Annotated in this window: 109 protein-coding genes and 2 tRNA genes (2 of these 111 cut by a window edge); 63 read left to right on the forward strand and 48 right to left on the reverse strand. The window is 70.3% G+C overall.

Annotation, left to right across the window (positions count from 1 at the left end):
- The 14 genes from hisG to ASE56_RS15620 form a co-directional block, all read left to right on the forward strand.
- Positions 1 to 384, forward strand: partial view of an ATP phosphoribosyltransferase gene (gene hisG / locus ASE56_RS15555; protein WP_056231810.1) — the end only. 459 nt of this gene lie to the left of the window's left edge; only the last 384 of its 843 coding nucleotides appear in the window; its start codon lies beyond the left edge, outside the window; its stop codon occupies positions 382 to 384.
- Positions 384 to 1,148: an imidazole glycerol phosphate synthase subunit HisF gene (hisF, locus tag ASE56_RS15560; RefSeq protein WP_056231813.1), complete on the forward strand. Its 765-nt coding sequence runs from the start codon at positions 384 to 386 to the stop codon at positions 1,146 to 1,148. The genes hisG and hisF overlap by 1 nt, the downstream gene beginning before the upstream one ends.
- The gene (gene hisI, locus ASE56_RS15565; RefSeq protein WP_056231816.1) at positions 1,145 to 1,483 is read left to right on the forward strand and encodes a phosphoribosyl-AMP cyclohydrolase; all 339 of its coding nucleotides are present in this window, start codon (positions 1,145 to 1,147) and stop codon (positions 1,481 to 1,483) included. The genes hisF and hisI overlap by 4 nt, the downstream gene beginning before the upstream one ends.
- Positions 1,483 to 2,070 carry a Trp biosynthesis-associated membrane protein gene (locus tag ASE56_RS15570; protein WP_056231821.1) on the forward strand — a complete coding sequence of 196 codons (588 nt, stop codon included), beginning with the start codon at positions 1,483 to 1,485 and terminating at the stop codon, positions 2,068 to 2,070. Before hisI ends, ASE56_RS15570 begins: the two co-directional genes overlap by 1 nt.
- Before the next feature lie 104 nt (positions 2,071 to 2,174).
- A complete protein-coding gene (locus ASE56_RS15575; protein ID WP_056231824.1) occupies positions 2,175 to 2,405 on the forward strand; it encodes a DUF6704 family protein in 231 nt (76 codons plus the stop codon).
- Positions 2,405 to 3,184 (forward strand): indole-3-glycerol phosphate synthase TrpC, encoded by a 780-nt coding sequence (gene trpC / locus ASE56_RS15580; RefSeq protein ID WP_056231827.1) that lies wholly within the window; start codon positions 2,405 to 2,407, stop codon positions 3,182 to 3,184. The genes ASE56_RS15575 and trpC overlap by 1 nt, the downstream gene beginning before the upstream one ends.
- Entirely contained in the window at positions 3,181 to 4,524 is a 1,344-nt protein-coding gene (trpB, locus tag ASE56_RS15585; RefSeq protein ID WP_056231830.1) for a tryptophan synthase subunit beta, read from the forward strand. The genes trpC and trpB overlap by 4 nt, the downstream gene beginning before the upstream one ends.
- A complete protein-coding gene (trpA, locus tag ASE56_RS15590) occupies positions 4,521 to 5,312 on the forward strand; it encodes a tryptophan synthase subunit alpha (protein WP_056231833.1) in 792 nt (263 codons plus the stop codon). Before trpB ends, trpA begins: the two co-directional genes overlap by 4 nt.
- Before the next feature lie 10 nt (positions 5,313 to 5,322).
- A complete protein-coding gene (gene lgt / locus ASE56_RS15595; protein ID WP_056231837.1) occupies positions 5,323 to 6,327 on the forward strand; it encodes a prolipoprotein diacylglyceryl transferase in 1,005 nt (334 codons plus the stop codon).
- Positions 6,328 to 6,379: 52 nt separating this feature from the next.
- Positions 6,380 to 10,957 carry a glutamate synthase large subunit gene (gene gltB / locus ASE56_RS15600; protein WP_056231840.1) on the forward strand — a complete coding sequence of 1,526 codons (4,578 nt, stop codon included), beginning with the start codon at positions 6,380 to 6,382 and terminating at the stop codon, positions 10,955 to 10,957.
- Positions 10,950 to 12,416 carry a glutamate synthase subunit beta gene (locus tag ASE56_RS15605; protein WP_056231843.1) on the forward strand — a complete coding sequence of 489 codons (1,467 nt, stop codon included), beginning with the start codon at positions 10,950 to 10,952 and terminating at the stop codon, positions 12,414 to 12,416. Before gltB ends, ASE56_RS15605 begins: the two co-directional genes overlap by 8 nt.
- 54 nt (positions 12,417 to 12,470) lie before the next feature.
- Positions 12,471 to 13,916, forward strand: a complete 1,446-nt coding sequence (gene pyk, locus ASE56_RS15610) for a pyruvate kinase (protein WP_056231846.1) — start codon at positions 12,471 to 12,473, stop codon at positions 13,914 to 13,916.
- Positions 13,917 to 14,005: 89 nt separating this feature from the next.
- A tRNA-Leu gene (locus tag ASE56_RS15615) sits at positions 14,006 to 14,086 on the forward strand.
- A gap of 71 nt (positions 14,087 to 14,157) precedes the next feature.
- Positions 14,158 to 14,778 carry an ANTAR domain-containing response regulator gene (locus ASE56_RS15620; protein ID WP_056231849.1) on the forward strand — a complete coding sequence of 207 codons (621 nt, stop codon included), beginning with the start codon at positions 14,158 to 14,160 and terminating at the stop codon, positions 14,776 to 14,778.
- A gap of 73 nt (positions 14,779 to 14,851) precedes the next feature.
- Here ASE56_RS15620 and ASE56_RS15625 read toward each other — a convergent pair whose 3' ends face one another.
- Entirely contained in the window at positions 14,852 to 15,283 is a 432-nt protein-coding gene (locus ASE56_RS15625; RefSeq protein WP_056232412.1) for a hotdog fold thioesterase, read from the reverse strand.
- A 63-nt stretch (positions 15,284 to 15,346) separates the two neighbouring features.
- On the opposite strand from ASE56_RS15625, the gene polA reads away from it, so the two are divergent.
- The 5 genes from polA (at position 15,347) to ASE56_RS15650 (ending at position 23,113) form a co-directional block, all read left to right on the forward strand.
- Positions 15,347 to 17,983 carry a DNA polymerase I gene (gene polA / locus ASE56_RS15630; protein ID WP_056231852.1) on the forward strand — a complete coding sequence of 879 codons (2,637 nt, stop codon included), beginning with the start codon at positions 15,347 to 15,349 and terminating at the stop codon, positions 17,981 to 17,983.
- Between the two features lie 158 nt (positions 17,984 to 18,141).
- The gene (locus tag ASE56_RS15635; protein WP_056231854.1) at positions 18,142 to 19,818 is read left to right on the forward strand and encodes a DUF885 domain-containing protein; all 1,677 of its coding nucleotides are present in this window, start codon (positions 18,142 to 18,144) and stop codon (positions 19,816 to 19,818) included.
- Between the two features lie 98 nt (positions 19,819 to 19,916).
- Positions 19,917 to 20,987, forward strand: coding sequence for an LLM class flavin-dependent oxidoreductase (locus ASE56_RS15640; protein ID WP_056231857.1), 1,071 nt, complete (start codon positions 19,917 to 19,919; stop codon positions 20,985 to 20,987).
- Positions 20,984 to 22,318: an MFS transporter gene (locus ASE56_RS15645; protein ID WP_056231860.1), complete on the forward strand. Its 1,335-nt coding sequence runs from the start codon at positions 20,984 to 20,986 to the stop codon at positions 22,316 to 22,318. The genes ASE56_RS15640 and ASE56_RS15645 overlap by 4 nt, the downstream gene beginning before the upstream one ends.
- Positions 22,319 to 22,348: 30 nt before the next feature.
- Positions 22,349 to 23,113, forward strand: a complete 765-nt coding sequence (locus tag ASE56_RS15650; RefSeq protein ID WP_056231864.1) for an SGNH/GDSL hydrolase family protein — start codon at positions 22,349 to 22,351, stop codon at positions 23,111 to 23,113.
- Between the two features lie 126 nt (positions 23,114 to 23,239).
- Here the strand turns inward: ASE56_RS15650 and ASE56_RS15655 are convergent, their stop codons facing one another.
- Complete coding sequence (locus tag ASE56_RS15655) at positions 23,240 to 24,304, reverse strand: hypothetical protein (protein WP_156371759.1); 1,065 nt, start codon at positions 24,302 to 24,304, stop codon at positions 23,240 to 23,242.
- Between the two features lie 74 nt (positions 24,305 to 24,378).
- Between ASE56_RS15655 and ASE56_RS15660 the strand changes: the two genes are divergently transcribed.
- Together ASE56_RS15660 and ASE56_RS15665 are read left to right on the forward strand one after the other, a co-directional pair.
- Positions 24,379 to 25,188, forward strand: a complete 810-nt coding sequence (locus tag ASE56_RS15660; protein ID WP_056231870.1) for an SDR family oxidoreductase — start codon at positions 24,379 to 24,381, stop codon at positions 25,186 to 25,188.
- A 32-nt stretch (positions 25,189 to 25,220) separates the two neighbouring features.
- Complete coding sequence (locus ASE56_RS15665; protein WP_056231873.1) at positions 25,221 to 25,778, forward strand: DUF6578 domain-containing protein; 558 nt, start codon at positions 25,221 to 25,223, stop codon at positions 25,776 to 25,778.
- Here the strand turns inward: ASE56_RS15665 and ASE56_RS15670 are convergent.
- Positions 25,775 to 26,323 carry a hypothetical protein gene (locus ASE56_RS15670; RefSeq protein ID WP_056231875.1) on the reverse strand — a complete coding sequence of 183 codons (549 nt, stop codon included), beginning with the start codon at positions 26,321 to 26,323 and terminating at the stop codon, positions 25,775 to 25,777. The genes ASE56_RS15665 and ASE56_RS15670 overlap by 4 nt on opposite strands.
- 9 nt (positions 26,324 to 26,332) lie before the next feature.
- Complete coding sequence (locus ASE56_RS15675) at positions 26,333 to 26,650, reverse strand: hypothetical protein (protein ID WP_235557016.1); 318 nt, start codon at positions 26,648 to 26,650, stop codon at positions 26,333 to 26,335.
- A 231-nt stretch (positions 26,651 to 26,881) separates the two neighbouring features.
- Between ASE56_RS15675 and ASE56_RS15680 the strand changes: the two genes are divergently transcribed.
- Positions 26,882 to 27,496 (forward strand): sigma-70 family RNA polymerase sigma factor, encoded by a 615-nt coding sequence (locus tag ASE56_RS15680; protein ID WP_056231881.1) that lies wholly within the window; start codon positions 26,882 to 26,884, stop codon positions 27,494 to 27,496.
- Positions 27,497 to 27,518: 22 nt separating this feature from the next.
- Here ASE56_RS15680 and ASE56_RS15685 read toward each other — a convergent pair whose 3' ends face one another.
- Positions 27,519 to 27,848, reverse strand: a complete 330-nt coding sequence (locus ASE56_RS15685) for a helix-turn-helix domain-containing protein (protein WP_056231884.1) — start codon at positions 27,846 to 27,848, stop codon at positions 27,519 to 27,521.
- Positions 27,849 to 27,920: 72 nt separating this feature from the next.
- Between ASE56_RS15685 and ASE56_RS15690 the strand changes: the two genes are divergently transcribed.
- Positions 27,921 to 28,568, forward strand: a complete 648-nt coding sequence (locus ASE56_RS15690) for an FMN-dependent NADH-azoreductase (protein ID WP_056231888.1) — start codon at positions 27,921 to 27,923, stop codon at positions 28,566 to 28,568.
- 63 nt (positions 28,569 to 28,631) lie between these two features.
- On the opposite strand, the gene ASE56_RS15695 is transcribed toward ASE56_RS15690, so the two are convergent.
- On the reverse strand, positions 28,632 to 29,414 hold the full coding sequence (locus ASE56_RS15695) for a dienelactone hydrolase family protein (protein ID WP_056231890.1): 783 nt from the start codon (positions 29,412 to 29,414) through the stop codon (positions 28,632 to 28,634).
- 125 nt (positions 29,415 to 29,539) lie between these two features.
- On the opposite strand from ASE56_RS15695, the gene ASE56_RS15700 reads away from it, so the two are divergent.
- A complete protein-coding gene (locus ASE56_RS15700; RefSeq protein WP_056231892.1) occupies positions 29,540 to 30,061 on the forward strand; it encodes a DUF2127 domain-containing protein in 522 nt (173 codons plus the stop codon).
- Positions 30,062 to 30,081: 20 nt separating this feature from the next.
- Here ASE56_RS15700 and ASE56_RS15705 read toward each other — a convergent pair whose 3' ends face one another.
- Complete coding sequence (locus tag ASE56_RS15705; protein ID WP_056231894.1) at positions 30,082 to 30,774, reverse strand: class I SAM-dependent methyltransferase; 693 nt, start codon at positions 30,772 to 30,774, stop codon at positions 30,082 to 30,084.
- A 97-nt stretch (positions 30,775 to 30,871) separates the two neighbouring features.
- On the opposite strand from ASE56_RS15705, the gene ASE56_RS15710 reads away from it, so the two are divergent.
- Positions 30,872 to 31,801, forward strand: a complete 930-nt coding sequence (locus tag ASE56_RS15710; protein WP_056231896.1) for an AEC family transporter — start codon at positions 30,872 to 30,874, stop codon at positions 31,799 to 31,801.
- 73 nt (positions 31,802 to 31,874) lie between these two features.
- Positions 31,875 to 32,423 carry an HdeD family acid-resistance protein gene (locus ASE56_RS15715; RefSeq protein ID WP_056231899.1) on the forward strand — a complete coding sequence of 183 codons (549 nt, stop codon included), beginning with the start codon at positions 31,875 to 31,877 and terminating at the stop codon, positions 32,421 to 32,423.
- 49 nt (positions 32,424 to 32,472) lie between these two features.
- Here ASE56_RS15715 and ASE56_RS15720 read toward each other — a convergent pair whose 3' ends face one another.
- On the reverse strand, positions 32,473 to 34,443 hold the full coding sequence (locus ASE56_RS15720) for a S9 family peptidase (protein WP_056231902.1): 1,971 nt from the start codon (positions 34,441 to 34,443) through the stop codon (positions 32,473 to 32,475).
- Between the two features lie 2 nt (positions 34,444 to 34,445).
- Positions 34,446 to 35,210 (reverse strand): SDR family oxidoreductase, encoded by a 765-nt coding sequence (locus ASE56_RS15725; RefSeq protein ID WP_056231906.1) that lies wholly within the window; start codon positions 35,208 to 35,210, stop codon positions 34,446 to 34,448.
- A 142-nt stretch (positions 35,211 to 35,352) separates the two neighbouring features.
- Here ASE56_RS15725 and ASE56_RS15730 point away from each other — a divergent pair, with 142 nt between their 5' ends.
- The 4 genes from ASE56_RS15730 (at position 35,353) to ASE56_RS15745 (ending at position 38,023) form a co-directional block, all read left to right on the forward strand.
- Entirely contained in the window at positions 35,353 to 35,829 is a 477-nt protein-coding gene (locus tag ASE56_RS15730) for an NfeD family protein (protein ID WP_056231916.1), read from the forward strand.
- The gene (locus ASE56_RS15735) at positions 35,826 to 36,761 is read left to right on the forward strand and encodes an SPFH domain-containing protein (protein ID WP_056231919.1); all 936 of its coding nucleotides are present in this window, start codon (positions 35,826 to 35,828) and stop codon (positions 36,759 to 36,761) included. The genes ASE56_RS15730 and ASE56_RS15735 overlap by 4 nt, the downstream gene beginning before the upstream one ends.
- Entirely contained in the window at positions 36,761 to 37,558 is a 798-nt protein-coding gene (locus tag ASE56_RS15740; protein WP_056231922.1) for a glycerophosphodiester phosphodiesterase family protein, read from the forward strand. The genes ASE56_RS15735 and ASE56_RS15740 overlap by 1 nt, the downstream gene beginning before the upstream one ends.
- Before the next feature lie 93 nt (positions 37,559 to 37,651).
- On the forward strand, positions 37,652 to 38,023 hold the full coding sequence (locus tag ASE56_RS15745; RefSeq protein ID WP_056231926.1) for an RNA polymerase-binding protein RbpA: 372 nt from the start codon (positions 37,652 to 37,654) through the stop codon (positions 38,021 to 38,023).
- Between the two features lie 15 nt (positions 38,024 to 38,038).
- Here ASE56_RS15745 and lnt read toward each other — a convergent pair whose 3' ends face one another.
- From lnt to ASE56_RS15790, 9 genes are all read right to left on the reverse strand, one after another.
- Positions 38,039 to 39,607 carry an apolipoprotein N-acyltransferase gene (lnt, locus tag ASE56_RS15750; RefSeq protein WP_056231929.1) on the reverse strand — a complete coding sequence of 523 codons (1,569 nt, stop codon included), beginning with the start codon at positions 39,605 to 39,607 and terminating at the stop codon, positions 38,039 to 38,041.
- Positions 39,608 to 39,612: 5 nt separating this feature from the next.
- A complete protein-coding gene (locus ASE56_RS15755) occupies positions 39,613 to 42,096 on the reverse strand; it encodes an RNA helicase (RefSeq protein WP_056231933.1) in 2,484 nt (827 codons plus the stop codon).
- Positions 42,093 to 42,854, reverse strand: coding sequence for a twin-arginine translocase subunit TatC (gene tatC / locus ASE56_RS15760; RefSeq protein WP_056231938.1), 762 nt, complete (start codon positions 42,852 to 42,854; stop codon positions 42,093 to 42,095). The genes ASE56_RS15755 and tatC overlap by 4 nt, the downstream gene beginning before the upstream one ends.
- A 64-nt stretch (positions 42,855 to 42,918) precedes the next feature.
- On the reverse strand, positions 42,919 to 43,170 hold the full coding sequence (gene tatA / locus ASE56_RS15765) for a Sec-independent protein translocase subunit TatA (protein ID WP_056231943.1): 252 nt from the start codon (positions 43,168 to 43,170) through the stop codon (positions 42,919 to 42,921).
- Positions 43,171 to 43,258: 88 nt separating this feature from the next.
- The gene (locus ASE56_RS15770; RefSeq protein WP_056231947.1) at positions 43,259 to 44,233 is read right to left on the reverse strand and encodes a WYL domain-containing protein; all 975 of its coding nucleotides are present in this window, start codon (positions 44,231 to 44,233) and stop codon (positions 43,259 to 43,261) included.
- The gene (locus tag ASE56_RS15775; RefSeq protein ID WP_056231948.1) at positions 44,230 to 45,222 is read right to left on the reverse strand and encodes a YafY family protein; all 993 of its coding nucleotides are present in this window, start codon (positions 45,220 to 45,222) and stop codon (positions 44,230 to 44,232) included. Before ASE56_RS15775 ends, ASE56_RS15770 begins: the two co-directional genes overlap by 4 nt.
- Positions 45,223 to 45,318: 96 nt before the next feature.
- Positions 45,319 to 46,266: an FKBP-type peptidyl-prolyl cis-trans isomerase gene (locus ASE56_RS15780; protein ID WP_156371760.1), complete on the reverse strand. Its 948-nt coding sequence runs from the start codon at positions 46,264 to 46,266 to the stop codon at positions 45,319 to 45,321.
- A 9-nt stretch (positions 46,267 to 46,275) separates the two neighbouring features.
- Positions 46,276 to 47,295 (reverse strand): tRNA (adenine-N1)-methyltransferase, encoded by a 1,020-nt coding sequence (locus ASE56_RS15785; protein WP_056231956.1) that lies wholly within the window; start codon positions 47,293 to 47,295, stop codon positions 46,276 to 46,278.
- Positions 47,292 to 47,990 carry an HAD family phosphatase gene (locus ASE56_RS15790; protein WP_056231959.1) on the reverse strand — a complete coding sequence of 233 codons (699 nt, stop codon included), beginning with the start codon at positions 47,988 to 47,990 and terminating at the stop codon, positions 47,292 to 47,294. Before ASE56_RS15790 ends, ASE56_RS15785 begins: the two co-directional genes overlap by 4 nt.
- Positions 47,991 to 48,118: 128 nt before the next feature.
- Here ASE56_RS15790 and ASE56_RS15795 point away from each other — a divergent pair, with 128 nt between their 5' ends.
- Positions 48,119 to 48,985: a PAC2 family protein gene (locus ASE56_RS15795; RefSeq protein ID WP_056231963.1), complete on the forward strand. Its 867-nt coding sequence runs from the start codon at positions 48,119 to 48,121 to the stop codon at positions 48,983 to 48,985.
- 210 nt (positions 48,986 to 49,195) lie between these two features.
- Here ASE56_RS15795 and ASE56_RS15800 read toward each other — a convergent pair whose 3' ends face one another.
- Both ASE56_RS15800 and ASE56_RS15805 read right to left on the reverse strand, forming a co-directional pair.
- Positions 49,196 to 50,041: an undecaprenyl-diphosphate phosphatase gene (locus tag ASE56_RS15800; protein ID WP_056231968.1), complete on the reverse strand. Its 846-nt coding sequence runs from the start codon at positions 50,039 to 50,041 to the stop codon at positions 49,196 to 49,198.
- A gap of 8 nt (positions 50,042 to 50,049) precedes the next feature.
- A complete protein-coding gene (locus tag ASE56_RS15805; protein WP_056231971.1) occupies positions 50,050 to 51,351 on the reverse strand; it encodes a M20/M25/M40 family metallo-hydrolase in 1,302 nt (433 codons plus the stop codon).
- 141 nt (positions 51,352 to 51,492) lie between these two features.
- Here ASE56_RS15805 and ASE56_RS15810 point away from each other — a divergent pair.
- The 6 genes from ASE56_RS15810 (at position 51,493) to ASE56_RS15835 (ending at position 56,387) form a co-directional block, all read left to right on the forward strand.
- Positions 51,493 to 51,578: transfer RNA gene (locus tag ASE56_RS15810), tRNA-Leu, on the forward strand.
- A gap of 204 nt (positions 51,579 to 51,782) precedes the next feature.
- Entirely contained in the window at positions 51,783 to 52,727 is a 945-nt protein-coding gene (locus ASE56_RS15815; protein WP_056231976.1) for a metal ABC transporter solute-binding protein, Zn/Mn family, read from the forward strand.
- On the forward strand, positions 52,724 to 53,512 hold the full coding sequence (locus ASE56_RS15820) for a metal ABC transporter ATP-binding protein (protein ID WP_056231979.1): 789 nt from the start codon (positions 52,724 to 52,726) through the stop codon (positions 53,510 to 53,512). The genes ASE56_RS15815 and ASE56_RS15820 overlap by 4 nt, the downstream gene beginning before the upstream one ends.
- On the forward strand, positions 53,509 to 54,378 hold the full coding sequence (locus tag ASE56_RS15825) for a metal ABC transporter permease (protein WP_056231982.1): 870 nt from the start codon (positions 53,509 to 53,511) through the stop codon (positions 54,376 to 54,378). Before ASE56_RS15820 ends, ASE56_RS15825 begins: the two co-directional genes overlap by 4 nt.
- Positions 54,378 to 55,190 carry a metal ABC transporter permease gene (locus tag ASE56_RS15830; RefSeq protein ID WP_056231986.1) on the forward strand — a complete coding sequence of 271 codons (813 nt, stop codon included), beginning with the start codon at positions 54,378 to 54,380 and terminating at the stop codon, positions 55,188 to 55,190. Before ASE56_RS15825 ends, ASE56_RS15830 begins: the two co-directional genes overlap by 1 nt.
- Before the next feature lie 150 nt (positions 55,191 to 55,340).
- Entirely contained in the window at positions 55,341 to 56,387 is a 1,047-nt protein-coding gene (locus tag ASE56_RS15835; RefSeq protein ID WP_056231989.1) for an isopenicillin N synthase family oxygenase, read from the forward strand.
- Positions 56,388 to 56,513: 126 nt separating this feature from the next.
- Here ASE56_RS15835 and ASE56_RS15840 read toward each other — a convergent pair whose 3' ends face one another.
- The 3 genes from ASE56_RS15840 to ASE56_RS17265 all read right to left on the reverse strand — a co-directional run bounded on the left by ASE56_RS15840 (position 56,514) and on the right by ASE56_RS17265 (position 60,731).
- The gene (locus tag ASE56_RS15840; RefSeq protein WP_056231992.1) at positions 56,514 to 57,593 is read right to left on the reverse strand and encodes a VIT1/CCC1 family protein; all 1,080 of its coding nucleotides are present in this window, start codon (positions 57,591 to 57,593) and stop codon (positions 56,514 to 56,516) included.
- 202 nt (positions 57,594 to 57,795) lie between these two features.
- Positions 57,796 to 59,955 carry a DEAD/DEAH box helicase family protein gene (locus ASE56_RS15845; RefSeq protein ID WP_235557017.1) on the reverse strand — a complete coding sequence of 720 codons (2,160 nt, stop codon included), beginning with the start codon at positions 59,953 to 59,955 and terminating at the stop codon, positions 57,796 to 57,798.
- 269 nt (positions 59,956 to 60,224) lie between these two features.
- Positions 60,225 to 60,731, reverse strand: coding sequence for a CGNR zinc finger domain-containing protein (locus tag ASE56_RS17265; RefSeq protein ID WP_056231996.1), 507 nt, complete (start codon positions 60,729 to 60,731; stop codon positions 60,225 to 60,227).
- A gap of 720 nt (positions 60,732 to 61,451) precedes the next feature.
- Here ASE56_RS17265 and ASE56_RS15855 point away from each other — a divergent pair.
- The 3 genes from ASE56_RS15855 (at position 61,452) to ASE56_RS15865 (ending at position 63,736) form a co-directional block, all read left to right on the forward strand.
- Positions 61,452 to 61,979 carry a hypothetical protein gene (locus tag ASE56_RS15855; protein ID WP_056231999.1) on the forward strand — a complete coding sequence of 176 codons (528 nt, stop codon included), beginning with the start codon at positions 61,452 to 61,454 and terminating at the stop codon, positions 61,977 to 61,979.
- Between the two features lie 219 nt (positions 61,980 to 62,198).
- Positions 62,199 to 63,059: an SGNH/GDSL hydrolase family protein gene (locus ASE56_RS15860; protein ID WP_056232002.1), complete on the forward strand. Its 861-nt coding sequence runs from the start codon at positions 62,199 to 62,201 to the stop codon at positions 63,057 to 63,059.
- The gene (locus ASE56_RS15865) at positions 63,056 to 63,736 is read left to right on the forward strand and encodes a hypothetical protein (RefSeq protein ID WP_056232005.1); all 681 of its coding nucleotides are present in this window, start codon (positions 63,056 to 63,058) and stop codon (positions 63,734 to 63,736) included. Before ASE56_RS15860 ends, ASE56_RS15865 begins: the two co-directional genes overlap by 4 nt.
- A 21-nt stretch (positions 63,737 to 63,757) precedes the next feature.
- On the opposite strand, the gene ASE56_RS15870 is transcribed toward ASE56_RS15865, so the two are convergent.
- Both ASE56_RS15870 and ASE56_RS15875 read right to left on the reverse strand, forming a co-directional pair.
- Positions 63,758 to 64,567, reverse strand: coding sequence for an RNA methyltransferase (locus ASE56_RS15870; RefSeq protein ID WP_056232010.1), 810 nt, complete (start codon positions 64,565 to 64,567; stop codon positions 63,758 to 63,760).
- A gap of 34 nt (positions 64,568 to 64,601) precedes the next feature.
- Positions 64,602 to 65,804 carry an amidohydrolase family protein gene (locus ASE56_RS15875; RefSeq protein ID WP_056232014.1) on the reverse strand — a complete coding sequence of 401 codons (1,203 nt, stop codon included), beginning with the start codon at positions 65,802 to 65,804 and terminating at the stop codon, positions 64,602 to 64,604.
- A gap of 125 nt (positions 65,805 to 65,929) precedes the next feature.
- Here ASE56_RS15875 and ASE56_RS15880 point away from each other — a divergent pair, with 125 nt between their 5' ends.
- The 3 genes from ASE56_RS15880 (at position 65,930) to ASE56_RS15890 (ending at position 67,978) form a co-directional block, all read left to right on the forward strand.
- Positions 65,930 to 66,778, forward strand: a complete 849-nt coding sequence (locus tag ASE56_RS15880) for a Sir2 family NAD-dependent protein deacetylase (RefSeq protein ID WP_056232018.1) — start codon at positions 65,930 to 65,932, stop codon at positions 66,776 to 66,778.
- A 73-nt stretch (positions 66,779 to 66,851) separates the two neighbouring features.
- Positions 66,852 to 67,289, forward strand: coding sequence for a hypothetical protein (locus ASE56_RS15885; RefSeq protein WP_056232022.1), 438 nt, complete (start codon positions 66,852 to 66,854; stop codon positions 67,287 to 67,289).
- 101 nt (positions 67,290 to 67,390) lie between these two features.
- Positions 67,391 to 67,978: a histidine phosphatase family protein gene (locus ASE56_RS15890; RefSeq protein WP_056232026.1), complete on the forward strand. Its 588-nt coding sequence runs from the start codon at positions 67,391 to 67,393 to the stop codon at positions 67,976 to 67,978.
- Here ASE56_RS15890 and ASE56_RS15895 read toward each other — a convergent pair.
- The 5 genes from ASE56_RS15895 to ASE56_RS15915 all read right to left on the reverse strand — a co-directional run bounded on the left by ASE56_RS15895 (position 67,975) and on the right by ASE56_RS15915 (position 74,065).
- Positions 67,975 to 68,790: a CoA ester lyase gene (locus ASE56_RS15895; RefSeq protein ID WP_056232418.1), complete on the reverse strand. Its 816-nt coding sequence runs from the start codon at positions 68,788 to 68,790 to the stop codon at positions 67,975 to 67,977. The two genes, ASE56_RS15890 and ASE56_RS15895, sit on opposite strands and share 4 nt — an antisense overlap.
- A 79-nt stretch (positions 68,791 to 68,869) precedes the next feature.
- Positions 68,870 to 69,337, reverse strand: coding sequence for a MaoC family dehydratase (locus ASE56_RS15900; protein ID WP_056232031.1), 468 nt, complete (start codon positions 69,335 to 69,337; stop codon positions 68,870 to 68,872).
- Complete coding sequence (locus ASE56_RS15905) at positions 69,334 to 70,512, reverse strand: acyl-CoA dehydrogenase family protein (RefSeq protein ID WP_056232034.1); 1,179 nt, start codon at positions 70,510 to 70,512, stop codon at positions 69,334 to 69,336. Before ASE56_RS15905 ends, ASE56_RS15900 begins: the two co-directional genes overlap by 4 nt.
- On the reverse strand, positions 70,509 to 72,446 hold the full coding sequence (locus ASE56_RS15910) for a biotin carboxylase N-terminal domain-containing protein (protein ID WP_056232039.1): 1,938 nt from the start codon (positions 72,444 to 72,446) through the stop codon (positions 70,509 to 70,511). The genes ASE56_RS15905 and ASE56_RS15910 overlap by 4 nt, the downstream gene beginning before the upstream one ends.
- 2 nt (positions 72,447 to 72,448) lie before the next feature.
- A complete protein-coding gene (locus ASE56_RS15915) occupies positions 72,449 to 74,065 on the reverse strand; it encodes a carboxyl transferase domain-containing protein (RefSeq protein ID WP_056232043.1) in 1,617 nt (538 codons plus the stop codon).
- Between the two features lie 250 nt (positions 74,066 to 74,315).
- Here ASE56_RS15915 and ASE56_RS15920 point away from each other — a divergent pair, with 250 nt between their 5' ends.
- Complete coding sequence (locus ASE56_RS15920) at positions 74,316 to 75,086, forward strand: TetR/AcrR family transcriptional regulator (protein ID WP_235557029.1); 771 nt, start codon at positions 74,316 to 74,318, stop codon at positions 75,084 to 75,086.
- A 126-nt stretch (positions 75,087 to 75,212) separates the two neighbouring features.
- On the opposite strand, the gene ASE56_RS15925 is transcribed toward ASE56_RS15920, so the two are convergent.
- From ASE56_RS15925 to pdhA, 3 genes are read right to left on the reverse strand one after another with little or no spacing between them, the layout of a single operon-like run.
- Positions 75,213 to 76,703 (reverse strand): dihydrolipoamide acetyltransferase family protein, encoded by a 1,491-nt coding sequence (locus ASE56_RS15925; RefSeq protein WP_056232045.1) that lies wholly within the window; start codon positions 76,701 to 76,703, stop codon positions 75,213 to 75,215.
- A complete protein-coding gene (locus ASE56_RS15930; protein ID WP_056232049.1) occupies positions 76,700 to 77,743 on the reverse strand; it encodes an alpha-ketoacid dehydrogenase subunit beta in 1,044 nt (347 codons plus the stop codon). Before ASE56_RS15930 ends, ASE56_RS15925 begins: the two co-directional genes overlap by 4 nt.
- Positions 77,740 to 78,876, reverse strand: coding sequence for a pyruvate dehydrogenase (acetyl-transferring) E1 component subunit alpha (gene pdhA / locus ASE56_RS15935; RefSeq protein WP_056232422.1), 1,137 nt, complete (start codon positions 78,874 to 78,876; stop codon positions 77,740 to 77,742). The genes ASE56_RS15930 and pdhA overlap by 4 nt, the downstream gene beginning before the upstream one ends.
- 174 nt (positions 78,877 to 79,050) lie before the next feature.
- Here pdhA and ASE56_RS15940 point away from each other — a divergent pair, with 174 nt between their 5' ends.
- A complete protein-coding gene (locus ASE56_RS15940) occupies positions 79,051 to 79,524 on the forward strand; it encodes an Lrp/AsnC family transcriptional regulator (protein ID WP_056232426.1) in 474 nt (157 codons plus the stop codon).
- 15 nt (positions 79,525 to 79,539) lie between these two features.
- On the opposite strand, the gene ASE56_RS15945 is transcribed toward ASE56_RS15940, so the two are convergent.
- Positions 79,540 to 80,532, reverse strand: a complete 993-nt coding sequence (locus ASE56_RS15945; protein ID WP_056232052.1) for a DMT family transporter — start codon at positions 80,530 to 80,532, stop codon at positions 79,540 to 79,542.
- 71 nt (positions 80,533 to 80,603) lie between these two features.
- On the opposite strand from ASE56_RS15945, the gene ASE56_RS15950 reads away from it, so the two are divergent.
- Complete coding sequence (locus ASE56_RS15950) at positions 80,604 to 81,158, forward strand: CGNR zinc finger domain-containing protein (RefSeq protein WP_056232055.1); 555 nt, start codon at positions 80,604 to 80,606, stop codon at positions 81,156 to 81,158.
- Here ASE56_RS15950 and ASE56_RS15955 read toward each other — a convergent pair.
- The gene (locus tag ASE56_RS15955) at positions 81,155 to 82,027 is read right to left on the reverse strand and encodes an alpha/beta fold hydrolase (protein WP_056232059.1); all 873 of its coding nucleotides are present in this window, start codon (positions 82,025 to 82,027) and stop codon (positions 81,155 to 81,157) included. The two genes, ASE56_RS15950 and ASE56_RS15955, sit on opposite strands and share 4 nt — an antisense overlap.
- A gap of 247 nt (positions 82,028 to 82,274) precedes the next feature.
- Here ASE56_RS15955 and ASE56_RS15960 point away from each other — a divergent pair, with 247 nt between their 5' ends.
- The 4 genes from ASE56_RS15960 (at position 82,275) to ASE56_RS15975 (ending at position 89,262) form a co-directional block, all read left to right on the forward strand.
- A complete protein-coding gene (locus ASE56_RS15960) occupies positions 82,275 to 83,009 on the forward strand; it encodes an exonuclease domain-containing protein (protein ID WP_056232063.1) in 735 nt (244 codons plus the stop codon).
- 344 nt (positions 83,010 to 83,353) lie between these two features.
- On the forward strand, positions 83,354 to 85,648 hold the full coding sequence (locus tag ASE56_RS15965; RefSeq protein ID WP_162234525.1) for a M1 family metallopeptidase: 2,295 nt from the start codon (positions 83,354 to 83,356) through the stop codon (positions 85,646 to 85,648).
- A 412-nt stretch (positions 85,649 to 86,060) separates the two neighbouring features.
- Positions 86,061 to 87,923: a DUF222 domain-containing protein gene (locus ASE56_RS15970; RefSeq protein WP_056232071.1), complete on the forward strand. Its 1,863-nt coding sequence runs from the start codon at positions 86,061 to 86,063 to the stop codon at positions 87,921 to 87,923.
- A 511-nt stretch (positions 87,924 to 88,434) separates the two neighbouring features.
- A complete protein-coding gene (locus ASE56_RS15975) occupies positions 88,435 to 89,262 on the forward strand; it encodes a carbon-nitrogen hydrolase family protein (RefSeq protein ID WP_056232075.1) in 828 nt (275 codons plus the stop codon).
- A 75-nt stretch (positions 89,263 to 89,337) separates the two neighbouring features.
- On the opposite strand, the gene ASE56_RS15980 is transcribed toward ASE56_RS15975, so the two are convergent.
- From ASE56_RS15980 to glgA, 3 genes are all read right to left on the reverse strand, one after another.
- Positions 89,338 to 89,589 carry a type B 50S ribosomal protein L31 gene (locus ASE56_RS15980; RefSeq protein ID WP_013586710.1) on the reverse strand — a complete coding sequence of 84 codons (252 nt, stop codon included), beginning with the start codon at positions 89,587 to 89,589 and terminating at the stop codon, positions 89,338 to 89,340.
- Positions 89,590 to 89,724: 135 nt separating this feature from the next.
- Positions 89,725 to 90,507: an ABC transporter ATP-binding protein gene (locus tag ASE56_RS15985; RefSeq protein WP_056232080.1), complete on the reverse strand. Its 783-nt coding sequence runs from the start codon at positions 90,505 to 90,507 to the stop codon at positions 89,725 to 89,727.
- A gap of 148 nt (positions 90,508 to 90,655) precedes the next feature.
- A complete protein-coding gene (gene glgA, locus ASE56_RS15990; protein ID WP_056232083.1) occupies positions 90,656 to 91,846 on the reverse strand; it encodes a glycogen synthase in 1,191 nt (396 codons plus the stop codon).
- A gap of 76 nt (positions 91,847 to 91,922) precedes the next feature.
- On the opposite strand from glgA, the gene glgC reads away from it, so the two are divergent.
- A complete protein-coding gene (glgC, locus tag ASE56_RS15995) occupies positions 91,923 to 93,167 on the forward strand; it encodes a glucose-1-phosphate adenylyltransferase (protein WP_056232086.1) in 1,245 nt (414 codons plus the stop codon).
- 27 nt (positions 93,168 to 93,194) lie between these two features.
- Here glgC and ASE56_RS16000 read toward each other — a convergent pair whose 3' ends face one another.
- Positions 93,195 to 93,668: an S-ribosylhomocysteine lyase gene (locus ASE56_RS16000; RefSeq protein ID WP_056232089.1), complete on the reverse strand. Its 474-nt coding sequence runs from the start codon at positions 93,666 to 93,668 to the stop codon at positions 93,195 to 93,197.
- Between the two features lie 200 nt (positions 93,669 to 93,868).
- Here ASE56_RS16000 and serB point away from each other — a divergent pair, with 200 nt between their 5' ends.
- Positions 93,869 to 94,510 (forward strand): phosphoserine phosphatase SerB, encoded by a 642-nt coding sequence (serB, locus tag ASE56_RS16005; RefSeq protein ID WP_056232092.1) that lies wholly within the window; start codon positions 93,869 to 93,871, stop codon positions 94,508 to 94,510.
- A gap of 95 nt (positions 94,511 to 94,605) precedes the next feature.
- Entirely contained in the window at positions 94,606 to 95,283 is a 678-nt protein-coding gene (locus ASE56_RS16010) for an alpha/beta fold hydrolase (RefSeq protein WP_056232095.1), read from the forward strand.
- Positions 95,284 to 95,582: 299 nt separating this feature from the next.
- Here ASE56_RS16010 and fabG read toward each other — a convergent pair whose 3' ends face one another.
- Positions 95,583 to 96,293 (reverse strand): 3-oxoacyl-ACP reductase FabG, encoded by a 711-nt coding sequence (fabG, locus tag ASE56_RS16015; protein WP_056232098.1) that lies wholly within the window; start codon positions 96,291 to 96,293, stop codon positions 95,583 to 95,585.
- 135 nt (positions 96,294 to 96,428) lie between these two features.
- Here fabG and ASE56_RS16020 point away from each other — a divergent pair, with 135 nt between their 5' ends.
- The 4 genes from ASE56_RS16020 (at position 96,429) to ASE56_RS16035 (ending at position 98,850) form a co-directional block, all read left to right on the forward strand.
- Entirely contained in the window at positions 96,429 to 97,142 is a 714-nt protein-coding gene (locus ASE56_RS16020; RefSeq protein ID WP_082450768.1) for a DUF4190 domain-containing protein, read from the forward strand.
- Between the two features lie 128 nt (positions 97,143 to 97,270).
- On the forward strand, positions 97,271 to 97,639 hold the full coding sequence (locus ASE56_RS16025) for a DUF3099 domain-containing protein (RefSeq protein ID WP_074694866.1): 369 nt from the start codon (positions 97,271 to 97,273) through the stop codon (positions 97,637 to 97,639).
- Entirely contained in the window at positions 97,636 to 97,842 is a 207-nt protein-coding gene (locus tag ASE56_RS16030; RefSeq protein WP_056232102.1) for a hypothetical protein, read from the forward strand. Before ASE56_RS16025 ends, ASE56_RS16030 begins: the two co-directional genes overlap by 4 nt.
- Positions 97,843 to 97,965: 123 nt before the next feature.
- Entirely contained in the window at positions 97,966 to 98,850 is an 885-nt protein-coding gene (locus tag ASE56_RS16035) for an SURF1 family protein (RefSeq protein ID WP_056232431.1), read from the forward strand.
- A 148-nt stretch (positions 98,851 to 98,998) separates the two neighbouring features.
- Here the strand turns inward: ASE56_RS16035 and ASE56_RS16040 are convergent, their stop codons facing one another.
- Positions 98,999 to 100,597, reverse strand: coding sequence for an ABC-F family ATP-binding cassette domain-containing protein (locus ASE56_RS16040; RefSeq protein WP_056232437.1), 1,599 nt, complete (start codon positions 100,595 to 100,597; stop codon positions 98,999 to 99,001).
- A gap of 267 nt (positions 100,598 to 100,864) precedes the next feature.
- On the opposite strand from ASE56_RS16040, the gene ASE56_RS16045 reads away from it, so the two are divergent.
- From ASE56_RS16045 to ASE56_RS16060, 4 genes are all read left to right on the forward strand, one after another.
- Entirely contained in the window at positions 100,865 to 101,902 is a 1,038-nt protein-coding gene (locus ASE56_RS16045; RefSeq protein WP_056232106.1) for an iron-siderophore ABC transporter substrate-binding protein, read from the forward strand.
- Positions 101,903 to 102,002: 100 nt separating this feature from the next.
- Positions 102,003 to 103,049, forward strand: coding sequence for an iron ABC transporter permease (locus tag ASE56_RS16050; RefSeq protein WP_056232109.1), 1,047 nt, complete (start codon positions 102,003 to 102,005; stop codon positions 103,047 to 103,049).
- A complete protein-coding gene (locus ASE56_RS16055; RefSeq protein ID WP_235557018.1) occupies positions 103,046 to 104,122 on the forward strand; it encodes an iron chelate uptake ABC transporter family permease subunit in 1,077 nt (358 codons plus the stop codon). The genes ASE56_RS16050 and ASE56_RS16055 overlap by 4 nt, the downstream gene beginning before the upstream one ends.
- A gap of 52 nt (positions 104,123 to 104,174) precedes the next feature.
- Positions 104,175 to 105,008 carry an ABC transporter ATP-binding protein gene (locus ASE56_RS16060; RefSeq protein ID WP_056232114.1) on the forward strand — a complete coding sequence of 278 codons (834 nt, stop codon included), beginning with the start codon at positions 104,175 to 104,177 and terminating at the stop codon, positions 105,006 to 105,008.
- A gap of 67 nt (positions 105,009 to 105,075) precedes the next feature.
- Here the strand turns inward: ASE56_RS16060 and ASE56_RS16065 are convergent, their stop codons facing one another.
- The 7 genes from ASE56_RS16065 to sufB all read right to left on the reverse strand — a co-directional run bounded on the left by ASE56_RS16065 (position 105,076) and on the right by sufB (position 111,495).
- Positions 105,076 to 106,005, reverse strand: a complete 930-nt coding sequence (locus ASE56_RS16065; RefSeq protein ID WP_056232117.1) for a siderophore-interacting protein — start codon at positions 106,003 to 106,005, stop codon at positions 105,076 to 105,078.
- 70 nt (positions 106,006 to 106,075) lie between these two features.
- Positions 106,076 to 107,239 carry a MalY/PatB family protein gene (locus tag ASE56_RS16070; protein WP_056232122.1) on the reverse strand — a complete coding sequence of 388 codons (1,164 nt, stop codon included), beginning with the start codon at positions 107,237 to 107,239 and terminating at the stop codon, positions 106,076 to 106,078.
- Between the two features lie 143 nt (positions 107,240 to 107,382).
- Positions 107,383 to 107,712, reverse strand: a complete 330-nt coding sequence (locus ASE56_RS16075) for a metal-sulfur cluster assembly factor (RefSeq protein ID WP_056232125.1) — start codon at positions 107,710 to 107,712, stop codon at positions 107,383 to 107,385.
- Positions 107,713 to 107,721: 9 nt separating this feature from the next.
- Positions 107,722 to 108,492 (reverse strand): Fe-S cluster assembly ATPase SufC, encoded by a 771-nt coding sequence (sufC, locus tag ASE56_RS16080; RefSeq protein ID WP_056232130.1) that lies wholly within the window; start codon positions 108,490 to 108,492, stop codon positions 107,722 to 107,724.
- A gap of 52 nt (positions 108,493 to 108,544) precedes the next feature.
- Positions 108,545 to 108,874, reverse strand: a complete 330-nt coding sequence (locus ASE56_RS16085) for a non-heme iron oxygenase ferredoxin subunit (protein WP_056232135.1) — start codon at positions 108,872 to 108,874, stop codon at positions 108,545 to 108,547.
- On the reverse strand, positions 108,871 to 110,076 hold the full coding sequence (gene sufD, locus ASE56_RS16090; RefSeq protein WP_056232140.1) for a Fe-S cluster assembly protein SufD: 1,206 nt from the start codon (positions 110,074 to 110,076) through the stop codon (positions 108,871 to 108,873). Before sufD ends, ASE56_RS16085 begins: the two co-directional genes overlap by 4 nt.
- Positions 110,077 to 111,495 (reverse strand): Fe-S cluster assembly protein SufB, encoded by a 1,419-nt coding sequence (sufB, locus tag ASE56_RS16095; RefSeq protein WP_056232442.1) that lies wholly within the window; start codon positions 111,493 to 111,495, stop codon positions 110,077 to 110,079.
- A 249-nt stretch (positions 111,496 to 111,744) separates the two neighbouring features.
- Between sufB and ASE56_RS16100 the strand changes: the two genes are divergently transcribed.
- Positions 111,745 to 112,731: a heme A synthase gene (locus ASE56_RS16100; protein ID WP_074694861.1), complete on the forward strand. Its 987-nt coding sequence runs from the start codon at positions 111,745 to 111,747 to the stop codon at positions 112,729 to 112,731.
- A 229-nt stretch (positions 112,732 to 112,960) separates the two neighbouring features.
- A protein-coding gene (locus ASE56_RS16105; RefSeq protein WP_056232144.1) for a hypothetical protein crosses the window boundary here: on the forward strand, positions 112,961 to 113,014 show its start. 435 nt of this gene lie beyond the right edge of the window; the window shows 54 of its 489 coding nt (coding positions 1–54); the start codon lies at positions 112,961 to 112,963; its stop codon lies beyond the right edge, outside the window.

A 113,014-nucleotide genomic window follows, 5' to 3' on the forward strand; every position in this document is an offset into this window, starting at 1 on the left:
GCCGACGTCGTCTCGACCGGAACCACGCTGCGCCAGGCCGGTCTCGAGATCTTCGGGCCGGTGCTGCTCGAGTCCGACGCCGTGCTGATCGCCGGTCCCCAGGAGGCCGAGGGCACCGAGACGCTGCTGCGCCGCCTGCGCGGCGTGCTCGCCGCCCGCACCTACGTGCTGATCGATTACGACCTGCCCGCTCACCTGATCGAGCAGGCCGTCGCCGTGGCCCCGGGCCTGGAGTCGCCGACGATCTCGCCACTCCGCGATCCCGAATGGGTGGCCGTGCGGGTCATGAGCCCGCGCCGCGACGTCAACCAGGTCATGGACGCCCTCTACGCGATCGGCGCGCGCGCGATCCTCGTCACCGAGATCCTCGCCGCGAGGCTCTGATGACCCTCGCGCGTCGCGTCATCCCCTGCCTCGACGTCGCCGCGGGCCGCGTCGTCAAGGGCGTCAACTTCCTCGACCTGCGCGACATGGGCGATCCGGTCGAGCTCGCGAAGCTCTACTTCGAGCAGGGGGCCGACGAGGTCACCTTCCTCGACGTGACGGCGACGGTCGACGAGCGCTCCACGACCTACGACGTCGTGCGCCGCACGGCCGAGCAGGTCTTCATCCCGCTCACCGTCGGCGGGGGAGTGCGCTCGAGCGACGACGTCGCGCGCCTGCTCGCGGTCGGTGCCGACAAGATCGGCGTCAACTCGGCCGCGATCGCACGGCCTGCCCTGATCGACGAGATCGCCGACCGCTTCGGCGCGCAGGTGATCGTGCTCTCGCTCGACGTCAAGCGGGCGGCATCCACCCCCTCGGGCTTCGTCGTGACCACTCACGGCGGCCGCACCGAGACGACCCTGGACGCCCTCGAATGGGCGCGCGAGGCGGTCGAGCGCGGAGCCGGCGAACTGCTGGTCAACTCGATCGACGCCGACGGCACGAAGCAGGGCTTCGACCTCGAGCTCGTGCGCCTCATGCGCCAGGTCGCCGCGGTCCCCGTGATCGCCTCGGGCGGGGCGGGCGCTCTCGAACACTTCGCCCCGGCCGTGCAGGCCGGCGCCGACGCCGTGCTCGCGGCATCGGTGTTCCACTCCGGCCAGCTCACCGTGGGACAGGTCAAAGACGCCATGGCCGCCGAAGGGATCGAGGTGCGCCGATGAGCGTCGACCGTGTGAAGTACGACGCCGACGGTCTCGTGGCCGCGGTCATCCAGCAGTTCGACTCGCGCGAGGTGCTGATGGTCGGGTGGATGGATGCCGAGGCCCTCAACCGCACGCTCACCACGGGCCGCGTGACGTTCTGGTCACGTTCGCGTCAGGAGTACTGGCGCAAGGGCGACACCTCGGGCCACATCCAGCTGGTCAAGGGCGCGCGCCTGGACTGCGACGGCGACACCCTGTTGATCGAGGTCGACCAGATCGGCGCCGCGTGCCACACGGGCGATCACACCTGCTTCGACGCCGACGACCTGCACCCGGTCGTGGGGGAGCGCTGATGCGTCGCGCGCGTTCCTCGGCGGTCCTCGCAATGCTCCTCGCCGGAGCGATCGGGGTCATCGCCTCGACGCAGACGTGGATCGACGTCACCCTCGACGACGGCGCGCAGCAGACGCTGGCCGTCCCGGGCGCCGAGGCGCTTCCGGTGCTCACTCCGCTGAGCCTTGCGGCCCTGGCCCTGGGCGCCGCCCTCTCGATCGTCGGTCCGGTGCTGCGCTACGTCTTCGGCGCGCTGGGGGTGCTCATCGCGGCGTTCGTGGGCTTCGGGACCGTTCAGATCCTGTTCTCGACTCCCGTCTCGGCGACGGCGGCGACCGTCACCGACGCGACGGGCATCTCGGGAACGGATGCCGTGGCCTCGCTCGTCTCGGGCCTGTCCCTGACCCCGTGGCCGACGGTGACGCTCATCGCTCAGGTCGTGCTGTTCGCGGCATCCCTCTTCACTCTCGTCACCGCTCGCCGTTGGGCCTCCGGGGCGAGCCGCAAGTACCGCACGGCCGAAGAGGCGCGCACCGCCACGGGGCGCCCGCACGACGCGATCGACTCGTGGGACGACCTCTCGCGCGGCGACGACCCCACCGCCTGAGCGAACCTCGCGACATCGAGACGTCGGCGCCGGGAGCGCACCCCCGCTTCGGTAGACTGAACGGACGCTTTCCCCCGCGCTCGCGCGCGACTGTAAGGAGCCCCATGAGCAACCCCATCGGCGACCCCGGCCACGGACACTCGCCCGCCGCCTGGACGGCCGTGATCATCATGCTCGTCGCGTTCACGCTCGGCACGCTGTTCTTCTGGCTCGACATGCCCGTCATGGTGTGGGCCTCGGTGGGTCTGCTCGTCGTCGGCGCCATCGTCGGCTGGGCCATGACCAAGGCCGGCTACGGCGCGAACGGCGCGAAGTCCAACCCGAAGGCCCACTGATGGCGCTGGCCGATCTCACGGCCGGAGCGGTTGAGGACGCCGAGGAGCGCGCGCAGTCGCGACCCCTCGCCGAGGTCGAACGCGATGCTCTCGCGCAGACGCCGGCGCGCGACGCGCTGGCGATGCTCGCCCCCGGCGACCGCGTGAAGATCATCGCCGAGGTGAAGCGCGCGAGCCCGTCTCGCGGAGACCTCGCGGCGATCCCCGACCCCGCCCGTCAGGCGCGCCTGTACGAAGAGGGCGGTGCGTCCGCGATCTCCGTGCTCACCGAGCGCCGCAAGTTCAAGGGCAGCCTCGCCGACCTCGAAGCCGTTCGTTCGGCCGTGAGCGTCCCGGTGCTGCGCAAGGACTTCATCGCGACGCCCTACCAGGTGCTCGAGGCCCGCGCCTCGGGGGCAGACCTCGTGCTGCTGATCGTCGCGGCCCTCGACCAGAAGACGCTCACCGAGCTCTACGGTCTCGTCACCGACCTGGGCATGACCGCCCTCGTCGAGACGCACTCGGCCGACGAGCTCGAGCGTGCGTCGCAGCTGGGCGCGAAGCTCATCGGCGTGAACGCCCGCAACCTCTCGACCTTCGAGCTCGACCGCGACCTGTTCGGTTCGCTGGTCGAGCGTTTCCCCGCGGATGCCGTGAAGATCGCCGAATCGGCCGTCCTCGCCCCCGCCGATGTGGCGCACTACCGCGCGGCGGGTGCCGACGTCGTGCTCGTGGGCGAGGCCCTCGTCACCGGCGACCCCGTCGCCACGCTCCGCGCGTTCCTCCAGGAGACGTCATGACCACCGCTCCCACCCAGAACCTGCGCGATCAGAAGGGGCCGTTCTTCGGCGACTTCGGCGGGCGTTTCATGCCCGAATCGCTCATCGCCGCGATCGACGAGCTCACCGCGGTCTACGAGTCGGCAATGGCCGACCCCGCGTTCCACACCGAGCTGCGCGCGCTGCTGCACGACTACGCGGGTCGCCCCTCGGTGCTCACCGAGGTGCCGCGCTTCGCCGAGCACGCCGGAGGCGCGCGCGTCTTCCTCAAGCGCGAAGACCTCAACCACACCGGCTCGCACAAGATCAACAACGTGCTGGGCCAGGCGCTGCTGACCAAGCGCCTCGGCAAGACGCGCGTGATCGCCGAGACCGGTGCCGGTCAGCACGGCGTCGCCACCGCGACCGCCGCGGCCCTGTTCGGCCTCGAGTGCGTCGTCTACATGGGCGAGGTCGACACCGAGCGTCAGGCCCTCAACGTGGCCCGCATGCGCCTCCTCGGCGCCGAGGTGATCCCCGTCACGACCGGCTCGCGCACTCTGAAGGACGCGATCAACGAGGCCTACCGCGACTGGGTCGCCTCGGTTGAGACGACCAACTACATCTTCGGCACCGCCGCGGGCCCGCACCCGTTCCCGGCGATGGTGCGCGACTTCCAGAAGATCATCGGCGAAGAGACGCGCGCCGAGTTCCTCGAGCGCCTCGGCCGCCTCCCCGACGCCGTGTTCGCGTGCGTCGGCGGCGGCTCCAACGCGATCGGCATGTTCGACGCGTTCCTCGACGACGAGGGCGTGGCCCTCTACGGCGTCGAGGCGGCCGGCGACGGCGTCGACACCCCCAAGCACGCGGCCTCGATCGAGCGGGGTCGCCCCGGCGTCCTGCACGGCGCGCGCACCTACGTGCTGCAGGACGAAGACGGCCAGACCACCGAGTCGCACTCGATCTCGGCCGGCCTCGATTACCCCGGCGTCGGTCCCGAGCACGCGTGGCTCGCCGACATCGGCCGCGCGCAGTACATCCCGGCCACCGACGACGAGGCGATGCAGGCCCTGCGTCTGCTCTCGCGCACCGAGGGCATCATCCCGGCGATCGAGTCGGCCCACGCCCTCGCCGGAGCCCTGCGCATCGGTCGCGAGTTGGGTCCGGATGCCGTGATCGCCATCAACCTCTCCGGTCGCGGCGACAAGGACATGGACACCGCAGCGCGCTACTTCGACCTCTACGACGCCGAACACGCGCCGGAGGGCCCCGAGGGCGCCCCGCAGACGCGAGCGGCCGAGACCGTGGCATCCGCCCCCGGCTCGCCCGTCGACGTGACCCCGGCTCCGGACGCGGCCAGCGGCGCGGGAGTCGAGCTGTGACCTCTCGCGTCTCGGCGGCCATCGAGGCCGCCCACGCCGAGGGCCGCGGCGCCTTCGTCGGCTACCTCCCCGCCGGTTTCCCCGACGTCGCCACGAGCATCGAGGCGGCCGTCGCGCTGGCCGAGGCCGGAGCCGACGTCATCGAGCTCGGCCCGCCCTACAGCGACCCGGTGATGGACGGCCTGGTCATCCAAGAGGCGACGCAGACGGCGCTCGCGAACGGGTTCCGCATGCGCGACCTGTTCACGATCATCCGCGAGGTCACCGCGCGCACCGACGTGCCGATCCTCGTCATGACGTACTGGAACCTCGTCGAGCAGTACGGCGTCGACCGATACGCCGACGAGCTCGTCGCCGCGGGCGGTGCGGGCCTCATCACGCCCGATGTGACCCCGGATGCCGCGGCCCAGTGGATCGAGACGAGCACGCGCACCGGCCTCGACCGGGTGTTCCTCGCCGCCCCCACCTCGTCGGACGAGCGGTTGAAGATGATCGTCGAGGCCTCCACAGGCTTCGTGTACACCGTCTCGACCATGGGCATCACGGGGGAGCGCGCCTCTCTCGACGCCGCCGCGCGAAGCCTGGTCGAGCGCCTGCGCTCGTTCGGCGCCGAGCACGCGTGCGTGGGCATCGGCATCTCGAACGCCGAGCAGGTGGCCGGAGTCGCGGAGTACGCCGACGGAGCGATCGTGGGGACGGCACTGGTCAAGGCGCTCCGCGACGGTGGCGTCGACGGCCTGTCGACCCTCGCGCGGGAGCTGTCTGCGGGCACCGCGCAGCGCGCCTAGACTCGAACCCATGACGTTCGCCCTCTCGAGCGCCGCCTCCGGCGTGCTCGCCAGCATCCCGAGCCCGACCATCTCGTACGTCGACCTCGGTCCGCTCCGCATCCACTTCTATGCCCTGTGCATCGTCGCGGGCATCATCGTCGCGATCTTCCTGACGAACGCCCGCCTGACACGTCGCGGCGCCGAGAAGTGGGTCGTCATCGACATCTGCCTGCTGGCCGTGCCGCTCGCGATCATCGTGGCGCGCATCTACCACGTCGCCACGCACGCGGGCTTCTATTTCGGCCCCGGCTCGAACCCCTGGAACATCACCCAGCCCGGCTCGGTCTGGGCGATCTGGGAGGGCGGCATCGCCATCTACGGTGCCCTCATCGGCGGCGCGATCGGCGCCGTCCTCGGGTGCAAGTGGACCGGCATCCGCTTCTGGACCTTCGCCGACGCGCTGGCGCCCGGCCTCATCATCGCCCAGGCCATGGGGCGCTTCGGCAACTGGTTCAACCAGGAGCTCTTCGGTCAGCCCACCGACCTGCCGTGGGGCCTCGAGATCGCTGCGGGAAACCCCGCCATTCCGGTCGGCCTGCCCGCCGGCACGCTCTTCCACCCCACCTTCGCGTACGAGGTCATCTGGAACCTCCTGGGTGCCGCTGTCATCCTGTACGTCGGCACGCGCTTCACCCTGCAGTGGGGCAAGCAGTTCGCGATCTACCTCGTCTGGTACTCCGCCGGTCGCATCGTGTGGGAGTCGATCCGCGTCGACCCGAGCGACATCATCCTGGGGCTGCGCACGAACGTGTGGGCCGCCATCTTCGGCGTGATCCTCGGCATCGTGATCTTCATCGTGCAGTCGCGCCGTCACCACGGCTACGAGCCCTCGCCGTACGTGCCGGGGCGCGAGTCGAAGGCTTCGGGGGCTGTAGACTCAGGCGACCCCTCTGACTTCGTCGACGTGAGCGAGCCGCCCGCGACGAGCGACACCGTCGGCACCAGCGCCACAAGCAGCCCCGCCACGAACTAACACTCTGGGCCGACGTCGTCCCATTCGAAGCATCAACGTGAGGACGGTTGATATGGCTTCCAGCCTGCGTTCCGACACCGTCGGAGGCGCATTCCCCGCCCGCCAGGGAATGTACGACCCGTCGTTCGAGAAAGACGCCTGTGGCCTCGCCATGGTCGCCACTCTCCGCGGCGAAGCCGGACACGACATCATCGATCTGGCGCTGACAGCGCTGCGCAACCTCGAGCACCGCGGTGCCATCGGGTCCGACGCGGGCACCGGTGACGGCGCCGGCATCCTGACCCAGATGCCCGACGCCTTCCTGCGTGCCGTCGTCGACTTCGACCTGCCGCCGGTCGGGGAGTACGCCGCGGGAATGATCTTCCTGCCGCTCGGTCACGACGAGCGTGCCGCGATGAAGGCGGGGATCGAAGAGATCGCGCGTCACGAGAACCTCGAGGTCCTCGGCTGGCGCGAGGTGCCGGTCGAGCCCGCGAACCTGGGCAAGCTGGCCTTCGAGGCGCGTCCCGCCTTCGAGCAGCTCTTCGTGTCGCGCCCGGCCACCGGCGACGAGCCGGCGCTGTCCGGCATCGCTCTCGACCGCCGCGTGTACCGCCTGCGCAAGCGTGCCCGTCACGAACTCGAGGCGTACTTCGTGTCGCTGTCGAGCCGGACGCTCGGCTACAAGGGCATGGTCACGACGCTGCAGCTCGAGCCGTTCTACCCCGACCTGCAGGACGAGCGCTTCGCCTCGGAGCTCGCGGTCGTGCACTCGCGCTACTCGACCAACACCTTCCCGTCGTGGCCGCTCGCGCAGCCGCTGCGCATGCTGGCGCACAACGGCGAGATCAACACGGTCAAGGGCAACCGCAACTGGATGCGCGCGCGACAGTCGCAGCTCGAATCCGAGCTGATCGGCGACGTCCGCCCGCTGCTTCCGATCTGCACCGAGGGCGCCAGCGACTCGGCATCCTTCGACGAGGTCCTCGAACTGCTGACCCTCACGGGCCGCAGCCTGCCTCACGCGATCATGATGATGGTCCCCGAGGCGTACGAGAAGCAGGCGACGATCGACCCCGCCCTGCGCGCCTTCTACGACTTCCACTCCATGCAGATGGAGCCGTGGGACGGCCCCGCCGCCCTGATCTTCACTGACGGCACGCTGGTCGGCGCGACCCTCGACCGCAACGGGCTCCGCCCGGGCCGCTGGACCGAAACCACCGACGGCCTCGTCGTCATCGGCTCCGAGACGGGCGTCCTCGACTTCGCGCCCGAGCGCATCAAGCGCCGCGGCCGCCTGCAGCCCGGTCGCATGTTCCTCGTCGACACGGCCCAGCGCCGCATCGTCGAGGACGAGGAGATCAAGTCCGACCTCGCCGCGCTCCACCCCTGGGGCGAGTGGGTCGACAAGGGCCGCGTCAAGCTCAGCGAGCTCCCCGAGCGCGAGCACATCGTGCACCCGATCGCCTCGATCACCCGGCGCCAGCGCACCTTCGGCTACACCGAAGAAGAGGTGCGCATGCTGCTCACGCCCATGGGCCAGGGCGGCACCGAACCGCTCGGCGCCATGGGCAGCGACGCACCCGTCGCCGTGCTCAGCGACCGTCCGCGCCTGCTCTTCGACTACTTCTCGCAGCAGTTCGCGCAGGTCACCAACCCGCCGCTCGACTCGATCCGCGAAGAGGTCGTCACCTCGCTCTCGCTGGGCCTCGGCCCCGAGCGCAACCTCCTCGATTGGGGCCCCGAGCACACCCGCACGGTGACGCTCGACTTCCCCGTCATCGACAACGACGAGCTCGCGAAGATCCAGCACATCGACACCGCCCTGCCCGGGCGCTCGTCGGTGACGATCCGCGGCCTGTACCGCGTCGAGGCCGGGCACAAGGGCCTGCAGAAGCGCCTCACGCAGATGTGCACCGAGGTCGACCAGGCCATCGAGGACGGCGCCGAGTTCATCGTGCTCAGCGACCGCGACTCGAACAAGGACCTGGCTCCCATCCCGTCGCTGCTCATGCTCGCGGCCGTGCACCACCACCTCATCCGCAAAGAGACCCGCATGAAGGTCGGTCTCGTGGTCGAGGCCGGCGATGTGCGCGAGGTGCACCACGTGGCGACCCTCATCGGTTACGGCGCCTCGGCGGTCAACCCGTACCTGGCGATGGAGACCGTCGAGTACCTCGTGCGCGCCGGCTTCATCACCAACATCACGCCCGAGAAGGCCGTCAAGAACCTGATCTACGCGCTCGGTAAGGGCGTGCTGAAGATCATGTCGAAGATGGGCATCTCGACCGTGTCGTCGTACGCCGGCGCCCAGGTGTTCGAGGCCGTGGGCCTGTCGCGCGACTTCATCGACGCGTACTTCACCGGCACCGAGACCAAGCTCGGCGGTGTGGGCCTCGACGTCATCGCGGCCGAGAACGCCGCGCGCCACGAGTACGCCTACCCGCAAGATGCAGCGGCCCGTGCGCACGAGCGCCTGTGGACCGGCGGCGAGTACCAGTGGCGCCGCGACGGTGCCCCGCACCTGTTCAACCCCGACACGGTGTTCCGCCTCCAGCACGCCACGCGCGAGCGTCGGTACGACATCTTCCGCGAGTACACGCAGCTGATCGACGACCAGGCGCATGAGCTGAAGACCCTCCGCGGTCTCTTCGGCCTGCGCACGGGAACGCGACCCGCCGTCCCGATCGATGAGGTCGAGCCCGTCTCGGCGATCGTCAAGCGCTTCTCCACCGGTGCGATGAGCTACGGCTCGATCTCGAAAGAGGCGCACGAGGTGCTCGCCGTCGCGATGAACCGCATCGGCGGCAAGTCCAACACCGGTGAGGGCGGAGAAGACGTCGACCGTCTGCTCGACCCCGAGCGTCGCAGTGCCATCAAGCAGGTGGCATCCGGTCGCTTCGGGGTGACGAGCCTGTACCTGACCAAGGCCGACGACATCCAGATCAAGCTCGCGCAGGGCGCCAAGCCCGGCGAAGGCGGTCAGCTGCCGCCGACCAAGGTGTACCCGTGGGTGGCGCGCACGCGGCACGCGACCGCGGGTGTCGGGCTCATCTCGCCGCCGCCGCACCACGACATCTACTCGATCGAAGACCTCAAGCAGCTCATCTTCGACCTCAAGCGCGCCAACCCCTCGGCCCGCATCCACACCAAGCTGGTCAGCCAGTCGGGTATCGGTGCGGTCGCCGCGGGTGTCGCCAAGGCGCTCAGCGACGTCATCCTGGTCTCGGGCCAGGACGGCGGCACGGGTGCGAGCCCGATGAACTCGCTCAAGCACGCCGGCACCCCGTGGGAGCTGGGCCTGGCCGAGACGCAGCAGACGCTCATGCTCAACGGCATGCGCGACCGCGTGGTCGTGCAGGTCGACGGTCAGATGAAGACCGGTCGCGACGTCATCATCGGCGCACTCCTGGGTGCCGAGGAGTTCGGCTTCGCCACCGCTCCGCTCGTGGTCTCGGGCTGCATCATGATGCGCGTGTGCCACCTCGACACCTGCCCCGTGGGCGTCGCGACGCAGAACCCCGTGCTGCGTGAGCGCTTCACCGGCAAGGCCGAGTACGTCATCAACTTCATGGAGTTCATCGCGCAAGAGGTGCGCGAGTACCTCGCCGCCCTCGGCTACCGCTCGATCGACGAGATCGTCGGACGCGCGGAGCTGCTCGATGCCAACGAGGCGATCCAGCACTGGAAGGCCCGGGGCCTCAACCTCGCGCCCATCCTCGAAGGACCCCGCTTCGCCGAGGACGAGCCGCGCCGCCACGGGCGCAACCAGGATCACGAGCTCGAGGACCACTTCGACGTGCAGCTCATCGAGCGCGCGCAGGACGTCATCGCGCACGGGGGTCAGCTCACGATCGAGCTCCCGATCCGCAACACCGCGCGCGCCGTGGGGACCATGCTCGGCCACCACGTCACCAAGGCGCGGGGCGAGCACGGTCTGCCCGAGAACTCGATCGACGTGCGTCTGACCGGCTCGGCCGGGCAGTCGTTCGGCGCGTTCATGCCGGCCGGCATCACGCTGCGCCTCGAGGGCGACTCCAACGACTACGTCGGCAAGGGCCTATCGGGCGGCACGATCATCGTGCGTCCGCCGCGCGGCTCGAGCTTCGCGGCGTCCGAGAACGTCATCGCCGGAAACGTCATCGGCTACGGCGCCACGCAGGGGCAGATGTTCCTCAACGGCGTCGTGGGCGAGCGCTTCCTGGTGCGCAACTCCGGAGCGACGGCGGTCGTCGAGGGCGTGGGAGACCACGCGCTCGAGTACATGACCGGTGGTCTCGCCGTGATCCTCGGCGCCACGGGCCGCAACCTCGGCGCCGGCATGTCGGGCGGCCAGGCCTACGTCTACAAGCTCGACCGCGATCTCGTGAACCGCGAGGCCATGGCATCCGGTGAGCTCGAACTCGGCGCCCTCGGATCGGGGGATGCCGAGATCCTCCGCGACCTGCTCGAAAAGCACGTCGCAGAGACCGATTCCACCCTCGCCCGTCGTCTGCTAGACGACTTCGAGACCGAGGTGGACAACTTCGTCCGGGTGCTGCCGCGCGACTACGCCGCCGTGCTGCAGACCCGCCAGGAGGCGGTCACCGAGGGGCTCGACCCCGACGGCGACGTCGTCTGGAAGCGCATTCTGGAGGTGACGGGTGGCTGACCCGAAGGGCTTTCTCAAGGTCACGGAGCGCGAGCTCCCCAAGCGCCGGCCGGTGCCGGTGCGCATCATGGACTGGAAAGAGGTGTACGAGCCGGGTGATTCGGCCGTCATCAAGCGCCAGGCCGGTCGCTGCATGGACTGCGGCATCCCGTTCTGCCACAAGGGCTGCCCGCTCGGGAACCTGATCCCCGAGTGGAACGACCTCACGTGGCGCGGCGAGGGCCGCGCGGCCATCGAGCGCCTGCACGCGACGAACAACTTCCCGGAGTTCACCGGTCGTCTGTGCCCCGCGCCCTGCGAGAGCTCGTGCGTGCTCGGCATCAACCAGCCGGCCGTCACGATCAAGCAGGTCGAGGTCTCGATCATCGACGAGGCGTTCGGCAACGGTTGGGTCGAGCCCGAGCCGCCCGAGCGCCTGACCGGCAAGACCGTCGCCGTCGTGGGCTCCGGCCCCGCCGGCCTCGCCGCCGCCCAGCAGCTCACGCGCGCCGGCCACACGGTCGCGGTCTTCGAGCGCGACGACCGCATCGGCGGGCTGCTGCGCTACGGCATCCCCGACTTCAAGATGGAGAAGCGCCACCTCGAGCTGCGCCTGCGGCAGATGCAGGCCGAGGGCACGCGCTTCCGCGCCGGCGTCGAGATCGGCAAGGACGTCTCGTGGAGCGACCTGCGGGCGCGCTACGACGCCGTCGTGGTGGCCACCGGTTCGACGGTGCCGCGCGACCTCGCCATCCCCGGCCGCGACCTCGACGGCGTGCACTACGCCATGGAGTACCTCATCGAGGGCAACAAGGCCGTCGCCGGCGACCAGGTGCCGCACCAGATCACCGCCGAGGGCAAGCACGTCGTCGTCATCGGTGGTGGCGACACCGGAGCCGACTGCATCGGCACCGCCCACCGCCAGGGTGCGCTGAGCGTCACCAACCTCGCGATCGGCAAGCAGCCCCCGTCGGAGCGTCCGGCCGAGCAGCCGTGGCCGATGATGCCGAACCTGTTCGAGATGGCATCCGCTCACGAGGAGGGCGGGGAGCGCACGTTCCTCGCCTCGACCGTGGAGTTCCTCGGCAACGCCGCGGGAGAGGTGCGAGCGCTGCGCGTCGCCGAGACCGAGTACGTCGACGGCCGCCGCGTCCCCAAGAGCGGCACCGAGCGCGAGATCCCGGCCGACCTGGTCCTCATCGCGATGGGCTTCACCGGCCCTGAGCGCGAGCACCTCGAGAGCCAGCTCGGCACGCAGTTCACGAACCGCGGAAACGTGGAGCGCGACGCGACCTACGCCACCACCACCCCGGGGGTGTTCGTCGCCGGAGATGCCGGTCGCGGACAGTCCCTCATCGTGTGGGCCATCGCCGAAGGCCGTGCGGCCGCCGCCGAGGTCGACACGTTCCTCATGGGCGAGACGGTGCTGCCCGCGCCGGTGCGCCCGACCGATGTCGCCATCGGCCTCCTGCCCGCCTAAGCTGGCAAGGGCCGATCGGCCACTTCCCGAAAATTTCACGGAGCTTGAAACCGGATGAGACGCGCCAAGATCGTCGCAACACTCGGGCCCGCCACGTCGTCGTATGAGATGGTTCGCGCCATCATCGACGCCGGTGTGGATGTCGCCCGCCTCAACCTGAGCCACGGAGATTACTCCGTGCACGACGCCAACTTCGCCAACGTGCGCAAGGCGGCAGAAGACGCCGGACGCCCGGTCGCGGCCCTCGTCGACCTGCAGGGCCCGAAGATCCGCCTCGGCAAGTTCGAGAACGGTCCCCACGACCTGCTGCCCGGTGACATCTTCAAGATCACCATCGAGGACATCCTCGGCACCAAAGAGATCGTCGGCACGACCTTCAAGGGCCTGCCCCAGGACGTGCGCCCCGGCGACTTCCTGCTCATCGACGACGGCAAGGTCCGTGTCGAGGTCGTCGAGACCGACGGCACCGTCGTGACCACCAAGGTCATCGTCGGCGGCCCGGTCTCGAACAACAAGGGCATCAACCTGCCCGGCGTGGCCGTGAACGTCCCCGCACTGAGCGAGAAGGACGAGGCGGACCTCCGCTGGGGCCTGAACGCCGGCGCCGACCTCATCGCCCTGTCGTTCGTCCGCGACGCCAAGGACATCGAGCGCGTCCACGAGATCATGGCCGAAGAGGGGCGCTACGTGCCCGTCATCGCGAAGATCGAGAAGCCGCAGGCGGTCGACAACCTCGAGGAGATCATCGACGCCTTCGACGGCATCATGGTCGCCCGCGGTGACCTCGGTGTCGAGCTGCCCCTCGAGGCCGTCCCGATCGTGCAGAAGCGCGCGGTCGAGCTCGCCCGCCGCATGGCCAAGCCCGTCATCGTCGCGACGCAGATGCTCGAGTCGATGATCAACAGCCCGGTCCCCACGCGCGCCGAGACCAGCGACGTCGCCAACGCCGTCCTCGACGGTGCGGACGCGGTCATGCTCTCGGGCGAGACCAGCGTCGGCGACTACCCGGTCGTGGTCGTCGAGACCATGGCGCGCATCGTCGCGTCCACCGAGGAGCACGGCCTCGAGCGCATCGCGCCGCTGACCAACAAGCCCCGCACGCAGGGTGGTGCCATCACGCTCGCCGCCGTCGAGGTGGCCGACTTCGTCGAGGCGAAGTTCCTCTGCGTGTTCACCGAGTCGGGTGACTCGGCGCGCCGCATGTCGCGTCTGCGTTCGACCATCCCGATGATCGCCTTCACGCCCGAGCCCGGCATCCGCCGTCGCCTCGCGCTGACGTGGGGCGTGCGCTCCACGCTGGTGGAGCACGTGTCGCACACCGACAAGATGTTCCTGCAGGTCGACGACTACCTGCTCTCGCACAAGCTGGCCGAGGTGGGGGACAAGGTCGTCGTGATCTCCGGTTCCCCTCCCGGAATCGCGGGCTCGACGAACGACCTGCGCGTCCACCGCGTGGGCGACGCCGTGCACGGCGCAGCGCCCGTCTACAAAGAGGTCTGAGCCTCGATGACGCGCGCCGGGTCCGCCCGGCGCGCGTCTTCGCGTTCCCACCCCGGTCTCGCCGCCGGTAAGTTGGGAGGGCAACACCTGCCGGTGTGGCGGAATGGCAGACGCGGGGCACTCAAAATGCTCTGTCGAAAGACGTGTGGGTTCGAGTCCCACCACCGGTACCCGTGACAGCACCCGAGTGATGGGGGCTGCGATCCGGGGCTTCTGGCCCCCGCAGACTTAGGATGGTTCCGTGACTGATCAAGAAGCCGTTCCGGCCAGCGCTCCGGCCGCTCCCCGACGCGTCGTCGTCGCGGAAGACGAGTCGCTCATCCGCCTCGACATCGTCGAGATCCTCCGCGACAACGGCTTCGACGTCGTCGGCGAGGCCGGCGACGGAGAGACCGCCGTCCAGCTCGCGACCGAGCTGCGCCCCGATCTGGTGATCATGGACGTCAAGATGCCGCAGCTCGACGGCATCAGCGCAGCCGAGAAGCTCAGCAAGAACCACATCGCCCCGGTCGTGCTGCTCACCGCCTTCAGCCAGAAGGAGCTCGTCGAGCGGGCCAGCGAGGCCGGCGCTCTGGCGTACGTGGTCAAGCCCTTCACCCCGAACGACCTGCTCCCCGCGATCGAGATCGCCCTCGCCCGCTACGAGCAGATCATCACGCTCGAGGCCGAGGTCGCCGACATGGTCGAGCGCTTCGAGACCCGCAAGCTCGTCGACCGGGCTAAGGGCCTTCTCAACGAGAAGATGGGTCTGAGCGAACCCGAGGCCTTCCGCTGGATCCAGAAGGCGTCGATGGACCGCCGCCTCACCATGCAGGACGTCGCCAAGGCGATCATCGAGCAGCTCGCCCCCAAGAAGGGCTGAGCGAGACCTCTTCGAGAATGGATGCCACTGAGGTGGCATCCATTTCTCGTTTCCGCCGTGAGAGTCGGGGCGGTCAGCGCGCGGGGGCGTCCTTGATCATGTTCGTGATCCGGATCGTCGAGCACCGACGACCTTGTTCGTCGGACACCGCGATCTCGTGCACCGTGAGCGAACGGCCCAGGTGGATCGGGGTGCACACACCCGTGACGATGCCCGACGTGGCCGAGCGGGTGTGCGTGGCGTTGATGTCGATGCCGACCGCGAGCTTGCCCGACCCCGCGTAGAGGTTCGCCGCCATCGAGCCCAGCGACTCGCCGAGGACGACGTACGCACCGCCGTGAAGCAGGCCGACCGGCTGCGTGTTGCCCTCGACCGGCATGGTCGCGACGCTGCGCTCCACCGAGAACTCGACCCACTCGATGCCCATCTTCTCGGCGAGGGCGCCCATGCCGCGCTCCTTCGCCCAGTCGAGGCCGGGGGACGTGTCGGGAGTCGTGGAGGTCATCATCGCCTTCGTCGATCGGGCCGGGGCCGGGGGAGTGTCCGTGGTTCTCGTTACGCTGGAGGGGTGACGGATGCCGAAAAGCCTACTCTCCTCGTCGTCGACGGCCATTCGCTGGCGTATCGGGCGTTCTACGCCCTGCCGGTCGACAACTTCTCGACCAAGGACGGCCAGCACACCAACGGCATCTACGGGTTCCTGTCGATGTTCGTGAACCTCGTGAAGGCCGAGAAACCCACGCATCTCGCCGTGGCGTTCGACACCTCGCGGCAGTCGTTCCGCACGCGCGAGTACGCCGACTACAAGGCCAACCGCAGCGAGTCGCCCGCCGAGTTCAAGGGGCAGATTCCGCTGCTGCAGGACTGCCTGCGCGCGATGGGCGTACCGGTGCTGGCGAAAGAGGACTTCGAGGCCGACGACATCCTCGCCACGCTCGCGACGCAGGGCGAGCAGCAGGGCTTCGAGGTGCTCGTCTGCTCGGGAGATCGCGACACCATCCAGCTCGTCACCGACGACGTCACGCTGCTCTACCCGAACGTCCAGGGCGTCTCGCAGCTCAAGCGCTACGACACCGCAGCCGTGATCGAGAAGTACGGCCTGCCGCCCGCGCAGTATCCCGAGATCGCCGCTCTCGTGGGCGAGACCAGCGACAACCTGCCCGGCGTGCCGAAGGTGGGAGAGAAGACCGCGGTCAAGTGGCTCACCCAGTGGGGCTCCCTCGATGCGCTGCTCGACAACGCCGACAAGATCACCGGCGTGGTGGGCGGCAACCTCCGCGAGCACATCGACGGCGTGCGCCGCAACCGCGCACTCAACCGCCTGCTGCGCGACGTCGAACTGCCCGTCGGCCCCGGCGACCTCAAGATGCACCCGCTCGATGCGCAAGCGGTTCGCGACATCTTCGCGCGCCTGGAGTTCCGCACCCTGCTGCCGCGCGTTTTCGACGCCCTCGGCGGCGACGCGGGCATCGTCGAAGAGCAGCGCCCCACCGCGACCGCTCCGACGCCCTCGCGGCTCGACGCCACGGCCCTCGCCGCATGGACGGCCGCAGCAACCGGCGAGGTCGGGGTCACCGTCACACTGGCCGGCGGCGCGCCCACCGCGATCGGACTCGCCTCGGGCGACGCCGCGGTCGAGGCCGAGTGGTCGTCGGCGGTGCGCGACGCGCTGGCCGAGTGGCTGGCATCCGACGCTCCCAAGGTCTTCGCCGATGCGAAGCCGCAGATCAAGGCGCTCGCTCGCGAGGGTGTGGCCGTCGGCGGCGTGGCGTTCGACGTGATCCTCGCCGGGTGGCTCGTGCGCCCGAGCTTCCCCGACAAGACGCTCGGCGATCTCGTGGAGCGCATGCTCGACGAGAAGCTGCCGGTCGCCGATCCGACCCAGTTGGTTCCCGAGACCGAGGGCGCGACCCCGAGCCAGCTGTCGTGGTTCACGCGCCGCGTCGCCGAGGCGCAGCGCGCCGATATGCCCGAGTCGGTCGCGAGCGTGCTCGACGACATCGAGCTGCCGACCCTCACCGCCCTGGCCGACATGGAGCTCGCGGGTGTCGCGGTGTCGCACGAGAAGCTCTCGAGCTTCTCGGCCGAGCTCGGGGCCCGCGCCGACGCCCTCGCCCGCGACGCCTACGCCGCGATCGGACACGAGGTGAATCTCGGTTCGCCCAAGCAGCTGCAGGAGGTCCTGTTCGACGAGCTGCAGCTGCCGAAGACCCGCAAGACCAAGAGCGGATACACGACGGATGCCGCGGCCCTCGCCGACCTGCAAGAGAGTGCCGATCACCCGTTCCTCGACCTGCTGCTGCGCCACCGCGAGGCCACGAAGCTGAAGCAGATCATCGACGCGCTCGACACGGCCACGGGTGCCGACGGTCGCATCCACACCACCTACGTGCAGACCGGCAGCCAGACGGGGCGTCTGTCGAGCACCGACCCGAACCTGCAGAACATCCCCATCCGCACCGAAGAGAGCCGTCGCATCCGCGCGGCGTTCGTGGTGGGCGAGGGCTACGAGACGCTCCTGACCGCCGACTACTCGCAGATCGAGATGCGCATCATGGCGCACCTGTCGGGCGACCCCGGGCTCATCGAGGCCTTCAACTCGGGTGAAGACCTGCACCGCTTCGTCGGCGCACGCGTCTTCGGCGTCGAGCCCGCCGAGGTCACCCCGGCCATGCGCACAAAGGTCAAGGCGATGTCGTACGGCCTGGTCTACGGCCTGTCGGCGTTCGGCCTGTCGAAGCAGTTGCGCATCGAGCAGTCCGAGGCCAAGAAGCTCATGCTCGAGTACTTCGCCCGCTTCGGCGCGGTGCGCGACTACCTGCGCGGCTCGGTCGAGCAGGCCCGCCAGGACGGCTACACCGAGACGATCTTCGGTCGGCGCCGGCCGTTCCCCGACCTCACGAGCATGAACCGCGTGCTGCGCGAGAACGCCGAGCGCGCCGCCCTCAACGCGCCGATTCAGGGCAGCGCCGCCGACATCATGAAGGTCGCACTGTTCCACATCCAGCGCGATCTCGCCGACGCCGAGCTGCGCTCGCGCGTGCTGCTGCAGATCCACGATGAGCTCGTCGTCGAGGTCGCGGCAGGGGAGTGGGATGACGTCGAGAAGATCGTGCGCGCGCGCATGGCCGACGCCGCCGACCTCTCGGTTCCGCTCGACGTGCAGATCGGCCGCGGCGGCGACTGGGACGAGGCCGGGCATTAGCACCCGCGTCGCCGCGCCCCGACACGAGGCCCGGGGCGCGGCATCCCGAACCGCCGATGCCGCGGGTCATGGTTGCTCACAGTCGCGCCGGGGCACGGCATCCCGAACCACCCGAAGGGGGGCGTGCGCGGGCGCCGCGCCTTCCCTAGGCTCGGAGGATGACTGACGCACAACGCACCCCCACGCCGATCGACACGATCGCGGACGCGTGGGTCGACACCCTGGCGGAGAAGGACCCGACGCTCGCGACCTACATCGGCCGTTTCGAGCACAACGGGCGCTTCGGCGACTACAGCCCCGAGGGCGCGGACGCCCTGGTGTCGGAGGCGCGCTCGACGAAGTCCGCACTCGAGGCGGCCGAAGCGACCGACGCGATCGACACCGTCACCAAGATGGACCTGGTGCGCGAGCTCGACCTCAAGATCGAGCAGCACGAGGCGAAGACGAACCTGCGCGACCTGAACGTCATCGCGTCTCCCGCGCAGGACATCCGCTCGACGTTCGACCTCATGCCCACCGCGACGGTCGACGACTGGTCCACGATCTCCGACCGCATGAAGGCCCTGCCGGCTGCCATCGACGGGTACGTCGCGACGTTGCGCCAGGGCATCGCCGAGGGGGTGGTGCCCGCGCGCCGTCAGGTGAGCGAGGTCGTGACGCAGATCGCGCGCTACACCTCCGACACGGGCTTCTTCGCCGAGTTCGTCGGAGACGCCGCCCCCGAGGAGGGGCAGCTCCCCGCCTCGCTCGCCCGGGACCTCGCCGAGAACTCCAACGCGGCACGGGTCGCCTACGACGGTCTGGCGTCGTTCCTGTCGAAGGAGCTCGCATCGGCGGCGGGCGAGGTCGACGCGGTCGGTCGCGAGGTGTACGCCCTGCAGTCGCGGCACTTCCTCGGCGCCGAGGTCGACCTCGACGAGACGTACGAGTGGGGTGTCGAAGAACTCGCCCGCATGGTCGCCGAGCAGGAGGCCATCGCGAACGAGATCCTGCCGGGCTCCACGGTCGAAGAGGCCGTGGCGTTCCTCGAGAGGGACGAGTCGCGCAAGCTCCGCGGCACCAAGGCCCTGCAGGAGTGGATGCAGCGCACGAGCGACAAGGCCGTCGAAGAGCTCGGCCGCACGCACTTCGACATCGCCGAGCCGATCCGCCACCTCGAATGCATGATCGCCCCGACGAACGAGGGCGGCATCTATTACACCGGCCCCACCGACGACTTCTCGCGCCCCGGCCGCATGTGGTGGTCGGTGCCCGAGGGCGTCGACACCTTCGACACCTGGCGCGAGCTGACCACGGTCTACCACGAGGGCGTTCCGGGCCACCACCTGCAGATCGCCCAGGCCGTGCACAACCGCGCCGAGCTCAACTCGTGGCGCCGCCTGCTGGCCGGCACGAGCGGGCACGCCGAGGGCTGGGCACTGTACGCCGAGCGCCTGATGGAGCAGCTCGGCTACCTCGACGACCCGGCCGACCGCCTGGGTATGCTCGACGGCCAGCGCATGCGCGCCGCTCGCGTGGTGCTCGACATCGGCGTGCACCTGCAGAAGCCCCGTCTCGACGGCACCGGCACGTGGGACCACGACTACGCGCTCGCGTTCATGCTGAAGAACGTCAACATGAGCGAGGAGTTCGTGCGCTTCGAGGTCAACCGCTACCTCGGCTGGCCGGGACAGGCCCCGTCGTACAAGGTGGGCCAGCGCATCTGGGAGCAGGTGCGCGACGAGGAGCAGCAGCGCCGCGGCCCCGACTTCTCGATGAAGCAGTTCCACACGCGGGCGCTCGACATCGGCGGCGTGGGTCTCGACACGCTGCGCGCGGCTCTGGCCTCCGCCTGATCTCCCCGAGGGGCGTCGCTTCGGCGGCGCCCCTTGGCGATGCGGGGGAATACTCCGCCGTCGCGTAAAGTTCATTCATCCGAATGCAAGGAGATCCCATGGACGCCCGCCCCCTCGAGCTCGGACTCGACACCTTCGGAGACATCTCGCGCGGCCCCGACGGGTCGCTGCTGTCGGACGCGCAGACCATCCGCAACGTCGTCGATCAGGCGGTGCTCGCCGACCAGGTGGGCCTGTCGTTCTTCGGAGTGGGGGAGCACCACCGCAAGGACTTCGCCGTCACCAGCCCCGAGATCGTGCTGGCCGCCGCGGCCGCCCGCACGAACAACATCCACCTCGGAACCGCGGTGACCGTCCTGTCGAGCGACGACCCGGTGCGCGTGTACGAGCGTTTCGCGACGCTGGATGCCGTCTCCAACGGCCGCGCCGAGGTCATCCTCGGGCGCGGGTCGTTCATCGAGTCGTTCCCGCTGTTCGGCTACGACCTCGCCGACTACGAGCAGCTGTTCGAGGAGAAGCTCGAGCTGTTCTCGCATCTGCTCACCGAGAAGCCCGTCACCTGGTCGGGCCGCACGCGCGCCGCGCTGCAAAATGCCGATGTGTACCCCAAGACCGAGACGGGCCTGACCGCCTGGGTCGGGGTCGGAGGTTCTCCCGAGTCGGTGGTGCGAACGGCCCGCTACGGCTACGGTCTGGTCCTCGCGATCATCGGCGGGTCCGCCGCTCGGTTCCGCCCGTACGCCGACCTCTACCGTCGGTCGCTGCAGGAACTCGGCAAGCCGCAGATGCCCATCTCGGTGCACTCGCCCGGCCACGTCGCCGAGACCGACGAGCAGGCCTGGGACGAGGCGTTCGAGGGCGTCGCCGAGCTGAACAACACGATCGGACGCGAGCGCGGCTGGCCCGAGTACAACCGCATGCGGTTCCAGCACGATGTCGGACCCGAGGGCTCGATGTACGTCGGCTCGCCCGAGACGGTCGCCCGGAAAATCGCCGCGACCGTGCGGGCGCTGGGCAACTCCCGCTTCCAGATGAAGATCGCGAGCGGGTCGATCTCGCACGACCGCTTGATGTCGAGCATCGAGCTGTACGGCACGCGCGTGCGCCCCCTCGTCGAGGAGATGCTCGCCGAAACCTCCACGCCGGTCGACGCTCTCGGCATCCGGTGACCACGACCAGCGACACCATCCGGGTGTCCGAACGCCTCGACGCTCTGCCGTTCACCCGCCGCCACGGGCGGATCCTCGGCGGATCGGGCCTGGGGTGGGCTCTGGATGCCATGGACGTCGGCCTTATCTCGTTCGTCATCGCCGCTCTCAGCGTGCAGTGGCAGCTGGCGCCGACCGAGGCGTCGTGGATCGCGTCGGCGGGCTTCGCCGGTATGGCGATCGGAGCGAGCGTGGGCGGGCTGCTGGCCGACCGGTTCGGGCGCCGTCACGTCTTCGCGCTGACGCTGCTGGTGTACGGCGTGGCCACCGGGGCGAGCGCGCTGGTGGGTGGTCTCGCAGCCCTGCTCGTCCTGCGCTTCGTCGTGGGTCTCGGGCTCGGGGCGGAGTTGCCGGTGGCATCGACCTACGTCAGCGAGTTCGCGCCCGCCCGCATGCGGGGTCGACTCATCGTGTTCCTCGAGGCGTTCTGGGCCGTCGGATGGACGGCCGCGGCGCTCATCGGCTACCTCGTGGTGCCGTCGTCCGCCGATGGCTGGCGATGGGCCTTCGCCCTCGGCGCCATTCCCGCCGTCTACGCGCTCATCGTGCGGTGGGGTCTTCCCGAGTCGCCGCGGTGGCTGGCGTCTCGCGGCCGCAACGCCGAGGCGATCGTCATCGTGCGCGATCTCGAGGCCGCAGCCGGTCGGATCGCGCTCGAAGCGTCGACGGAGGGAGTCTCGGCATCCGCTCCCGCCGACCGTCCCCGGGTCCGGGCCCTGTGGGCACCGGCACTGCGGGCGCGCACGGCGAGCCTGTGGGTGCTGTGGTTCTGCCTGAACTTCTCGTACTACGGGGCGTTCATCTGGATTCCGACCATCCTCGTCGCGCAGGGCTACGACCTCGTGCGCTCGTTCGGTTTCACGCTCATCATCACGCTCGCGCAGCTGCCCGGGTACGCCGTCGCCGCGTGGCTCATCGAGGCCTGGGGCCGGCGCGCGACCCTCGCGACCTTCCTCGCCGGTTCCGCCGTCGCCGCGGTGCTGTTCGGCACGGCGACCGGAGAGGTGGCGGTCATCGCCGCCGGCATGGCCCTATCGTTCTTCAATCTCGGCGCGTGGGGCGCCCTGTACGCCGCGACCCCCGAGACCTACCCGACCGCGCTGCGCGCGACGGGGTCGGGCTGGGCCGCGGGCGTCGGACGCATCGCCTCGATCCTGGCGCCCCTCGCCGTGCCGCCGCTGCTCGGCGTCGGGGGAGCGCCGCTGCTGTTCGTGGTGTTCGCGGCGTTCTTCGCCGTGGCCGTGGTCGCGGCACTGTTCCTGCGCGAGCAGCGCGGGCGATCCCTGACCTAGCCCCTCTGCGCGCCCGCGTAGGCTCGTGTCATGGCATCCGTCCGCTACGTCGCGATCGGCGACTCGTTCACCGAAGGCGTCGGCGATGAGTTGCCCGACGGCACCGTCCGAGGGTGGGCCGACCTCGCCGCACAGGGATGGGCGGATGCCGCGGGGGAGCCCATCGAATACGCGAACCTCGCGATCCGCGGCAAGCTCATCGAGCCCATCGTCGCTCAACAACTCGAGCCGGCGCTGGCGCTCAAGCCGACGCACCTGTCGTTCAACGGCGGCGGCAACGACATGCTGCGTCCGCGCACAGGCATCGACCGCATCGTCGACCTGTTCGACCACGTCGTGCGCCGGTGCGACGAAGAGGGGGTGCGTCTGATCGTGCTCTCGGGGGCGAACCCGTCGGCGGGGCTCCCGCTCGGCAAGCTCATCGAGGCGCGCGGCGACCGCCTGTCGCACGCCGTCGAGAAGCGTCTCGAAGCGCGCCCCGACGTGCTCACCGCCTACAACTGGTTCGACCGCGAGCTGGCGGGCGGGGAGTTCTGGTCCGTCGACCGGCTGCACATGAACGCGCGCGGCCACCACCGCGTCGCCGCCCGGGTGATCGAGTCGGTCGGGCTCACACCGCCCGCCGAGTGGTGGCATCTGCGCGAGATCCCCGAGACCGAGCGGCTGAAGGGCACCGCCTACTACCGCGAGCACGTGGCACCGTGGGTGCGTCGCCGGCTCACCGGCACCTCGTCGGGCGACAACCGTCAGGCGAAGTTCGGCGGCGGCTGGGTGGAACTCACGCCGGGAGGCTGAGGGCGGTCGGAGCGACGCGGGTCGGGGACGTACCCGGCCGCGTGGACCATGGCCGGTCTCTCGGCTTTCCCTTCTGGTCTCGGATTCCCCCCGACGGACACAGCTCTGTGAGACTGCTCGTTCTGATCAGGGCGCGCGACAGTCCGCCGTCAGCGAGAAGTGCATCAGCCCGTCAAGGCTCGAGCGATCGCGGGCCGACAGACGTATCACCCCGTTGTACCGCAGGTCTTCCTGCATGGCGCGGTCCCTCGAGTAGCCCTCGGCGCTCCACGCATCGAGGATCGCCGCGTACGAAGAGGTGTTGTCATCGGTGCGGATGGCGAGGTCGAACGAGGTCGTTCCGTCGCACGGGAGTTCGGCGGGAAGCGGTGCCGACACCGGAGCTCCGGCGGCATCCGTCACCGGAGCCTCTGCGGCGTCGATCGTGAGTTGCGCCATACGCGCGACCTCCGACCGGGCGTCGGATCTCGGAGCGGGCGCCGGGCCCTCGTCGGAGTCGGGCAGGAAAGGCGCGGACGCAGACGGTGCGGTGGTCGATGCCGTCGGCCGCGGCTCGCGGCCATCGGACGAACCGCATGATTCGCGTGGCATCTCGACGACGACCGGGAGCGTGAAGGAGGGAGTGCCCGACGGATACGTCCGAACCCGAAGGGTGTCACCGTCGACATCGACGCGGTAGTCACCGTCGGCGAAGGGATGCTCCCCACCGCGGCGGGACTGGCTGTCGACGGCGGTGGCTACGAGGCCGTCCGCACGAAGGACATCGATCGTCGTGTGCCGCCACGGAGTGCTCTCGCGCACGAGGTACCCCGTCGCGCACCCGTTCGCCTTCAACGGCACGACGGTGCTTTCCGACGCAACGGCGGCCAGAAAGCCCGTGGGCAGAAGCGCACAGAGCGCCAGGAACCGCAGTGGCAGGAACACCACCAACCACCACCGCGGCGCGGGGATCGCGCAGACGAGCACGAAGAACACGACGGTGGATGCAAAGACCGCCACGAACGTGATGTGCCGGCCATACCAGGATCCGACCAACACTTCTGTCGTGCCGTCACCCTGCCCGGACACGATCTGTACACCCACGACGATGCCGATCAACACCACGAGCAGGGCCCCGGCGACGAGCATGACCCGCCGTCGAGACCGGCTGACGGATGCGGCATGCGGCGGCGAGGCGAGATCGTCGGTCACCCGGCAACCCTGGCAGCACCGGCTGGATGACTGCCGCACACCGCGCCCATGGGTTCGAGGAGCAGACTGAGCACATGACTCTCGCGCTCGTCACCGGAACCACCAGCGGCATCGGCCTGCATACCGCCATCCAGCTTGCGCAGCAGGGAGTGACGGTCATCGCCACGGTCCGCGACACCGCGCGCGCCGATGCCCTGCGCTCGGCGGCATCCGAGGCGGGTGTCGAGCTCGACATCCGGGCCTTGGACGTGACGGATGCCGCGGCCTCCCGTGCGCTGATCGAGGCGGCGGGTCCGATCGACATCCTCGTGAACAACGCCGGACGGGGCGCTGTGGGCACCCTCGAGCAGATGAGCGACGAGGACCTGCAGGAGCAGTTGGAGACCAACTACCTCTCGGTCGCGCGCCTGACCCGTCTCGTCCTGCCCGGCATGCGCGAACGGGGGAGCGGACGCATCGTCACGGTCACCAGCGTCGGGGGAGCGGTGGGCCAACCGTTCTCGGACGCGTACTGCGCCGCCAAGTTCGCCGTCGAGGGGCTCATGCAGTCGCTCGCCCCGGTCGTCGCCCCCTTCGGCATCGACGTGTCGATCGTCGAGCCCGCCGCCGTCGCGTCGTCGTTCGTCGACTCCGTCCACCGCGCCGCCCCCGGGCCCTACGCCGAGCAGCAGCAGGCGTACCTCGACCGCGCGGCGACCTCGTTCGCGTCCGCGCAATCTGCGGAGGATGCCGCGAAGACGGTCGTCGAGGCCTCGACGACGTCCGCGCCGCGCTTCCGCTGGCAGACCTCCGATGCGGCGACCCAATTCGCCGGCCTGTCTCTCGCGGACCTCGACGGATCGCGAGTGCTGGGCATGACCTCCGGCTGGGTGCGGCGCGACTGAACCACGCCCGCGCCCCGGTTACCGTGGGATCCATGACGCGCGTGTGGCTGGATGCGCTGGAGTGGGAGTGTTGCGGTGATCCGTTCAGCGTCGGCGACGACGTGGACTTCGTGATCGAACACCGGACGCCCTTCGACGGTTTCATCCGTCAGCTGGGTGTCGAGCTGGCCGCGACGGTGGATGCCTTCGAGGCACGGCATCCCCAGGGCTCCACCGACGATCGTGTGCTCGGCCGGGTCACGCGCGTGCAGATCGTCGTGCAGGAGACGATCGAGCGCTTCGCCCTCCGTCGACCCGGACACGGTGCCCCTCCGGATGCCGAGATGCCCGCCGCGGGAGAGCTCTGGCCGCTTTCGGGCCGGGACCTCGGGAACGGGTTCTTCATCGGAAACCGCCCCTCGCGGTGGATGCGGGTGTCCACGCCCGTGCCGGAAGCGGTCGAGCTCGTGCCCAGCGACAGCGTCCCGGGGGAGCGGCCGGAATCGGACGATGGGGTCACGAAAAACGATCTCAACGGGCCCGAGCCCTCCGAACGCCGTCTGCGCATCCGCAGAGGGTGGCTCGTCGACGTCGAAGAGACGGACCTCTAGGAGGATTTCACCGCCGCTTCCATTGCGGCGAGTCCTTCGGCGATGAGAGCACGGCGCGCCGCCTCGTCGACCCGGGGACGAGGCCCCGGGATCGTCTTCATCCAGTGAGAGCCCCACCACGCCCCGTAAACGCGCTCGACCGTGCCGAGGTGGCCGGCGCCGGCCCATCTGATGGCCCAGAGACCGTGGGGGAGGAGGGGGACCTTGCCCGGTTCGAGATCCGTCATGGTGAATGGCACGGCCAGTGCGCGGGCCCAGGCGAAGATGACCAGGCCGGCGGGGATGAAGTCGTCGTACGTGATCGACTCGGTGTCGCGTGCGACGGCGACTCCATCGGAGAAGCCGCGCTCGATACCGAAGCGGACGACCGCCTCTCCGCTCCGGATCTTGAGCCGCCAGACGTCCATCTGCTCCGGCCCCCAAAATTCGACGACAGGGTGCCCCGCATCGAGGAGCGCACGCGCAAGCGCCGCGGCCTCGGCATCCCGGGGCTCGAGGTGCGCGAGGAATCGCGGCACATTCGTCAGATCGAGATCGCTCGTCACGGGTCAACGCTAGAGGCGCGAACCAGCGACGTCGTCACTTCTCGGTGGACGACGTTCCCGACTGCCCGACCAGACGGCGCGCGCACCGCTGTCTCCGACCTGGACGACCGACACGGTGGTGCCGACCGACACACCGATGGCCACCACGGCGATGGCGATCGTCGACACGCGGGCGGCCGTCGAACGCGCGTCCCCGCAGGGCTTCCGGGCCCGCAGCGGAGTGAGCACACCGAGCTTTCGGCGAGCGGCGGGCCACACGCTGCCCACGATCACCATGAGAGCCGCGAGCGGGATGAGAACGACGACAGCATGAACCAGAAGAGACACCAGCAGAAGCCGGTCCACGACCCGCCGTCCGCGTTGGTGGGACGGAGAGGGCGCGGGGAGTGACGCCGGAACTAAGACTGACATAATGTGCATTATCGGCGCTTCCAGACGATGGCGAGCGACTCTCGGAGTCGGCTCCACCTCAGGCGAACCAAACTTTATTCAGATGCATATTCCAACGGTGCAAGCAAGTGCTCTCTCACCGCCCGGATCATCTGTCAGCATCACCCCATGGCCGCTCGCGCTCCGCACACCGATAATGTCGACGATCACGCCGTCGACACCCTGAGCGCTCTGGCGGCCGCCGTCGCGAAGGGCGATCGCACAGCGTTCGCTCAGCTGTACGACCTCACCTCCGCCCGAGTGTTCGGGGTGGTGCTCAGGGTGGTCGTGAATCGCGCTCTGGCCGAAGAGGTGCTCCAGGAGGTGTACGTCTACGTCTGGCAGAACGCGTCGAAGTTCGTCGCCTCGAAGGGCAGCCTGCAGGCGTGGATCAGCACGATCGCGTATCGCCGAGCCGTCGACTGCGTCAGGGCGACGCAGGCGTCTCACGATCGGGACCGGCACGTGGGATCGAGATCTCTGGTCGAGGACGCTGACGTGGCCTCGGATGCCGTCGACCACTACCTCGAACGCGCGCACCTTCACGCCGCTCTGTCGCAGCTCTCCCCCGACCAACGACTCTGCGTGGAGCTCGCCTACACCGCCGGCCTCACGCAGTCGCAGATCGCGGCCCGCCTGGGCCAGCCCCTCGGGACGATCAAATCCCGCACGCGAACCGCAATGAGAGAGCTGCGTCGCACCCTTCGGGGACACGCCGGCCTGGGCGTGGGCGCGGTGGCGTGACGCCGCCGGTCGGCCTTCCTCGTCAGCGCCGCGTCAGGTTACCTTCGGCCCACTCGCCGAGCTGACCCAGGATCGGAACCAGTCGGCATCCGGCGTCCGTCAGCGCGTACGTGACGGCGACCGGCGGCCCGGCGTCGACGCGGCGGTCGACCAGGCCGGTGTCGGCGAGTTCGGTGAGGCGGTCCGACAGCACGGCGTCGCTGATGCCGCCGACCGCTCGCCGTAGGCCTGAGAACGACAACTCCCCCTGGCCGAGCACGTCGAGGATCATGCCGTTCCACCGCTTGCCGAGGACCGAGAACGCGTGCGAGACAGCGGCGTCGCACCGTCGCACGTCATGTTCTTCGGTCATGACCCCATCCTACGTGTGCTAGCTTTCCCGAAGCCACTTTGTTTTTCATAGCCACTCTGATCGGAGAAGCGCATGACCCTGTTCCGCCTGGATGCCAGCATCCTGCCCGCCACCTCTACGAGCCGCGAGCTCGGCGACCTCGTCGAGGCCGAATGGCTCGCCGCGCACCCGTCGTCGACCGTCGTCCGCCGTGACGTCGCCGCCGACCCGATGCCCGCCACCGCCTGGCGCGACGCCGTGACGTCGGGCTTCACCCCCGCCGATCAGCACACCGACGGTCAGCGCGAGGCCATCGCGCTGCGCACGCGCCTCGCCGACGAGCTGATCGACGCCGACGCCCTGCTCTTCACCGTCCCGCTGTACAACTACGGCGTCTCGCAGCACGTGAAGACCTGGTTCGATCTCGCCTACACCGATCCGCGCATCGATCCGCAGGGCACGGCGCTGCGCGGCAAGCCCGCCACGCTCGTCACCGTCCTCGGCGGCAATTACGAGCCCGGGAGCCCCAGGGAGGGCTGGGACCACTCGACAGGCTGGCTGCGCCGCGTCTTCGCGGACGTGTGGGGCCTCGACCTCACCGTCGTGCACCGCCCCTTCACGCTCGTCGGTGTGAATCCCGCGCTCGACGCCTTCGCCGACGTGGCGGCAGAACTGAAGACGGATGCCGAGCAGGCCGCCGTCACCGCCGGACGCACCCTCGCCGCGTCGCGCGCCGCCTGACGCCGGCACGACCCCGCTCGCCCGCCACGGACCGCACAGGCGAACCGTGGCGGGCGAATCCCGTCACACCCGGGCTTCGAACACCTCCGCCAGGAACGCCTTCATCGCGGCCCAACTGCGCCGCTCGGCGGTCGCCTGGAACTGCGCGCCCTGCTCGGGGGTATCGGCATCCGGAAGCGTGAAAGCGTGCATCGCATTCGCGTACGACACCAGCTGCCAGTCGACCGACGGCGCCGTGCGCAGGTCGTTCTCGAAGGCGAGCATCGCGTCGTCGGGTGCGACGGGATCGGCGGCGCCGTGCAGCACGAGCAGCTTCGCAGTGATCTGCTCCGCCTCGCCCTCGGGTCCGGTGAGCAGTCCGCCGTGGAAGCTCACGACCGCGTCGACGACGGCGCCCGTCCGGGCGAGCTCAAGCACCGACGAACCGCCGAAGCAGTAGCCGATCGCCGCGGTCCGGTCGGCGTCGACCGACGGCTGCTCGCGCAGGTAGGCGAAGGCCTCGGTCAGACGCTTCCTCCACAGCGGGCGATCCTGGTAGAAGCCGCCGGCCACACCGGCCGCGTCCTCGGGCGCCGGTCGCACGTCGGCGCCGTAGACGTCCGCCGCGAAGGCCGTGTAGCCGAGGCGGGCGAGCATGTCGCAGCGCATGCGCACGTAGTCGGTCACGCCGAGCCAGTCGTGCACGACCATGATCCCCGGGTGGCGCCCCTCCCCTGCCGGGTGCGCCAGGTATCCGCGGTAGGCGACGCCGTCGGCGGCGTAGTCGACGTCGCCCGATTCGATTCCGGATGCCGGGAGGGGTTCGCGATCGAGGATCTCGGTGAGGTTCGGGGCATAGGTGTTCATTTCCGCGACGGTAGACCTCGCGCATAAGGACCAGCCGGGTCTTGTGGACGAGGTGCCGATGCCTCACGGCCTACACTCGGCCCTGACGACGACCGCCGTCGACGTCGGCCGGAGAGGAGCGCCAGGTGCGCGAACGGGTGATGGATCTCGTGTTCCTCATCGGCGTCGCCCTGAAGGGCCTCGACGGCCTGGTCGAACTCGTCGGTGCGATCGTGCTGCTCGTCACGACCCCCGGCCAGCTCCTGCAGATCGCCCAGCGGCTCACCGCTCACGAGCTGGCGCGGGAGCCGAACGACTTCCTCGCGAACGCGCTGCTGCACAGCATCACGCAGCTCGGGTCGGGCACGGTCGTCTTCCTCGCCGTGTACCTCCTGCTGCACGGCGTCGTGAAGCTCGCGATCGTCATCGCTTTAATGCTCGGCACCCGACGGGTGTACCCGTGGGCGATCGCCGCGATCGGCGCCTTCCTCATCTACCAGGTGTACGAACTGTTCGTCTCACCGAGCATCGGCCTCGTGCTGCTCACGGTCTTCGACCTGATCATCCTGCTGCTCACCTGGCGCGAGTGGCGGCGCGGTCGCCCCCTGCGCCAGACCTGGCATTCGACGCTGGACTGGATCCTGCGCCGGCCGCAGCCGCAGCACTGACCGCTTCCCCGAAGCCCGCGTCAGCGGCGGCACGCAAAGAACAGTCGCGGTGCCTCGTCGTCGACGGGACGATCGCGGCCGCCGCTCACCTCTACCCGGGTGAATCCCGCCTCCGTCAGCATGCGGCGGACGTCGGTCAACGAAGCACCGTACTCGGCGATCGTCTCGTCGATCGGATCGTGGTCGCCCTCGATGCGCACGTGCCAGTCGTAGCGGTCGTCGCGCTCGTCGCTGATCGAAATCGTGACCGTCGATCCCCCGGCGACCGTCGTCTCGGACCGCCCCGCGCCGCCGCAGAGGTGCCCGAGCGTGTTCATGTCGAAGAGGAACATCCCGTCGGTTTCGAGATGACCGGATGCCACGGCGAACACCCGCGGCCAGTCCGAGACGGGCACATGGTTGACGGTGTCGTAGACGCACGCGATGACATCGAACCGACGATCCAGGGCGATGTCGCGGATGTCCGCCTCGATCAGGTCGGCATCCACCCCCTTGATTCGGGCGATCTCGAGCATTTCGGGTGACACGTCGATGCCGACCTTGGCCCACGCGGCGGGCAGGAGGTCGAGCACGGCCCCGGTGCCGCACCCGAGCTCGAGGATCGACTCCACCTCGCGCCCGAGCTCGGCGGCGCGTCTCTCGATCCAGGCGGCGAACGGCTCGGGGGTCCCGCCCTGCAGGACGTCGTAGAAGCGCGCGAATCCGGAGTACATGCGGCTCATCCCATCACGGCGTCGCGGAGCGAGCCAAGCGTCCCGCTACGCTCGAACCGATGACTTCTCCGAGCGTCCCTCTCCCCCGGTCCGGCGCGTGAGCGGCGTCTTCACCGGCTTCGCGGTCGTCGGTCTCGCGGTCGTGGTGGGCTACATCATCGCCCGCATCGATCTGCTCGGGCCGCACGCGCGCCCCGTGCTGAGCCGCCTGACGTTCTTCGTGCTGTCGCCGTTCCTGCTGTTCACGGTGCTCGCGAAGGCCGACGTCGCCACGCTGTTCTCGGCGCTGCTGCCCGTGTCGATGATCACGGCGGCGGTCGTGATCGGTGTCTACACCCTGATTTCGGCGCTGGTCCTGCGGCGCCGCGTGGGTGAGACGGTGATCGGCGCGCTGTCGGCGGGCCAGGTGAACAGCAATAACATCGGCATCCCGATCTCGCTCTACATGCTCGGGAACGCGGCGTACTCGGCTCCGGTGATCCTGTTCCAGTTGCTGGTCCTCATGCCGATCGCCCTCTCAATCCTGGATGCCGCCACCTCGGGCTCCCGCAACGTGGGGCGCATCCTGTTGCAGACGGCGAAGAACCCGATGCTCATCGGTTCCGCCCTGGGCGTGCTGGTGGCGCTCCTCGACATCGATCTGCCGCCGATCGTCTTCGACCCCCTGCAGCTGATCGCCGGGGCGTGCGTTCCCGTGCTGCTGATGTCGTACGGGATGTCGCTGTACGGCCAGCGCGTGCTGACCGAGCCGGGTCGCCGCGTCGACGTGGTGATCGCCTCGGCCCTGAAGCTCGTGTTGATGCCCGCGCTGGCATGGCTCGTGGCGACGCTCTTCGCGCTGCCCGCCGACCAGGTGTTCGTCGTCGTGGTGCTCGCGGCACTTCCGACGGCGCAGAACGTCTTCAACTTCGCGCAGCGGTACGGAGTGGGCGAGATCCTGTCGCGCGACGTGGTCTTCATCTCGACGCTCGGGTGCCTGCCGGTGCTGTTCACGGTGGCGCTGTTGCTGGAGCACTCCCCCGCGTGAGGGTCCTCGCGCGCGGTGAACCTTCGGGTCTAGGGTGAGAGTCGTTCCCAGCGTTCACTCAGAAAGGCTCGCCATGCCGACCTCCACGACCAACCCCGCCGTCGGAGCCGTGCGCACCGCGCTCGGCGTCAGCGGAGCCCTCTCCCTCGTCATCGGTCTGCTCATCCTCATCTGGCCGGGACGCACCGCCGAGGTCGCCGTCGGCATCATCTCGATCTACGTGATCATCGCCGGTCTTGTGAACATCGCCATCGGCCTGTTCTGGCGCTCGGGATGGGCGCGCATCGGCTACCTCGTGCTCGGCGTGCTGTTCATCGTCGCGGGCATCTTCTCGTTCGCCAACCTGTCGGCCACGACCGCGTGGTTCGGGGTGTTCATCGGCACCCTGGTCGGCATCCTCTGGATCATCGAGGGCGTCGTCTCGCTCACGACGGCCGGTCATCAGTCGAAGGCGCGGGCCTGGACGATCTTCTTCGCGATCGTCAGCATCCTCGCCGGCATCGTGCTGCTGTTCTCGCCGTTGCTCGGCGCGGTGACCCTGTTCCTGCTCATCGGCATCTCGCTCGTGATCCTGGGCGTGTTCCAGATCGTGCGGGCGATCCAGTTCGGCAAAGCCGTCTGATCTCGAACGAACAGGGCCCGGATGCCATGGCATCCGGGCCCTTCGTGTCTCACCCCACCGGCAGGTGGCGATTCCACCACTCGAGGACGGCGTCGAAACGCTGCACCCGGTGCTGCGGGCGCCCGGCGCGCGTGAGCTCGTGATCCTCGCCCGGGAAGACGAGCATCTCGGCCTCGACGCCGTTGCGCTTGAGCGCCGCGTAGTACCGCGTCGCCTGATCGAGCGGGCAGCGGTAGTCGAGTTCGGAATGCAGCACGAGCGTGGGCGTGGCGACCTGGTCGACGACGGCCATGGGGCTCTGCGCGGCCACGAGCGCTGAGTCGGTGCCGACGTACTCCTCGCCGAAGAACGAGCCGATGTCGCTCGAGCCCGGGAAGGCGGCGGGGTCGAGGAATCCGCGCTCGACGATCGCTGCGGCGAAGCGGTGCTCGTGCGCGATGATCCAAGCGGTCATGTACCCGCCGTACGAGCCGCCCATGACACCCACGCGGTCCGCGTCGAGCCGCGGGTCGGCACCGACGACGCCGTCGAAGAAGTCCATGACGTCGAAGAAGTCGAGGGTGCCCATGCGGCGGCGGATCGAGCGACCGTGTGAGCGGCCGTAACCGGCACTCCCCCGCGGGTTGCTGTAGACGACCGCGTATCCGGCGTCGACGAGCACCTGCGTCTCGTCGAACAGGTGCACGCCGTACGACGCGTAGGGGCCGCCGTGGATCTGCAGGATGACCGGGAACGGTCCCTCGCCCTCGGGCACGGCCACCCAGCCGTGCACGGGATAACCCTCTCGACCGACGATCTCGTGCTCGACCGGGACCACGATCCCCACCGCGCGAGCGGCCTGGCCGAACGCGGTGAGCGCCCGCACCTCGGGCCCCTTGATCACGACGAGCTCGCCGGAGGACTCGGGAGAGGCGACGGATGCCACGACCCGGCCCCGCGCGACGGCATGGCCGTTCACCTCGAGGTCGCCGCCGAGCACCTGCTCCACCCGCCCGTCGCGCGTCACACGCAGGAGCCGCAGGCGACCGCGCGTACGGTCCTGCACGAGAATCTCGTCGCCATCGAACGAGAGGTGACTGCCGACCTCGCCGAGGTCGACCGTCTCGGGGTCGGTGAGCGGACGCGGTCCGTCGGCCTCGAGGATGAAGAGCGCGACGCCGGGCGCGACGAAGTCGATCCCCTCATCGCCCACGTCGTTCGCGAGCACGAAGACCGCGCCGTCGGGCGCGACGTCGACCGTCGCCACCGAGAGGTTCTCCGACGAGCTCAGCACCTCGCGCTGCTCGCCGCTGTCGACCGCGACCGCGACGACCCGGTCGCGCAGGTCGCGGCGCGCGGTCTCGATCACGTCGGGGACGCTGAGCACCTCCGAACCGTCCGCGGTCCAGACGACGCCGCTCCAGCTCGTCTCCCCGTGGGTGAGTTGCGTCGCGGGCTCAGCCACGACGCGCTCCTCGGGCGTCTCGAGGGACGACGCCGGCGCGTAGAACGGCTCGGCGTCGGTCGAAGGGACGTCGACGACGAACAGCTGCGCCGGACGATCGAGGTAGCCGAGCCCGTTGGCGTGCCAGCGGATGCCGGTGATCCGGCGCGGCGGCTCGGCCGCGGCATCCCGTCCCTCGACCGTGCCGTAGCGGCCGGGTTCGGGCACGCGAGCCGTGAAGGCGAGCCGGCCGCCGTCGGGCGAGAACGCCAGGGCGGTCACTCCCCCGGGCTGGTCGGTGACCTGCACGGGCTCGCCCCCGGACGAGGCCACGACGAAGACCTGCGCGCGTCCCTTGTCGTCGGCGCGGAGGAACGCGATCGTCGCGTCGTCGGGAGACAGGTGGGGCGCCCGATCGGCGACCCCCCGCGTGAGGCGCCGGGGCGAGCCGTCGGGCAACTCGACCCGCCAGAGCTGCCCGACCGCGCGGTCGGCGGCGAGGTCGGGGCGAGAGGTCGCGAAGACGGCGAACGCCCCCGAAGCGGCGATCGCGGGCCGACCGACCCCGATCAGTGTCTCGATGTCGGTCGGCCGCATGCTCACTCGCCTCCGAACGAACCCGTGTCTCCGACGAGGCGGGTGTTGTCGGCGGGCACCGGGTCGACCGCGGCGCGGGCCACCTCGGCGGCGAACTCCGAGACGTTGTAGAGCTTGCCGGCGTCTTCGCGGCGCGCCGAGATGGCGCCGGGGTTCGCGCGCTCGAGCAGGGTCGCCGTGATGGTGCCCTCGATCATGTCGCCCGAGACGACGGTGAAGCCGATGCCGCGCTCTTCGAGAGCCGGGATCTTCTCGCGCAGGGCGTCTTCGCCGGCGCGCTTCGACAGGGCGACCGGCTCGTACTCGGGCATGGTCGGGGTAGTGCGGATGAAGTGCGCCTGGTGGCTGGTCACGAAGACGACGCGCGCGTCGTCCGTGAGCAGCGGCAGAGCCGTCTCGAGCACGTTGACCTGCGCGTCGCGGTTGAGCAGCAGCGCGTAGTCCTCGGCCATGCCCGACTCCATGCCGCCCGAGGCGTTGAGCACGAGGATGTCCAGACCGCCGAAGGTGCGCTCGACCTCGTCGAACATCGCCTTGACCGATTCGGGGTCGGTGAGGTCGGCGCCGACGACGAGGGCCTCGGCGCCGAGCTCCCGCAGCTGCGTGGCGAGCTTCTCGGCGCGGGGCGCCTTGTTGCGGAAGTTGATGACGACGTTCGCGCCGGCCTCGGCGAAGTAGCGGACGGTGTCGGCGCCGATGCCGCGCGACGAGCCGGTGACGAGGGCGGTCTTGCCGCTCAGAGAGCCGGACGGGAGGGTCTGGGACACGGGAGTTCTCCTGACGATTCGGAATCAGCCCCCAGCCTATCGAGCGGGATGCCGACGCCCCGGGGCGACGGCGCCTGTGCGGAGGATGAGAACCGGCCCCGGTGTCGGTGCCCAGTGCTACGTTCGGGCCAGGAGGCACGAAATGGACGTTCTCTCCATCGTCGAGATGTGGGCCTGGATCGGCTGGATCCTGCTCATCCTCGTCTTCCTCGTGTGCGAGATGCTCACCGGCGAGTTGACGTTCCTGATGGTCGCGGTGGGGAGCCTCGTCGGCCTCGTCTCCGACCTGGTGGGCGCACCGCTCTGGCTGCAAATCATCGTCGCGGCCGTCGCTTCGGTCGCGCTCCTGCTGTTCGTGCGTCCGCCCCTGCTGCAACGACTGCACCGCGACGCCGACCCGCGGCCCTCCAACGTCGAGGCGCTACTGGGTCTCGAGGGCCTCGTCCTGTCGCGGATGTCGGCGTCGGTCCCCGGGCAGGTCAAGCTCTCGAACGGTGACGTGTGGACCGCGCGCGCCGAGACCGACACCCGGATCGACCCCGCCACGCGCATCGAGGTCGTCCGTATCGACGGCGCCACCGCCGTCGTCCGCGCGCGAAGCCAGGAGGCGACATCATGAACGATCTGATCCCCGTCACGATCGGGTGGGTCCTCGCGGCCGTGGTGGTGATCTTCGTCGTCGTGGTGCTGTTCCGCGCGATCCGGATCATCCCGCAGGCCCGCGCCGGAGTGGTCGAGCGACTCGGCCGGTACCACAAGACGCTCAGCCCGGGCCTGAACCTCGTCGTTCCCCTCGTCGACCGAGTGCGGCCCCTGATCGACATGCGCGAGCAGGTCGTCTCGTTCCCCCCGCAGCCGGTCATCACCGAGGACAACCTGGTCGTCTCGATCGACACGGTCGTGTACTTCCAGGTCACCGACGCCCGGGCCGCGACCTACGAGATCGCCAACTACCTCGGCGCCGTCGAGCAACTGACGACCACGACCCTGCGCAACGTCGTGGGCGGCCTCAACCTCGAGCAGGCGCTCACCAGCCGCGACAACATCAACGGTCAGTTGCGCGTCGTCCTCGACGAGGCCACGGGAAAATGGGGCATTCGGGTGGGACGCGTCGAGCTCAAGGCGATCGATCCGCCCCTCTCGATCCAGGACTCGATGGAGAAGCAGATGAGAGCCGAACGCGATCGCCGCGCCGCGATCCTGACCGCCGAGGGGTCCAAGCAGTCGCAGATCCTCGAGGCCGAGGGGCGCCGTCAGGCGGCGATCCTCGAGGCCGAGGGCGACAAGCAGGCGGCAGTCCTGCGCGCGCAGGGTGAGGCCGAGGCGATCCACTCGGTGTTCACGGCGATCCACGAGGGCCGGCCCGACGACAAGCTCCTCGCGTACCAGTATCTTCAGACGCTGCCGAAGATCAGCGACAGCTCGTCGAGCAAGCTGTGGATCATCCCGAGCGAGTTCACCGAGGCGCTGAAGGGCATCTCCGGCGCGTTCGTCTCGCGCTCGGGCGACGACTCCCCCGCCGCGGCGTCCCCGCCGAGCTCGGCTCCGTGATGACGCGGCATCCCTACCTCTCCCCGGACGCCCCGCGTGTGCTCGCCCACCGCGGTCTGGTGACGGCGGATGCCGCCGCGCACGGGGTGGCCGAGAACTCCTTCGCCGCGGTGGCCGAGGCGCACGCCGCCGGAGCCGACTACGTCGAGTCGGACTGCCACCTCACCGCCGACGGCGAGGTCGTGCTGTTCCACGACGACGATCTGCGGCGGGTCGCCGATGATCCGCGGGCCATCGCCGACGTCCGCCTGCACGAGATCGAAGAGCTGATGTCGGAGCGCGGGGGGCTCATCACGCTGGTCCAGGCCCTCGAGTCCTTCCCCGACGTGCGCTTCAACCTCGATGTGAAGGCCGCGGCCGCAGCGGGCGAGGTCGGCCGCCTCGTCGCCCCGCACGCCGAGCGCGTCCTGGTCACGAGCTTCTCCGACGAGCGTCGACGCGATGCCCTCGCCGCCGCGCGGGCCGCGGGGTCGCGGATGCGTCCGGCCACCTCGCCCGGGTCGGCGACGATCGCCCGCCTTCTCGCCGCTCGCGCGCTGCACCGGACCCGCCTGGTCCGTTCTCTCCTGAGCGAGGTCGACGCCCTGCAGATCCCCGAGCGTCAGGGGCCGATCCCCGTGGTCACGCGCGGGTTGCTGCGAGACGCGCACGCCGCCGGTGTCGAGGTGCACGTGTGGACCGTGAACGACGAAGACGACATGTCCCGGCTGCTCGACCTCGGCGTGGACGGCCTCGTCACCGACCGCGCCGACGCGGCCATCGCGCTGGTGAACACACGGGGAACAGCGGCTGTCTGAGCATCCACTGTGAAACTCGTCAGGACGCGCGGAGTTCGAATAAAGCGCACAGGTGCGAACGTTATACATGGGGACCGACGAGAGGACCACAAAATGGCAGACCGCAGTCTCCGCGGCATCCGACTCGGCGCCCAAAGCCTCCAGAGCGAAGACGGCGTCGTGTTCCACGACCGTGCACAACACACCTACTCCTGCAGCACCTGCGGACGCGACACCGTCCTGACCTTCGCTGCCGACGCCGAGGTTCCCGACGCGTGGGAGTGCCGCACCTGCGGTGCCGAGGCGCTTCTTCGCATCGGCGACGGCACGGCGACGGTCGACCACAGCGCCGACAAGGCCGCCCGTACGCACTGGGACATGCTCCTGGAGCGTCGCACCATCCCCGAGCTCGAGGAACTCCTCGAGGAGCGCCTCGCGTTCGTCCGCGCTCGTCGCGGCGCGGGGAACGAGAAGCTCAGCGCCTGACGCTGACCCGCTGATTCAGACGCCGGCCCCTTCGGGGGTCGGCGTCTTCTTCGTGCGTCGCACCCGGATCCCGGCGACCAGGCCGGCGGCGAGGAGAGCGGCGATGCCGCCCCACCCGAGCACGATCTTCACGGCCGGCCCGATCACGACCGCGGGGGTGAGCCCGGTGCGCAGCGGCACGTTGGTGAGCATGTGCCCGGCGGTGTCGGGCGGCAGGGAGTCGAGCGTCGACCCGTCCGGAGCGATCACCTGACTCGTGCCGACGGTCGACAGGTTGACCACCGCGCGGCCCGTCTCGATCGCGCGCATCTGCGCGAACGCGAGCTGCTGAAGGTTCTCGTCGGTGCCCCGGAAGTCCGCGTTGTTCGTCTGGAACATGTAAACCTCGGCGCCTTCGTCGGCGCCGTCCCATACGACGTCGTCGTAGATGACGTCGAAGCAGATCGCCAGGCCCACGCCGATCCCGTTGAGGTCGATCAGCGGAGGGGCGGTTCCGGGGGTGTACTCGCGGCCGATGAGACCGATGAGGTCGGGGGCGAACGGCTCCCAGAAGGACCGGTCGGGAACGTACTCGCCGAAGGGCACGGGATGCCGCTTGTCGTACGTCGTCCCCTCTTGCCCGGCCGCCGTCCACAGCAGCGACGAGTTGAACAGCTCGGAGCCGCGCTCGGTGACGGCCGAGATCAGCAGCGGGGCGTCCATCCGCCGGGAGAGTTCGCCGAGCGCCGCCGCTGTCGCGGGGTTCGAGGTGGGGTCGGAGTCGACGCCGCCCTCGGGCCAGAGCAGCACGTCCATCTTCTGGCCGAACAGCGGGGCGGATGCCGTGAGCTGCGCGTTCAACACCGCGTTGCGCGTGCGCTGGTCGAAGTACCCCGCCGGACCGTTGCCCTGCACCGCGCCCACGCGGATCGAACCCGCGTCGGTGGTGGGGAACGCGGGCAACGCCACCAGTACGACGAGCACCGCCGCCGCGGGGACCGCGCCGGTCACACGACGAAGGCTGCCACCGCGCACGAACTCGACGGCCATCGCGCAGAAGAGCACGACGAGGAACGACAGCCCCGACATGCCCACCCACGACGCCACCTCGGCGAAGGGGCCGTTCACCTGCGAGACGCCGATGCGCCCCCACGGGAAGCCGCCGTAGGGCCACGAGCCGACGATCTGCTCGCGCAGGGTCCACAGCGCCGCGACGAGGGCGGGGAGCAGCAGGAGCCGTCCCACGTGCCTCGGCGCGACGCGTGGCATCCATCGATAGGCCAGGGCGATCGGTGCCGCCAGAACGGCTGTCAGCAACGCCTCGAGGACGAACAGGGCCGCCCACGGAATGGGTCCAAGGTAGCGAGCGGTGAAGAGCAGATTGACCGAGAAGAACGCCACCCCGAAGAGGAACCCGATCAGCACGGCCGACCAGAACCGGCGGCCGATGAGGGTCACCAGGGCCAGGGCGACGGCGGGGAACGCCATCGGCCACCAGGCGAGCGCGGGGAACGCGGTGACGAGCAGCAGCCCCGCCACTACGGCGAGGGGCGCCGCGAAAGCGAGGCGCAACGGAGGAGTCACCGACCCCCGGGGCGTCGTCATCGCGCTCATGCCGACGTGTAGGCCACGATGCCGCGGCGCACCGAGTCGAGCGCCGTCCGCGCGGTCTTGGCGAGCGGCGGTTCGGCGACCAGCGAGATCTGATCGAGCAGGTCGATCGTCTGCTTCGCCCAGCGCACGAAGTCACCCGCGGCCATGTCGGCGAGGGTCAGCACGCTGTCGAGCGGCAGGCCCTTCGCCCACGCGTGCATCGCCGGCGCGAGGCCCGAGGCGGGCGACTCCGAGCCCGGCAGCCGGTGGTCGCGTTCGAGGTCGTCGAGCTCCTGCCACAGAGTCTGCGTGGCGTCGAGGGCCCCGCGGAAGGCACCGCGGGGCAGACCGCGCTCCCCCGGGCCCGCTTCGTCCCGACGCGGTTCGTACACGAGGCAGCAGGCGAGGGCCGCGAGCGAGGGGGCGTCCAGCCCCTCCCACAGACCCTGCCGCAGCGACTCGGCCACGAGCAGGTCGCGTTCGCCGTAGATGCGGCGCATCGTGCGCCCGGCACGTGTCAGCACCGTCGCACCGTCGTCTTCGATGGCGACGTACTCCAGCGCGGCGAGCACCTCGACCACGCGGTCGAACACGCGCGCGACGGTGCCCGTGCGCTGGTCGATCTGGTGGCGGGTCTTGTCGGTGCTGCGCTTGAGCTTCCAGTAGCGCTCCGCCCAGCGGGCGTGGGCCTCGCGATCGGGGCACGACTGGCACGGGTGCCGCTGCATGCGCTTGCGCAACGACTGGATCTGCTGCTGCCGCTCATCGCGCAGACGGCGGGGGGCCGTGGCATCCCGTCGATTGATCTTCTCGAGATCGCTCAGCTCGCGGCGGATCGTGGAGTACTCGCGGAAGTCGCCGCGGTCGCACGTCATCGCCTTCTCGTAGCCGGCGAGCGACTCCTCGGCCTCTTTCACCTGCCGCGCGAGTCCGACGACGGAGCGGTCGGCCTGGAACTGCGCGAACGACGACTCGAGGATCTCGCGGGCGCGTGCCCGACCGAACTGGTCGATGAGGTTCACGGCCATGTTGTACGTGGGCCGGAAGCTCGAGTTCAGCGGATAGGTGCGGCGCGAGGCGAGGGCTGCGACCGACTGCGGGTCGAGGCCCTCGGTGAACTGTACGACCGCGTGGCCTTCGACGTCGATGCCGCGACGGCCGGCGCGACCGGTCAGCTGCGTGTACTCCCCCGACGTGATCGCGACGCGGGCCTCGCCGTTGAACTTCTCGAGCTTTTCGAGCACGACGGTGCGCGCCGGCATGTTGATGCCGAGGGCGAGCGTCTCGGTCGCGAAGACGACCTTGACGAGCTTGCGGCGGAACAGCTCTTCGACGACCTCTTTGAACGCCGGGAGGAGACCCGCGTGGTGCGAAGCCATTCCGCGTTCGAGGTTGTCGCGCCACTCCCAGAAGTGGAGGACGGCGAGGTCTTCGTCCTTGAGGGTGAAGGTCAGCTCGTCAACGATCTGACGGATCTCGACGCGCTCCTCGGCGGAGGTCAGCCGCACGTTCGCGCGGCGCAGCTGCTGCACCGCGGCATCGCACCCGGCCCGGCTGAAGATGAAGAAGATCGCGGGCAGCAGGTGGTTGCGCTGCAGCAGCTCGACGACCTCGGGCCGGTCGATGCGCTCGATGCGCGGGCCCTGCTGGGCGCGCAGCGGCTTGTGACCGCCGCGTCGCTGGTGGGCGTGGCGGGGGCCGCCCGCGTGACGCTGGGAGCGGTACTCCTGCGCGCGCCGGTTGTTCTCGTATCCCCCGGCGTTGCCGCCGCGGATGCGCAGCAGCTCCTGATTGACCTGCGCGGTGGCAACTCCGGCCCGGTCGTCGAACAACGGCAACAGGTCCCCGCGCACGAGCACGTGCTGCTCGAGGGGAACCGGGCGGGTCTCCGACACGATCACCTCGGTGTCGCCGCGCACGGTGTCGAGCCAGTCGCCGAACTCCTCGGCGTTCGACACGGTCGCCGACAGCGAGACGAGCTTCACCGACGGCGGAAGGTGGATGATCACTTCTTCCCACACCGCGCCGCGGAAGCGGTCGGCGAGGTAATGCACCTCGTCCATCACGACGAATCGCAGACCGCGCAGGGCCGGCGAGTCGGCGTACAGCATGTTGCGCAGCACCTCGGTGGTCATCACGACGATGCGCGCCGAGGCGTTGATGTTCGTGTCGCCCGTCAGCAGGCCGACCTCGTCGTCGCCGTACACCTCTTGCAGCTCGTGGAACTTCTGATTCGACAGCGCCTTGATGGGCGTGGTGTAGAACGCCTTGTCGCCGGGCTCGAGCATGGCGAGGTGGATCGCGAACTCGCCGACGATCGTCTTTCCGGCACCGGTGGGCGCGGCCACCAGCACGCTGCGGCCGTCCTCGAGGGCGTGGCATCCCGCGATCTGAAAGTCGTCGAGCTCGAAACGCTGCATCTCGGCGAAGTCCGCCGTGTGCGGGTGCGTGGAGCGGGCGGCGGCGCGAGCGAAGCGCTCGGCCGGACTCGGTGAACTCACGCGGTGGGCCCCGACGGCATCTCGGCCGCGGCGAGGCGACGGGCCTTTCGCCGGTCGAACAGCATCGAGACCCCGGCCGCCGCGAAGAACAGCACGGTGAGGATGCCGGCGAGCATCAGCATGCTGATGATGTCGGCCGCGGGGGTGGCCAGGGCCGAGAACAGGGTGGCGATGAGGATCGCCACGCGCCAGCCCTTGAGGATCGCCTTGCCGCTCATGATGCCCGCCACGTTGAGCGCGACGAGGAACACCGGCAGCACGAACGCGACGCCGACCACGATCATCAGCTTGAAGACGAAGTCGTAGTAGTCGACCGCGTTGTAGAAGTTGACGCCACCCTCGGGCGTGAAGCCCCACATCAGCTCGATCACGTGCGGGACGATCAGCAGGCCCACCCAGCAGCCCACGAAGAAGAGCGGGACGGCGGATGCCACGAACCCGACCGTGTAACGGATCTCTTTGCGCGTGAGCCCGGGCATGATGAACGCCCAGATCTGCCACAGCCACACCGGTGCCGAGAGGAAGATGCCGATCGAGAACGCGATGCGCATGCGCAGGTCGAACGCCGAGGTCACCGAGGTGAAGTTCAGCGCCGAGAAGTCGTCTCCGCGCCGCTCCGCGATGACGCGGATGGGCTCGGTGATGAGGTGGATGATCGGGTCGGTGATGATGAACGCGATCACCATGCCCACCACGAGGGCGAGCGCCGCGATCATGAGCCGCTTGCGCAGCTCGACCAGGTGCGCCCCGATCGACATGCGCTTGTCGCGCCGCGGCCCCTCGGGCACGTCGATACGCGGCGGTCCTGCCGTCGCCACGGGTTTAGACGGTGGGGTCGGTCGACCTGCGCGGCTCGGGAGCGACGGTCGGCGTGGTGCCGATGTCGGTGGCGCGCGGGGCTTCGGATGCGGCAGCGACCTCGTCGTCGCGCTTCATCTCCTTCATCTCACTCTTGAAGACTCGTGCCGACTGTCCCATGCTCTTGGCGAGCGCGGGGAGCTTGGCGGCACCGAAAAGAAGAAGGATGACAGCCAGAACGATGAGCAGGTGCCATCCGGTCAAACCCTGGAACATGAGGACTCCTCGTCTCGTTCGTGCGGTGTCTCAGTCTAACCCGGGCGCTCGTCGTGCGCTCCGACGCGCGGGAACCCGGCGGGAACGGTCAGGATTCGTGCGCGTACTGCGCGAGACCCGCGGCCGCCCACGCGGCGGCGGCCCGGCGGGCTCCCGCGGGTTCCACGAGCTCGACCTCTCCCCCGCGGCGCGCCGCCAGGCGCTTGAGACTCTGCTCGTCGGCGAGCCGGAGGGATGCCACGGCCCGGCCGTCGTCGGCGTCGTCGATCTCGGCGCGCTCGAGGTAGTCGGCCAGCAGGGGCGCCACCTCTCTGGGGAAGCGGAAGCGCGCGACGACCTCGTCGTCCGCCGGGGCGAACAGCTCGGGCACGGGGTCGGCGCCGTGCGCGGCCGGGATGTCGGTGACGCGGGCGTCGCCGACGCGGTCGAGGTGGAAGGTGCGCACGGCCTGGCGCAGGTGATCCCAGCCCTGCAGGTACCACTGCCCGTTCGCGATGTGGACCTTGATGGGGTCGACCGTCCGGCTGATCGGCTCGGCCCCGGGGGCGCGGTAGGTGAACGTGACCGCGACGCGCGAGCGCAGGGCCTCGTCGACCACGTCCCGGACGCCGTCGACCGGCCCGGGGGCGACGATCACCGCGGCGGGCGCGGTCGATGCGCCCCGCGCGAGCTTCGAGAGGAGCCCGGTGACGAGCTCGCTGTCGCCGAAGCCGGGAAGGCTGCGGGCCAACTGCAGCCCGGCCAGAAGAGCGGCCGCCTCCCGCGCGGTCAGGCGCGGGGAGCGCTCGAGCCCCACGGTGTTCGTGATGGCGATGACGTCGTCGCGGTCGAGCAGGTCCCAGTCGATGTCGAAGAGGTCGTGCGGGAGCTGCCAGTAGCCCTGCTCGCCGGGAAGGCCGATCACCGTGAGACGCTCGACCATCGCGCGCATCTGATCGGGGGCGACCTCGAACTCCGCGGCGGCCTCGGCCACCGACACCTCGCCCTTGCCGAGCAGGTACGGCACGAGTTGGAGCAGGAGCGCCGCGCGATCCAGTGCGGCGACGGGGCGATCGGTGCTCACTCGGCACCCCCGTGCAGGGCGAGGGTGGCCTCGAGCCGTCGGATGACCTCGGCGCGCAGGTCGGCGGGTTCGACCACCCGCACCTCGGGGCCGTACGAGGCGAGCTCGTCGGCGAAGACGTGGAGGTCGACGTAGGGCACGCGGATGCCCTGGGGCGCCTGTTCGGCGCGGCGGTCCAGGCGCAGGGCCGCCTCGGTGCCGGGGTGCACCTCGAGGAGGGCGCGCTGGCGTGCGGCGACGGCGCGCAGGCCCTCGAGGGCCCGTTCCCCGGCTCCTTCCCGCAGTTCTGCGGGAAAACCCTTGCGCGTGAGCGTCACCTCGCCGACGATCCGCGAGAGCAGGAACGTGCGGTCGGCGTCGACGTTCAGGTCGTAGCCGTAGACGTGCCACCGCGCCTCGTACTCGACGAGCGCGAGGGGCTGCACGCGGCGTTCGCGCGGTCGCGCTTCGCCGGGGCGCAGGTAGGTGAAGGTCACGACGCGGCACTGCTCGATCGCCCTCTGGAGCGCGGCGAACGACGCATCGCGGACGCGGATGCGCGGGGCGTAGCCGATGATCGGCTCGTCGACGGCGATGCCGAGTGCGCGGATCTTGCGCAGACCGCTGCGCGCGTCGGCGGAGAGGGACTCGCTCCCCCACACGCCGCCCGCGATGTTCAGCAGCGCCACCTCGGCGGGGCTGAAGGTGATGTCCTCGGGCAGCGCGTACTCGGCGGTCGGCACGCGATAGCGCGCCTCGCGGAGGTCGTCGGGGTCCGCGCGATTGCCGATCGTCTCGATCGGGACACCGAGGCCGCGCAGGCTCTCTTTGTCGCGCTCGAACATCTTCTCGAGCGCGTCCTTCGACGCACCCGCCTCGAGCTGCTCCCGGTAGCCCGCGACGGACGACAGGATCGTGTCCTTCGTCAGCCCCTGCTCGGTCGCCATGAGGGCGACGACGAGGTTCACCAGACGCTCCTCGGGAGCGCTGCGGGACACGGTGGCGGGCACCCGCCCATCCTAGGCGCCGAGCGACCGGCCGGAACGGCACCGGGCGCCACGCGACCCCCGCGAGCCCGCTCCGCGCGGACCGATCGGGGATGCCGATCAGCCGACGGTGCCGAGGACGTCGATGACGTAGACCAGTGCGGAGTTCGCGGGAGCCTTGAGCACCTGCTGATCCTGGGCGGTCTGGTCGGCGGGGACGACGATCAGCAACTGCGATCCGACCGTCGCGCCCTCGAGGGCCGAGGCGATCGCCGGCGGGAGCTGCGACACGGTCGCCTGGCCGGGCGCGCCGTTCTTCCAGGTCGAGGCGAAGGTGGTCGTGGCACCCCACGCGACGCCCTGGACGTGGATGACGACCGAGGAGTCGCCGGTCAGCACCTCGCCGTCGCCCTTCTTGATGGTCTGCGAACGCTGCTGCGTGGGAGCGTCGCCGGCGGGCATGACCACACCGGGCGTGCCGTCCGGGGCGCGGACGACCGAGGGCATGCCCGAGTCCGCGTTGTACTGGTCGGCACCGTCGGCCGCGGGGAGGAAGACCTTGCGCACGTCGAAGACGAAGACCGCTCCGTCGCCCTCGTTCACGCCGAGCGCCTGAGCGCCCTGGGCGCCGAGGTCGGAACCGGGGATGGCGACCGCGACACGCGAGCCCTCGGCCACGCAGTGCAGCAGCGGCGCGACGGCGGGGATGGCCTGCGTCAGGCGGGGCAGCGGCGTCGCCGACTTCACGTCGGACCCGTACGTGGTCGCCACGAGCTGCGAGCCGGTGGCGGCGTCGAGCACCGTCACGTCGACGAGCGAGAGCTGGTCATCGCTCGTGATGCGCTGCCCGTCGCCCTCGATGAGGGTCTGGGTCCCGGCCGCCTCGGGCACGAAAGGAGAACGCACCGAGACCGTGGGGGCGGTACCGAAATCACCGCTGGCGTCGACCACCGAGGCGATCGCACTGTCGGTGGGCGTCGGGCACGACGAGGCGGCGGATGCCGAGCACCCGACGAGGCCGAATCCGGCCAGGGCGGTCACGGCAACGAGAGCGGGGAGTCTACGCACCGGATCAGTTTAGGCTGTCGAACCGGGCTCCTCCGACGAGGCGCCCGCGACGGACTGACGGACCCCCTCGGCGGACTTCTGCGCCTCGCGCACGCGCTTGCGCAGGTTCTTGTCGGTGATCTGGCGGTCGCCGACGGCACCGGGAGTCCACAGTTCGACGTCCTCGTCGCCGTAACTCGACTTCGAGGCGCGGCGCTTGACCTCGGGCGGGACGGCCCCCGGGGCGAGGCGGCGCGCGGTGATGAGGAAGCCCGTGTGAGCGACCATGCGGTGATCGGGGCGGACCGCGAGCCCTTCGACGTGCCACCCGCGGACCATGGTCTCGCTGGCATTCGGCTCGGTGAACAGTCCGGTGGCGCGGATGTACTCGGCGACACGGCTGAGCTGGGTGGCGGTGGCGATGTAGCAGAGCACCACGCCGCCGGGGGTCAGCGCGTCGGCCGCGGCGTCGATGCACTCCCAGGGCGCGAGCATGTCGAGCACGATGCGGTCGACCGAGGCCGGGGCCACGGCATCCGGGAGGCTCTCGACCAGATCGCCGACGACGACCTCCCACGTCGCGGGCATCTCGCCGTGGAACGTCTCGACGTTGGCGCGGGCGACGTCGGCGAACTCCTCGCGGCGCTCGAACGACAGCAGGCGACCGGCCGGACCGATCGCGCGCAGCAGCCACAGCGACAGCGCTCCGGAGCCGACACCGGCCTCCACGACCGTGGCGCCCGGGAAGATGTCGGCCTGCGCGAGGATCTGCGCGGCGTCCTTGGGGTAGACGATCGCGGCGCCGCGCGGCATCGACATGACGAAGTCGCGCAGCAGCGGGCGCACGGCCAGGTAGTCGTGCCCGGAGCTGTTGGTCACCACGCTGCCGTCGGGCTGGCCGACCAGCAGCTCGTGCTTCAGCACGCCGTTGTGGGTGTGCAGTTCGCCCGCCTCGCGCAGGGTGATGGTGTGCATGCGGCCCTTGGGGCCCGTCAGCTGCACCCGGTCGCCGACCCGGAAGGGGCCGCTCAGGTGGGGGGTCTCGCTCATCGGGTGACTCGTGTCTCTTCGGGGTGGATCGGGGTGTGGGCGGCGTGGAGCGCCCGCAGGTCGGAGGTCGTGCGGCCCTCAAGGCTCGGCCACAGCGCGTGCGCCCCGAGCCCCTCGAGGGGCACCATGAGGGGCACGCCCAGCGACACGGCACCGCTCGCGAGGGCGGAGCGCAGACCGTTCGGCGAGTCCTCGATCGCCACGGTGTCGCGGATGTCGACGCCGAGCGCCGCGGCCGCCTGCAGGTACGGGTCGGGGTACGGCTTCGGGCGTTCGACGTCGTCGCCGGCGACCACGAGGTCGAAGGCCGGGAAGTCGACGAGCTCCACCACCGACAGCGCCATACGGCGCATCGACATCGTGACGAGGGCGGTCTTGACGCCCGAGGCGCGCAGATCGGCGAGGAGCTCGCGGGCACCGGGGCGGAACGGCACACCCGTCACGGCGAGCTGGCGCTGCACCTCGTCGGTCAGGTACGAGATGATCTCGTCGACGCCCCAGGGCACGCCCGCGTTCTGCAGCAGCCGGGCGGAGTCCTCGAGGGCCAGGCCGACCATCCCGAGCGCCTGCTCGTGCGACCAGGTCCCCCCGAAGCGCTCCACGAGCGGGGTCTCCGCGGCCATCCAGTACGGCTCGGTGTCAACGAGCGTGCCGTCCATGTCCCAGAGGACGGCGGCGGGAGCGGGGGAAGTCATCGCTCCATCCTATTGAGGGCCCGGTGCGCACCCGTCCGGCCCCCGTGCCGTTCGCCGGGCGGGACCGGCTCGCTCTCCGCGGGTGCGCCTATTCTGGAAGCCAGCCCCGACGGGGCAGAGGAGGTTGCGTGGACGCACTGGGTCGCCGGATCATCGTCGCCGCGTTCGACGGGTGGAACGATGCCGGAGAAGCCGCATCGGCGGCGGCATCGATGCTGCGCGCCGATGTGGAGTACGAGGTCGTCCACTCGGTGGACCCCGAGCTGTACTTCGATTACCAGTACACCCGCCCCCAGGTCGGATTGGATGCCGAGGGCCGCCGCACCCTCACCTGGCCCGAGGCCACGCTCCTGCGTCCCGTGAAGCGCTCCGACGACGCCGAGATCTGGCTGCTGGTCGGGGTGGAGCCCGCGCGAGCCTGGCAGGCGTTCGCCGCCGAGTTCATCGACGTCGCCCTGCGCGAGGACGTCACGGGCTTCGTCGCCCTCGGATCGATGATGTCCGACGTTCCGCACACGCGCCCCATCTCGGTCTTCGCGGGCAGCGACAACGAGGGCGTGCGCCAGAGCCTGGGCCTCGAGCGGAGCCTGTACGAGGGGCCGGTCGGCATCCTGAGCGCCATCGGCCATGTCTCGGAGACCGTGGGCATCCCGACCGCGAGCCTCTGGGCGAGCGTTCCCCACTACGTCGCCGGGCACACCCCCTCGCCCAAGGCCACGCTCGCCCTGCTCGAGAAGCTCGAGTCGATCACCGGCATCGCGGTCCCGCGCGGAGACCTCGAGAACGAGTCGCGCCTGTGGGAAGCCTCGATCGACGCGGCCGCGGCCGACGACGACGAGATGAGCGAGTACATCCGCCAGCTCGAGCAGACCCGTGACACGTGGGACTCGCCCGAAGCCTCGGGGGACGCGATCGCCCAGGAGTTCGAGCGCTACCTGCGCCGCGGCGGCGACGGCCCCACCAAACCCGGACGCGACGACCCGCCCCGACGCTGAGCGGGAGGGTCGGCGACGACTCCCCCGGTCCCTCGACAGGCTCAGGGACCTTCTGCGGTGCGCTCCGGTGGCCGTGCCGTTCGACGCCACCGCAAGCCGCGCGCGCGAGCCGGGGCGACCGAGCCCGTCGAAGCCACCGGACCCCACGGCCCGCCCGCACACGACGAAGGCGCCGCCCCGAACGGGACGACGCCTTCGCGGCATCCGGGGTCAGCCGGTGATGGCCGAGTACGCCGGCAGCACACCGAGGGTCAACAGCATCATGATGAGCACGCCGAGAGCGACGCGGTAGATCACGAAGGGCAGGAAGCTGCCGCGCTTGAGGTACTGCATGAGGAAGGCGATGACGACGTACCCGACGACGAACGCGATGATCGTCGCGATCGCGGTCTCACCCAGGCTGTACGGGCCGGTGCCCTCGTCGAAGCTCTTGTACAGCTCGAAGAAGCCGCTGGCGAAGACCGCCGGCACCGCGAGGAGGAACGAGTACTCCGCGGCCGCCGTGCGCTTGTACCCGAGGGCGCGACCGAGGGTCGTGGTCGCCCCCGAACGGGAGACGCCGGGGACGAGCGCGAGGGCCTGAGCGACACCGAAGGCGATGCCGTGCGGGTACGTCAGGTCGTCGAGGTCGCGACGGCGCTTTCCGTAGTGGTCGGCGAGGCCGAGCAGGATGCCGAACACGATCAGCACCACCGCGGTGATCCACAGGCTGCGGAAATTATCGCGGATGAGGCTCTGCAGGAGCACACCCAGCAGCGCGATCGGCAGCGTGCCGATGATGACGAGCCACCCCATGCGGGCGTCGGGGTCGGTGCGCGGCACCTTGCCGGTGAGCGAGCCGAACCAGCGCGAGATGACGCGCACGATCTTCCTGCGGAAGTAGATCAGCACGGCGAGCTCGGTGCCGATCTGCGTGATCGCGGTGAAGGTCGCACCCGGGTCGGTCTTCGACGGGAGGAACTCTCCGACGATGCGGAGGTGGGCGCTGGAGGAGATGGGGAGGAACTCGGTCAGGCCCTGGACGAGCCCGAGGATGATGACCTCGAAGATGTGCATGCGGTCCTTCAGTACGTGCGGATGAGGTCGGCGAGAACTCGCTGACCGAAGGAGAGCGCGTCGATCGGGACGCGCTCGTCGACACCGTGGAACATCCCGGTGAAGTCGAGACCGGCGGGCAGACGCAGCGGCGCGAATCCGTAACCTGCGATGCCGAGGGTCGACAGCGCCTTGTTGTCGGTGCCCCCGCCCATGAGGTACGGCAGGACGGGCACGCCCGGGTCGTGACGGCCGAGCTGAGCGACCATCGCGTCGACCAGGTCGCCCGAGAACGGCACCTCGAGCCCGATGTCCTGGTGGACGATCTCGATCTCGACGTCGGGGCCGATGATGCGGCGGATGTCGGCCAAGGCCGCCTCCTCGGTGCCGGGCAGCACCCGCACGTCGATGAGCGCCTCGGCACGGTCGGGGATGACGTTGTGCTTGTACCCGGCGGTGAGACCGGTCGGGTTCGTCGTGGTGCGCAGGGTCGAGCGGATGAAGCTGGATGCCGCGCCGGTGCGCAGGGCGAGCGCGTCGGGGTCGCCCGCGTCGTCACCGGTGATCTCGGCCAGACCTTGGAGGAGCTGGGCGGTCGTGTCGGTCAGGCGGATCGGCCACTCGGTGCGACCGAGGGCCGCGACGGCCTCGGCGAGCTTCGTGACGGCGTTGTCGGCGTGCAGGCCGCTGCCGTGGCCCGCACGGCCTCGGGCGACGAGCTTGATCCACACGAGAGCCTTCTCGCCCACCTGGAGCAGGTACGCGCGGCGGTCGCCGACGGCGATCGAGTACCCGCCGACCTCGCTGATGGCCTCGGTCGCGCCGGCGAACCATTCGGGCCGGTCGCGGATGACGAGCGCCGAGCCCTCGACGCCGCCGTTCTCCTCGTCGGCGAAGAACGTGACGATGATGTCGCGCTCGGGCTGCTCCCCCGCGCGGAGCACGTCGGCCACGGCGGTGAGGATCATGGCATCCATGTCCTTCATGTCCACCGCCCCACGACCCCACAGCACGCCGTCGCGGATCTCGCCGGCGAACGGATCGACGCTCCAGTCGGCGGCGACGGCGGGCACCACGTCGAGGTGGCCGTGGAGGATCAGGGCGGGCTTGTCGGGATTACGACCCGGGATGCGGGCGCAGACGTTGGTGCGGCGGTCGACGGGCTCGTAGTACTCGACCTCGAGACCGAGGGCTTCGAGGTACGCGCCGACGTACTGGGCCGCCTCGCGCTCGCCCTCGGCACGGCCCCCGCCGTAGTTCGAGGTGTCGAACCGGATGAGCTCGCGCGCGACGCGGGCGACCTCGGGGATGTCGGATTCGAGCTCGGGCATGCGCACTACGGTACCGGGGACGAGCGTCGCAGCCCGCCGCGCGTCGCCCCGAGACGCGCCCGGGAAGCGGCACCGATTCGAGGCGGGGTCGGGAGCGTGGTAATGTCGTTCTTCGTTGCGAAAGCAGCAAAACACCCAGATGCGCGGGTGGCGGAATAGGTAGACGCGCTAGCTTGAGGTGCTAGTGCCCTTTAACGGGCGTGGGGGTTCAAGTCCCCCCTCGCGCACACATGAGAAAGACCCCCCGGGTTCGCCCCGGGGGGTCTTCTTCGTTTCTGCGCCGGGTAGCGCTCGCAGCCCGCGTGGGGGTCCGCGCGCGTTCAGGGAACCGATAGCCGCCGCCTCCTCTCGGCATAGCCTCCCTCCCTACCTTCCTTCGTGATAACGGTTCTCATTCCCGGAGAACCGATCGTGAAGGGACACCGACCTCCATGAAGACAGCGCGCACCGTCGTCGCCGCCACCGCCTCCGCCTCGCTCCTGACCCTGGTCCTCGCCGGGTGTGCGACAGGCACATCGTCGACCGCTCCCGCCGCGACCGCCGACTCGAGCCCGAAGATCACGGTCGTCGCCGGCGAGAACGAGTACGCCGACGTCGTGCAGCAGATCGGCGGAGATCGCGTCGACGTCTCGGCGATCCTGAGCGACCCCAACACCGATCCGCACACGTTCGAGGCGAGCGCGAGCGTGGCCAAGGAGATCGCCGGCGCGAAACTCATCGTGCAGAACGGTCTCGGCTACGACGACTTCATGTCCGATCTCGAAAAGGCCTCCCCCGACGACAGCCGATCGGTGATCGTGGCACAGGACGTGCTGGGCCTTCCCGACAGCACCGACAACCCCCATCTCTGGTACGACCCGAAGACCATGCCCGCGGTCGCCAAGGCCGTGGCCGACACGCTCAGCGAGCTCGACCCGGCGAGCGCCGACGCGTTCCACGCGAACCTCGCCACCTTCACCGCGTCCCTGTCGGACTGGACCGACGCGCTCTCGGCGTTCGCGGAGGACCACCCGAAGACACCCGTCGCGGTGACCGAGCCCGTCGCGGACTTCATGCTGGACGCAGCGGATGCCGACGTCGAGACGCCGTGGAACCTGCAGGCGGCGATCATGAACGACACCGATCCCTCGGCGCAGGACTCCGCGACGCAGGACGCCCTCTTCACCGGCAAGCAGGTGAAGGTGTTCCTCTACAACCAGCAGGTCACCGACGACACGACCGACAAGTACCTGCAGCTCGCCAAGGACAACGGCATCCCGGTGGTCGGCGTGTACGAGACGATGCCGGCGAACCACCACTACCAGGACTGGATGCTCGACGAGGTGAAGGCTGTCGAGACCGCCGTCACCCAGGGCGCCTCCACCGAGCACCTGTGAGCGAGGCGTCCCCGCTCCGCGATCCCGACGTCGTCCTCCGGGCGCGCGGGATCGCGGTGCGTCTCGGTGGCAGGACCGTCCTCGACGACGTCGACCTCGACGTGCCGCCGGGGGCGATCGTCGGGCTGATCGGAGCGAACGGCGCGGGCAAGACCACCCTGCTCCGGGTGCTGCTCGGCATCCTGCGCCCTCAGGCGGGAGGGGTGCGGCGTCCGGATCGACGCGCGGGCATCGGGTACGTGCCGCAGAAGATCAGCCTCGACCCGCAGGCGCCGCTGCGCGCCCGCGATGTCGTGATGCTCGGTCTCGACGGGGCTCGGCTCGGCATCCCTCTCGGTCGGCGTCGCCTGCGCGGGGCGGTCGACGCTGCGCTGGCACAGGTGGGCGCGTCGGATTTCGCCGACGCGCGGGTGGGCGAACTCTCGGGCGGACAGCAGCAGCGCGTCCTGCTCGCGCACGCGATCGTGAGCCGTCCGACGCTGCTGTTGCTGGACGAGCCGCTCGCGAGCCTCGACCCAGTGAGCGCGAGAGACGTGGTCGACCTCCTCGACGACCTGCGGCGCCGCTCGAACGTGGCGATCGTGGTCACGGCGCACGATCTGACCCTGCTGCTGCCCGTGCTCCACCGCGTCGCCTACCTCGCGGGAGGGCGCGCCGCCGTGGGCACTCCCGCCGAGGTGGTGCGCGACGACGTGCTGAGCGCGCTGTACCGCTCGCCGATGCGGGTGATCGAGACGGCCGGGCGCACCTTCGTCGTCGCCGACGACGCCGTGACGCACGCGTGAGCGGGGTGCTCTCGGCGTTCTTCGCGAGCCCGACGGTGCAGACGGCTCTCGCGGTCGGAACCGTGGTCGCCGTGGTGTCGAGCGTCGTCGGGGTGTTCACGATCGCGCGGGGTCAGTCCTTCGCCGGTCACGCGCTCGCCGACCTGGGTGCGGTCGGGGGGTCGGCGGCGTTTCTGCTCGGCGTGAGCCAACTGTGGGGGTTCGTCCTCGCGGGGGTGATCTCGGCGATCGCGATGGAGGCGATCGGCACCCGGCGACTGGAGGGGCGCGATGTGGCCACGGGCATCGTCTTCGGTGCGGGCATGGGGCTGACCGCCCTGTTCCTGACCCTCGACACCCTCATCGGCGGATCCAGCAACGCCGCGATCTCGGTGCTGTTCGGCTCGCTGTTCTCCCTCGACAGCGCCCTCGTGCCCGTCATCGTCGCGCTGGGCGCGGTCACCCTCGCGATCATGACGGCGATCTGGCGGTGGGTGGCACTGGAGACCCTCGACCGCGATCTGGCCGCTGCGCGCGGTGTCCCCCCGAGAACGGCGAGCACGCTCTTCCTCGTCGCCCTCGCCCTCGCCGTCCAGTTGTCGTCCCTGTCGATCGGGGCGATCCTCTCGACCGCACTGCTGATCGGACCCGCCGCGACCGCGCTGCTGTTCACGCGGCGTCTGAGCACGGCAGCGGCGCTCGCCGCGGTCATCGCGGTGGTCGAGGTGTGGCTGGGGTGCCTGGTGGCCTTCGCGAGTTTCGACTGGTTCGGGGGCAGCAGCTGGCCCGTCAGTTTCACGATCGTCGCGGCGGTGTTCCTCGGGTACGTCGGGGCGCGTATCGTGACGGCCCTGCGTCCCTTCGGGCATCGGATGGCGGTGGGGTGATGTTCGCGCCGTACCTGATGACCGCGTGGGCGGGAGGGACGATCGTGGCGCTGGTCGCCGGCATCGTCGGCTTCTTCGTCGTGCTGCGCGGCAACGCCTTCTTCGCCCATGCCGTGCCGCACGGGGCGTTCGCCGGGGCGGCGGGGGCCGTCCTCGTCGGGGTCAACCCGCTGGTCGGACTCGGTGTCTTCGCCGCGGGCGGGGCGGTGGGCATCGTGCTCCTCGGGCGCCGGGCGCGGCACGATGTCGTCACGGCCCTGACGCTGGTGACGATGCTCGCGCTCGGCGCCCTGTTCCTCAGCCGCTCGCGCGAGTACTCGGCGCAGGTCTTCGCCCTGTTGTTCGGCCAGATCCTCGGGGTGTCGCACGATCAGCTCGCCACGATGGGCCTGCTCGGAGTCTGCTGTCTCGCGCTCGTCGCGCCCATCGCGCGGCCCCTGCTGCTGGCATCCGTCTCGCCCGCCCTCGCCGCGGCGCGCGGAATACGCGTCACGGGAGTGGACCTCGCGTTCGCCCTCGTGATCGCCGCGGCGACGACGGTGAGCGTGCCGATGGTGGGCGCACTGTTGATGTTCGCGCTGCTCGTCGGTCCCCCGGCGGCGGCGCAGTCTCTCGCGCGCACACCCGGGCAGGGGATGGCCCTCTCGGTCGCCCTCACGCTCGGCACGGTCTGGACGTCGATCGCGCTGTCGGTCGGCACCGACCTGCCGATCGGTTTCTTCGCCACGGCCATCGGGGCGCTGCTGTACGCGGGGGCACGCGTGGCGGCGCGTCGCCGTCGTCGCCGGGAGGGACGATCCCGGATGCCGTGACCCGGCGCCGTGACCCCGTGCGATTCGACCACGTGCGACGCGACCAGGTGCGGTGCCCTCGCGGTGACGATGCGAACGACACGCGCCGCGTCACGCCGCCCGTGACGGTGCGGAAACACCCGCGTGACATCGGCCGCTTAGCGTCGGGGCATGCCTGCGTTCTCCGTGCCGACGATCGACATCTCCGCCTGGGTGGGTCCCGGCTCCCCCGACGCGCGCGCCGCAGTGGTCGCCGCGGTCGACCACGCGTGTCGCACCGTGGGCTTCATGCAGGTGGTGGGTCATGGCATCCCGGATGCCGTCATCTCGGAGCTGACGGAAGGGCTCGACGAATTCTTCGCCCTGCCCCTGGAGGCCAAGAAGGCGTACGTGCGGCCCGCGTCCGAGAATCGCGGGTACAGCCCGCCGAAGAGCGAGTCCCTGAGCTACAGCCTCGGCGTCGATCCGGTGACGCGGATGAACGACTTCTTCGAGGCGTTCAACGTGGGGACCTCGGCCGCCGAGTACCCGGGGAGCACCGCGACGCCGGCGGACTACGCCGAGAACACCTGGCCCGCCGAGACGCGCATCTTCGAACCGGCCGTCCGCGCTTACGACGGCGAGGCGCGACGTGTCGCACAGACTCTGACGCGGATCTTCGCGGCAGCCCTCCGGGTGCCCGACGACTTCTTCGACGACGTGACCGATCACTCCATCGACGTGCTGCGCATGAACAACTACGCCCTCCCGCCGGGCTCGATCGAGCTGGGGGCGGAGCTGACCGGCATGGGCGAACACACCGACTTCGGTCTCGTCACCGTGCTCTGGGCGGATCAGGTCGCGGGACTCCAGGTGCTCGGCCAGGACGGCTCGTGGAACGACGTCTCGCCCGCCCGAGGCGCTCTGCTCGTCAATCTCGGTGATGTCGCGGCACGCCTGACGAACGACCGGTGGATGTCGACCCTGCACCGGGTGAAGCCACCGGTTGTCGACGGCACGATCGAGCGCCGACGGTCGGCGGCGTTCTTCCACGACGGCAACGCGGACGCCGTGATCGCCCCGCTCCCCCACTTCGTCTCGGCCGAGGCCCCGGCGCTGTACGAGCCGGTGACGGTGCGCGAGCACATCGCCGCCAAGCTCGCCGGCTCGCGGGCGGGGCGGAAGAACGTCGGCGCCGCGCGCGAGGCCGCCCGGGTGACGGCGGCGAGCCGGGGCTGAGCGCGACGCGACAGCGGGGCCGCGGGCGGGGGTCGAGCGCGACGCGACCGCGGGGCACCGGCGGCGTGGTCGGGAGGTGAGCGCCGCGCGGCGGGCGCTGCCCCGAGGGCAGCGCCCCTCGCCGCGTCAGCCCGCCGACACGCCGAACAGCAGGCCGAGCACGTAGGTGACCGCGGCCGCGCCGAACCCGATCGCGAGCTGGCGGAGTCCCCGCTTGATCGGCGAGGCGCCCGAGAGCAGACCGACCATGGCGCCGGTGCCGATCAGCGCGATGCCGACGAGGCCCAGCGCGAGAGCCACGGCCGGGAAGCCGGCCATGCCGAAGATCCACGGCAGTACCGGGATGATCGCGCCCGAGGCGAAGAACAGGAAGCTCGACAGGGCCGCGCCCCAGGCGCTACCGACGACCTCGTGCGACGACTCCCCCGGGGCGGCTGCGGCGGGTGCGGTACCGGCCTGCGCCGCGGTGACCACGTCGCGGGCCTTGTCGAGAGCGGCATCCGGATCCATCCCGCGCGTGCGGTAGACGAGCGCGAGCTCGTTGGCATCCAGGTCGAGGTGAGGAAGAGCGGAGTCGGCGAAGTCGCTCTCCTCGGTGGCTTCGAGCAGCTCGCGCTGCGACCGCACCGAGACGAACTCCCCCGCGCCCATCGACAGGGCGCCGGCGAGCAGGCCCGCGATACCGCTGAAGAGCACGAAGCTGGGGGCCACGCCGGTCGCCCCGACGCCCATCACCAGGGCGAGGTTCGACACGAGACCGTCGTTCGCACCGAAGACGGCGGCGCGGAAGGTGCCCGAGAGGCGTCGGCGCCCGCGCGCGGCGAGACCGCGGACGACTTCGTGGTGCACGCGTTCGTCGGCGGCCATCGCGGGGGTCGCGTAGGGCTCGTCGGCGTAGGGCGAGCGGGCCTCGGCGTTCTGCGCGAGGGCGAGCACGAAGATCGAGCCGAAGCGGCGGGCCATCCACGCCAGGAGGCGGGTGCCGATGCCCGGCGCGGGCAGGCGCTTGGGCGCTTCGCCGAGGAGATCGACCCAGTGCTGCTCGTGGCGGCCCTCGGCCTCGGCGAGGGCGAGCAGGATGTCGCGTTCCTCCCCGGTGCGGCGCGAGGCGAGCTCGCGGTACACGCGCGCCTCGGCGCGTTCGTCGACGAGATAGCGCGCCCAGCGGCGGCGATCGCGGGCGGTGGGTGTGGCGGGGGTCGTCACGGGTGCTCCTTCGGGTCGTCCCCACCGTAGTGAGGCGGGTTCACCCCCTCGGGCGCGTCGGCCCACACTGACAGCATTTCGGCCCCCCGAAGGCCGGAAAGACGCGAATGCCGAGGGCTCGGTGCCAGCATTTCGGGGTCGCGAAACCGGGGGTCGCGGGCGGCGGGGAGGCGGGGCGGGGCCGAGCCGTTCCGGATCCGGGTCAGGAGTGCACGCGCTTGCGCAGCACGTCGATGCGCGCCTGCAGCTGCGCGACCGTCGCGTGCGAGACGGCGGGGCCGCCGCAGATGCGGCGGAGCTCGGCGTGCACCAGGCCGTGCGGCTCGCCGCTCTGGCGGGCGTACAGACCGACCATCGTGTTGAGCAACTGGCGCTGCTCCTTGAGGGTGCGGTGCAGAGGCGCCGGGAGCCCGCCGTCGTCGACCGAGGGCGGCTCACCGCTCTCCTTCTCGGTCGCCTCGCGGGTGGAGCGGTGGCGCGACTGCCGCGTCGCCCGCGACATGAGCACCTCGTGCACCTGTTCGGGTTCGAGAAGACCCGGGATGCCGAGGAACTCCTCCTCCTCGATGGTTCCCGGAACCGCGAGCTGGCCGAACTCCTGCCCGTCGAACAGCACGCGGTCGAAGTGCGCGAGCGAGCCGAGCGCCTGGTACTCGAATTCCTGCTCGAGCGCGTCGGAGGCTTTGTCCTCGCGCTCGGCGGCATCCATCATGTCTTCTTCGGCGTTCCACTGGTCTTCCGCGTCGCTGTCACGGTCGAGGGCGTGGTCGCGCTGCGCCTCCATCTCGCCGGCGAGGGCGAGCAGCTGCGGGACGTTCGGCAGGAACACGCTCGCGGTCTCACCGCGGCGGCGTGCGCGCACGAAACGGCCGATGGCCTGGGCGAAGAACAGCGGCGTCGACGCGCTCGTGGCGTACACGCCGACGGCGAGGCGCGGGACGTCGACGCCCTCGGACACCATGCGCACGGCGACCATCCAGCGGCTCGTGCCCTTCGAGAACGTCTCGATGCGTCCCGATGCTTCGGCCTCGTCCGAGAGCACGATGGTGACCTTCTCACCGCTGATGTCCTCGAGGATGGCGGCGTAGGCGCGCGCGGCGGTCTGATCCGTCGCGATGACCAGGCCACCGGCATCCGGAACCGTCTCGCGCACCTCGGTGAGGCGGCGGTCGGCGGAGCGCAGGACCGCGGGGATCCAGTCGCCGTTCGGATCGAGCGCCGTGCGCCAGGCCTGCGAGGTGATGTCCTTGGTGTTGTCCTGGCCGAGCTGGGCCTCCATCTCCTCGCCCGCCTTGGTGCGCCAGCGCATCTGACCGGCATAGACGAGGAAGAAGACGGGGCGCACGACCCCGTCGTCGAGGGCACGGCGGTAGCCGTAGGCGTAGTCGGTGCGCGAGAGGCGGATGCCCTTCGAGTTCGGGTGGTACTCCACGAACGGGATGGGCGCGGTGTCGCTGCGGAACGGGGTTCCCGACAGCAGCAGGCGGCGCGTCGCGCGGTTGTAGGCCTCGCGCAGGGCGTCGCCCCAGCTGAGCGCGTCGCCACCGTGGTGCACCTCGTCGAGGATCACGAGGGTCCGGGCATCCATGGTGAGGCGCTGGTGCACCTCGGCCTTCACCGCGACCTGCGCGTACGTGACCGCGACGCCGTGGTACTGCCGCGAGGGCGTGGCGTGCCGGTTGGAGAAGAACGGATCGAGCCGGATGCCGACACGCGCGGCCGCCTCGGCCCACTGGGTCTTGAGGTGCTCGGTGGGGGCGACGACGACGATGCGGTCGACCACGCGACGACGCATGAGCTCGGACGCGAGACGAAGGGCGAAGGTCGTCTTACCGGCCCCCGGGGTGGCCGCCGCGAGGAAGTCGCGCGGACCCTTGCCGACGCCGTCGGGCCCGTCGGAGCCGAAGTACTGATCCAGCGCCTCGGCCTGCCAGGCGCGCAGGCGCTGCGCGGTTCCCCATGGCGCGCGCTGCGGGAACGACGGCGAGAGGTGCTCGGCGGCGAAGGAGCCGAAGTGCGGCTCGACCCCGTCGAGAGCAGGGTCGGGAATCGCCCCGGGCGCCGGTTCGTCGGCGACGGGCGCGGTCGCGTGGGACGGGTCGACGACGGGGGCCGCGGCGGCGGGCGCGGATGCCGGGACGGCGGGCGCGGAGGAGCTCGTGACTGGACCGGGGGTGGCAACCGGACCGGGGTTGGCGACGGGACCCGGGCTGGCAACGGGACCGGGGGTGGCAACGGGACCCGGGCTGGCAACCGGGCCGGGGCTCGCGACCGGGCCGGGAGAGGCGATGCGCGGAGTCGCCGCTTCGGCGGCCGGGCTCGTGTGCGGGAGGGCCGAGGTGCGGGCTTCTTCTTCCAGCATCGAACCTCCATCCTTCGCGAGCGCGAACATCCACGATAGGCGACAGCGAAGCCCGCCACGCCCGACCCGGAGGCGGATACGTGGCACCACCGGCCATAAACGCGATTCGTACCGAGAAACGCGTGCAGACCGCATTTCTGCGTGCGGGTCACGTTCATGAGCGAGCTGCACGCGTGAGTCGCGGCGGCAGAAGACCGGTCGTCCCCGCTGCCCGGCGTCGTTGCACACCTGTGGTCGTGGCCGGCCCAGAGCGCCGTCGAGACGAGCGTCTACTGACGAGCCGCGGCGCGGTGTCGATGCACGCGCTCTCGCGTGGCGCACCGCGGACTGCAGAACTCCCGGTGTCCTCGCGGGGAGGTATCAACGAACGGCACGATGCACGTCGAGGAGCGGCACACTCGGAGCTTGTCGAGGTCTCCAGCGGACCACAGCTCGACAGCAGCGGCGACGACCGGTTCGAGCAACGGAGCCGACGGTCCGGCCTCGCTCAACCTCAGGCTCACTCCACCGTTGGCACCGAATGCCAGCGTGAGACCCCATCTGCGACCAAGTTCGCTCAAAGCCTCGGATGCACCCTCCCGGGGACCGAGCAAGATGCGTACGAGGTCGTCACGCACGGCGATGACGGTCTCCAGGTCGGCGGACCAGCCGTTCGGGGACAGACCGTGCAATTGTCCGACGGTCGTCAGCTCGTCAGAGAAACCCGGCTCCGGTCGGGTGTCGAGCAGTGCAAGCAACAGAGCGCGATCAGATCCCTGCGGGGTGACGTCGTCCACGTCATTATTGTAACGCGCAAAATTGAGTGTGTGCGTTACGTTAACGCAATGCACAATAATTCCGGCCGTGTGGGGCGTTCCTTTTGGGTGTGGCTCGGGGTCGCCTCGCTCGTGAGGTCTCCCGTTCTCATGTCTGCGGTCGCCTTCAGTGCCATCGCGGCACTCGTGCTCCAGAACCCGGACCGGGGCGGACTCCTCGCGGCGGCGAGTGTCGTCGGGATGCTGGCAGGAACGCCCGCGAGCATCGTCGCTCAACGCCTTCTCTCGACTCGGAGACTGCTGACCATCCAGCTTCTCCTGTGTTCTGGGAGTTGGTTGGCGCTGGCGTTCAGCCTGGACCGCCCCTTCGGTCTCTGGATGGCGATCTCGGCTGTCGCCGGCTCGAGCATGGCCGGGTCGGCGGGGCTCGTCCGCTCCACCCTGTCCGCGGCCGTGCCGGCGCGGAAACAGGCTCGAGCATCGACACTCGACGCTTTGGCACAGGATGTGCTCGTTTTTCTCGCGCCGGTTTTCGTAGCCGTCGCCCTCAGCGCGGGAGCTGTCGGTGCGCCAGTGGCTGTCTCGGTACTCGCACTCGCGGCAGTCATCGGTGTGCAGTTCCAGACAACGGACTCAGCTTCGACGCCGTCCGGCGAGCATGCCCTCGATAACGCAGTGGGCGCGACACCGCGACCGTCATTTCATTGGTTCACCTGGACCTGCTTCAGCGTGGGAGTCGGAATGCTGCTCGGCGCCGTCGAGGCGGGAGCAGTGGGCCTTTCCCTCCGACTGGGCCTTGAGGTTCAGGACGCGTGGCTCGCATTCCTGGCTCTGGGCGCATCGAGCGCCGTCGGAGCGTGGCTGGACATCATCTGGCTCCAGCGCTGGCATCCGTCGCGACGGCTCCCCCTGCTCATCGCCGTCTTCCTCGCCGGCGCCGTCTTGCTCACCTTCGAGCCGCAGTGGCTGACGGCCCTCGCGGGATTGCTGCTCGTCGGGCTCCCTACGGCCGCCCTTCTGGGACTGCGATCGCACGTGTTCGACTCCGGCGCCGCCGCCCACCGCAAGACGGGCCTTACTCTCGCCTTCGCCGGTCAGAGCATCGGATTCGCCGTCGGCGCAGCCGGCTTGGCGCTTTCCGGTCGATCCGGGGCGCTCGTCGTCGCCGGGAGCGTCGTGGCAGCCGGAGGATTGCTCGGAACCATCGAGCTCAGACGCCAACCCGGTGGTCGTCGAGCGGGCCGTGCGCCCCGCGGCTCGACGCCGTGACCGGTCGAAGCCGACATGTCTCACGGTGCCGCGGTGACAGCGTGGTGCGCGCGGGTGCGATCCCGAAAACGCCGTCCCCGCCCGGAGACGCGAGCAGCACGCGTTTCTGCGAGTGAATCGCGTTTGTACCGGACGACCGTCGCCGGATGCCGCTGCCTCTCGCGTCCGGCTCTCTCGCGGTGTCGGAGGCCGGGGGTACCGTGGAAGCCGGAGGTTTCGATGACACTCGATCCGCACTCGCCCCGCACCCCGTCCGCGTCCGACAACCCCGGCCCCCACCCCTGGCGGCGCTACGTCGCCCTCGGCGACTCGTTCACTGAGGGAATCGGCGACCCGCTGCCCGACGGCGGTCACCGCGGGTGGGCCGACCGGGTCGCCGAGGTCCTCGGCGCGCAGGTCGACGATTTCGCCTACGCCAACCTCGCGGTGCGCGGAAAGCTCATCGCGCAGATCGTCGCCGACCAGATCGAGCCGGCGCTCGCGCTCAAACCCGACCTCATCACCATCTCCGCGGGCGGAAATGACGTCATCCGCCCGGGCAGCGATCCCGATGCCGTGTCGCGGCAATTCGAAGACGCCGTCGCGCGTCTGCGCGCCAGCGGGGCCACCATCGTCGTCTTCACGGCGATCGACACCGAGTTCACGCCGGTGTTCCGCGGCATCCGGGGCAAGGTCGCGATCTACAACGAGAACATCCGCTCGATCGCCGACCGCTACGACTGCGTGGTCGCCGACCAGTGGGGCCTCAAAGAGGTGCAGGACATGCGCTTCTTCGACGACGATCGCCTGCACTACAACTCCCTCGGTCATCACGAGGTCGCCCGCATGGTGTTGCGGGCCCTCAACGTGCCCAACGACCTCGAGCCGATGAAGGCCGAGACCAGGGCGATCACGACGTGGCGCGCCGCCCGCGAGAAGGACTTCGTGTGGGCGCGCGAGTACCTCGTGCCCTGGGTGCTGCGGCGTCTGCGACACCAGTCGTCCGGCGACCACATCCAGCCCAAGCGTCCCGAGCCGCTTCCGGTGGTGACCCTCGCCCCGGGTCGGGATGCCGCGGACTCCCGCGAGACGCAGGCGTGACGCCCGTGCACGCCCTTCCCGACGCGGTCGTCGCCCTGCTGCGCGTGGCCGACGCCGACACCCTCCTGCGAGACGCCGATGCGCTCGCCGAGACCCTCGCCGACACCGGGTGGGCGCCCGAGGTCGAGAGCGGTCGCTTCAGCGCCGCGGGGTGGGATGTCGTGTCGTCGGCGTGGCCGCCGAACCTGTCGGTGTTCCGCGACGGGGAGCTTTCCGACGTGCGCCGCGACGCGCTCGCGATCGCCGAGACGCTCAACGCCGAGCCGCAACGATGGGCCTTCGACACCGAGGGGCCGGACTGGTCGGGCTGGAACGCCGACGACCCGCGGTGGGACGACGAGCAGATCGACTGGCTCGAGTGGCGCGGCCGGGGTGTCGTCGTGCAACTGTTCACGGCGCCGGAGGCGCAGATCGGCCCCGACGCGCTCCCTCCGCATCTGCACCTCGCGATCGAACGGGACGATTCCCCGCCCGAGGGCCTGCCGCGCGACGACGCCCGTGACCGCCGCGTCGCCGCGGACGGAAGCGTCGTCGAGAGGTGGTACTTGGTCGGCGAGGACGATCTCCCCGACGATCTGCTCGCGGCGCTTGGCGCCGACCCCGACCAGCGCGTGAGCGCCGCCGCCGCGTCGGAGCTCCGCATGCGTGCGGGCGGGTTCGATGACCCGACCGGCTGAGCCGGTTCGAAATCCCCCGCCTTAGGCCCGGCGTCCCCGTCCGAGTTCCCACAGCGCCACCGCGCTCGCCGCGGCGACGTTGAGCGAGTCCACTCCCCCGGCCATCGGGATCGTCACGACGGTGTCCGCCGCGGCGAGCGCGCCCCGGCTGAGTCCGTCGCCCTCGGATCCCATCAGCAGGGCGATGCGCTCGTGCCCCGCGGCAGAGAAGGCGTCGAGGGTCACCGCGTCGTCCGACAACGCCAGTGCGGCGAGGTGGAATCCGGCGTCGTGCAGCAGGGGGGCGGCATCCGACCACTCCGGCAGTCGCGTCCACGGCACCTGGAACACGGTGCCCATGCTGACGCGGACGCTGCGTCGGTACAGCGGGTCGGCGCAGCGCGGGGTGACGAGCACCGCGTCGGCGCCGAGGGCCGCCGCCGAACGGAACGCCGCTCCGATGTTGGTGTGATCGACCACGTCTTCGAGAACGACGACGAGCCGGGCGTCGCGCACGACTTCTTCGACGGATGCCAGCGCGGGGCGATGCATGGACGCCAGGAGCCCCCGGTGCACGGTGTATCCGGTCACCCGTTCGGCGACCTCGGCCGGGACGACGTAGACCTCGGCGTCCTCACCGACGAGCGCGAGCGCATCGGCGAGGAACTTCTCCTGCACGAGGACGGAGCGCGGCCGGTGCCCCGCGCGAAGGGCGCGATCGAGGACCTTCGAGGACTCTGCGATGTAGAGCCCGCCAGCCGGCTCCGACACCCGCCGCAGCGACACGTCGGTGAGATCGCGATAGTCGGCGAGGCGCGGGTCGGCGGCGGAGTCGAGGGGGATGACGGGCATCCCCCCATGGTGCCAGCAGCCCGCGCGCCAGGCCTCACGCCACGTGCAGCGCCCGACCCCCGGCGATCACCAGGGCCCGCTCGGGCTGACGCACGAGCGCATCCATGGAGTTCTCGGCATCCACGAGGACGATGTCTGCGCGCGCTCCCTCGACGAGGTCGTGCACCTCTCGACCGACCGCCCACGCACCCGCGCGGGTGGCGAGCTCGACGACGCGGAGCAGCTCCTCGTCGCGCACGAGCCCTCCCGCGCGGGCGTACTGCCAGGCGATGGCGAGCGTGTCGCCGGTGCCGAAGGGGCTCCAGAGATCCCGGATGCCGTCGGTGCCGAGCCCCAGCCGGACACCGGCCGCGTCGAGCTCGGCGAGGGGAAGCTGCGCCAGCCGCAGCGGGGCGACGGTGGTCATCGATACGCCGGCCGCGCCCATCGCGGCGAGGAGGTCGCGCCGACGCGCGGGGTCGAGCTGGGCGACGGCGAACCCGTGGGCGATGTTCACCCGTCCGCCGAGTCCCAGGCGCTGCGTGCGCTCGATGAGCAGTTCGATCTGGAACGCGCCGAGCTCGGCCGCATCGTGTAGGTGGATGTCGAGGTCGACCCCGGTGTCGGCGGCGAGCGCGGTCAGGGCGTCGATCTGTCCCACCGGGTCGCGGTCGATCGACGCGGGGTCGAGACCACCGATCCCCGTGACGCTGTCGCGGCCTGCGGCCTCGCGCAGCAGCTCGAGGACACCCGGGCGTCGAAGCACCCCATCCTGCGGGAAGGCCACGATCTGCACGTCGAGGGCGCCCCCGTAGGCGGCCGCGGCTTCTTCGACCGCCTCGATCCCGCGCAGGCCCACCCCGTTGTCGACGTCGACGTGGGTGCGGATCGCGGTCGTTCCCTGGCGGACGAGCTCGCGGAGCACGAACGCGGAGCGCTCGAGCGAGGGGATGCCGAGCGCCTCGCGCTGCTCCCGTTCGTGTCGGATGCGCCCCTCGGTCGACCCCTCGCCGCCGTACGACTGCCACGGCAGTCCCCACCACGACTTGTCCACGTGCGCGTGGGCGTTCACGAGCCCCGGCAGGGCGAGCAGCCCGCGTCCGTCGAATTCCCGGATGCCGATGGGGTCGGCGGCGGCGGGGGTGATCGCGGTGATCCGTCCCCCGTCGATGGCGATGTCGACGAGATCACCGCCCCACGGACGCACGCGGCGGAGGGAGGTGACGTCGAGCATGGCGGGCCGGGGGAAGGAGCTCATTCCCCCAGTCTCCCTTTCGCGCGCTCCTCCCCGCGACACGGACCCGTCGACGGGACGGGAGGAGGGGCTGCCGGCGCGAGCCGGTGTCGGCGCCCCGCCATAGACTCGATGGGACGGAGGTGTGCATGACCGACACGACGCAGGACGCCGAGTTCTCGGCATCCATCGATCGCGCCGTCGAGGTCCTCGCCGGGCGCAAGATCGCCGTCCTCACGGGCGCGGGCGTGTCGACCGATTCGGGGATACCCGACTATCGGGGCAAGGGGGCGCCGACGCGCACGCCCATGACGGCTCAGCAGTTCCTCTCGAGTGCCGACGCGCGCCGCCGCTACTGGGTGGGCAGCCACCTGGGGTGGAAGGTGTTCGCCGCCGCGCAGCCGAACGACGGTCATCGCGCCCTCGCCGATCTCGAGTCCGCCGGAGTCGCCAACGGCGTGATCACGCAGAACGTCGACGGTCTGCACGTGCGGGCCGGCAGCGGACGCGTCGTCGAGTTGCACGGCACGATGCGCCGCGTCGGCTGTCTGCAGTGCGGGCAGGTGTTCGACCGCCGCGACCTGGCCGAACGCGTCGAGGCCGACAACCCCTGGATCTCGCTCCCCGAGAATGTCGAGCTCGGCCCCGACGGCGATGTCACCCCGGCGAGCGCCGACGGTTTCGTCGTGCCGGTGTGCTCGGTGTGCGAGGGCACGCTCAAGCCCGATGTCGTGTTCTTCGGCGAGTACATCCCGGTCGAGAAGTTCCGCGAGGCGGAGCAGCTCGTGCACACCAGCGATGCGCTGGTCGTCGCCGGCTCGTCCCTGGTGGTCAACTCGGGCATCCGGCTCGTCGAGCGGGCGCGACGCAAGCGCCTCCCCGTGGTCATCGTCAATCGCGGCGAGACGCGCGCCGACCAGCGCGCGGCGGTCAAGATCGACGGGGGCACGACGCACGTGCTGCGGGCGTTCGCGGATCGGCTGCCGGGGCTGCTCTGATGACTCGCGCTCCGGCTCGCCGTCGGGGCGTCGGGCCGTGACCGCGCCCGGGGAACCTCGACGGTCGACGCCGGTGGGCCGTCCGCACCGGAAGAGCGTCCTGCTGCTCGTCGCTCTCGCGACCGTGATCGCCGTGGGACGCCTCCTCGGCGAACCGCCCGGCGTCCTCGAGGACGAGGAGGCGGCGGGCTTCGCCGACCACGGCCTGTTGACGGCGATCTCGGTCACCGCCATCGCACCCGACCGCATGGACGCGGTGTCGGCGGCGCTGCAGCAGGGTGTCATCGCGGGGAGGGCGAATCAGAGTCCGTATGGATGGTCGCTCCTCTCGGCAACGGACGACGCGGTCTCGGTCGCGGCGTACTACCACTGGGGGAAGGGCGGTCCCCTGGATCTCACCGCCCGCCCCGATTGGGGACGCGCCTGCCGCATCTACGATCTCGGCACGAAACCCGTGATCGCACACCCGATCGACTGCCCCGAGGACACCCCCGACCGCCCCCTCGGGTGATTGCGCCCGGCCCCGTTCGGAACGACAGGGCCTCGCGTGGCCCCGTCTCGCGCGGGCGCCGCCGTGGGGCCGGCTCCGCCCCCGCCGGTTAGGCTCGACGCGTGACGATTCTGACTCTGGTGCGGCATGGCGAGACGGCATGGAACTACGAGGGACGCATCCAGGGGTCGACCGACATCCCCCTGAACGACACCGGTCGACTGCAGGCGCGCGGCATCGCCGAGACCCTCGCCGCGGAGTACGCCGGCCGTGAGGTCGTCGTCGTCTCGAGCGACCTGGGTCGCGCCGCCGAGACGGCCGACATCATCGCTGCGGCCCTGGGCACGTCGGTGACCCTGCGCCTCCCCGGCCTGCAGGAGCGCTCGTACGGCGAGGCCGAGGGCATGGACGCGCCCACCTTCTCCGACACCTACGGCCCCTGGCACGCGGCCGATGTGCCCGGCGCCGAGACCTGGCCGGTCGTGCGCGAGCGTGCGCTGGCCGCGCTCGCCGAGGCCGTGGCATCCGCGCCCGACGGCGTCGACGTGATCGCCGTCGCACACGGAGCGCTCATCCGCGAGGTCATCATGTTCGCCACCGACGGCGAGTTCCCCCGCGAGGGCGAACGCCTGCCGAACTGCTCGGCGACGACCTTCCGCCTCGACGGCGACCGCTGGGAGATGCTGGCCTACGCCGGCGTCGCGAGCTAAGCGTTTTCCGCCCGCGCGACGAGCGAGCGGGCGTGGCGCAGGATCGGCTCGTCGATCATCCGCCCCTCGTGGCGGAATACTCCCCGCTCCCCCTCGGCCGCGGCGAGCACTCCGCGCGCCCACTCGACCTGCTCGGGGGGCGGGGCGTACGCCTCGCGGATCGTCGCGACCTGCCCGGGGTGAATGCACGCGGTGGCCGTGAATCCGGATGTCACGGCATCCCGCGCCTCGTCCGAGAGGCCGTCGAGGTCGGCGATGTCGACGTGCACGGCGTCGATCGCCTGCTTGCCGAAGGCTCCGGCGGCGAGCAGCACCCGAGCCCGCGCGAGGCGTGCGACGTCGCGATACCCGCCGTCGTCGCTGCGGCTCGAGGTTCCGCCGAGGCTCGCGACGAGGTCTTCGGCACCCCACATGAGCGCGATCACCTGCGGCAGGGCGGCGAGCTGCTCGGCGGCGACCACCCCACGAGCCGTCTCGCACAGGGCGATCACCTCGTACCCCTCGAGCCGCGCGAGCGCGGCAGGATCCTCGGCCTTGGCGACCATCACGCGCCGCACGCGGGTCTCGGCGACGGCGTCGAGGTCGAGCGCGAAGTCGGGCGTCTCGGGTCCGTTGACCCGCACGATGACGCGTTCGGGGTCGGGGTCGGCGGCGATCAACTCTACGCGGGCGTGAGCCTTGGCATCCGGGGCGACGGCGTCTTCGAGGTCGAGGATCGCGGCATCCGCCCGCTCGAGAGCCTTCGACAGCCGTTCCGGCCGGTCGCCGGGTACGAACAGGAGTGCGGGACCGAGCGAGAACGATGCGCTCACGCCGCCCACCCCCGCAGCACCGCGGAGATACCCGCGGGGCCCTCGTCGAACGCGCCGCACGGCTCGGGAAGGGCCCCGCTCACGCCGCCGCCTCCTGCGCCCACACCAGTACCGTGCGGGTCGCGGTGGCGACCACCTCGTCATTCTGCGAGCGTCCGGTGTGCTCCATGACGACGATCCCCTGACCGGGCCTCGACGCCGAGGGGCGCACCGAGACGATCTCGGTCTCGGCGATCAGGGTGTCACCGACGAACAGCGGAGCCGGGAAGCTCACGTCGGTCAGCCCGAGCTGCGCGACGAGCGTGCCCTGGGTGAGCTGCCCCACCGAGAGCCCCACGAGGGTCGACAGCGTCCACATCGAGTTCACCAGCGGACGACCGAACGGCTGGGTCGCCGCGTAGGCGGCATCGAGGTGCAGCGCCTGCGGATTCATCGTCAGGGTCGTGAACACCACGTTGTCGGCATCCGTCACCGTCCGCCCGGGACGGTGCGCGTACTTCTCACCGACGACGAACTCCTCCAGATACAGGCCGCGCTGCTCGATCATGCCGCAACGGTACCCGTGAGCCCCAGCGCACGCGAGATCACCATGAGCTGCACCTCGGTCGTGCCCTCGCCGATCTCGAGGATCTTCGAGTCGCGGTAATGCCGCGCGACCGGGTACTCGTTGATGAAGCCGTTGCCGCCGAACACCTGGGTCGCGTCGCGCGCGTTCGCCATGGCGGCGTCGCTCGCGGTCATCTTCGCGACGGCGGCGTCGACGGTGAAGGGCTTGCCGGCGTCGCACAGGCGCGCGGCGTGCACCCACGCGAGGCGGGCGGTGTGTACGCGGGCGTGCATGCGCGCGAGCAGGAACTGCATGTTCTGGCGCGTCGACAGGCGCTCGCCGAAGACGGTGCGGCTGCGGGCGTAGTCGACGGCGGCTTCGAGGCAGCCCTCGGCGGCGCCGGTGGCGAGGGCGGCGATCGCGACGCGGCCCTCGTCGAGGGTGCGGAGGAAGTTCTTGAACCCGTGCCCGCGCTGGCCGAGCAGGTTCGCCTCGGGAACTCGCACGCCGTCGAAGGTGAGCGGATGCGTGTCGGAGGCGTTCCAACCGACCTTGTCGTACGCGGGACCCACGGTGAAGCCGGGCGTGCCGTTGGGCACGATGATCGTCGAGATCTCGGGGCGGCCCGCGTCGGTGCGGCCGGTAACCGCGGTGACGGTCACGAATCGGGTGATGTCGGTGCCGGAGTTGGTGATGAACTGCTTCGTCCCGTCGATGACCCATTCGCCGCCCTCGAGCTTTGCGGTCGTGCGGGTGGCGCCGGCGTCGCTGCCGGCCTCGGCTTCGGTGAGTCCGAATCCGGCGAGCGCGCGACCGGCGACGAGGTCGGGAAGGTACTCCGCCTTCTGCGCGTCGGTGCCGTAACGGTAGATCGGCATGGCGCCGAGGCCGACGCCTGCTTCCAGCGTGATGGCCATCGACTGGTCGACGCGCGCCACCCCCTCGATCGCGACGCACAGGCTCGCGTAGTCGCCGCCCTGGCCACCGACCTCTTCGGGGAACGGCAGACCGAACAGTCCCAGGTCGCCCATCTGCTCAACGAGGTCGAGGGGCAGCTGGTGCGCGCGGTCGGCTTCGTACGAGCGTGGCGCGATCACCTCGTCGGCGAACTCGCGCACCATCGCGCTCAGTTCGCGCTCGTCGTCGGTGAATACCTGCTGGCTGTCGATGCTCACGAGAGGGTCTCCTTGTGGGATGAAGCGGGGTGGGATGCCGGGCTGCCGGCGGAATCGTGGGACTGGGGGATCTCAGGGCTCACCGTCGCGACCACCGCGTCTCGCGCGACCTGCGAGCCCGCGGAGGTGCGCAGCCGCACCGTCCCGGCGTGCGGGGCCACGACCGTGTGCTCCATCTTCATCGCCTCGATCGTGAGGAGCCGGGCGCCGGCCTCGACGCTGTCTCCATCGACGACGTGCACGGCGACGACGGTTCCGGGGAGAGGGGCGACCAGGTCGGGATCGACGGCCCCGGGCGCGCGGCCCGCGGCGGTCCGGCGGCGCTGGGCGGCATCTCGCCGCGACACGACTCGCAACCGGTGCGCTCCCCCGTCGGCGTGCACCCAGTACTCATTCGGGCCCCCGACGACCACGGCCCTGCCAGACGCGGGCGCCACCGCGTGCACCTGCCCGGCGTCGTCTTCGAGCGACACCGGGCGAGCGGCCGCCGCTCCCCCGGCCCGCCACGCCCCGACGCGTCCCCAGACGGAGCCGTCGGCCGGGGTCCCGGCATCCGCGGCTCTCTGCGCCACGGCGGCGAGCGCGGCCTGCGACGGTTCCGGAGCCTCCGGAGTCCCCCGCCGATCGAGCAACCCCGTGTCGAGGTCGCCTGCGCGCACGGCCGGGTCGGCCAGCAGGGCGCGAAGATCCGCGATGTTCGTGTCGACGCCGAGCACGACCGTGTCGGCGAGGGCCGCGTCGAGTCGGGCGAGGGCCGTCTCGCGGTCGGGGCCGTGTGCGATGACCTTGGCGATCATCGGGTCGTACAGCGAGCTGACGACGCTGCCGGTCTCGACGGCGCTGTCGACGCGGGCGGATCCCGGATGCCACAGGCTCACGGCCCCGGTCGCCGGGAGGTATCCGCGGGCGGGCGTCTCGGCGTACACGCGCGCCTCGATCGCGTGACCGTCGAGGCGGATCTCGCCGAGCTCGAGCGCGAAGCCCGCCGCGACCCGCAGCTGCTGCTCGACGAGGTCGATGCCGGTGACCATCTCGGTCACGGGGTGCTCGACCTGCAGGCGCGTGTTCATCTCGATGAAGAACGGCTCGTCGAGCCGGTCGCCCGCGACGAGGAACTCCACGGTTCCCGCGCCGAGGTATTCGACGCTGCGGGCGGCGGCGACGGCGGCCTCGCCCAGGCGGGCACGGGTGGCGGGGTCGACGACGGGTGAGGGAGCCTCTTCGATCACCTTCTGATGCCGCCGCTGCAGGGTGCACTCGCGCTCGCCGAGCGAGAGGGTCGTGCCGTGCGTGTCGGCGAGAACCTGCACCTCGATGTGGCGCGGCCGCTCCAGCAGCCGCTCGAGCAGCAGGGTGTCGTCGCCGAAGGCCGCGGCGGCGACCCGGCGGGCCGTCGCGAGCGCGTCGGAGAGGTCGGCGGGACCGGTGGCCACGGTCATGCCCTTGCCGCCCCCACCGGCGGAGGGCTTGACGAGCAGGGGGTATCCGGCGCGGTCGGCCTCGGCGGCGATCTCGTCGTCGCTCAACCCCGTCGCGGAGAAGCCCGGCACGGTCGGCACGTCATGGGCGGCGACGTGCTCCTTCGCGCGGATCTTGTCGCCCATCACCTCGAGCGCCTCAACTCCGGGGCCGACGAACACGATTCCCGCCACGGCGCACGCACGGGCGAAGCCGGCGTTCTCGCTGAGGAAGCCGTAGCCCGGGTGAACGGCGTCCGCCCCCGACGACACGGCGGCGGCGACCACCGCGTCGACGTCGAGGTACGAGGGCACGCGCACGGCGTGATCGGCCTCGCGGGCGTGGGGCGCGTCGGCATCCGCGTCGGTGAAGACGGCGACCGAGCGGATGCCGAGACGCCGCAACGTCCGAAACACCCGGCGCGCGATCTCACCGCGGTTGGCGACGAGGACGCAGGGGAAGGGGGGAATGCTCATGTTCACATCCGGAAGAGGCCGAAGCCCCGGTCGGCCAGCGGCACCCGGCTGACGACATCGAGCGCAAGCCCGAGCATCGTGCGCGTGTCGGCGGGGTCGATCACGCCGTCGTCCCAGAGCCGGGCGGTGGCGTAGTACGGACTGCCCTGCTCTTCGTAGCGGTCGCGGATGGGTTTCTGGAAGGCCTGGTCGTCGGCATCCGTCCACTCCTCCCCGCGCGCGGCGCGCTGGTCGCGCGTGACGGTCGAGAGCACGGATGCCGCTTGCGCACCCCCCATGACCGAGATGCGGCTCGAGGGCCAGCTCCAGAGGAACCGCGGGTCGTACGCGCGACCGCACATGGCGTAGTTGCCGGCGCCGTACGACCCGCCGACGAGGACCGTGAGTTTGGGGACGCGGGTGGTCGCGACGGCGGTGACCATCTTGGCGCCGTCTTTCGCGATGCCTCCGGCCTCGGCATCCCGCCCCACCATGAACCCGGTGATGTTTTGCAGGAAGAGCAGGGGGATGCCGCGCTGATCGGCGAGCTCGATGAAGTGCGCGGCCTTGAGAGCCGACTCGCTGAAGAGCACGCCGTCGTTGGCGATGATCGCGACCGGGTGCCCGTGCAGGCGCGCGAAGGTCGTGATGACGCTCTCGCCGTACAGCGCCTTGAACTCGTGCAGGGTGCCCGCGTCGACGAGGGTGTCGATGATCGCGCGCATGTCGACGGGCTGTGCGACGTCGGCGGGGACGATGTCGTAGAGCTCCTGCGGGTCGCGTGCGGGATCGGTCGGCGCCTCGACCTGCCAGACCGGCGCGGGGGTCGGCGGGAAGGTCGCGACGATGTCGCGGACGATCTCGAGCGCGTGCTCGTCGTCGTCGGCGAGGTGGTCGACCACTCCCGACCGGCGGGCGTGCAGGTCGCCGCCGCCGAGCTGCTCCGCGGTGACGTCTTCGCCGATTGCGGCCTTCACCAGGGGCGGTCCGCCGAGGAACACCGTGCCCTGGTTCCGCACGATCACGCTCTCGTCGCTCATCGCCGGGACGTACGCCCCGCCCGCGGTGCACGAGCCCATGACGGCGGCGATCTGCGGAATGCCGCGGGCCGACAGCTGCGCCTGGTTGCGGAAGATCCGGCCGAAGTGCTCGCGGTCGGGGAACACCTCGTCCTGCATGGGCAAGAACGCCCCGCCCGAGTCGACGAGGTAGATGCAGGGCAGGCGGTTGTCGAGGGCGATCTCCTGCGCGCGCAGGTGCTTCTTCACCGTCAGGGGGAAGTACGCCCCGCCCTTGACGGTGGCGTCGTTGGCGACGACCATGACGTGGCGTCCGTGCACGAGGCCGATACCGGCGACGACTCCCGCGCCGGGGGCCCCGCCGTCGTAGAGGCCGTGAGCGGCGAGGGGGGCGACCTCAAGGAACGGGCTGCCCTCATCGAGAAGTCGGTCGATGCGGTCGCGGGCGAGGAGCTTGCCGCGAGCGGTGTGACGCTCTCGCGCGGCGTCGGACCCACCGCGGGCGGCCGTGGCGAGCGTCACGCGGAGCTCTTGCGCGAGGTCGCGCTGGGTGGGGGCGGCGGCGGGCGCGGCGTTCTGTGACGTCTCGGGCGCTGCCGCGGTGACCGGTGCTGTGCTCATGGCGGCTCCGTCTCGGTGCCGCACCGTCGACGGCACCGTCGTTCCGGTCGGGGTCGTTCCCGCCGGAGGGGTTTTCAGTTAATGTTGGCTAACTGAGATTCCAGGTTAGTCCGAGCGGATGCCGATGACAAGAGCGAACGACGAGCCCCCCGCGGTCGCCGGCGCGGCGCGCGCTGACGCGGTGACGGCGGTCGCCCCCGCCCGCGAAGACATCTCTCCGGACGACTCTGTCGGCGCCGCCCGGGAAGGCGTGAGGGGCCATACGCCTGACCCCACGTCACGCCCGACGCCTGCCCACTCCTCCGGCACCGCGCCCGACCGCTCCCCCGGCACCGCCCGCGACCGCGCGAAGGCCGATCGTCGCGCCGCCCTGCTCGCCGCCGCGGCGCGCCTGTTCGCCGAGCGCGGCTTCGACGGTGTGACCCTCGGCGACATCGGCGAAGCGGCCGGGGTGAGCGGGCCGGCGGTATACCGCCACGTCGCGGGCAAACAGGCGTTGCTCGGTGCGATCCTCGTCGACGTCAGCGAGCGGCTGCTCGAGGGCGGGCGCCGAGTCGCGAAATCTGCCGCCGCGAACACATCCGCGGAGCCCCCGCCCGACACGCCGCCCGCGACCACCCCCACCCCGCGTGTCGCCATATCCCCCCGCGATCGTGCACACCCGGCATCCGCCCCGCATGGTGCCGATGACTCCGACGCCGTGCTCCGCGCGCTCGTCGACTTCCACGTCGCGTTCGCGCTCGCCGAGGCCGACGTGATCCGCGTGCAGGACCGCGACCTCGACCGTCTCTCCCCCGACGACCGCCGCACGGTGCGCCGCCTGCAGAACGCGTACGTCGCCGTCTGGACCGAGGCGCTCGCCACCGCGCATCCTGATGCCGAAACTCCCGCCGAGCGGCGCGTGCGAGCCCTGGCGTGCTTCGGTCTGATCAACTCGACGCCGCACAGCGTGCGCGGCGTGCCCGCGGCTCGCGTGCGCCCGACCCTGACCCGCATGGCGCTGGCCGCGCTGACGGCCTGACTCCCCGACGCGCGCCCCGGAGCCTGCACCCGCCCGCAACCGCAGCAGAACAAAGGTGCCGAGGGCGACCACTCCCTCGGCACCCCGTCGGTGCACCGCGCGACGGACTCACCGCCGCGGGTTCGCTCAGCGCAGCAGCATCGCCCGCCCGGGCTCGCGCAGCACGCCGGCGACGTCGGTGAGGAATCGCGCCGCCTCGGCTCCGTCGACCAAACGGTGGTCGAACGAGAGGCTGAGGGTCAGCACGTCGCGCAGGGCGATCTCGCCGTGGTGCTCCCACGGCGTGCGCCGCACGGCGCCGACCGCGAGGATTCCCGCTTCGCCGGGGTTGAGGATCGGCGTCCCGGCGTCGACGCCGAACACGCCGACGTTGGTGATCGAGAACGTCCCGCCGGTCATCGCGGCCGGAGCGGTGCGTCCGGCGCGAGCCGTGGCGGCGAGCTCGGCGATCGCGTCGGCGAGGTCGACGAGGTCGAGCCGGTCGGCATCCGGGATCACCGGAACCACGAGACCGCGATCGGTCGCGGCGGCGATCCCCAGGTTCACGTAGTGGTGCTCGACGATCTCACCCGCCGCCTCATCCCACTTCGCGTTGAGCGCGGGCGTCCGCCCGAGCGCCAGGCACACGGCCTTCGCGACGATCGCGAGCACGCCGATGCGGTGCCCGTCGAGCGCGCGGTCGGTCTTGAGCGAGGCGAGCAGCTCGGTCGTCGCGGTGACGTCGAGGGTGAGGAACGTCGTCGCGTGCGGAGCCGTGAACGCGCTCTGCACCATCGCCGCGGCCGTGTGCTTGCGCACGCCGCGGATCGGCGTGCGCGTCACCCGGTCGCCGGACAGGCTGGTCGGGGGGACCGTCGACGTGGGAGCGGGGGCGGAGGCCGTGGCCGCGCTCACCGGGCCGCGCGCCACCGTCCCACCGGGGTGAACTACGGCGGACGCCGTGACCTCGGGCATCGCCGGAGTGCGCGCCGCGAACTCCTCGACGTGGCCGCGCGTCACCATCTCGCCCGGGTGAGCGGCGGCGACCAGCACGAGGTCGACCCCGAGGTCCTTCGCGAGCTTGCGCACCGGCGGGGTCGAGCGCGGACGCTCGAGCGGCAAGTCGATCGGCCCGGTCTTGACGACGTCGTGCGGAGCGGCCTCGCGCACGGCGTGGTCGGACTCGATCACCGCGGTCCCGCCTCCGCGCGCGCGTCGCTTCGGACGGTTGCCGGATGCCGGAGCGGCGCCGTACCCGACGAGATTCGGGGTCGCGCGGGCGGCGATGTCGTCGGCGGGAGCGTCGAGCGGCGCGTCGGCGACCGTCTCGACGGCCGCGCCCGCCCCGGCCTCTCGGGTCGTCGCAGCAGAGGGGGCCGCCGGGGTAGCGGCATCCGCCCCGCCCAGGTCGAACGACACCAGGGGCGATCCGACCTCGACGACGTCTCCGGCCGCGGCGTGCAGACCCTGCACGGTGCCGGCGTACGGCGAGGGGATCTCGACGATCGCCTTCGCCGTCTCGACCTCGGCGATCGTCTGGTTGAGGGTGACCGTGTCGCCCTCGGCCACATGCCACTGCACGATCTCGGCCTCGGGAAGGCCCTCGCCGAGGTCGGGAAGTAAGAACTCCGCGATCATCGAACGCCTCCTTCGACGGTCACGGCGGATGCGCCGCCGGTGGGCGAAGAGCCCGCACCGCGCTCGAGCACCAGGTCCACCGCGTGCAGGATCCGATCCAGGTCGGGCACGTGGTGCTTCTCGAGCTTCGACGGCGGATAGGGGATGTCGTGCCCGGTGACGCGCCGCGGCGGCGTCTCGAGGTAGTGGAAGCACTCCTCGGTGATGCTCGCGATCAGCTCCGCGCCGACTCCCGCTTCGCGCGCGGCCTCGTGCGTGACGACGACGCGTCCGGTCTTGCGGACGGATGCCGCGACCGTGTTCATGTCGATCGGCGACAGCGAGCGCAGGTCGATGACCTCGAGCGAGATGCCGTCGTCTTCTGCGGCGACGGCGGCATCGAGGGCGGTGCGCACCTGGGCGCCGTAGGTGACGATCGTGGCATCCGTGCCCTCGCGGGCGACGCGCGCGAGGTGCATCGGCGGGGCGTCGGCGAGGTCGGCGTCGAGGTCGACCTCACCCTTGGAGTGGTACAGGCGCTTGGGCTCGAAGAAGATCACCGGGTCGTCGGAGGCGATCGCCTGCTGCAGCATGACGTAGGCATCCTGCGGGTTCGAGGGGGCGATCACGCGGAGTCCGGCGGTGTGCACGAAGTACGCCTCGGGCGACTCGGAGTGGTGCTCGGCCGCGCCGACGCCCCCGGCCCACGGGATGCGGATGACCAGCGGCATCCGGATGCGACCGTTGCTGCGGTAGTGGAGCTTCGCGACCTGGCAGACGATCTGGTCGAAGGCCGGGTAGACGAAGCCGTCGAACTGGATCTCGACGACGGGCCGGTAGCCGCGCAGCGCGAGTCCGACGGCCGTACCGACGATGCCGGCCTCGGCGAGCGGGGTGTCGACGACGCGCTGCGCGCCGAAGCGCTTCTGCAGGCCGTCGGTGACGCGAAAGACACCGCCGAGCTTCCCGATGTCCTCGCCCATGAGCAGGACTTTGTCGTCGTTCTCGAGCGCCTTAGACAGGCCCGCGTTGATCGCGGACCCGAGGGTGAGGGAAGTCATCGCGCGCCCTCCTGCTCGAACCCCGCGAGGTAGTCCATGTACTCGGCTTTCTGCCGTTCGACCGCGGCATGCGGTTCCGCGTACACGTGGTCGAACATGGTCTCGGGGGCCCGGGTGGTGGCCCCGATGCACGCGGCGCGCACCTCTGCGGCGAGAGCGTCGGCGGCACGGGCGACCTCGTCCGTTCCGGAGTCGTCGAGCATCCCCTCGGCGCGCAGGTAGGCCTCGAGCCGGGCGATCGGGTCGCGCTGCGCCCACTCGTCGACCTCGGCGGCGTCGCGGTAGCGCGTGGGGTCGTCGCTCGTGGTGTGCGGACCCATGCGGTAGGTCACGGCCTCGATGAACGAGGGTCCTTCGCCACGACGGGCGCGGTCGAGGGCCCAGCGCATGGCCGCGACGCAAGCGAGGGCGTCGTTGCCGTCGATGCGGAGGCTCGGGATGCCGAACCCCGGCGCCCGGCCCGCGATCGGGTACTTGGCTTGGACGGTGACGGGCTCCGAGATAGCCCATTGGTTGTTCGAGCACACGAACACCACGGGGGCGCGGAACGACGAGGCGAAGACCATCGCCTCGTTGACGTCGCCCTGGCTCGTCGCCCCGTCGCCGTAGTACGCGACGGCGACGTCGGTCGAGCCGTCGCGTTGAGCGCCCATCGCCCAGCCGGTGGCGTGCAGTGACTGCGCGCCGATGATGATCTGGGGAGGCGCCGCGTTGATGGTGGTGTGGTCGTAGGCGGAGTGCTCTTCGCCGCGCCAGGCCAGGACGTAGTCAGCGGGCTTGGCACCGCGGCCCAGCAGCACTCCGTGCTCGCGGTAACTGGGGAAGACGAAGTCTCCCGGGGCGAGGGCGTGGGCTGTGCCGACCTGGGTGGCCTCCTGTCCACGGCACGGTGCCCAGAGGGCGAGCTGTCCTTGGCGCTGCAGGGCGACGCCCTCGGCATCCAGCCGACGGGTGAGGACCATGTCGCGGTGGAGGGCGCGCAACTCGTGCGGCGAGAGATCGGCGACCCAGGGATCGAGGGTGTCGTCGGCGATCCGGGAGCCGTCCGGCTCGAGGAGGCGGAGCACGTCGTCGACGGCATCGTGGTCGTCGGCTCGTCCTGTCGAAGAGCCTCGGGTCTGGGTGTACGTCATCGTCATCCCTCCAGTGCGGCCGGGGCTCCTCGTGAGAGCCGGGGCGTACGGATGCCGGCAGCACCGCCGACGAGGCCGACCGTACGCGCGGAACGCACCCCGCTCAAGACCTCGCCGTCATATTGAGCATCGTGCCCACCGTGACCGACCTTCACACTGCTAATGTTTCGCACCATGAGCAAGCTCGACGCGGTCGACCTCGACCTCCTCCGCGCCCTGTCCGCCGATCCGCGCGCCACCGTCGTCGCGCTCGCCGAGAAACTCGGACTCTCCCGGAACACCGTCCAAGCGCGCATGAGCCGCCTGGAACGCGGGGGCGTCTTCCTCTCGTACGAACGCACGCTGTCGGCCGAGGCTCTGGGCTTCCCCATCGAGGCGTTCCTGCAGGTGACCGTTCGGCAGGCGGAGCTGCCGGCGATCCGTGCGGAGCTCGCCAAGGTGCCCGAGGTCCTGCAGGCGCACGGACTCAGCGGTCAGGTCGACCTGCTCGTGCGCGTGGCGTGCCGCGACACCCAGCACCTGTTCGACACCGACGCCCGGATCCTGGCCATCGAGGGTGTCGAGCGCACCGAGACGTCGCTCGTGATGGGCGAGGTCATCGGCTACCGCGTCGGCCCACTGATGCAGCTGGCACGCGAGGAGATTTAGTTTTCTCCGGCGTTTCTACGGCGCCGGCACCACCGGGATGCTTGCCGTCTCCGTGCTCTGCTCGCTCGGGCTCCCGGCATCCATGCGCACGAGCACCACGCCCACGAGGATCAGCGCGCCGCCCACGAACTGGACCGGCGCCGGCGTCTCACCGAGCAGCAGCCACGCGAACCCGAGCGCGAACAGCACCTCGATGAGTCCCACGAACGATGCGAGACGCGAGCCGATGAGCGGCACCGCGATCACCCCGAGCGCATAGCCGACGGTCGTCGCCACGCCGCCCACCCACAGCAGCGGCAGGATGCCGGGGAGCTCGAGTCCCGCAAGCGACACGGTGATCGAGGGGGCGGCGAAGGGCAGGACCCCGGTGGCCACCAGCACGCCCATGAGCAGGGTTCCGGTGAGCAAACCGCCCGCGGCGAGGGCGAGCGGGGGGAGGTCGTCGCCCGCGCGCCCGGCGATGACGAAGTAGGCCGCGGCGCAGACCGCCGCGCACAGCGCGAAGATCGTGCCGAGAAGGTCGAAGCGCGCGCCGCTGATGTCGACGACGAGCACGAGACCGGCCATCGCGACGACGGAGCCGATGAGCACCGCCTTCGACGGGGAGCGTCGGGTGCGCACCCAGACCGCGATGACGATGAGCACCGGCGCGATGTACTGGATGAGCAGGGCGACGGCGACCGGCATCCGCTGCATCGCGGCGAAGTAGAAGAGCTGGCAGCCGGCCACGGCCGTGAGCCCGAACGCGACGATGAGCAGCCCGTGTCGGCGGAGGAATCCGCGCTGACGGCGGATGGCGAGGATCAGCGCGGGCGAGAGCAGCAGGGCGGCGAGGCCCATGCGCACGAGGAGCACCGCGCCGAGAGACCAGCCGCCGTCGAGCAGCGGTTTGACGAACGGGCCGCTGGAAGAGAACGCCAGGGCCGAGGCGACGGCGATCGCGAGGCCGGTGACGGCGGTGGATCCGCGGTGGGTGGGACGCGGAAGGGTCACGGGAGACGTGGTCATGGGGGCCTGCTGTCACGAGTGAAGGGGGTTTACACTCGTGACAGTACGGCCTCTACCTGTCAGGAGTCAACGTGGTCTTCATTCGTGACACCGAACTGGTGCTGCGCGCCGCCGTCGAACTTGTGAACACCCTGCCGCACACCGAGGTGAGCGGGGTCGACACCCTCGTCGACGTCGCGGAGCTCGAGGCCTTCACCGACCGTCACGGCTACACCGGTTCGCGCACGCGCGACGCCCGCGAGCTCGCCGCCGTCCGCGGCATCCGCCCCCGTCTGCTGGAGCTGTGGAGTGCGGATCGCGACGGGGCCGTCCCCCTGGTGAACGCCATGCTCGCCGATGGGCGCGCGCTCCCCCAGCTCGTGCGCCACGACGGACTCGACTGGCACATCCACGCGAGCGACCCCGCGGATCCCCTGGCGACGCGCATCCTGGTGGAGTCGGCATTGGCCTTCGTCGACGTCATCCGCGCCGATGAGTACGCGCGCGTGCGCGTCTGCGAGGCGGACGACTGCGAGGGCGTGTACGTCGACTTCTCGAAGAACGGATCGAAGCGCTACTGCGACGCGGGCAACTGCGGCAACCGGATGAACGTGAACGCGTACCGCAAGCGCCGAGCCGAGGCCTAGCCGAGGAACTCCGCGATCGCCCGCGCCGCGGCCTGCGGGGTCTCGTAGTGGATCAGGTGGCCGACCTCGGGAATCTCGACGAGCCGGGCGTCGGGGAACAGCGTCGCCAGGTGCCGCTCGGCCTCGATCGGGGTGATGTCGTCCTTCTCGGCCGCGATGAGCAGCGTCGGCTGCGCGATGCGCGGGGCGAACTCGCGCACGTCGTGCGAGACGCTCGTGACGAAGGCCTCGTGCAGCACGTCGCGGTCGGCGAAGCGCGAGAAGTACTCGTCGTGCTGTTCGTGCACGAAGCGCCGCAGGCCGGGGTCGCGCGTCTTGGCCATGGCGTTGCTCATGACGCGCACGATGAGCCCGTTGCGCAGCAGTCCCTCGCCGATCGCGCGTGGCAGCTTCGCCCCGGCGAGGTAGTAGAACACCGCGAGACGGGTCAGGATCCCGCGAGGACCCTCGAGCGCGGGTGCCCCGATCGGGTTGACGAGGATGAGCCGGGGCGTCGACAACCCGCCCGCCACCGCCGCGGACGACACGATCGAACCGAACGAGTGGCCGAGCACGACGGCATCCGGAGCGACGCTCTCGACGAACGCGCGCAGCCAGGCGGCGTAGGTGTCGAGGTCGTGCGGGCGTCCGTCGAGGGGCGCGGTCTCGCCGAACCCGGGAAGGTCGGGAGAGACCACCCGGATGCCGGGAAGATGCGCGACCACCGGATCGAGCCCGTGGTGCTCGCCGCGGAAGCCGTGCACCGCGACGATCGTCGTCTCGGCGGCGTCGTCACCGTAGACCCAGTACGCCGTGGTGCCCCCGAGAACACTCGCCTCGCGCCGCACGACGGGGATCTGAGCGAGGCGGTCGGCGTAGGGGTTCGGCATGGGTCGAGTCTACGAGGGGGGGTCCGACATCTCTTCTCCGGACCACCGCCGGTGGCACGCTTCGGCCCTCCCCACCTCGCGGAGGCGTCCGTGGAATGCCCTTCACCGCGGGGTCTGCGCCGCGCCCTCGCCCCACCCACGACGACTCCGGCCGCGTGGGACCTGCGTCGCGCCCGAGCCCACGGCATCCACCCCCGTTCCTGCGCGCCTCGACGGCGATGTCGGAGGCCCGCTCTAGCGTGAGCGCATGACCACGTGGCAGGCCGAGCCGCTCCCCCTCTTCCAGACGCCCGAGTGGGCGCGCCTCGTGGGCGTGTTCGACCTCGAGACGACCGGGATCGACGTCGAGAACGATCGCATCGTGACCGCGCACGTGGGCGTCCTCGACGCCGACGGCCGCGTCGTCGACGCCCGCGACTGGCTCGCCGACCCGGGCGTCGAGATCCCCGCGGGGGCCGCGGCGATCCACGGGATCTCGACCGAACGCGCTCGTGCCGAGGGCGCCCCCGCACCGCGGGTGGTGGCCGAGGTCGTCGAGGCTTTGGGGGCGCTCTTCGCCGCCGGCATTCCGGTCGTCGCCTACAACGCGCCCTTCGATTTCTCGATGCTCAAGAACGAGGCCGTGCGCCACGGCGTGGCACCGATCGCCGCCCCTTCCCCCGTCATCGACCCCCTCGTCGTCGACAAGACCTTCGACCGCTACCGCCGCGGCAAGCGCACGCTCTCCGTCGTCGCCGAGCACTACGCGGTTCCCCTCGAGTCCGCGCACGAGGCCTGCGCCGACGCCGTCGCCGCGGGCCGGCTCGCCCTCGCGCTCGCCGAGAAGTTCGGCCCGTGGCTGCCCCGGACCCTCGACGAGCTCCACACCCGCCAGATCGGCTGGGCGCGCGTCCAAGCCGAGAGCCTCACGGAGTACTTCGTGAAGATCGGTCGGCTGGATGCCACGGCTCCGGCGATCGACGGCGCGTGGCCGATCCGCTGAGCCCGGTTGGCGCGTTCCCGCCGCATCGCGCGGCGTCGTCGTCGGCCGTGACGTCTCCGTCTTGTCCACCCCCGCCACCGAGCTGATCCGAGGCTGCCCGATGCGGCATCGCCTATGCATCGCCTGTGACGGATCCTGTCCTCGTTCGACACGCCGCCGAAACGTGCCGCCCCTACGGTGGCGACAACCATCTCGGCGGCGCTCTTTCGGACGACGCTGCCGCATCTTCTGAACGGACGACAGAACCCATGCGCCAGGCTCCGCCAGCTCCGCCCTCGCACCCTCCCCTTCTCCACCGGTCCGTCCGGTTCCTCGGAACCGCCGCGCTCGCGGCGGGGCTCGTCGTGTCATCCGTCGCCGCGGTCACCCCGGCGCTCGCTGCCGACCCCGTGGACGGCGCGCGCACCTCGGGCGACGCCATGTTCCCGAACGTGGGCAACGGCGGCTACGACGCCCTCGACTACGACATCGACCTCGCGTGGACCCCCGACGCGGTTCAAACCGGCTCCGTCGTGGCCGGCTCCATCGTCGCGACCTCGACCATGACCGCCCGCGCCGCCGAACCGCTGCGCAGCTTCTCTCTCGACTTCGAGGGACTCGTGGTCGACTCCGTGACGGTGGACGGCGCGCCCGCTGCGTGGCTGCGTGAGACCGACGCCGCTGCGATCGCACACAAGCTCGTCGTGACCCCCGCCACCCCGGTTTCCGGTGAGTTCCGCGTCACGGTCGCCTATCACGGAGTCCCGCAGGCCCACGTCGACGCCGACGGCTCGTACGAAGGGTGGAACCCCACGACCGACGGGGCGACGATGCTCGGTCAACCGGTCGGCAACATGACCGGGTTCCCGCACAACAACACTCCGGGCGACAAGGCGACCTACTCGATCTCGCTCGATGTCCCGACCACCCTCTCCGACGCGACCGGCGCGGGAGCGGCCCCGGCCGCCGCCGTCAGCAACGGCGAGCTGCTCTCGAAGACGCCGTCGACCGACGGCACCCGCACGACCTGGGCCTGGCAGCAGACGAAGCAGATGGCATCCGAGCTGCTCATCATCTCGATCGGCCGCTACGACGTCATCGAATCATCGGTGACGCTCACCGACGGCAGCACCATTCCCGCGTGGTCCTTCGTCGACTCGACGTCGACGACCGCCAACAAGGCGACCGTGACCACGGCGGTGAGCCAGCTCGGCCCGATCATCCGCAACCTCGAGTCCGTGTACGGGCCCTACCCGGGCCGCAGCGCCGGCGTCGTCGTGGACCGCGTGCCGCGCGGCATCAACTACGCGCTCGAGACGCAGGACCGCTCCTTCTTCCCGACGCGTATCGGTTTCAGCACCCTCGTGCACGAGCTCGCGCACCAGTGGTACGGCAACAATGTGTCTCCCACGACGTGGACCGACATCTGGATCGCCGAGGGCATGGCGACCTGGTCCGAAAGCTATTACGCCGGGAGCGACGGGTTCGGTGCGGGCACTCCGTCGCGCGAGGCGCAGTTCGACGCGTGGAACAGCGCCCCCGCGGGCGATGACAGGTGGACCATTGCGCCGGGTGCGCAGACCGACTCGGCTTCGCTGTACGACTACCAGACCTATGATCGCTCGGCGCAGTTCTGGGCAGCGCTGCGCGTCGCGATCGGCGACGACGCGTTCTTCCCGGTCGTCACGCAGTGGCAGCTGCGCAACGCTGGCACGAGCAGGACCGGCGCCGACCTCCTCGCTCTCGCCGAGGAGCTCTCCGGCCGTGACCTGCAGGCGTTCTACCGGGACTGGATCCTGGATGCCGACAAGCCCGCGTGGCCCGACCAGTTCACGCTCGCGCTGTCCACGAGCGCGACCGCCCCACTCGAGCGCGGCGGCTCGGCGAGCTACACCCTCACGGCGGAGAACACCGGACTCGTCCCGCTCGCCTCGTCGACCGCGAGGCTCGATGTCCGCGGCATCCTGGATCGGGCCTCCATCGACCAGACGGCTTTGCCCGCCGGCGTGACCCTGACCGGCGATGTTCTCGTCTGGACCATTCCGGCGACGGATCCGGGACGGACGGCCACGACGACGTTCGCGGCGACAGTGGCCGAAGACGCCTCGGGCGGAGCGCTGACCACCGAGGCCGCCGCCAGCCTCGGCGGAACGTGCGCATCGTGCGCGAGCACCCTTGCCGTGCAGGAGTACCCGGTCGACGCGCAGGCGCCGATCATCACGGGCGACACGGCGGCCGGTGCGACGCTCACGGCGACCACCCCCGGGTGGACCGACGGCACGTCGTTCGCGTATTCCTGGGCGGTCGACGGAACCCCGATCCCGGATGCCATGACCCCGACCTTCACGATCCCCGCCGCCGCCGTCGGACGGACGGTGACGGTGACCGTCACGGGCAGCCTCGCCGGGTATGTCGCCCAGTCGCGCACGAGCGCGCCCTTCGGCCCGGTCGTCGCAGCGATCGTGCCCGCGCCTTCACCTTCGCCGTCGGCATCGGGAGCCGCCGTCGCCTCGCCCCCTCGCGGGCAGCTCGGAGCGACCGGCTCCGAAGCACCGATGGCGGCGATCATGTGGGCTCTCGCGGCTCTCGTCGGCGGCTCGGTGCTGTCGGTGGTAGCGGTACGACGCCGGCGTGGCGCTCGTCGGGTCGAATCGGTCTGAGCATGTCGTGAGGATCGCCCCCGCCCCGGGTTGCCGGGTCCGGGGGCGATCCGTCGTGAGTCGGCCGGCTGTAGCCGCCTCCGTCACCCGTCTCACCCCGGAAGCGGGCGAGGCGGTGGCGATCGAGGGAACGGTCGCGCTCTGGTTCGCGGCGCGGCGCTCGCCTCTCGGCGAGCAGGACACGGCTGTCCCCTTTACGGAACGGTCGATGCTTCTCGATCGGCGCGGCGGAAGGTCGCATCGCGGCGCGGTCCCGATGCGCGACGCGCGAGGCTGAGGCCCTTGCGACGGGCGCCCGCGTCAGGGGCTGACGGAGCGACCCGAGGTGCTCGATCGGACGCCCTCCCCACGGCCGTGGCTCCGCCGAACCGACCCTCGACTCAATGTCGGAGGTCACCGATAGCGCTCTGCCATGACCCGCACCGCACACTCCGAAGGCCGGCCGACGCCGGTGTTCCGGGAGTGCGACGGGGCCCCGTGGCCGAGCGACGACGAGCTCGAACTCGAGGCAGAGTGGGCGGCTTTCCACGAGAGCGGCGATGTCGAGTGGTGGACGGGCGAAGAACCCGCGCAGTCGGGCGAGGCATCTTCTGCAGCCGTCCCGGCCGCCACTCCGGGCGGAGCGACGTCGTCCGGCACCAGCGACAGTGACGACGTCTGGTCGATAGACGACCTGCTCTCGCCGCTCGACGGTGGCGCCGCCGCGGTCTCTGACATCGATGCGCGGCTGGGCCACCTCGAGTGCGTCGTCAACGACAGGCAGCGGGCAAGCGCCGACGAGTACCGCTTGATTCTGGCGATCCTCGACGACGCCGCCTTCGACCCCACTCCCTGGGTCGGTCCCGACCCTACTCTCGACCGCGCGTGGAACGATCCCCGCGGATGTACCCCCGGCGCTGTGCGTCGCGATCGCATCAACCTCGCTGAGCGCGCCGCCGTCGCCGAGGTCGCCGTCCGCCTGCGTCTGTCCGAGCAGACCGTTCGGACGAGGGCCGCCCACGTGCGGACGCTGGCCGTCGGTTGCCCGCAGCTGTGGACCGCCTTCAGCGAAGGCCGCGTCTCCGAGAAGCACGCGGTCGACGCAGCTCGACTGGCGTCGACGCTCCCCGCGGGCGATGACGCCGCCTTCCAGCGCTTCGACGACGAAGCGTGTCCGCAATCGCTCGTCCTCCCCCCGGCGAAATTCGCGGTTGCTGCTCGCGCGATCCGCGAGCGTATCCATGCCGAGTCACTCGAGGCTCGTCATCGCCGGGCAGCCGAGGATCGCGGTGTCTGGATGAGGGCCGAGCTCGACGGCATGGCATCCCTGCACGCCCTTCTCCCCGCGGATCGCGCCCGCGCGGTGATGTCGCGGCTGGATCGCGCGGCCCGGCACCTTCGCGCGGCACCCGATGAAGAACGCACGCTCGCGCAGTTGCGGGCCGACGCCTTCGCCGACCTCGTCACCATGACGGAGGATCCGGGCCAGAACGCGACGGCTCCGTCCTCGAACAGCGTGACGGAGAATTCCCCGCCTGGTGCGGCCGTGCCCACGCCCCCAGTGCCCGGCATTGCGAAGCAAAGTTCCGTCGCGGCCGACGCGAAAGAGCCCGCCCGACATGCGCTCGCGGGCCCCGCATCACGAGCGCCAGATGCCGAGCATGCCGCATCGCACCCGGACACCGAACACCTCGCACCGCACCCACCGGGCCCCGAACGCCCCGCGCCGCGCGCACGCGATGCCGAACGCCCCGCGCCACACACACCCGCTGCCGAAAACCCCACACCGCATGAACCCGCGGCGGGGCGCACCTTCCGGTCTGCTCCCCCGGCAACCGTCGTCGTGACGATTCCTGCGCTCACCCTCCTGGGGCACGACACCGAACCGGCGACGCTCGAGGGCTACGGACCGATCGACCTAGCGACCGCACGGCGGCTCGCCGGAAACGCCACCTCGTGGGTCCGGCTTCTCACCCACCCTGTGACCGGCGCGCCGCTCGTGCTCGACCGCAAGACGTACCGCGTTCCCGTGGCGCTCCGACGGTGGCTCGGCGTCATTTCGCCCACGTGCGTGTTCCCCGGCTGCGGCCGCGCCGCGCGGGAGTGCGACATCGACCATCTCACCGCGTGGGCCGACCGCGGCACCACCGACGACGACAACCTCGATCCCAAGTGTCGCCACCACCACCGCCTCCGTCACGAGACCCGGTGGGACCTCGATCGCACAGCCGGAGGCGACACCGCGTGGATCTCGCCCCTCGGCGGCAGGTACGGCACAGATCCGCCACCGTTCTAGAGGCGGCGGTCCTGACGCGTGCCCCTCGGGAGGGCTCCCTTCGCCCGCCGCCCTCGAAGAGCGAGCGACGGGACGCCCCCGCACCACGGAGTGACGGCCGCAATGCGCATCCGCGGGATCCTGCCGCCAGCACACCACCCGCAGCGCTGTCCCCTCGGCGCGGATGATGAGCGCTCGACATACGGCATCCGAAAAACGATGACGAACGGTGGGCGACGAACATCGAACACCGAACAACGAGCGCCGCGCACCGAACCCCGAGCCGCGAACAGCGAACCCGGGCGATGAACACCCGGCGACGGTCACCGGGTTACGAGCACCCGACACCCAACACCCAACACCCAACACCCAACACCCAACACCCAACAAAGGACATCCCGGTGGCCGGGCACCGGACAAGACGCTCCACACAAAGCGCAATCCCACCGCCTCAGCCCGACCGGCCCAACCCTCACCGCCACCGCGGCGCCCGCACGAAACTCGCCCCACCAGCCCTGTCAGACTGGTCCCCGTGACCGTCCGCATCGCTACCGTCCAGGCCGAGTCCGTCCCCGGCGCCGTCGACCGCAATGTCGCTCGCGCCGCGCAGTTCATCTCTGCGAGCGCCGACGCCGGCGCGGATGTCGTCCTCTTCCCGGAGGCTTTCCTCACCGGGTACGACGAGGACGTCTTCACACGCCCCCTCCCGCGCATCGACGGCCGGGAGTGGCTGCGGCCGCTTCAGAGCGCCGTCGACACGACCGGTGTCGTCGCGGTGGTCAACACCGCGGTGCAGGCCGACGACGGCCACCGCACGCTGACCGACTTCTTGTTCATGCCCGGTCGACCCGCGCACCCGGTCTACGCCAAGCAACACCTGCATGCGCCCGAGCGCGCGATCTTCAGTCCGGGCACCGGCGGGTTCTCGTTTCGGGCGGGCGACGTCGAGCTCGCCCTGTCCGTCTGCTACGACGCCAATTTTCCCGAACACGCCGCCGCCGCGGCCGCCGCCGGAGCCACGGTCTATCTCAACAGCGGGGCGTACTTCCCAGGCGGGGAGCGCCGTCGGGACCTTCACCTCGCGGCTCGCGCCCTCGATAACGGCATTTATGTCGTGTTCAGCGGTCTCGTCGGTGCTCCGAGCGACTTCATCGGAGGCTCAGCGATTTCCGACCCTCTCGGGCGTCGTGTCGCCCACGTCGTCGAACGCGAGGGTCTGGCCATCGCCGACATCGACCCCGCCGTCGTGCAAGAGGTCCGTCGCGATCAGCGCATGTGGATCGACCGCCGAGACGACCTGGGGTCCTTCGATCGCTCCGGACTCGTCGCACTGCAACCCGGCAGCGCGCCAGGCTCCTGAAGCGAGCCCCCGCACACAACGCGAAAGCCCCCCGTCCCGAAGGACGAGGGGCTTTCGCTGCGAGAACCGCTGGGCTCAACGACCGCCGAAGTTCTTGAAGCGCTGGTTGAACTTCTCGACGCGACCGGCCGAGTCCATGATGCGCTGCTTGCCCGTGTAGAAGGGGTGCGAAGCGGACGAGATTTCCACGTCGATGACGGGGTACTCCACGCCGTCGAGCTCGATCGTCTTGTCGCTGGACACGGTCGAACGGGTGAGGAACGTGTCGCCCGAACCGAGGTCGCGGAACACGACGGCCTTGTACGTGGGGTGGATGTCAGTCTTCATGGGAGGTCCTTTGAGAAGTGGTGTCCTGGATTCTGCCAGGACGTCAAAGTCTGCGGCGCCGATGGCACCAACGGGAGAGTCTACCAGGCCCGAACGCTGCCCCGACACGAAGGCGCCGCCGCGAGGCGAAGCGGCTCAGACGGCTCGCGCCGCGTACCGCCCGGCTTCGTGCGTGAGTGCGATCTCGAGCCCGAACGTCTTCGTGAGGTTCTCGGCCGTGAGGGCTTCCTGGAGGGGCCCGGATGCCACGACCTCGCCGTCACGCAGCAGCAGAACGTGCGTGAAGCCGACGGGGATCTCTTCCACGTGGTGCGTGACCATCACCATCGCGGGCGTCGTCGGCGCCTGCGCGTAGCCCGACAGCAGGGCGAGCAGCTCTTCGCGCGCGCCGAGGTCGAGGCTCGCGGTGGGCTCGTCGAGCAACAGCAGCTCGGGGTCGGTCATCACGGCTCGCGCGATCTGCACGCGCTTCTGCTCGCCGTCGCTGAGGGTTCCGAACGTGCGGTCGGCGAGGTGATCGAGCTTCCACTCGGCGAGCACGCGCAGCGCGCGACGCTCGTCGATGTCGTCGTAGTCCTCGCGCCAGCGACCCACGACCGAGAACGCGGCCGTCAGCACGACGTCGAGCACGGTCTCTTCCGGCGGCACGCGACGCGCCATCGCCGACGAGGCGAAGCCGATGCGCGGACGCAGCTCGAACACGTCGGTGCGGCCGAGACGCTCACCGAGGATCGTCACCGAACCCGAGGTCGGGTGAAGCAGGGTGTCGGCGAGCTGGAGCACCGTCGTCTTGCCCGCGCCGTTCGGCCCGAGCACGACCCACCGCTGGTCGTCCGACACCTCCCAGTCGAGGTGGGACACGATGTCCCGCGCGTTCCGGCGGACGACGACGTCGGAGAACTCGAGCACCTGGGGCATGGCTCTAGCCTACTGTCCGAGACAGCGGCATCCGGATGCCACGCGGCCCCTGTGGACAGTGCCTGACACATCCGCGCGCGTCGCGCATGACCGCCCCGGCGATCCGCCACTGCGCCGCCGAAACGCCCCGGCCACCGAGGCGGACGCCCTACTTTCCTGCGACCTCCGCGTACAGCGCGGCGGTGGTCTCCGCGATCGCGGCCCAGCTGAAGTCCTCGACGGCTCGCGTGCGCCCGGCCTCTCCGTAGGCCCGGGCCTTCTCGGCATCCATCACGACCTCCGTGAGGACGCGGGCGAGGTCGTCGACGAACCGCTCGGGATCGACGGGCGTTCCCGTTCCGTCCTGCACCTGCTCGATCGGCACCAGGCGCCCGGTCACGCCGTCGACGACGACCTCGGGAATGCCCCCGGTCGCCGTTCCGACGACCGCAGCCCCGCAGGCCATGGCCTCGAGGTTCACGATGCCGAGCGGCTCGTACACCGAGGGGCAGACGAACGTGGTCGCCGCGGTGAGGATCGCGCTGAGCTCGTTGCGCGGCAGGAGCTTCTCGATCCACACGACCCCGTCGCGGGTCGCCTGCAGCCCGCGCACCAACTCCTGCACCTCGGCCATGATCTGCGGGGTGTCGGGAGCACCGGCGCACAGGATCAGCTGCACCTCGGGCGGCAGCTGCTCCGCCGCGCGCAGAAGGTACGGCAGCCCCTTCTGACGGGTGATGCGACCGACGAAGACGACCGAGGGGCGCGATGGATCGATGCCCTGCGACGCCAGGAACGCGTCATCCGACACCGGATGCCACGACTCGGTGTCGATGCCGTTGTAGATGACCCGCACCTTGTCGGGATCCAGCGAGGGGTAGCTGCGCAGGATGTCGTCGCGCATGCCGGAGCTCACCGCGACGACGGCGGCCGCCCCCTCGTACGCGGTCTTCTCGATGTAGCTCGACACGGCGTATCCGCCGCCGAGCTGCTCGGCCTTCCACGGGCGCAGCGGTTCGAGGCTGTGCGCGGTGACCACGTGGGGAATGCCGTGGAGGAGGGATGCCAGGTGCCCGGCGAAGTTCGCGTACCAGGTGTGCGAGTGCACGACGTCGGCGCCCGCGATGTCCGAGACGATCGCGAGGTCGGTGCCGAGGGTCTGGATCGCACCGTTCGCCGACGCCAATTCGGCGGGCACGCCGTAGGAGGTCGTGTCGGCCTCGTCGCGCGACGCGCCGAACGCGCGGACCTGCACCTCGGTGCCCTCGGCGCGCAGCGCCTTGACGAGTTCGGTGGCGTGGACCCCGGCTCCCCCGTAGATCTCCGGCGGGTACTCCTTGGTCACGATGTCGACGCGCATGAGACGAACCGTAGTACAGCGCAAGGCGCGCCGCAGACGTGTTTCCGCTCGCCCGCCGGAGCCCTAGGGTGGTGCCATGCCTGCAGCGCCGAAGGTCTTCGGAATCATCCTCGCCGGCGGCGAGGGAAAGCGACTCATGCCCCTGACGGCTGACCGCGCCAAACCCGCCGTGCCCTTCGGCGGTCAATACCGCCTCATCGACTTCGCGATCTCGAATCTCATCAATTCGGGGCTGCGTCAGCTCGTCGTGCTGACGCAGTACAAGTCGCACAGCCTCGACCGACACATCTCGCAGACGTGGCGCATGTCGCCGATGCTCGGCTCGTACGTCGCCTCGGTCCCCGCCCAGCAGCGTCTCGGCAAGCGGTGGTTCTCGGGTTCGGCCGACGCGATCCTGCAGTCGATGAACCTCATCCGCGACGAGAAACCCGACATCGTCGTCGTCATCGGCGCCGACCACGTGTACCGCATGGACTTCAAACAGATGCTCGACGCCCATATCGCCTCCGATGCACGCGCGACGGTCGCCGGCATCCGTCAGCCGATCTCGCTCGCGAACCAGTTCGGCGTCATCGACACCGACCCCAGCGACCCGACGAAGATCCGCGCGTTCCTCGAGAAGCCGCAGAGCCCCGCGGGCCTCGCCGACTCGCCGCACGAGGTGCTCGCCTCGATGGGCAATTACATCTTCGACGCAGACGCCCTCGTCGACGCCGTCACGCACGACGGCGAGCTGCCCACCTCGGCGCACGACATGGGCGGCGACATCGTCCCCTACTTCGTCGACCGCGGTGAGGCGGCCGTCTACGACTTCCAGCGCAACGACGTGCCCGGGTCCACGCCGCGTGACCGGTCGTACTGGCGCGACGTCGGCACGATCGAGTCGTTCTACGACGCGCACATGGATCTGATCTCGACCCTGCCGATCTTCAACCTCTACAACAACGACTGGCCGATCTTCTCGCAGACCTTCAACGCCCCTCCGGCGAAGTTCGTGCGCGACTCGGTCGGCCGCATCGGCAACGCGATCGACTCGATCGTGTCGCTGGGCTCGGTGCTGTCGGGAACCCACCTCGAACGCAGCGTCGTCGGACCGTGGGCCCTCGCCGGGGGTGGCTCGACCATCACCGACTCGGTGCTGTTCGACAGCGTCCAGGTGGGCGCCGGGGCGCGCATCCACCGCGCGATCCTCGACAAGAACGTGGTCCTCGAGCCCGGGGCGACCATCGGCGTCGATCGCGAGCGCGACCTGGCCCGTGGTTTCACCGTCACCGAGACGGGCATCACCGTCGTCGGCAAGGACGTCCACGTCCACGCGTGATTCCCGCTGCCGGGGATTCCGGATGTTCTACACTCCGACGCGCTCGAACGCGTCGCGCGAGATGCCCTTGGCGAGGACCTCCTTGGACCACTCCTTGGCGGTGTGCAGGCTGTGGTCGCGGTAGTTGCCGCAGCTGAACGCGTCGGTTCCGGGGACGTCGTCCCACTGCACGTCGTCGACGATGGCGCGGAGCGAGCCGGTGATCGCGTCGACGAGGTCGCCCACCGAGGGCTCTCCCCACATGATCACGTGGAAGCCCGTGCGGCAGCCGAACGGCGAGATGTCGATGAGGCCGTCGATCCGGTCGCGCACGAGGCTCGCGAGCAGGTGCTCGATCGTGTGGAGACCGGCCGTGGGGATCTCCTGCTCGTTCGGCTGCACGAGGCGCAGGTCGAAATTCGAGATGACGTCACCTCGCGGGCCCGACTCTGTGCCGATGAGGCGCACGTAGGGCGCCAGGACGGCGGTGTGATCGAGGGTGAAGCTTTCGACGTCGGCCATGCGAGTCCCTTCTGGAGAAGCGGGGTACCGCAGAAGCCTACGGTGGGTGCGGTGCGAGATGACCCCGCGTGACGCCGCCCGGATGCGTGGCGCGGGGTCCTCGGGAACCCGCGCGTCGGCTCGCTGGCGTCGGGCAGATGCCTGCGACCGCAGGTCACCCGCACGACGGACCACCGTGCCGACCCGCTAGCGTTGAGCGCGTGCCTGTGACCGCCCGATTCCTCGTCGTCCTCGACGCCGATTCCACGCTGATCCGCAACGAGGTCATCGAACTCCTCGCCGACGAAGCCGGCCGAGGCCCCGAGGTGGCCGCCGCCACCGAGGCCGCCATGCGCGGTGAGGTCGACTTCGCGACGAGCCTGCGCTCCCGCGTGCAGGCGCTCACCGGCGTGCCCACCGAGGCCTTCGCGCGTGCCATCGCCCGTATCGAGCCCACGCCCGGCGTCCGCGATCTGATCGCTGCCGTTCACGAGCGCGGCGGAATCGTCGGCGTCGTGTCGGGCGGCTTCCACGAAGTCCTCGACACGGTCGCCCCCGAGCTCGGCGTCGACCTCTGGCGCGCGAACAGGCTCGGCGCCGTCGACGGCACCCTCACGGGAGAGGTCGAGGGAGAGATCGTGGATGCCACGGCCAAGGCCGACACGCTCCGTCGCTGGGCAGAAGAGCTCGGCGTCCCCCTCCCCCTCACGTTCGCGATCGGCGACGGGGCGAACGACCTCGAGATGATGGCGACCGCGGGGCTCGGACTGGCGTTCAACGCCAAGCCGGCCGTGCGCGAGCGGGCGGATCTGGTGATCGGCCCCGTCGACCTCGCCCACGTCGTCGCACTGCTCCCCCGCTGAGCGGATCGGGCTCGGTTCCTCGCCGGCGCGCGCGGAGTCGCCTGCCTCCGCACGGTGCCCTTCCCGATGTCGGAGGCCCGTTCTACGCTCGCCGCATGGACGTCATTCTGGTTCCCGGTCTCTGGCTCGACGCGTCGTCGTGGGACGACATCACCCCCGCCCTCGAGGCGGCAGGTCATCGTCCGCACCCCGTGACCCTGCCCGGGCCCGCGGTGGGCGACCTCGTGATCGACGACTGGGTCGACGCCGTCGTCAGCGAGATCGACCGTCTCGGCGAGAACGTGGTGCTCGTCGGGCACTCGGGCGGCGGCAACGTCGTGTGGGGCGCGGCGGATCGGCGACCCGCACAGGTCGCGCGCGTCATCCTCGTCGACACGATCGTCCCGCACCCGGGCGCGATGATCTCGGAGTTCCCCGTCGAAGACGGAGTCGTGCCCTTCCCCGGGTGGCATTTCTTCGACGATGACGACGTCGCCGACATCGACGACGAGACACGTCGGCGGACCGCGCAGCAGGTCGTCGACGTTCCGGGCCGCGTTCCGACGTCGCCGATCACGTTGACCGACGAGCGGCGGTTCGCGATCCCCGTCACGATCCTGTCAGGGCAGCTCGATGCCGAGTCGCTCCACCGCGTCCTGGCCGACTGGGGGGCCTACGCCGAAGAGGTCGACTGCATCGAGAGCGTTGAAGTCGTCACGCTCGACTCCGGCCATTGGCCGCAGTTTTCGCAGCCGCAGAAGTTCGCCGAGACGCTCGCCGCCGCCGTGCGGTGAGACGGGCACTGCGCCGCACGAGAGCTCTCCCGGCGGCGAGGCGCGACGCGAGCCCCGACGCGAACCCCAGGACGCCGGAGAGCACCCCGGCGAGTCTCGCGGTCAGTGACCCATGCCCAGATGGCGCCCGGGAACCGCCGCGGTCACGACTCGGCAGAGCGCGCGGATCAGCGCCCTACGCCCAGCCGCCAACACGAATCACTGCGCCGGACACCCCGGCGAGTCTCGCGGTCAGTGACCCATGCCCAGCTGGCGCACCCGGGGATCGTCGCGGTCACGCCTCGGGAGAGCGCTCGCGGTCAGTGGCCCATGCCCAGGCCGCCGTCGACGGGGATCACGGCGCCCGAGATGTAGGCGGCGTCATCGCCGGCGAGCCAGGTCACGACGCCGGCCACCTCGTCGGCCGACGCGAAGCGCCCGGCGGGGATGTTCTTCTTGTACTCGGCCTGCGTGTCAGCGGGGAGCTCGGCGGTCATGTCGGTCTCGATGAAGCCCGGGGCCACCACGTTCGCGGTGATCCCGCGACCTCCGAGTTCGCGGGTCAGCGACCTCGCGAAACCGACGAGAGCACTCTTCGAGGCGGCGTAGTTGATCTGACCGGCCGAGCCATACAGACCGACGACGCTCGAGATGAGGATGACGCGACCCCAGCGGGCCTTGAGCATGCCCTTCGAGGCGCGCTTGACCACGCGGAACGCACCCCCGAGGTTCGTGTTCACCACGCTGTCGAAGTCGTCTTCGCTCATGCGCAGCAGCAGGGTGTCCTTCGTGACCCCGGCGTTGGCCACGACCACGGCGATCGGGCCGAGCTCAGCCTCGACCTGGGTGAAAGCGGCGTCGACGGTGGCGGCGTCGGTCACGTCGGCACGCACGGTCAGCGTTCCCTCGGGGCCCTCACCCGAGCGGGCGGTCACGGCGACCTTCCACCCCTCGGCGACGAAACGCTCGGCGATGGCTCGACCGATGCCCCGGTTTCCTCCGGTGACGACGACGACGCGGTCCTGGGACATGGTGAGACTCCTGCGCTTGCGATGACGGAACCGGCCCAGCCTACCGAGGCCGCCCCGATCGCCTCGCGCAGCAAGGTTTGACACGGGGTCAGCGGCGCTGGAACGCTGGGAGGACGCGCGACGAAAGGGGCTCCCGTGAGCGACGACCGCACCACCGACCCGCAGCATCCCGACAACACCGGGTCCGACAGCAGCTCGGGAGGCGACAACTCGTCGTCCCCGTACGCTCCGCAGAGCGACGGCGTCCCCGGGTACGACTCCCCCGCGGCACCGGCGACTCCGCCCTACGAGGCGGCCGGGTCATCGGCATCCGCTCCGCCCTACGGCTCCTCGACGGAGGGCTCCGCGACCGGCGGCGCTGCCCCCTACGGCACCCCGGCCCCGGACGCCCCGGCATACGGCACCCCCGCCGCCCCGGCATACGGCACCCCCGCGCCCCCGGCCTCCGGCACGCCCGCACCCGAGGCACCCGCCTACGGAGCCCCGGCGTACGGTCAGCCCACGACCTCGACCTACGGGCAGCCCGCGTACGGCACCCCGAACGCGGGGTACGGCTACGGCGGCGGCTACATCGCCCCCGCGCGCACCAACGTCCTCGCGATCATCTCGCTCGTGGCATCCCTCGTCGGTTTCGTCCTCATCCTCCCGGTGGTCGGATCGATCGCCGGTGTGATCATGGGCCACATTTCGCTCAAGCAGATCAAGGATCGGGGCGAGCGCGGCCGCGGCATGGCGCTCGCCGGCGTCATCATCGGGTACGTCACGCTGCTGTTCGTCATCCTGTTCGTGATCGGGATCTCGATCCTCATCGCGAGCGCAGGGACCAGCGGCGCGCGCTACGGCGCCTGACCTTCGGCGGCGGGTCCGCCGGGTGCCTCGCGCCCCGGCGACCCGCCCTCGACGGCTTGTTACGACGTCGAACGGTCCGCGCAAGGCCGCGCCCTGCCCTACCGCCGCGGGCGTACCCTGATACCACTGTGAAGACATCGCACACCGCCCAGTCCGCGACGTCGCTCCCCAAGGCACCGAGGGAGGACGCCGACTCCCGCTTCGCCAAATACATGGTGATGATGGGCATCCGTATCGCGTGCTTCATCGCGATGGCCGTGATCACGCCCTACGGCTGGTACACCTTCGTGTTCGCCGCCGGGGCGATTTTCCTTCCCTACCTCGCGGTCATCGTCGCCAATGTCGGCGCCGATCAGGGGTCCGCCGAGGCGATCAACCCCGAACGGGCGATCGAAGCTCCCGCGGCGACTCCCGCCCCCGCGGCGGCGGCCGATGGCCCCATCGTCATCCGCATCGCAGAGACCCCGCGCCTCGAGTCACCGCGCGACCCGTCGTGACCGACGAGCCCGCGGAGTGCTCGCGGGCCGGATGCCGAGACACCGCCGCCTGGGCGATCCGCTGGCGCAACCCGCGCATCCACTCCGCTGACCGCCGCAAGACCTGGGTCGCGTGCGACGAACACGTGTCCTACCTCAGGGAGTTCCTCAGCGCCCGCGACTTCCCCGTCGAGGTGTCAGCCCTTTCGAGAGATCGCGCGTGAGCGCCGCGCCGACCGACGTACCCTGGAAGACGTGGTCAGCTCTGTCGAAGTGCATGCGCGCGGTCGCCTCACGCCCGTGAGCTCCGCGGCGGCGAACGGAGACGCCTCGTGAGCGCGCGAGAGATGCCGGCCGCCGGGCGCTGGGCCATCTACGTCGGGATCGCGATCCTGTTCGCGATCGCGTGCGGGTTCTTGTCGAACTGGCAGTTCTCGCGCAACGCCGAACGCAGCGAGCAGTTGCAGCTCGTGGCCGACAATTACGACGCCGCCCCCGTCCCGCTCGGTGAGCTCCTCGCCCCGGGCGCCGAGATGAACCCCGGCGACGAGTGGCGCCCCGTGCGCATGGAGGGGCAATACCTCGCCGACGAGCAGCTCCTCGTCCGCAACCGCGCGCACGGCGGTTCGGCGGCCTACGAGCAGCTCGTCCCCTTCCGCCTCGACGACGGCCGGACGTTCCTGGTCGATCGCGGGTGGCTGCCGCCGGGCAACCGGCAAGCGGAACCCGACGAGATCCCCGCGCCGCCCGAGGGCCAGGTGAGCGTCGAGGTGCGCCTCCGCCCCGAAGAGGCCGCGCCGACCTCGGGACGGACCGCTGAGGCCGGTCAGGTCCCGACCATCAACCTCGGTCTCGTCGCGGAACAGACCGGACCCCTCGAGCAGGGTGCCTACGGTCTGCTCATGTCCGAGACGCCGGCGCCGGCGACCACGCCCAACACGGTCGACCCGCCGAGCAACGACCCCGGGCCGTACCTGTCCTACGCCGTGCAGTGGATCCTGTTCGCCGTGATGGGGTTCGGCTTCATCACCTACGTCATCGTGAGCGAGAGCAAGCTCCGCCGCGAGGAACCGGATGACGAGGACGACGACGTTCTGCCCGAACCGATCCCCGCGCCCGAGAGACCCGCGGGCGAGAAGCGCCGCGTCGATCCGGTCGCTCTTCACCGGGCGCGGAAGCGGCCGAAGGATCGCGACGCCGACGACGAGGATGCCCTGCTCGACGCGCGGTGAGCGCGGGAGGGGATCCCGAGGAATCGGCGGACCCGCACAGCGATCGGTCTCGAGCGGAGGGCCGAAGGCCCCGACGCCAGCGTGATCACACCCGCGTGATCGCGGTCCCAGATGTCCTCGACAGCACCGACCCCGAGGACGATACCGATTACGCCAGCGTGATGAGGTCCGCGTAATCGCGGCCCCAGATGTCCTCGACACCGTCGGGCAGGATCAGCACGCGCTCGGGGTTGAGCGCCTCGACCGCGCCCTCGTCGTGCGAGACGAGCACGACGGCTCCCTCGTAGTGCGACAGGGCGCCGAGGATCTCCTCGCGCGAGGCGGGGTCGAGGTTGTTCGTGGGCTCGTCGAGCAGCAGCATGTTCGCCGACGACACCACGAGCGTCGCAAGCGACAGGCGCGTCTTCTCTCCGCCCGACAGGACACCCGCGGGCTTCAGCACGTCGTCGCCGACGAAGAGGAACGAGCCGAGCACCTTGCGGGCCTCGGTCGCGGTGATGTGCGGCGCCGACGACATCATGTTCTCGAGCACCGAGCGATTCACGTCGAGGTTCTCGTGCTCCTGCGCGTAGTACCCGATCTTCAGGCCGTGGCCCGGCTCGAGCTGTCCGGTGTCGGGCTGGTCGACGCCGGCGAGGATGCGCAGCAGCGTCGTCTTTCCGGCACCGTTCAGGCCCAGGATGACCACGCGCGAGCCGCGGTCGATCGCGAGGTCGACGTCGGTGAAGATCTCGAGCGAGCCGTACGACTTCGACAGACCGGATGCCATGAGCGGGGTCTTGCCGCACGGTGCGGGCTTCGGGAAGCGCAGCTTGGCGACGCGCTCGTCCTGACGAACGTCGTCGAGGCCCGACAGCATCTTCTCGGCGCGGGCGACCATCTGGTGCGCGGCCGCGGCCTTCGAGGCCTTCGCGCCGAAGCGCGCGGCCTGCAGCTGCAGCGCCGTGGCCTTCTTCTCGACGTTGACGCGCTCCTTCTTGCGGCGCTCCTCGTCGGCCACGCGCTGGCGCAGGTAGTTCTTCCAGTTCATGTTGTAGACGTCGATGACCTGGCGATTGGCATCCAGGTAGAAGACCCGGTTGACGGTCTCGCCGACGAGCTCGACGTCGTGCGAGATCACGATGAGCCCGCCCTTGTAGCCCTTCAGGAACTCGCGCAGCCACACGACGCTGTCGGCGTCGAGGTGGTTGGTCGGCTCGTCGAGGATCATCGTCTGGGCGTCCGAGAAGAGGATGCGCGCGAGCTCGATGCGGCGGCGCTGACCACCCGAGAGGGTCTTCAACGGCTGGTCGAGGATGCGGTCGGGAAGAGAGAGGTTGTGGGCGATGGATGCCGCTTCGGCCTCGGCCGCGTATCCGCCGGCCGACTCGAACTCCTCGGTGAGGCGGCCGTACTTCTTCATCGCCTTCGCCGCGACGGCGGGGTCGTCGTCGCCCATCGCCATCGACGCCTCGTGCATGCCGAGGGCGAGCGAGCCGAGCCCGCGCGCGTCGAGGATGCGCGTGCGCGCGAGCATCTCGGGGTCGCCCGAGCGGGGGTCCTGCGGCAGGTAGCCGAGCTCGCCGACGCGGTCGACGCCGCCGTTCGAGGGGAGCAGATCGCCGGCGAGCACCTTGGTCAAGGTGGTCTTTCCGGCTCCGTTGCGCCCGACGAGGCCGATCTTGTCGCCGTCGGAGACGCGGAACGCCACGTCTGACATGAGCACGCGGGCACCCACGCGGATCTCGAGGTCGTGCACGGCGAGCACAGCGAACGTCCGTTCTTCGGGGATGGGGAAGCAGGCCGACATGGCCAGCCACCCAGTATAAGACGCGCCCCTGCATGCCCGCCGACAGCGTGGATTTCCCGCGGGCCCGAGGACCCACCGCGGCCGGGTGTGCCGACAAGCCGATGCCGGATGCCGTTACCTCGACGCCGAGACGTTCGCCCGGGTTCGCGGCATCCCGGTTTGCGTTCTCCCCCGAGGCCTGAACTAAACTAAGCCTATCCTTACCTAACACGCAGGAGGCTCTTCGTGTCCCGATTCCGCGCACTGGCGGCACTCGCCGTCGGTACCGCCCTCGTCCTCACCGGCTGCGCCGGTACCTCAGCCGCCCCCGGCGCGCAGGAAGGGTCGTCGACGTCGGCAACGGGGTCCTTCCCCGTCACGATCGACCACGCCTTCGGCGAGACCACGATCGAGGCGGAGCCGAAGCGCGTCGTCACCGTCAGCTGGGGCAACCAAGAGGCCGCGCTCGCGCTCGGCGTCGTGCCCGTCGCCATGCCGAAGGTCACCTGGGGTGACGAAGACGGTGACGGCATGCTCCCCTGGGTCAAGGACAAGCTCGACGAGCTCGGCGCCCAGACGCCCACGCTCATGGACGAGACCAACGGCTTCGACTACGAGGCGATCGCCGACGCGAAGCCCGACGTCATCCTGGGCGCGTACTCGGGCATGACGCAGGAGCAGTACGACACGCTCAGCAAGATCGCCCCCGTCGTCGCCTTCCCCGAGATCGCCTGGGGCACCACATGGCAGCAGATGACCCTGACGGATGCCAAGGCCCTCGGCCGCGAAGACCAGGCGCAGCAGCTGGTCTCCGACCTCGAGAAGCACGTGACCGACGAGTCCGCCACCTACCCGGCTCTGGCGGGGAAGAAGGCGCTGTTCACTTACATCGACCCGACGGACCTCAGCACCGTCGGCTACTACTCGACCAAGGACCCGCGCGCGACGTACCTCGACGAGCTCGGCCTGGTGCCCTCGTCGGCCGTCGAAGCCTCCAGCGCCACCGGTGACACCTTCTGGTTCACCGAGAGCACCGAGAAGATCGAGAACTTCTCGGACGTCCAGGTCCTCACCGGCTACGGCACGGACGCGACCCTCGCGCAGCTGCAGGCCGACCCGCTGTGGTCGCGCATCCCCGCGATCGCGAACGGTGCGGTGGCGTTCCTGCCCGACAACACCACTATGGCCGCGGCCGGCAACCCCAGCCCGCTGTCGATCGGCACGTCCTACGGCGACGACTACATCGCCCTCGTGGGCAAGGCCGCCGAGAAGGCCGCGTCCTGATGAGCGCGCTTCCGGTGCGGGCCGTCCCGACGCCGAAGGCCTCGGCGCGGTCCGTCCGGACGCCGCTCGTCACGATGCACGCTCCTCGCCCGTCGGCGCGATGACCGCTCTCGCACCGGCTCCGACCGCCCCCGGCGACGCCCGCCCGCGTCGCTGGGGGCGGCGACGCGTCGTCGGCGTCACGGCCCTCGTCGCCGTGCTCGTCGTCGCCGTGGTGCTGTCCGTGACCTTCGGCGCCCGCGACGTCACCGCCGCGGACGTGTGGGCGGGGCTCACCGGCTCCACCGACACGACGTCGGCCGCCGCCGTCGCCAAGCGCATCCCCCGCACCATCCTCGCGGTCCTGGTGGGCGCGGCCCTGGCCGTGTCGGGCGCCGTGTTGCAGGGGGCGACGCGGAACCCGCTCGCCGATCCGCAGATCCTCGGAATCAACGGCGGAGCGGGACTCGCGATCGTCACGGGGATCGCCTTCTTCGGCCTGAGCTCGCCGTCGATGTACATCTGGACGGGCATGCTGGGCGCGGCAGCCGCGGCCGTCCTCGTGTACACGATCGGTTCACTCGGCCGCGGCGGGGCGACACCCCTGCGCCTGGCCCTCGCCGGCGCGGTGACCGCTGTCGCGTTCAGCTCGCTGACGAGCGCGATCCTGCTCCCCCGGACCGACGTGATGAACGTCTTCCGTTTCTGGCAGATCGGCGGCGTCGGCGGAGCCACGGTCGAGACCATCGCCCAGGTGCTCCCCTTCCTGCTCGCCGGCCTGATCATCTGCCTCGCAAGCGCCCCGGCGCTGAATACCCTCGCGCTCGGCGACGAACTCGCCGCGGGCCTGGGCGCCCGCGTGCGCACCGCGCGTCTGGTCGCGACCCTCGGAGCGGTTGTGCTCTGCGGAGCCGCGACCGCCGTCGCCGGCCCCATCGGCTTCGTGGGCCTCATCGTGCCCCACATGCTCCGCCTCGTCGTGGGCGTCGACCACCGATGGCTTCTTCCCGTCTCGGCCCTGGGCGGCGCGACCCTGCTGACCCTCGCCGACGTCGTCGGTCGTGTCGTGGCCCGTCCCGAAGAGATCGAGGTCGGCATCGTGACCGCCCTCATCGGAGCCCCGTTCTTCATCGCCCTCGTCCGCCGTCAGAAGATGAGGGCCCTGTGACCACGCACGTCTCCCCCCGGGCCGCCGCGCCCATCACGGCACCGGACGCCCTGGCATCCGTCATCGCCGGACGCCGCCGTCGCCGCCGCCGGTGGACCCTCGTCACCGCGACCCTGGCAGCGGCCGTCGTCGCCGCGTTCACCCTCTCGCTCATGCTGGGCCAGACGTTCTACTCGCCCGCCGAAGTGTGGGGCGTCCTCACCGGGCAGCGCGTCGCCGGAGCCTCGTTCACCGTCGGCGAGCTGCGCCTGCCCCGCGCGATGACGGCCCTGCTGACGGGGCTCTGCTTCGGCATGGGCGGTGTCGTCTTCCAGACCATGCTGCGCAACGCCCTCGCCAGCCCCGACGTGATCGGCATCAATACCGGCGCGAGTGCGGCGGCCGTCATCGGCATCGTCGTGCTCGGCTGGGGCGAGACCGCGGTGTCGTTCCTCGCGATGGCGGCGGCTCTGGCCGCGGCGCTCGCGATCTACCTGCTCTCGTATCGCAACGGCAGCTCGGGCGCGCGACTCATCCTCGTGGGCATCGGTGTCGCCGCGATGTGTCAGGCGGTCGTCTCGTACGTCGTCGCGCGCGCCGCGCAGTACGACCTCCCCGCCGCGATGCGCTGGATCACCGGCAACCTGAACGACGCCACGTGGGATCGAGCGATGCCGGTCCTCTTCGCGGTCGTCGTGCTGGGTCCGGTGCTGCTGGTCCTGGCCGGGCGCCTCGAGATCCTCCGCATGGGAGACGACACCGCCGCCGCCATCGGCCTCCCCGTCGAACGCAGCCGCCTGCTGCTGATCGTGGCGGCCGTCGGCCTCCTCGCCTTCGGCACGGCCGCCGCCGGTCCTATCGCGTTCGTCTCGTTCCTCGCCGGCCCCATCGCTGTGCGCCTGCTCGGCTCGGTCGGCTCGCCGATCCTGCCCGCGGGCCTCGTCGGAGCCCTGCTCGTGCTGGTCGCCGACTTCGCCGCGCAGTACGCCTTCGGCACCCGCCTGCCGGTCGGCGTCATCACCGGCGTGCTGGGCGCGCCGTACCTCATCTTCCTGCTTGTCCGCAGCAGCCGATCCGAAGGGACATCGCTATGAGCGCCGACCGCACCCCGGTCCACCCCGTCCCCCAGCACCGAGGAGTCACCCGATGACCATCGAGCGCACCCTGACCGCCGAGAGCGTCACGCTCGGCTACGGCGATCGGACGATCGTCGACTCCCTGGACCTCGCCCTGCCGCCGGGGCGTGTGACCGCCATCGTCGGCGCGAACGCCTGCGGCAAGTCGACGCTGCTGAAGGCGATGGCCCGTCTGCTGACGCCCTCGGCGGGGCAGGTCCTGCTCGACGGCAAGTCGATCCATCGCCTGCCGACGAAACAGGTCGCCCGCGTTCTCGGGCTGCTTCCGCAGTCGCCGATCGCCCCCGACGGCATCGCCGTCAGCGACCTCGTCAGCCGGGGTCGTCACCCGCACCAGGGCGCCCTCTCGCGCTGGACGAGCACCGATGACGCAGCGGTCGCCCGCGCGCTCGAGGCCACCGACGTCACGCACCTCGCCGACCGTCCCGTCGACGAGCTCAGCGGCGGTCAACGCCAGCGCGTCTGGATCGCGATGGCCCTCGCGCAAGAGACCGACGTGCTCCTGCTCGACGAGCCGACGACCTTCCTCGACATCAGCCACCAGATCGACGTCCTCGACCTGCTCACCGACCTCAATCGCGACCGCGGCACCACCGTGGCCATGGTCCTCCACGACCTCAACCTCGCCGCCCGCTACGCCGACCACCTCGTGGCCATGGCCCAGGGGGAGGTGATCGCGGCCGGCGACCCCTCCGACGTCCTCACCGAAGAGACCGTGCGCCGCGTCTTCGGCCTCGACAGTCGCGTCGTGCCCGATCCCCTGACCGGGCGACCGATGGTGGTCCCGATCGGCCGTCACCACACCGTGGCCGAGCCCGAGCAGTCGCGGGCGCAGACGGCCTGAGACGTCGCGAGAACCACGAAGAGCCCCGGCCGCGGCCGGGGCTCTTCGTCGTCGTCATGCCGGGTAATTACGCCGTACGCTCGACCTGCCCGGCGCGCCAGTAGCCCATGAAGGCGACGCGACCGCGGTCGACGCCGCACCCCGAGACGAGCATGCGCCGCAGGAGCTTCACGGTCGACGACTCCCCCGCGATCCACGCGTAGAACTCGCCTTCGGCGTCGGCGGGGCTGTCCCACAGCAGGTCGACATCGAGGTCGATCTCTTCGAGAACCTGCGGACGGGGCGCGGCCGCGCGCTCCAGAACGTCACCGGATGCCGCGGCCCAGGCCTCCATCGCTTCGATCAGCGCCTCGCCGTGCGGGCGTTCGCCCCGCGGGAGCCAGTGGACGCGCGCGTCTCCGCTGCGCACGGGGAGAGCGTCGTCGACGTCGGGCACTTCGATGAACGCGTCGACGTCGAGACCGGGCTCGAGCCCCTCGAGCACGGCGCAGATCGCAGGAGCGGCGGTCTCGTCACCGGCGAGCAGAATGCGCCGCGCCGTGCCGGGGTGGAAGTCGATCCCCTGCGCGGAGTCGGCGCTGCGCGCGTCGGGGCCGACGACCACCAGGTGGTCCCCCGCCGTCGCCTCTTCGGCCCAGGACCCGGCCGGACCGGCGTCATGGTGCACGACGAAGTCGATGTCGAGTTCGAGGGCCTCGGGGTCGATGCGGCGCACGGTATAGGTGCGGAAGGGCATGCGCTCCTCGTCGGGCAGGTTGCGCCAGCGCGTGTACCAGTCGCCGTTGGCGATGGCCTCGGGGTCGTCCTGTCCGATGTCGCAGACGGTGCCGTCGCGGCCGGGCAGCACCAGCTTGACGCGCTGGTCACGGCGGTCGGTGCCGAAGACGTCGAAGTCGGGTGAGGTGAACGTCACGCGCACGAAGTGCGGCGAGAGACGTCGCGCGGTCTTCACCACGGCGACGTACGGGCGGTAGGCGGGACGCGTGGCAGTGATCACGAGATAAGGATATCCTTACCTTGCTTCCGGATGCCACGCCGCTGCCTCGACGGCGAGCTACCCGAGACGGCTACGCGCGATCGACGAGCTTCCCGATCCTCTCGATCGCCTCGCTCAGCACCTCGGGAGCGCAGCCCACGTTGATGCGCACGTGGCCGATCCCCTCGACCCCGAACAGCGGGCCGTGGTGCAGGGCGACCTGCGCCTCGCGACGGATGAACGGAGCGGGATTGTCGCCCCAGCCGTACGCCGAGACGTCGACCCACGCGAGGAACCCCGCCTCGGGGATCCGATACCGCGCGAGCGGCAGATGCTCGGCGAGCAGGTCGGCGAGCAGACGACGGTTGTCGTCCAGGGCCACGAGCAGAGAGGCCAGCCATTCGTCGCTCTCGGCCGAGAACGCAGCCCGGTTCGCGATGACGCCGAACAACCCGGCCCGCCACTCGACCTCCCACGGCAGGGCGCGCACCACCGCCGCGGTCTCCTCCGAGCCGGTCACGATGACGGCGCACTTCAATCCGGCGAGGTTGTAGGTCTTGCTCGCGCTCGTCACGATGTACCCGACCGCGGCCGCCTCGTCACCGGCATCCAGGAAGGGAGTGAAGACCGCGGGGGCGTGCGTGAGCGGCGCGTGGATCTCGTCGCTGACCACGCTGGCGCCGTACCGCTTCGCGAGATGCGCGAGAGAAGCGAGGGAGTCCCGGGAGTGGACGGTCCCGGTGGGGTTGTGCGGGTTGCACAGCAACACGGCGCGCGCTCCGCCCGCCAGGGCCGCCTCGATGCCCTCGAGGTCGAGATGCCAGCGCTCCCCGTCGTCGATCAGCGGGACGCGCTCCACGACCGCCCCCGCCTCTTCGACCGTGTCGTAGAACGGCGGGTACACGGGGGGCGTCACGATCACCCGATCGCCGGGCGAGGTCACCCCCCGCAACACCTCGACGACGCCCATCATCACGTCGCCCGTCCAGCGGATGCGCGCCGGGTCCGGTCGCCACCCCCACTGCCGCTCGGCGAAGTCGGCGAAATCGAGGTCGATGCCGGGACGCGGAGGCGTGTAGCCCGTGTCGCCGATCTCGACCGCCCGATGCAGCGCCAAGGTGATCACCGGCGCCAGCGGGAAGTCGGTCTCGGCCACGAACATCGGGATGACGTCGTCGTCGTAGGAGCGCCACTTCGTGCTGCTGCGCTGACGCAGGAGCTCGAGCGGCAGGGCCTGCAACGGAGGAACGCTCATGCAAAAAGCCTAACGAGGACCCCGGATGCCGGCACCCTGCGCGTCAGAGGAGGACACACGGGCGCGAGAAGGGCACCGTTCCCCTCACTCGAACACCGAACGCCCACCCCCGGAGGGATGGGCGTTCAGGACGGATTCTGCGGTCAGATCGCGAAGCCGAGCGCGCGCATCATGTCGCGGCCGTCGTCGGTGATCCGCTCGGGACCCCACGGCGGCATCCACACCCAGTTGATGCGGAAGCGTTCCACGACGTTGTCGAGGGCCTGGGCGGTCTGCTCTTCGAGCACGTCGGTCAGCGGGCAGCCGGCCGAGGTGAGGGTCATGTGGATGACGAGCGCGTCGTTCTCGTCGTCCCACGCGAGATCGTAGATGAGGCCGAGGTCGACGACGTTGATCCCCAGTTCGGGGTCCATGACGTCTTTAAGAGCCTCGGTGACCTCGTCGTACTTCTCGGGAGCGAGGGTTGCGGTCATGTAACGATCCTACGCGTCGATCGGCGTACCGGCCTCGAGGAAGCGGTCGTAACCCTCTTCTTCGAGTCGGTCGGCGAGCTCGGGCCCGCCCTCCTCGACGATCCGCCCCTTGACGACCACGTGCACGAAGTCGGGGCGGATGTAGCGCAGGATGCGCGTGTAGTGCGTGATGAGCAGCACGCCGAGGTCGGTCTGCTCCTTGGCGCGGTTCACGCCCTCGGACACGATCTTCAGCGCGTCGACGTCGAGGCCGGAGTCGGTCTCGTCGAGCACGGCGATCTTCGGCTTGAGCAGCTCGAGCTGGAGGATCTCGTGACGCTTCTTCTCGCCGCCCGAGAAGCCCTCGTTGACGTTGCGCGAGGCGAACTTCGGGTCCATGCGGAGGTTCTCCATGGCGCCCTTGACGTCCTTCGTCCACGAGCGGATGGCCGGAGCCTCACCGTCGATGGCCGTCTTGGCCGTGCGGAGGAAGTTCGTCACCGTGACGCCGGGGATCTCGACCGGGTACTGCATCGCGAGGAAGAGGCCCGCGCGAGCGCGTTCGTCGACGCTCATCTCGAGCACGTCTTCACCGTCGAGGGTGATCGAGCCGCTCGTGACGGTGTACTTGGGGTGACCGGCGATCGTGTACGCCAGGGTCGACTTGCCGGAGCCGTTGGGGCCCATGATGGCGTGGGTCTCACCGGTGCGCATGGTCAGCGTCACGCCGTTGAGGATCGGGGTCGTACCGTTCTCCGTCTCGACCGTCACGTGGAGGTCGCGGATCTCGAGGACAGACATGGTGTTCCTTACTCGTAAGTCTTCAGGTCGTGGGCGTTGTCGTGAGCGGCGCTCAGGCCGTCGCCTTGGTGACGGCGGGATCGATGAGCACGTCGTCTCCGTCGATCACGACCTCGTACACGGGGACCGGCTCGTAGGCCGGGAGGTTCAGGGGGCGGCCGGTCTTCAGCGAGAACGCCGAGCCGTGGGCCCAGCACTCCAGCGTCTCGCCCTCGACGAAGCCGTCCGACAGCGAGATGTCGCCGTGCGTGCAGACGTCGCCGATCGCGTGGACCTCGCCGTTGCCGTCGAGCACGACCGCCATGGCGACGCCGTCGATCTCGACGCGACGGGCCTCGTCCTGGACGAGCTCACTCAGGGCGCAGACGCGCGAAGCGCTCACGCGGCAGCTCCTTCGGCCAGCTCGTGCTCGATGGCCTCGATGAGCTCGGTCTCGAGCTCGGGGATGCCGATGCGCTGCACGATCTCGCTGAGGAAGCCGAGCACGACCAGGCGACGCGCCTCGTCTTCGGCGATGCCGCGAGCCTGCAGGTAGAACAGCTGCTCGTCGTCGAAACGACCCGTGGCGCTGGCGTGGCCGGCGCCCTGGATGTCGCCTGTCTCGATCTCGAGGTTCGGGATCGAGTCGGCGCGGGCGCCGTCGGTGAGCACGAGGTTGCGGTTCGCCTCGTACGAATCGGTGCCCGTGGCATCCGGTCCGATGAGCACGTCGCCGATCCAGACGCTGCGCGCGCTCTCGCCCTGCAGCGCGCCCTTGTAGAGCACGTCGCCGACGGTGTGCGGACCCTTGTGGTGCAGGTAGACCTGCGACTCGAGGTGCTGACCGGCGTCCGAGAACGACAGGCCGTACAGGCGTCCCTCGGCGCCGGGGCCCGAGAGCTCCACCGAGGGGTTCACGCGCACGACACCGCCGCCGAAGCTCACCACGACATGCGTGAGCTTGGCGTCGCGGTCGACACGGGCCTGGTGGGATGCCGCGTGCACGGCGGCGTCATTCCAGCGCTGCACCGACACGACCGTGAGGTCGGCGCCGTCGCGCACGATGATCTCGACGTTCTGCGCGTGATTCGCGGTGCCCTCGTGACGCAGCACCACGGTGCCGCGCGAGTTGGGCTGAGCCTCGATCACGACGTGGGCGTGCGCGAGGCCGCCCGTGCCGGTCAAGCGCACCACGACGGGCTCGTCGAGCTCGACGTTCGCGGGGATCCGCAAGAGCGGAGCCTCGGTCTCGTGCGTCCAGGCGAGGGCCGCGGGCAGGTCTTCGGGCCGGAAGTGCTCACCGCGCGGCGCGTCGCCGACCGCGAGACGCAGCTGCTCCACGGCGTCCGGCGCCTGCACGTCGACGGAGATGACACCGGACGGACCGGCCTCGTCGACGAACAGCGGAGCCAGGCGCGTGATCGGGCTGAGCTTCCAGTTGACCTCGCGCCCCGTGGGGGTGCCGAAGTCGGCCGGGTCGAACGAGGTCAGACGCTCCGAGCGCGTCTGAACCGGAACGACGGATGCCACGAGGGCTGCCGGGTCGATGTGACCCGTACCGGCGCCAGTCGACTGTGCCGTGGGTGATTCGGTCGCAGTCGTCATTTAGCCTACGGATCCTTCCATGCCCATTTCGATGAGCTTGTTGAGTTCGAGCGCGTACTCCATGGGGAGCTCCCGCGCGATGGGCTCGATGAACCCGCGGACGATCATGGCCATGGCCTCGTCTTCGGGCATGCCGCGCGACTGCAGGTAGAACAGCTGCTCTTCGCTGACCTTCGAGACCGTGGCCTCGTGGCCGAGCTGCACGTCGTCGACGCGGATGTCGATCGCGGGGTAGGTGTCGCTGCGCGAGATGGTGTCGACGAGCAGGGCGTCGCAGCGCACGGTGTTGGCGGAGTGGTGCGCGTTGGCGTCCACCCGCACCTCGCCGCGGTATCCGGCGCGACCGCCGCCGCGGGCGATCGACTTCGAGACGATCGACGACTGCGTGTACGGCGCCATGTGGATCATCTTGGCGCCGGCGTCCTGGTGCTGACCGGGACCGGCGAAGGCGACCGACAGGGTCTCGCCCTTGGCGTGCTCGCCCATCAGGTAGATGGAGGGGTACTTCATCGTCACCTTGGAGCCGATGTTGCCGTCGACCCATTCCATGGTCGCTCCCTCGTGGGCGACGGCGCGCTTGGTGACGAGGTTGTAGACGTTGTTCGACCAGTTCTGGATCGTCGTGTAGCGCACGCGGGCGTTCTTCTTCACGATGATCTCGACCACGGCCGAGTGCAGCGAGTCGCTCTTGTAGATCGGAGCGGTGCAGCCCTCGATGTAGTGGACGTAGCTGTCCTCGTCGGCGATGATCAGCGTCCGCTCGAACTGACCCATGTTCTCGGTGTTGATGCGGAAGTACGCCTGCAGCGGGATCTCGACGTGAACGCCCTTGGGGACGTAGACGAACGAGCCGCCCGACCAGACGGCCGTGTTCAACGCCGCGAACTTGTTGTCACCGGCGGGGATGACGGTGCCGAAGTACTCCTCGAAGAACTCGGGGTGCTCGCGCAGGGCGGTGTCGGTGTCCATGAAGATGACACCCTGCTGCTCGAGGTCCTCGCGGATCTGGTGGTAGACCACCTCGGACTCGTACTGGGCGGCGACGCCGGCGACCAGGCGCTGACGCTCGGCCTCGGGGATGCCCAGCTTCTCGTAGGTGTTGCGGATCTCTTCCGGAAGGTCTTCCCAGGTCTGGGCCTGCTTCTCGGTCGAGCGCACGAAGTACTTGATGTTGTCGAAGTCGATCTCCGACAGGTCGGCGCCCCACGTGGGCATCGGCTTCTTGCCGAAGAGCTGGTAGCCCTTCAGGCGCGTCTTGAGCATCCACTCGGGCTCGGACTTCAGCGCCGAGATGCCGCGGACGACGTCTTCGTTGATGCCGCGCTGCGCGATCGCGCCCGCCGCGTCGGTGTCGTGCCAGCCGAACTCGTATTGCCCCAGGCTTTCGAGCTCTGGTCGGTCGATGAGGACATCGGACATGGTGATCACTCTCCTTCTCGGGCCACAACGGTGTCATCCGCCCCGACATTCCGGACTCCGGTCGAAGTCCCAGGAAGGTCGCTGGTGGGCCCGCTCGAAGGCGCTGGCTGCGCGCCTAGACTGTCGTGGGTGCGGTTCGCGCGAGCGCTGCACCCGGACCCTTCGATTCTACAGGTAACACCCGCTCCCGGCATGGCAGGCCCGCTCTCCCGACAGCCCGGAGCACCTCGACGCCAGGAAGCCGTACGCATGCCCTCCGCCTCGTCCCCCACCGCCTCGACGCGCGTCCCCGCACCCCTGCGACGGATCGTCGAGTGGCTCCCGACCGACGTCGACCGCCGTGTGCGCGTCTTCGCGTGGCTGTCGTTCATCGCCGAAGTGCTGATCATCGGCACCGGCGGGGCCGTCCGACTGACGGGTTCGGGCCTGGGCTGCCCCACCTGGCCGCGCTGCACCCCCGACTCCCTCGTGAACACCCCCGAGATGGGCATCCACGGCATCATCGAGTTCGGCAACCGCACACTGACCGGGCTCGTCGGCATCCTGGCCCTCGCCGTGGTCGTGCTGGTGTGGCGCATGCGTCACGAGCGCCGCGTGCTGTTCGTACTCTCGCTCGTCGTGCTCGTCGGCATCGTCGCGCAGGCGGTCGTGGGCGGCATCACGGTGCTCACCGGCCTGAACCCCTTCATCGTCGGGTTCCACTACATCGCGTCGGTGTCGATCGTGGCGGTGTGCGCGGCGTTCCTCGTGCGCATGAATCAGCCGGTCGGGCCGCGCCTGCTCGCCGCCCCGCGCTGGTTCGCCGGGCTCGTTCACGCGACGACCGGCGTCCTCGCCCTCACCATCGTCTTCGGCGTTCTCACCACCGGCGCCGGCCCGCACTCGGGCGACGCCTCGGCCGGACGCAACGGTTTCGATGCCGAGGTGCTCGAGCACGTGCACTCCTGGCCGGGATACGCCCTGTTCGCCCTGACGCTCGTCGTGGTCATCGCGTCCTGGCGCCTGCGCCTGCCGGTGCGCCGCTGGGCCGTCGCCCTGCTGGCCGTCGAGCTGGTGCAGATCGCCGTGGGGCTCTACCAGGCCCGCAACGGCCTGCCCGAGTGGGCCGTGGGCACCCACATGGTCCTGGCCGCTCTGGCCGCCGCGACCATGACGGTCGTCGTTCTGCGCCTCAAGGTGTCCGCGGTCGCGGGGCGTCAGGGTGCCGAGCGCGAGACGGCGGCTGCTCACGGCTGAGGCGCCGACGACGCGCGACCGAGTTGCGCCGAACGGACCGCGTTCCCCCGCGTAAGGCCCACGAGACCCCCTTATACGCTCATAGGCGATTCATCGGCGACCCCTACACGGAGCACTGGCTCGTAGGTCATCGTTGATCGTGGCACTTCCGTGCCCACCGTCCCGTCGTCCCCCGCTTCGGGACCCGCCGCCCGACAACCCCCTGTCGGAACGACAAGGAGTACTCCCCATGAAGACTCGTCCCCGCCTGGTGACCAGCATCCCGTTCTGGGTGCTCGTCGTC

It is taken from the genome of Microbacterium sp. Leaf203, assembly GCF_001421275.1.
Taxonomy (GTDB): Bacteria; Actinomycetota; Actinomycetes; order Actinomycetales; family Microbacteriaceae; genus Microbacterium; species Microbacterium testaceum_A.

Excerpts from the sequence above, each read along its gene's own strand:
- hisF (WP_056231813.1), top strand. The coding sequence starts at position 384 with ATGACCCTCGCGCGTCGCGTCATCCCCTGCCTCGACGTCGCCGCGGGC.
- hisI (WP_056231816.1), top strand. The coding sequence starts at position 1,145 with ATGAGCGTCGACCGTGTGAAGTACGACGCCGACGGTCTCGTGGCCGCG.
- ASE56_RS15570 (WP_056231821.1), top strand. The coding sequence starts at position 1,483 with ATGCGTCGCGCGCGTTCCTCGGCGGTCCTCGCAATGCTCCTCGCCGGA.
- ASE56_RS15575 (WP_056231824.1), top strand. The coding sequence starts at position 2,175 with ATGAGCAACCCCATCGGCGACCCCGGCCACGGACACTCGCCCGCCGCC.
- trpC (WP_056231827.1), top strand. The coding sequence starts at position 2,405 with ATGGCGCTGGCCGATCTCACGGCCGGAGCGGTTGAGGACGCCGAGGAG.
- trpB (WP_056231830.1), top strand. The coding sequence starts at position 3,181 with ATGACCACCGCTCCCACCCAGAACCTGCGCGATCAGAAGGGGCCGTTC.
- lgt (WP_056231837.1), top strand. The coding sequence starts at position 5,323 with ATGACGTTCGCCCTCTCGAGCGCCGCCTCCGGCGTGCTCGCCAGCATC.
- gltB (WP_056231840.1), top strand. The coding sequence starts at position 6,380 with ATGGCTTCCAGCCTGCGTTCCGACACCGTCGGAGGCGCATTCCCCGCC.
- pyk (WP_056231846.1), top strand. The coding sequence starts at position 12,471 with ATGAGACGCGCCAAGATCGTCGCAACACTCGGGCCCGCCACGTCGTCG.
- ASE56_RS15625 (WP_056232412.1), bottom strand. The coding sequence starts at position 15,283 with ATGACCTCCACGACTCCCGACACGTCCCCCGGCCTCGACTGGGCGAAG.
- ASE56_RS15635 (WP_056231854.1), top strand. The coding sequence starts at position 18,142 with ATGACTGACGCACAACGCACCCCCACGCCGATCGACACGATCGCGGAC.
- ASE56_RS15640 (WP_056231857.1), top strand. The coding sequence starts at position 19,917 with ATGGACGCCCGCCCCCTCGAGCTCGGACTCGACACCTTCGGAGACATC.
- ASE56_RS15650 (WP_056231864.1), top strand. The coding sequence starts at position 22,349 with ATGGCATCCGTCCGCTACGTCGCGATCGGCGACTCGTTCACCGAAGGC.
- ASE56_RS15660 (WP_056231870.1), top strand. The coding sequence starts at position 24,379 with ATGACTCTCGCGCTCGTCACCGGAACCACCAGCGGCATCGGCCTGCAT.
- ASE56_RS15665 (WP_056231873.1), top strand. The coding sequence starts at position 25,221 with ATGACGCGCGTGTGGCTGGATGCGCTGGAGTGGGAGTGTTGCGGTGAT.
- ASE56_RS15680 (WP_056231881.1), top strand. The coding sequence starts at position 26,882 with ATGGCCGCTCGCGCTCCGCACACCGATAATGTCGACGATCACGCCGTC.
- ASE56_RS15685 (WP_056231884.1), bottom strand. The coding sequence starts at position 27,848 with ATGACCGAAGAACATGACGTGCGACGGTGCGACGCCGCTGTCTCGCAC.
- ASE56_RS15690 (WP_056231888.1), top strand. The coding sequence starts at position 27,921 with ATGACCCTGTTCCGCCTGGATGCCAGCATCCTGCCCGCCACCTCTACG.
- ASE56_RS15695 (WP_056231890.1), bottom strand. The coding sequence starts at position 29,414 with ATGAACACCTATGCCCCGAACCTCACCGAGATCCTCGATCGCGAACCC.
- ASE56_RS15705 (WP_056231894.1), bottom strand. The coding sequence starts at position 30,774 with ATGTACTCCGGATTCGCGCGCTTCTACGACGTCCTGCAGGGCGGGACC.
- ASE56_RS15715 (WP_056231899.1), top strand. The coding sequence starts at position 31,875 with ATGCCGACCTCCACGACCAACCCCGCCGTCGGAGCCGTGCGCACCGCG.
- ASE56_RS15720 (WP_056231902.1), bottom strand. The coding sequence starts at position 34,443 with ATGCGGCCGACCGACATCGAGACACTGATCGGGGTCGGTCGGCCCGCG.
- ASE56_RS15730 (WP_056231916.1), top strand. The coding sequence starts at position 35,353 with ATGGACGTTCTCTCCATCGTCGAGATGTGGGCCTGGATCGGCTGGATC.
- ASE56_RS15735 (WP_056231919.1), top strand. The coding sequence starts at position 35,826 with ATGAACGATCTGATCCCCGTCACGATCGGGTGGGTCCTCGCGGCCGTG.
- ASE56_RS15740 (WP_056231922.1), top strand. The coding sequence starts at position 36,761 with ATGACGCGGCATCCCTACCTCTCCCCGGACGCCCCGCGTGTGCTCGCC.
- ASE56_RS15745 (WP_056231926.1), top strand. The coding sequence starts at position 37,652 with ATGGCAGACCGCAGTCTCCGCGGCATCCGACTCGGCGCCCAAAGCCTC.
- lnt (WP_056231929.1), bottom strand. The coding sequence starts at position 39,607 with ATGACGACGCCCCGGGGGTCGGTGACTCCTCCGTTGCGCCTCGCTTTC.
- tatC (WP_056231938.1), bottom strand. The coding sequence starts at position 42,854 with ATGTCGATCGGGGCGCACCTGGTCGAGCTGCGCAAGCGGCTCATGATC.
- tatA (WP_056231943.1), bottom strand. The coding sequence starts at position 43,170 with ATGTTCCAGGGTTTGACCGGATGGCACCTGCTCATCGTTCTGGCTGTC.
- ASE56_RS15785 (WP_056231956.1), bottom strand. The coding sequence starts at position 47,295 with ATGAGCGAGACCCCCCACCTGAGCGGCCCCTTCCGGGTCGGCGACCGG.
- ASE56_RS15790 (WP_056231959.1), bottom strand. The coding sequence starts at position 47,990 with ATGACTTCCCCCGCTCCCGCCGCCGTCCTCTGGGACATGGACGGCACG.
- ASE56_RS15800 (WP_056231968.1), bottom strand. The coding sequence starts at position 50,041 with ATGCACATCTTCGAGGTCATCATCCTCGGGCTCGTCCAGGGCCTGACC.
- ASE56_RS15805 (WP_056231971.1), bottom strand. The coding sequence starts at position 51,351 with ATGCCCGAGCTCGAATCCGACATCCCCGAGGTCGCCCGCGTCGCGCGC.
- ASE56_RS15815 (WP_056231976.1), top strand. The coding sequence starts at position 51,783 with ATGAAGACAGCGCGCACCGTCGTCGCCGCCACCGCCTCCGCCTCGCTC.
- ASE56_RS15830 (WP_056231986.1), top strand. The coding sequence starts at position 54,378 with ATGTTCGCGCCGTACCTGATGACCGCGTGGGCGGGAGGGACGATCGTG.
- ASE56_RS15835 (WP_056231989.1), top strand. The coding sequence starts at position 55,341 with ATGCCTGCGTTCTCCGTGCCGACGATCGACATCTCCGCCTGGGTGGGT.
- ASE56_RS15845 (WP_235557017.1), bottom strand. The coding sequence starts at position 59,955 with ATGCTGGAAGAAGAAGCCCGCACCTCGGCCCTCCCGCACACGAGCCCG.
- ASE56_RS15855 (WP_056231999.1), top strand. The coding sequence starts at position 61,452 with ATGCTGCTCGGCGCCGTCGAGGCGGGAGCAGTGGGCCTTTCCCTCCGA.
- ASE56_RS15860 (WP_056232002.1), top strand. The coding sequence starts at position 62,199 with ATGACACTCGATCCGCACTCGCCCCGCACCCCGTCCGCGTCCGACAAC.
- ASE56_RS15870 (WP_056232010.1), bottom strand. The coding sequence starts at position 64,567 with ATGCCCGTCATCCCCCTCGACTCCGCCGCCGACCCGCGCCTCGCCGAC.
- ASE56_RS15875 (WP_056232014.1), bottom strand. The coding sequence starts at position 65,804 with ATGAGCTCCTTCCCCCGGCCCGCCATGCTCGACGTCACCTCCCTCCGC.
- ASE56_RS15880 (WP_056232018.1), top strand. The coding sequence starts at position 65,930 with ATGACCGACACGACGCAGGACGCCGAGTTCTCGGCATCCATCGATCGC.
- ASE56_RS15900 (WP_056232031.1), bottom strand. The coding sequence starts at position 69,337 with ATGATCGAGCAGCGCGGCCTGTATCTGGAGGAGTTCGTCGTCGGTGAG.
- ASE56_RS15910 (WP_056232039.1), bottom strand. The coding sequence starts at position 72,446 with ATGAGCATTCCCCCCTTCCCCTGCGTCCTCGTCGCCAACCGCGGTGAG.
- ASE56_RS15915 (WP_056232043.1), bottom strand. The coding sequence starts at position 74,065 with ATGAGCACAGCACCGGTCACCGCGGCAGCGCCCGAGACGTCACAGAAC.
- ASE56_RS15925 (WP_056232045.1), bottom strand. The coding sequence starts at position 76,703 with ATGATCGCGGAGTTCTTACTTCCCGACCTCGGCGAGGGCCTTCCCGAG.
- ASE56_RS15930 (WP_056232049.1), bottom strand. The coding sequence starts at position 77,743 with ATGACTTCCCTCACCCTCGGGTCCGCGATCAACGCGGGCCTGTCTAAG.
- pdhA (WP_056232422.1), bottom strand. The coding sequence starts at position 78,876 with ATGACGTACACCCAGACCCGAGGCTCTTCGACAGGACGAGCCGACGAC.
- ASE56_RS15940 (WP_056232426.1), top strand. The coding sequence starts at position 79,051 with ATGAGCAAGCTCGACGCGGTCGACCTCGACCTCCTCCGCGCCCTGTCC.
- ASE56_RS15945 (WP_056232052.1), bottom strand. The coding sequence starts at position 80,532 with ATGACCACGTCTCCCGTGACCCTTCCGCGTCCCACCCACCGCGGATCC.
- ASE56_RS15955 (WP_056232059.1), bottom strand. The coding sequence starts at position 82,027 with ATGCCGAACCCCTACGCCGACCGCCTCGCTCAGATCCCCGTCGTGCGG.
- ASE56_RS15960 (WP_056232063.1), top strand. The coding sequence starts at position 82,275 with ATGACCACGTGGCAGGCCGAGCCGCTCCCCCTCTTCCAGACGCCCGAG.
- ASE56_RS15970 (WP_056232071.1), top strand. The coding sequence starts at position 86,061 with ATGACCCGCACCGCACACTCCGAAGGCCGGCCGACGCCGGTGTTCCGG.
- ASE56_RS15980 (WP_013586710.1), bottom strand. The coding sequence starts at position 89,589 with ATGAAGACTGACATCCACCCCACGTACAAGGCCGTCGTGTTCCGCGAC.
- ASE56_RS15985 (WP_056232080.1), bottom strand. The coding sequence starts at position 90,507 with ATGCCCCAGGTGCTCGAGTTCTCCGACGTCGTCGTCCGCCGGAACGCG.
- glgA (WP_056232083.1), bottom strand. The coding sequence starts at position 91,846 with ATGCGCGTCGACATCGTGACCAAGGAGTACCCGCCGGAGATCTACGGG.
- glgC (WP_056232086.1), top strand. The coding sequence starts at position 91,923 with ATGCCTGCAGCGCCGAAGGTCTTCGGAATCATCCTCGCCGGCGGCGAG.
- ASE56_RS16000 (WP_056232089.1), bottom strand. The coding sequence starts at position 93,668 with ATGGCCGACGTCGAAAGCTTCACCCTCGATCACACCGCCGTCCTGGCG.
- ASE56_RS16010 (WP_056232095.1), top strand. The coding sequence starts at position 94,606 with ATGGACGTCATTCTGGTTCCCGGTCTCTGGCTCGACGCGTCGTCGTGG.
- fabG (WP_056232098.1), bottom strand. The coding sequence starts at position 96,293 with ATGTCCCAGGACCGCGTCGTCGTCGTCACCGGAGGAAACCGGGGCATC.
- ASE56_RS16035 (WP_056232431.1), top strand. The coding sequence starts at position 97,966 with ATGCCGGCCGCCGGGCGCTGGGCCATCTACGTCGGGATCGCGATCCTG.
- ASE56_RS16050 (WP_056232109.1), top strand. The coding sequence starts at position 102,003 with ATGACCGCTCTCGCACCGGCTCCGACCGCCCCCGGCGACGCCCGCCCG.
- ASE56_RS16060 (WP_056232114.1), top strand. The coding sequence starts at position 104,175 with ATGACCATCGAGCGCACCCTGACCGCCGAGAGCGTCACGCTCGGCTAC.
- ASE56_RS16070 (WP_056232122.1), bottom strand. The coding sequence starts at position 107,239 with ATGAGCGTTCCTCCGTTGCAGGCCCTGCCGCTCGAGCTCCTGCGTCAG.
- ASE56_RS16075 (WP_056232125.1), bottom strand. The coding sequence starts at position 107,712 with ATGACCGCAACCCTCGCTCCCGAGAAGTACGACGAGGTCACCGAGGCT.
- sufC (WP_056232130.1), bottom strand. The coding sequence starts at position 108,492 with ATGTCTGTCCTCGAGATCCGCGACCTCCACGTGACGGTCGAGACGGAG.
- sufD (WP_056232140.1), bottom strand. The coding sequence starts at position 110,076 with ATGACGACTGCGACCGAATCACCCACGGCACAGTCGACTGGCGCCGGT.
- sufB (WP_056232442.1), bottom strand. The coding sequence starts at position 111,495 with ATGTCCGATGTCCTCATCGACCGACCAGAGCTCGAAAGCCTGGGGCAA.
- ASE56_RS16100 (WP_074694861.1), top strand. The coding sequence starts at position 111,745 with ATGCCCTCCGCCTCGTCCCCCACCGCCTCGACGCGCGTCCCCGCACCC.